Below are 115343 nucleotides of genomic sequence, written 5' to 3' on the forward strand. Positions count from 1 at the left end.
GCTGCGTATCCTGCAGGGTGCCGCGGTGGGCGGCGAAGTCCCGAGCGCCTGGGTGTTCGTCGCCGAGCACGCGCCCAGGGGGCGTCGTGGTTATGCGTTGGGGGTGTTGCAGGCTGGGCTGACCTTTGGCTATTTGATCGGCGCGTTGACCGCGACCTGGCTGGCCAGGGTGTTCAGCCATGCCGAGATGCTCGACTTCGCCTGGCGCATTCCGTTTCTGCTCGGCGGTGTATTCGGGGTGATCGGTGTCTGGCTGCGTCGCTGGCTGAGTGAGACGCCAGTGTTCATGGCCCTCGGTGCGCAGCGTGAGGGCAGAACCGAACTGCCCTTGCGGGCCGTCGTGCGTGAGCATCGTCAATCATTGCTGCCTGCCGCCTTGCTCACCTGTGTGTTGACCTCTGCGGTGGTGACGCTGGTGGTGGTCACGCCGACCGTCATGCAGCAGCGGTTCGGCATGAGCCCCAGCGACACCTTCGCGCTGAGCAGCGTCGGCATCGTCTTCCTGAACCTGGGCTGCGTGCTGGCCGGCATGCTGGTCGACCGTATCGGTGCCTGGCGCAGTGTCGTTCTGTACAGCCTGCTGCTGCCTCTGGGCGTCAGTCTGTTGTACGCCAGTCTGGTCATTCAATGGCTGCCGGTGGGACTGGCCTACGCAGTCGCAGGGTTGGCGTGCGGCATCGTGGGCGTGGTGCCCTCGGTGATGGTCGGACTGTTCCCGGCAAACATCCGGGTATCGGGCATCTCGCTGACCTACAACATCAGTTATGCGCTGTGGGCCAGCACGACGCCGCTGGCGCTGATCGCCTTGATGCCCTGGAGTCCGTGGGTGTGCGTGGGTTATTGCCTGATCATGGGCGCGGTGGGTCTGTTAACGGCCCTATTCTTCGGCATGCACAAGGGCATGCAAGTGGACGATGCGCTCCCTGCGCGCTGCGCAAACTGACGGGCGCCGTTAAACGGCGCCTCATGACCGACTGTTCCCCCAGAGACACATTAAACACGGCGCTGTTCGGTCAGGCGCCTTTCTGGTCCCTGAATCATTGACTGCTTCATCAACGTCGCAGGCCTGTAGCCCACAAGTGCAGGCCACGCTCGGGCATATCAGCCTCTTTTCAATCCGCCCGAATACACGTATCCGTTCATTTGTAACTGATCATTGTATTTATAAAGTGCTGCGTTTATTGTCCCGTCCCCTACAACAGAAGTGTCTGATACCTGCGTGAAAATGTTGGGTGCGTTTGGAACGTTTATGCCTGCCCGCTATGTTTGTAAGACCTGCCCAAGGAGTTTTCTATAAAGCTTGTAGGAATAATTACTTTTAGAAGTGCTGCTATTAACCTCGGTAACAGAGGCCCTGTCCTGGTGTGGAGATTTTAAAATTATGCTCAATAAAACCCCATGGATGCCGATGGGTAGTTTAATGCCAGGGATGGCCATGAGAAGAGGTCACTACACGTCTATGCAGGAAAGAGAGCATAAGCGCGAAAGAGCAAACATAACCACGCCGCGTGAAAGTGAAGTACTGAAGCTGGTGCTGCTAGGGTATACCAACAAGGACATTGCCCAGCAGCTCGGTATCAGCGATTACACGGCCCGCGACCACGTTTCGGCGCTGTTGAAGAAGAGCGAAGTAAAGAATCGCGCGCAACTTATGGCATTGCACGTGGCATTGCCATGCAAGCGAAGAACGCGATTGACCCCTACATCTGACGGATTGTATTGCTGATTCGCTTGAGCATAATGGCAGTGCATTGAACGTTCTTTTTGTTTGGCATCGGCATCTTTTCTCCGGGGCTTACCCACAGGTACGAAAATTCAGCGCAAACAACAAGAATTGGCACTGTATTAACAAGGACAAGTTATGGATGGTCCATCACGCGATTGTCTGGCGGCATTGTACGAATTGCGCTCAGGGATGATTGAGCCAATCTGCTGCACCAGAGCGCAGATCAAGCATTCAACAACAAGAAGGAACTACTTAATGACTGGATGCAACCCGAGCGACCTCGATCCTGTATCAAAAGGGTCTGTAATGCTTATCGACCACGGCGAACAGCCGCACATGATCCACTTCCATGAACTGGTTCATGAGCAGGCCGCTTATAGCAAAGAACACTTGTACAACCTGCATAAGCAATGGTTCGGCCCACGCGGCATCTTCGCGAGGGTGGGCGAAGAAATCGCGCAACTGGGCCGTCAGGCGTCGGTACTCGACAGCGTCAGGGAGCTGGAGTCGTCCCAACGCTCGCAAGAAGCGGAGTTGGTTGTGGACTTCGCTCTGGCACAGAGCAATCGTCGAGACGCTGTCCTCAATCCGTTCACGGGGCGTCGGCGCGAAGCGCTGTGTTGCGTGGTATTCGACGAGACAGCGGGTTACACACTGGTGGAGCGGTACGCTGCGTATGAGGCCATACGCCAGAGCGATGCGAGCTTCTTCATCAAGTTGATCGCGACGACTCGCGGTGTCGTGGAAAGACGCATTGTCTTCCGCGGCTTGCTGGAGCACTACGACCGTTTGTTGCCGATTGAAAAGAGCATCTATCCCGACGGTTATCGTGCCGCGCAGCAAGCCCATCTGGACCGCGAGGAACAACTCTATGGACCTTTGGCACTCAATGAGGATGTGGTGACGCTGCTTGAGACGATCTCACCGGTGGATTTGCTCGAGCGGGTTCAGCGCCCGACAGACCCGGTGTTGTGAGGGTGACGTTCGCGCGCAGGTGATGCCGTTCAGTGTGATCTTCATCAGAGAAGCGTAGTGACACCAGACCGCAGCGCATCTGTCCCGGTCTCTTTTTGCCGAATCTGTGTATAGACGTTGCGGTGCCGGATGGATGAAATGTATTCAGGCTCACGCCACAGCCATCAGGTGGGCCATTCCGTCCGTCATCGCAAGGAACGCCAATGCCCGAGTTCTCGAATCTCATCGCCTTTGCCCTCATCTCGCTGGGTATGGTTCTGACCCCCGGCCCGAACATGGTCTACGTGATTTCGCGATCCATCTCACAGGGGCGTAAGGCTGGGCTGATCTCTCTGGCGGGTGTGGGCGTCGGGTTTCTGTTCTACATGCTCTGCGCCGCATTCGGCATTACCGGGTTGGTCATGGCCGTGCCTTACGCATACGATACCCTGCGCCTGGCGGGCGCCCTGTACCTGTTGTACCTGGCGTGGCAAGCCGTCAAACCGGGTGGCCGTTCGCCGTTTCAGGTCAAGGAGCTGCCCCGTGACAGCAATAAACAACTGTTCCTGATGGGCCTGCTGACCAATCTGTTCAATCCCAAGGTTGCGGTGCTCTACCTCTCGCTGCTGCCGCAGTTCATGACCGTGGACAAGGGTGCCAGTGTGCTGAGTCAGTCGTTGATACTGGGCAGCGCACAGATCGGTGTCAGCCTCACCGTCAACACGATGGTAATCATGGCGGCTGGCTCGATTGCCGTTTTCATGACCACTAAGCCCACTTGGGCCAACGTGCAGCGTTGGTTCATGGGCATCGTATTGTTCGGCTTTGCGGTGCGCATGGCAGTTGAAAGCAGGAAGTAGCGAACAGGCTGCCACTGCTCACGTTAAACAAAATGTTTTACCGATCCCTTGCCATACGCGGCGCCATTGGCGAGATTAGCGCCCGAATTCGCGTCATTTCAAAGGATCGGCTGATGCCTCCAAAGCGTTTGTTCTCTCATGTTGCCTTTCTTGCTGCGCTCATGGCGCCTTTCATCGGGCACGCTGCCGAGCCGGTGCATTTGCTGACTGGCACCCTCGGCAAGTCTCCAGTTGTGGTGGAGCTGAACCTGACCAGCCCCGACAGCATCAGCGGGCGTTATTTCTATGAGAAGTACCACAAGGATCTCCCGCTTTCCGGCAGGCTCACCGGGCAGGATCTGACGCTCACCGAAGGCTTGAGCTACGACGATAATCCCCAACTGCCCACTTTACATCTGCACAAGTCAGCCGACTCAACGTGGTCGGGGGAGTGGACCAGCGCCAAGGGCATGTCCTACAAGGTGCAACTGGTGGAAAAACAGATCGCGGCGCCCGATCAGTCGGCAGAGCCCGGCTGGCAGGACATCTACCGGCAATCCGCCTACGACTACCTGCGCCTTAGCCAACTAAAGCTTAAGGCCGATAAAAAACAAACGTTCATGGGGCATGACCTGCAATGGTGGACCGAGCCGGAATCGGGAATCAGCCTGTTCGAAATCACGTCCGGCTATTCACGTGAGCAGGCCGCGCGGATCAATCAGCAATTGCGTTCGCGCTTGTGGCACGAGGTCGTCAGCTATCACGAGTGCCTGCTTGGCGGCAGCCGCATGGGCGGCGATTTCAACCAGTCTGTCAGCCCTGAGCTGCTGACCCCGGGTGTCGTCAGTCTCAACATCTATACGTCCTACAATTGCGGCGGCGCACACCCTGACTTCGGCGATTCGCCACTCAACCTCGACGTGGCCACCGGCAAGGAGCTGACCCTGGAAGATGTGCTCTGGGTCGGTAAAGGCAAGCCATTTCACTACGAGCGCGATGAAAAGAACGGCGTGAGCTTCGAGACCTACTCAAGCTATCGTGGTAAAACCTTCGCCCCCTGGCTGGTCAGCGAACTGCAAGCGGCCCACCCCGATGAGATGAAGAAGCCTGACGCCGAGGACGATTGTGATTACACCGATGCATCCGTGTGGGAATTTTCCTCGTGGCACTTCACCGAAAAAGGCCTCTATCTAGGACCCTATTTCGCTCGCGTCATGCGCGCCTGTGAAGGACCGGATTGGTCTGTGGTGCCGTACAGCGTGATCAAGGCGCACCCCGGCGGGGTGAAGCTGCAATTGCCGGATTGATAGCGCCCAGTGACGATTACCGCTGGCTTTAACGCAGCAGTCGCTGGCAAAAAAGCAGCACCTGTCACTTGCTCCCGGTCACACCCTTGACCACGGCAGCGTGCGCCTTGGCGTCCTTGGCCAGGGAGATCACGTTGATCATTGCGGTGCGTGTGCCGGAGGCGGCGGTGATGGTGGTGCTCAGTACCTTGCCGCCGTCGACGCTGCCTGACGCATCCAACTGACGCAATCCGAGGCCTTTTCGGACGATCTTCTTCTCGCCGAGCTTCTTGAAGTCCTTATAGCTGGACTGCTGCTGAACGAGGGTCTCGGCGATGATGGTGTCCAGCGTCTCGGTGTCATTGGACGGGACTTTCTTGCCGTCCGGCAGCGGGGTTTCGGTGATGATCACCATGCGCTTGGCAGGTTTGTTCATGTACAGCGAGCCGGTGACGCCCGCGGCCTGTGCCTTATCGTCGATCTCTTCCATCGGCCCTTTGACGTAGTCCTTGGGCAGGGTGAAAACGAATTTGCCGCCGAGCATGGTGACTTTCTGCGTGGCAATTTTGGCAGACGCAGGTTTGTGCCGGGCGGATTTGGACGCATGAGCGGTTTTGGAAGCGTTGGCAGAATGCTTGGTTTCAGTCGCGGCATCCGCGACGCCCGCGCCCAGACACACGGACAGTGCAGTGCAGATCACAACTGTTTTCAAATCGAACAAGCGCATTCCTACCTCTTCAGATGCTGATTCATACACAGGGTCTGCATTTTGCCTGAGCGACGTGGTGCGTAGATAGGCTCATGCGGGATGCTCAGACGCAACGTGCCTGTGCGGCCTGGCGGCGCTGGCATACGTTCCTGTTGATCGCCGCATAGTCTTACTGTGATCTGATAGCTGCGTTTGCTTTGGGCTTAAAGAAGAACCGTTTATTAATGCTCTGAACTTTCTTGCGCGCAAAAAAAAGCCGCTGGGGAAGCGGCTGAAGTTTGGAGCTTGGGGCCCCACGTCGGGAGCAACGACGCGGAGAGTTGCAACAACAGAAACACATCAAAGAAACGACAGAGTTACAGCGACCAGCAGATCAGGTGTGCTTGGCGTTCTCCACTTGAGGGTTATAGGTCGAGGCTTGCTGGGCCTTTTCCTGCTCCCTGGTTTTGGCGGCAAAGGCCTGCTCATGCTGTTCGAGGTTCGCTTGCATGGCCTGGTTGCGAGCCACGAACGCTGGCGATTCCTCAGCCATTGCAGGCGAGGTCGCCAAGAAGGACGCGAGGACAAGCGTTACGGCAATACTCAGGGGTTTTAACATTTGAATCAGGCCTCTTGCATAGGCAAGTTCGATCAGGTGGGGCCACTGTAAGAATCCAGAGGCCTTGTATCAAATGAAACCCGAGTAAATATTCTTTAGTGAAAATGTTATGTGCAAGGAGGAATTAATTAGCAGTCGTCAATTGTCGACGACTGCCGTAGTCATGGGTGGCCAGGGCGGCAGGTCAGTCAGGTAAGAATGTCGACTGAGCTACCCTGCGCATGTTCTCACCAACGATACGTCGCCGACGCGATGGCGGTGCGCGGATTGCCGAAGATGCAGCGACTGGCGTCGTAGCAGCCCGAGATGTACTCGTGATCGGTCAGGTTGGTGACATTGAGCGCCAGCTTCCAGGGCCCGGTGGTGTAGTGGGCCGACGCGTCGAGCAGGGTGTAGGACGGCACGTCCAGCGAGTTGTCGGCTGAACCGGGGCTGTGCCCGACATACCGCATACCGACGCCAAAACCGAGGTTTTTCAGCCAGCCATCGCGCAGGGTGTAGTCACCCCATACCGACGCCAGATTACGCGGCACCGGGATGCTGGTTGGCGTGTTGCCCTTGCTTACATCGTTGGCCTTGGTGATTTCCACATCCTGATAGGTGTAGCTGGCGATCAGGTCCAGTTCGCGGCTCAGACTCGCGGTGCCCTCCAGTTCGAACCCGCGCGAACGCACCTCGCCGCTCTGCACGTAGCTGTTGATGTGGGTCGCGTCCAGGTCCGGTGTCAGCACGTTGGTCTGGGTAATGTCGAAAACGGCGGCGGTCACCGATGCGTTACCGCCCTTGGGCTGGTATTTTACCCCGGCTTCATACTGTCTAGCCTTGGTTGGATCAAAGGGCGTGAGGTTGTAGTCCACGCCTGAGTTCGGGGTAAAACCTTCGCTGTAGCTGATGTACGGAGCCAGGCCGTTGTCGGCCAGATACACCAGACCCGCGCGCCCGGTGAATGCCTCGTCCTTTTGGCTGGCGTGTGAGCGGGTGCTCGTCGTCCAGCTGTCGGTGCTGGAGTCCGCCCAGTCATAACGGCCGCTCAGGGTCAGCGCCCAGTGCTCATCGAACTTCAACTGGTCCTGCAGATACAGGCCGGTCTGCCGCTGAATCTGCTTGTTGTAGCTCCAGGTGTCCGCAGTGAATTGCGAGGTGTCGACCGGGGCATCGGCTCCGCCGCCGAACAGGTCCAGATTGCTGGTCAGGATGTACGCTTGCGGGTCTTCGGTGTGCTGGCGTTGCCAGTCCAGGCCGATCAACAGCGTGTGTTGCACAGTGCCGGTGGCGAAATCGGCCTGTGCCTGGTTGTCGATTGTCCAGCGCGAATAGGTCGGGTTTTCAATCCCGGCATAACGTACCAGCGTGCGTTCATTGACCGGTCCTGGATACACCCCGGCGCCATACAGGTTGGCGGCATAGGCGGTGGTCCCGATGCCGTAGACCATGTTGTCGTTCAGGTCCAGGTGCGAGTAACGCAGGTTCTGGCGCACCTGCCAGGTGTCGTTCAGGCGCTTCTCAAATTCATAGCCAAACGACAGCTGAGTTTTCTCGTACTTCTGGAAACTCCGATCCCCGGTGTAGACGTCCCGATGAATATGCCCATACGGGTTGTGAGCCACCGTCCCGGCGGCGGGGTAAAAATTGTCGTCGGGGCTGTTGTCGTCGTACAGGTAGCTGGCGAGCAATGTCAGGCGCGTGTCGTCGTCCGGCTGAAACGTCAGCGATGGCGCCAGCGCCTGGCGCTTGTCCTGACCCGGCATGTCGGCAATGTTCTTGTCGCGCAACACACCCACCATGCGATACGTCCACACACCTTGATCGTCCAGCGGGCCGGTGGAGTCGAAAGCAATCTGCCGCCGCGCGTCGGTGCCGTACTGCACTTGAATTTCATTGGCGGCGATTTTGCTCGGGCGCTTGGAGACCTGATTCACCACGCCGCCGGGATCACCTTGCCCGTACAACACGCCCGCCGGACCGCGCAGCACTTCCACGCGTTCAAGCATGTACGGATCGACCATCCAGCTGGCAAGGTTAATGGTGGTTGGCAGTTGCAGGCTGTCCAGATAGATCGTCGGCGAGAAGCCGCGAATCACGCTGTACCAGTCCGAGCGGTTGTTGACCCCGTAACTGGAAAAGCCCGGCGTATAGCGCAACGCTTCGTTCACCGACTGCGCGCCCTGCGCTTCAAGGCGCTCGCGGGTGATCACCGAAATGGATTGTGGCGTCTCATGAACCGGCGTTCCGGTCTTGGTCGCGCTGATGCTGCGCTGTGCCACGTAACCATCGACGTCGTCCAGTGGCGACTCACTGCCCAGGGTCGAGTTGATCGACGTGCTGTCCAGCGTGACTTCTCTCGGCGTGGAGGGAATGGGTTGAAGGCGATACGTGCCACCAACGTACACCGCTTGCAGACCGGTCCCACTCAGCAAACGGCTGAAGGCCACGTCCAGACTGTAATTGCCGTTCAAACCCAAGGTGCGTTTGCCCTGAGTCATGGCCGGGTCGAATGCCTGGGCCATGCCGGTTTGCTCGGCCAGGCTGTTCAGGGCAGTGCCGAGATCACCGGCAGGAATGGAAAGCGTCTGAACCCGGCTCTGCGCAGCGTCGGGCTGCCCGGCGGCGAGGGCGGTCATGGCGCTGCTGGCAAGCGAAGCGGCGAGCAGGGCGGTTGCAAGCGGATGGCGCCGAAGGGCGAAGCGAGTCATGGGTGATCCTGCGTAGGCGTATGTCTTCAGGTCATGACGGACAGGACGAAAAAAGGGACAGTGGCCTGAACATTTTTTTCTGCCTTCTTTCAGTGATCTCGTTTCAGCCTGTCGGCCTGATCCACAGCACCCAGTCGGTAAAGCGCTGCAGCTTGATCGGCAGATTCGCCTGCAAGGCCTGCAACGCCTTGTCGCTGTCATCCAGCGGGAACACCCCGGACACCCGCAGCCCCTGCAACGCCTGCCGGTCGAAGTGCATCACGCCCTTGCGATAACGCGACAACTCGTCGAGCACCTCGACCAAGGGCCGGTCCTCGACCTTGAGCAGGCCGCGGGTCCAGGCCGCCGGGTCGCCTTTGCCCTGTGCGTTCGGCCCTTCGACATGATCGGTAAACAGCGTTGCCTGTTGCCCTGCCGCAACGCGCGCATTGAGATCGACAACCTCGCTGGGACGCGCGGAAATCGCTGACTCCAGAACTGTCACTTGCGTATGACCGTCCTCGCGCTTGACCAGGAAGCGGGTGCCCAGCGCAGTGACCGTGCCATGCTCGGTGCGCACGATGAAGGGGCGCTGCGGATCCTTCGCCACCTCCACCCACAACTCGCCGCGCTTGAGATCGATCAGCCGCTGCCGTGCATTGAAATGCACATCCACTGCCGAATCACTGTTGAGCTGCAACCGGCTGTGATCGTCGAGCTCGATATCCAGACGCTGGGCAAACCCGGTGCGTTGGTCGGCAAACCAGAGGGGGCCACGGGCGACTCCCTGCCAGGCCAGCAACGCCAAAACCAGTGCGCCAAGGGCAGGGCGCAGGGGGTTGCGTCTTACAGGTGCAAGGGCTTTTTCCAGTGCATTAATAGCGGGTTTGGGAGGCAGCGCATCGAAACGCCCCCACAACATTTCCAGACGTGACCATGCCAGACCGTGACTGGGGTCTGCCGCTTGCCAAGCCTGGAGTGCCAAGCGTTGCGCCGCGTCCATCTCCCCGGAATGCAGCTGCGCCATCCACTCGGTCGCCGCCATCACCGTTTCCCGGGCCGGTTCGGCAACGCTGTTCATGGCTGTTCTTCGTCGACAAACAGCGTCTGATAAAAATGCAGCAGGACCTGCGCGATGTATTGCTTGATCATGCTTGTGGAAACGCCTAATTGCTCGGCAATTTCCGCGTGGGTCAGGCCATCGAGCCGATTGAGCAAAAACGCGCGACGCGGTTTTTCCGCCAACCCTTCAAGCAAGGCGAACACCGATTCGAGCAGCACCAGCGCCTCATGCATCACCTGCGGCCCGGTCGACGCCAGGTCCTCATGGGCCAGCGCCAACTCTGCCAGATACAGTTGCTCCAGCTTGCGCCGCCGCTCGCCATCGATCAGCAGGCGCAATGCCGTTGTCGTCAGAAACGCCCGGGGCTCCTGCAGCGATTCCAGCGCCTGCACGCCCAGCAGGCGCACGAAGGCGTCCTGAGAAAGATCCGCCGCCCGCGCCGAGCAGCCGACCTTGCGCCGCAACCAACCTTGCAGCCACGGCTGATGATCGCTGTAGATCAGACTCAACAAACGATTGCGCGCAGACAAGGCGAAAGAGGGGGCCGACACGGACGCATCTCGAGGTGGGCGGAAAATGAATGCGAATATATTTCATTTGCGAGAGGGTGTCATCCACATCGGCAGACGCTTTGTCGGTATCCGGCCGCGGTGTCGCTGCGCTTACTTCACCGTAATGCGCGCGAATATCGGTCGAACACCCTTACATTTCGGAAAATCCACGTAACCCCAGAAAATACCGCCCGCATTCTTTCCGGTGCGTGCCCGTTTGGTCGCCATCGCCCCAGACAACTCGCGCACCACCGCCACGCCCACCTGCAGCGAACGCCACTGCTTGCACTGCACCAAGGCGTTTGCTGGCAAGGTAAATGAAGCCTTCGAGGGCAGAGGCATTTTGGCCATGGCGAATTTGACTGATGATGCCGTTAAAGAGGGGATTGTACGGCGACTTATCACGTGTTTAATGAGATTTGCTTTTTGCACCCCATGTGCCCGGCTACTGAAGCAGTAAAGTTGCTATAAAGGGGGTTCCATTAAAATGGATACCTCCCCTATGTTGGTTAGTACAGATTCGGAGTGAGGGTACATACAGTTTTACTGAAATGGTTTTTACGAGGAGTTAGCTATGTGCTTCTATGTGGCTGTGTGGTATATGATTTTCTACAACTGCGCGCTCGTTCAAAAAAACAGCGGCGGCTGAGGTTGTAAATAAATAAAAAGTGGTCCTATAGTACCGAATCTGGATTTAATAGCTTTTTTATTTTGATTTCTGTAGTTGTTTAGTCTTTTAAACATTCGAGACGTGTTTTTGGTTGGTCGAGAAGGTTGTGTTTAAGGATCTACCTGTCATGGAGAGAGCTTATGGGAGGCGTGACTTTGAAAGTGGATGACCTGGAAGTTTCGCTTGTTTTCGGCGGTATGTCGCCAGAGCATGCGGCGTCGAGAGCTTCCTTCAGTTTCGTCTATCAAGAGCTTACGGCTCAAAATAGTGGAGTTGCACTCCGTAATATTTATTATGTCGACCTGAACAACCGAATCACCTGTCGACCGTTTAAACAAAATGCCCTCGCGGAAGATTACATGCGGCCCAGCGAGCCGGTTGATTATGCCGCCGCGGCAGACATGATGAGCCGTGACACCGGCTACCTGTTCAATCTCCTTCACGGAAATTACGGGGAAGACGGGCATGTCCAGGGATTGGCGAACCTGCTGAAGCTGCGTGGCAGTTTCGGCCCCGTTTTACCGGCTAGCCTTGCCATGAGTAAGGTGCATATGCAGCGCTATGTCAGCGGTTATCAAAAGATCGTCAAGGTGCCTGATACCGGGGTGGTGACCGATTCTTCAAAGTCGCCAGACACCGCGACTCTCTTGGGGAAATTCGGGGGCACAAAGGTGGTGGTGAAGCCCAATTCCCTAGGCGCATCGCTCTTTACGGAGTGCTATACCGTCACGGAGGCAGAGGTGCCTCGAATCATCGAGAATCTTGCACTTATCTCCAAATACGATGAGCGGGCACTGGTTCAGGCATTCGTGAGCGGAACGGAATATTCGATAGGTTGCGTCCGGCTGGACAACCGCGTGGTGGCACTTGCGGCCGTGCGTATTGACACTGCGCGCGGGTTTTTCGGGCATAAGGAGAAACACAGACAGGGAAACGTGGAAGAGATCCTCGTAGAAGAGGACAGGCCCGTCATATCGCAACTTAAAGCGATGTCGTGTGAGCTGTTCGATGATCTGGGGTTCGCTCATATGTGCCGGTTCGATTATATCGTGACGGGGTGCGACGACATTTATTTCCTGGAGGCGAATCCTATCCCTGGGTTGATGCGCAACAGTATCTTTCCAAAGATGCTGAAAAAAAGCGGAATGTCGATAGCGCAGTTGATCAGGCATTTTAGTTGCCAGGATGCGGTCAAGTTACACAAGCGTTCGGTCTATGATTATTCAATTGATTAAGGAAGGTGCGGGCATGGAGCAGATAGGTTTGATAGGTGGAGTAAGTTGGGTGTCAACGATGGAGTACTACCGTCGACTCAATCTCATTGCTCAGGCAGCGGGTCGCCACAGTTCAGCGAAAATTATCATGCACAGCCTGAACTTCTGCGAGATATTGAAGTTTCAACAGGAAGGTGATGAAGAAGGCGAGTTTCAGATTCTCATACAGGCAGCGACTGAGCTGGAGCGGTCGGGGGCCACGAAACTCTTGATATGTTCCAACACTACGAGCAATACGTGCGACCGCCTGGAGAGTCAACTGTCTATTCCGGTAATAAATATCATTGATGCGACGGTGTCGGCCATCCAGCCGTTCAGGGTTCAAGCGTATTGGTTTGTTAGGAACGAAGTATGTGATGGAACGCGGTTTCTATATTGAGCGCTGCCGCAAGGAAGGCCTGACTATTAAGGTGCCTGGGGCGGTACATCGTGGTGCGGTCCACGATGCCATTTACGACGATTTGTGCCAGTGCAATTTTTCTGAAAGGGCTACACGGGCGGTGAAGGAGGCTATCGATGATCTGCTCAATCAAAACGTCGAGGCTGTGATCCTGGGGTGCACCGAATTGCCGCTGATCGTCGAGCAAATTTCGCCACCGCCGCACGTTGTATTGATCGACTCGATCGACGCCCATATTGCCGCAGCCCTTCGCCCGCGCGGAGCCCAACGTGCGCTAGAGGTGTAGTTATTGTCTGTTATCCAGAGCACTGCATTCTTGACCATTGTGCTATTGGTCACGGCAAGGACCTTGCTCATGCGCAACCTGGCAGCCCAGGTTTCTCCTCAGGCAACCGCTTGGGCGATTGGCGCGGGAACGAGCTGTGTCTGCCTGGTGCTTCTACCGGTGGCGTGGGCCTGCGATGTAGCCAATCTGCCTTCGCTGCTGAATGCAACCGGGATCGCTGCCGGGCTGGCGAAAGGCGTTTTACTGACGCTGCTCATTACCGTCCAGCAGCAGATAATCGGGCGCAGCGTTTCTGCAACGGCCTACGTTTTTCCGGTCGCGGTGGGTGGCATCGCGCTGCTGGATTACACGATTTTCGGCACACAATTGTCCCAAGGTGGCCTGGTCTCCATCATTGTTCTGTTTGCGGCTGGATTGTTGTTCTCGGTGTTCGGGCACTTGAGCTCAATGCCACGCACCGACACCTTGAGGTTCTTCGTCATGGTTGCGGCCGTCATTGGTTTTGCGCTGTGCGACAAAGTGGGAATAGCCAGTGCCGGCTGGTTCAGCTACCTGCTCTATACTGGCATCGGCAACATGCTCTCTGCGAGGATCGTGCTAAAGACATCCTCCCGCCTCAGCCTGTGCCACTGGGTCCTGCTCGCACTGGGTTGGACCGTGCCGGAGCTTTTTTTTAACTTCGCCCTAGCAGGCGTCCTGCCCCTGAGCTACGGCTATTTTGCAATCTCCCTCAGGGTGCCGCTGCTGATGACCATTGCCTTTCTGGTTTACCGAGAGGGCCACGGCAAGAATCAGTTATTTTTTGGCCTGCTGTCGATCCTTGGTACTGCTCCACTGTTTTTCAAATGAGGCCCTACGTGATCAACGCCGTTCCGTATTACAGCCAATGGGAGTCGCGCCAGCGGGTGATTGATTTTATCTCCAACACCCAAAGCGCTCTGGATGACCCGCTTTGGGCCGGTTCTGGCGCCGCCTGCGTCGAAGACTATGCGACATGGGCGCGGCATATCTGCGGCATGGCCTGCTTGAAAATGCTGCTTGCCTGTAGAACCGGGAGGGTTCATCCCACTTTCCAGCTTCTAGAGCTAGCCAAGCAATATGGCGCTTATGTGCTTGAAGGCGATGACATCAAGGGCATGATCTACGCGGCCGCTACTGAAATGCTGAAACATGAGTTTGGAGTGGAGTCCCAAGTCGTCACTGACCTCCAAGCCCACGACATCCCTTCAGTCATCAGCCCTGGCCAGTTCTTCATCGCCTCCGTGCACCCCACGATCCGCTGGCCTGACCGTGAGCCACCCAAAAAAGGCGGGCATCTCGTGCTCGTGACCGCAGCGACCGCCGATAGGGTGATGTTCCACAACTCCTCGGGTGATACGCCAGCGTCGCAAGAGAATGTGGTGATGGGACTGAGGGATTTCGGACGGTATTTCGCGGGCAGGGGGATCTGGGTTCGGTAGTCTGGGAAGGCAAGCTATGCGCGCGTGATTTGCTCGCGATCTGACGCGCAGCGGCAGTACACCCAGGCGACCCGTAATCGCCGATGTACCCGATCCCGATCACCCCAATCGCAAAACCCGAGCCGCCAGTCGCCACCACGAACCTCGCCTTGTGCTCATTGCCGCATGGCCCAGAGCGCGGCCCACGAAGGCGTTCCAAAGCAACCAACCTTGCCGCCACGGCTAATATTCGCTGTTGATGAAACTCCACAAACGGTTGCGCGCAGACAAGGCGAAAGCGGGGGCTGACATGGACGCATCTCGGGGGTGGAGAAAAATTGAATGCGAATATGTCATTTGCGTGAGGGTGTTATCTACGTTGGCAGACGCTTTGTCGGTATCCGGCCGCTGTGTCGCTGCGCTTACTTCACTATCATCGGCGCGAATATCGGTCGAATGCCCTTACATTTCGGAAAATCCACGCAACCCCAGAAAGTACCGCCTGCATTCTTCCCGGTGCGCGCCCGTTTGGTCGCCATCGTCTTTCGACAAAATGGGCATAAGGGCGCCTTGGGTTCAGCGTTGTTCGCAGGGGCTGCCTCGGGGCTTGCCGGTTTGACCGCGGGCGTCGTGATAACGGGCTCGGGCACCCGGTTCGCGTCCTGCGCGAGGACTGTCTCGACTGTGGGGGCTGGACCCTGAGCCTTGGTTTCGACGATCCACTGCCTCAGCACGGCACCGTCGATCAACTGCACATTGCGGCCGGAAGCAAAGGCCCGCGCCGGATTAGTGAATTTCCCACTCGTCACGACGAAACCGCCGACCGCCCCTTCGGCTGCCATCGCCCCATACAACTCGCGCACCACCGGCACACCCACTTGCACCGACCGCCACTGCTTGCACTGCACCAAATAGGTCTCGCCCTGCTTGCGCGCAATCAGGTCTACACCGCCGTCCGGGCCGTTTGCACCGGTTTCCTGCACCGCATACCCGCGATGCCGCAGTGCTTCGCCGACCAACAGCTCGAAGTCGTGCCAACTGATGCTGAGCAGCGTATTGCCGCCGGGAGTTGCGACGGACGTCAGCAGATTGCGCCGTTTACGGCGGCCGACAATCGAATAGATGGCGCCGCCGACGAAAATGATCGGCACAAAAAACTGGGCAAATGTGGCGATGCCGCGCAAGACCGACGCCGTCAGCGCTTTGTCGAAGTGCTGAGGATCGAAGGTCGTTGGCATGGGCGCCACGGCGATTGAGTGCAGCCAGAATGCCGACAGAGCGGCGAGCAGGACGCTGATCCACCAGGGCAACTTGCTGGCGAGGTGAATGAGCGCTTGGAGATTGGAGGTTTTTCGGGCCATGTCCGTGGTCTTTTTCGTCAATCCGTAAAGAGAAGAGATGCAATGCAGCGCCAGCGGCGGGACTGCTGATAAGCGACTGAGCGGCGATGATAGGCTAATGCCACCATGCTGGAAACACTGACGCGCCCCAAGCGCGTGCAGACTACGTCAACGGGCACCGCATCGAAAGCTACCGAGCAGTCACGCAGAGAAGGCTGCGCTTCATGCTTTCAGATACAGTGGGCGTGCGCATGAACCCGCTCGCATTGAGGTCCAATTCGTGGCATTACCCGAGGCATCGCCGATCCTGTCGCCTGCAGACGGTCGCTGGCAAGGCGACCTCTGGCTGGCAGCCGATCATTGCCTGATCACGGGGGTTCTCGGCCAGACGCGCCGCCACGCTCATTACGCCCATCAATTGCTGATCGCCCGCGCCGGCGTCGTCGAGGTCTGGGTGCAAGGTGAGATCATGCGCGGGCCTGCGCTGCTTATCGAATCGGGTCAGGAGCACGCGATCCTCAAAGCCGATCAGGCAGCGATCAGCCTGTTCGCCGAACCCCTGGCCTTCAAAGTGCCAGCTTTGCAGGAGATTTGTCGCTTCGCCATTGCGAGCCCAGACGCTCTGGTCGAGCTGCTGCGCGAACTGCCTCGACGTCAGTTGCATCCGCGACTGTGCAAAGCCGTGGTGCGTATTCGTTCGATCGACGCGGCGACCCTGTCGGCGTCCATGCTGGCCAGCGAGGCGGCATTGTCTATCAGTCAGCTGGAGCGCCTGTTTACCGGACAGTTGGGCCTGTCGGTGCGTCGCCTTGTGTTGTGGCAGCGGCTGCGCCTGGCGCTGCAGTTGGCGCTCGAAGGGTGCAACCTGACCCAGGCGGCGGCCACCGCCGGCTTTGCCGACTCCGCTCATTTATCCCGGTGTGTACGCCAGCAGTTCGGAGTTCGAGCAGATCAGATGTTACGCAACCTGCGCCTGCGGGTGCTTGTCTAACGCCTCACGCAATGGCTCGGGCAGCGCAGGTGGGGGGACGATCTTCTGCTGGCGGACAAAGGGCTGGCGTAGTTGTGTAAACCACCCCACGGGGTAGTCGGGGCAGTCGCCGATGCCAACATCATTGTCAGCCAGTCGATAGCGCGGCAGGTGCAACGCGGTGCCAAGCAGGCGATCCCACGCGGGGAAAAACAGCGCGAAGTTCACGTCCCCGTGCGTGCCGTACTTCAAATGATGCAAACGATGAACAGGTGCCCAGGCGAATACGTAGCGAAGCACGCCGATGCGCATGTCGACATTGCTGTGCTGTAAAAGCAACTCAATGGAAATACTGAACGCCAGCAGCGCTGCCACCGGCTGCGGCAGCCCGCACATCAGCAACGGCAACGTACCGCCCAGCGTTTCGAGCAATTGGTGCACGGGATGCTTCATCAGACCGTTGAATCCATACAGCCGGGTCACGCTGTGATGGACGGCATGCAATCGCCATAACAGCGGCCAACGGTGGCTGGCGTAATGCACCAGGGTGATGCCCATGTCTGCCACCGTCACGGCCAGCAGCAATTGCAGCGCCAATGGCCAGGCGGCAGGCCACAGCCCGGCATCGGGAAATATCATAGCGATCAGCGGAATCGCGGCCACGGCGGTCACGTTCAGTGTTTCATTTACGCCGGCATGCACAACGTCGCGAGCATCATCGCCGTGGCTTCTGTTCCACTGCTCACGATAAGGCCAGCGACGCTCGCACAGGGTCGACACGCCAATTGCCATCAGCAGTAACGGTAACAGCCAAGCGGGGCTCCACCCCTCAGCGACCGCCAGCAGTGCCACGCCAATAAAGCCAAAGAAAAAAACCGGTCCGTACACACTGCGCATCTCAAGGCTCCATTTTGGTTGAGCCACAAGTGTCGGACAGGGGCGGTCACCAGCGCTTGAATAAACCGCGCATCCTGGCGGTCGCGGTTGGCACAGCAGTTGCGGCAGCCCGGACCCGGTGCTGGCCCGTTTTATCACCGAAAACTCAAGTGTCTGCCGCTCTGGCCTTCATCGCCGCACGCTGGCGAAACGCGCTGACCTTGGCAATCGTGCCGCACGCGCGGCCTTGTGGTCCGCCCTTGGTCATGCCGCACCAGCGCTTGTTGCCGCTGCGGGTGTGGTCATAAAAGGCCCACTGGCAGTCGCCGCAGGTCTTGAGCCGCGAGAAGTGCCCAGCCGCGATGGCGTTGGCGACGATAGCCAGGATATGCCCGGCGTAGGTTCCCTGCGTCGACTCCAGCTGCAAGCGCATCACTCCATCGTTGGGCTGCACCCTGGCTTGCAGAGGGACCCCGCCGAATACTGCATTGAGCGCTTCAGGGTGCTGGGCGTGATCAGCACAGGCTTGGCGCAATGCCAGGCGCAGGGTTGAAAGCATGTCCAGGTTGTCAGCGGGCTGGCGTGGGTAGAGGGATAACTCGCGGGCCCACGCGTGCGCGTCTTTCACCAGCATCGGCAGAACGTCTGTCTCGACCCGCGTCTGGTTGGGGATCGACCAGGTGTTGATAAACCGCCGAACCTCTTCCAGATCGCCCGGCGCGACCTGATTGTGCTGTTGCATCGCAACCCCCGTTGCAAAAGAGCGAAATTTAAGTAACCATCAAACTAACATTGCTGGTTACGGTGCTGCAACATGACCATGGAAACCGCTGTTGTTCGACGCGAATGGCCCGGCGCCGTCCAGCGCTTGCTGTGGATGCAAGGGCTGATGAATGCTTCGCACTTTATGACGGTTCCGCTGCTGGCTTTTTACATGTCCTCGCACCTGCATTTCGGTGCGCCAGCGCTTGCCTCGGTGATGTCGGCCAACCTGTTGTGCGCACAAATGTTGCCGGTCGCTGCCGGGGCGATTGCAGACCGAATGGGCTCCAGACGACTGATCACCCTTGGATTGCTCTTGCGCGGTGCAGGCTTTTTAGGGTTTTGCGCGTTCGACAGCGTAGTGGCCTGGACGGTGTCAGCGATGTTCGCCGGTACGGGCGTGGCCTGTTATGAGGGCGGTGTCTATGCGCAGTTGGGCAGGCAACCCAGAGCCCGTTTGAGCCGAGTGTTCGCGGCCAATAATCAAATGCTGAACCTCGGTGCCGCGGTGGGCCCGATCCTCGGGGGATTGGCCGCCATGCTCGACGTGCGCATGGCCTTCGCGGCAAGTGCGGTGGTGTTCACAACGCTGGGTGTTATCACCCTTTGGTCGCGCATCGACACCAATCCCTCACACGCACGACAGCCTTTGTTGCAAGGTCTGAAGACTGCCGTCACGCATCGTGGCTTGCTGCGCTTGATTTTGGTGGCGCTGCCATGGTTTTTCCTGTTTCCCCAACTCTACGTCGCGTTCCCGGTTTACGCAGCCAAGCTGGCAGGGCCGTATGGCGCCTCGGCGGTGTACGTGGTCAACGGAGTGGTGGGGCTGCTCTTCCTCTCGCTGATGAAGCGCTGGTTGGTCAGCACACAGGCTCAAGCACTGGTAAAAGGGGCCTATCTGGCGGCGAGCATGGCCTTTGCCAGCGTCTGCATCGTCACAGGGGTCGCCGGGTTCCTGTTGTTTATCGTGGTGTACACAGTGATCGAAACCATTCTGTTACCCACGTTCGAAACCCTGACGGCCACGCTGGCGCCGCAGGGGTGTCAGGGCGCGTTTTTGGGTGCCTTCAGCGCAGCGGGCGCGCTGGGCGGCGGGGCGGGCTATTACGTGGGAAGCTGGCTGATCCTCAACCGCAGCAGCGCCGAGACCTGGCTGACGTTTGGCGCCGTAGGTCTGCTCGGCGTGTTGCTGTCGCTGGTATTGCTGCGTGGGCTGGCTGTTCCGCCAGCGCCTCGGTGAGCCAGCCGGCAGGCCTTTTGCTTATAATCCGCGCTTTTGCCCTCAGGAGTTCCCCATGCGCAGCGTAGTGCTGGCCTTATCCCTGCTCGGCGCGGCAAGCGCTTTTGCTGCCGCCGATGACGATGACCCTTGCCAGCAAGGCAGCGCCATGGCCATTTCGATGTGCAACGCGCCGAAGTGGGAAGCGGCCGAAAAGCAGTTGCAGGGTAGCTACGACAAGGTGATCGCCCAGCTTAAAAGCGACTCGCCGCAACGGGTCAAGGACATGATCGCCTCGCAACGCACTTGGGTTCATTTTCGTGAACAGTACTGCAGCGTCTATGGCCGTTCGAGGGTAGAGGGCAACAGCTGGACGTCTGTGTGGACCAGCGAGTGCCTGGCGGCCGAGGCCCTGAGTCGGGCGAAGTCGCTGCAGGACATGCTTGACCCTGGCTAAGCCGATGCAGCAGGCGCGTTGCGTGCTTGCTGCTTTGACACCGGCTTTGCTGGCTGAACTTGAGCGCGCTCACGCCGGCGCATTTGAACCATCAAACCCCGAAAGGGAAGGACTAACGACTGGCCATCCCCTGCGTAGGCTGCCCTGTGCAAGCCGCAGATGTGCACAGGGCGGTGATCGCTAAGACAGCAGCGTCAGTTAACGGCCGTACATGAGCGCCTGCACCTTGGCCTGTGCCTGTTGCGAAGCCTGGCCTTGTGCGTTCAGGTCTTGCAGCAACGCGTTCAGCTCCGCCTGCACTTTTGGGTCCTTGACCGTGATCACTGCGCCGTTGATATCGATCTGCGACGTGTGCGCTGTCGCGTAATCGGCGGCTTTCAGTGCGCTGTCCAGCGTCTTGTTGACTTGCGGCAGCACTTCCAGAAGGGTGTTGGTAGTGGTCGTGATAGTCCTGTCATAGGCCTTGTCATACACCACTTTCAAGTCTTCCGGTTGCTTGAGCTGAGCGTGCGCGCTATCGGCCTTGGCCTGACGCTGCTTCAACTGCACGCCCATCTCGGTGATGCTGCTTTGCACTGCTTTGATGTCGTCGCGGCGTGTAATCACATCGTTCAACGAATGAATGCTCGCCTTCTGAATCATGCCACCCATGGGTTTGACGACTGCATCCATATCGCTGTTGAAGTCAGCGATCACCGCGTAGTGAGTGGTGTACTCACCAAACGCCTTCGACTCATCAGGCGTCAGCTTGGGCACGTGGACGCCCGGTTTGTCGATGATGCGGGTCTGCAGGAACTGCGAGAAGGCAGCGCGTTGTTCAGGTTCTTTATCACCGCAGGCGATGAGGGCAAGGGGCAGGGCCAGGGCAAGCAGCCAGTGAGCGCGAAACGAGACTTGCATGTCTGTGGATCTCCTAAAGCAAAGAGGACGCCCCTGTCAGAAAAGGCCTCAACGGGGGAGCGCAAGCTTAACGGTTCTCATCTGCAGAGCCAAACGGCTTCGACTGACCATCGTGGCCTGTCTCCGGCTATTAAAGTGCGTGAATATATATGAGTTAAAAAGCAGGCTAATACGACGTGGTGCATGGGGACGGGCAGGTGTTCGCCAGTTTAACGAGCAACACATCAACCAACGATGTTGATGTCAGTGCTGCCCGGTTGCCTGATGATGCACTTGTCACTCACTTTTATTCCCATCGGCAACGACGGCGAAGGAATGTAAGAAAGTGACAGATAAGTGCATGCAGACGACACAGATTTACAGTGTCCGGTTTTTGTAGATGCCTGCTTGTCCAGATATAAATTGTTGATTTCAAATAGAAAGATAGGAGAAGTGTGGAATGCTACCATTGAGATATCGCTGTAGGGGTTGCAGTTTAATTAAATAAAATGTTTTATGTGCTCCTGTCGGCTCGCTTCAAAAAGGGGGCGTGATTAATGCCTAAACACCAACTATGTTTAAAGCGTTTAAATACAAAAGCCATTAACTTTGCATTCAGTTTGGCGTCTTGAATGACGAGTAATTGAAAGGTGCATGCGGAGCAGTCCATGACGTTGAACGATCGTTAGGGATCGGGTGAAGGGTCGCCAGCGGACCCCGCGTCAAGCATTCGGACCTTCAGGACGGCGCCCCAACACAAAAACTTTCCGCTCACGACAACTCGATAAACTAAGGACGCAACCATATGGACAGGATCGGTCTGATTGGCGGTGTCGGTTGGATGTCGACGATGGAGTATTACCGCCGACTCAATCTCATCGCACAAGCGGCAGGTCACCACGGTTCAGCGAAGCTCGTCATGTACAGCATGAACTTCGGCGACATACTGAAGGTTCAGCAGAACAATGACCAAGAGGGCGAGTTTCAGATACTGCTCCGTGCCGCGCTGGAGCTGGAGCGCTCAGGGGCGACGAAAATCCTCATCTGCTCGAACACCGCCACGGATACCTGTGACCGACTTGCAACCCATATCGCCATTCCCACCATCAACATCATTGATGCCACGGTGGCCGCTGCGAAGCGCTCCGGGTTCAAAAGGTTCGGCCTGTTAGGCACACAGGAGGTGATGGAGCGGGGCTTTTACGTCGAGCGCTTCGACAGGGAAGGGCTGCAAATCATCCTGCCGCGGCCGGCGTACCGTGAAGCCGTTCAGGATGCGTTTTACGATGATGCATGCCTGTACAACTTTCCCGAAAAGGCCACCAAGGCAGTCCGAGCCGCGATAGACGACCTGATTGTGCAGGACATCGATGCCGTCATTTTAGGAGGCACCGAATTGCCGCTGACGGCTGATCGAATGTCCCCGTCGCCTGGCATCGAATTGATCGACTCGATTGACGTTCACATCGCTGCGGCGCTGCAAACGGACGCCTCAATCCACGCACTCGGGGCGTAAGCGTTATCACTCATTCCGCTGTTTTATTGAAGGAGGCATCCCATTGACCGCCCCGTTCCTTATTACAGCCAGTGGGAATCCCGGCACTTGGTGGCAGATTTATCCCGGGGCGCAAAGCTCGTGGGACGACCCGCGCTGAGCCGATTCCGCTGCGTCCTCCCTTGAGGGATATGCACGCTGGGCCCGCCATAGCTGCGGCATGGCAGGTTCACCCCAATCGCAAAGCCTGCACTGCCAGCTTCCACCAGGGCCTACGCGCATTAACGCTGCTGTCATCCCCGCGAAACTCATCCAGCGCCACCACTCGCGGCATGTCCCGCAAGCGAATCCACGCCTCACTGCGCCAATGCAACATGCTCACCGACAACCCCGGCCACTGCAGAAAACTCAAACACGGACTGCCCGCACCCGGCGCCACACACTCATCCCGCAGGCACGGCACCACCTCATTGGTAAGCCACTGCCGCAGCTCGCGGTTCTCGGCGTGATAGTGATGCACCAGCATCGCGTACACCCCCGACTCGCTAACCATCAGCTCGGTCTCGCCACCGACTCCAGTTGCCAGCGTCAGCGTACGGCGTTGGTCCAGGTCAAGTTTGCGAGTGGTGCGTTCGTTCAAAGGCCAGCCCATGAGGCGACCCATTTCGCGGGCGCAGAACCAGACTTGGGATTCGAGGAGAAGGGCGCGCAGGGGGCGGTTGTTGCGGTGGAAGGTGGCGGTTGTGACGGCTTCTGGCATTGTTACTGACCTCTACATCATTTAGCTCTTCAGAGCTAAGGCGTCGGGAGTTAAGAAACCTCCAATGCAGAAAAGGCCGGACTTATTCCCCTTGCGGGTCTTGTATTCGTCCACTCCCGACATAGCAGAGTTTTTACGACGCGCAGCCAAGGGCCGCAGGCGTGAAAAGCCACATTCTATCGGGAGCGGGCAGGCCGCTGCACTGAGTCTCACTTGAGCGTTTCTTAGGCGCGGAGGCAGGGTAGGGGGCAAGCAAAGACGCGTCTGTAGGCCATTTCCGAAAATGCACTTTCAACTGAGGTTTAGTCCTCTCGGACCAGTCGCTCGACACGCTCATAGAAGCAAGCCGTGAATGCCTGCTTGTCATTGGAGTGGTGACAGCGGCGATGACAATTCGGGCAAAGAGCTACGGCGTTGCTTGGACGATCAGAACCGCCATCGGCCAGATGCTTAACGTGATGAACCTCAAGGAAAGGCCGGTCGTTCATTTCGAAGGGAGCAGGTTGACCGCAACCCTCACAGACACCGTTAGCTTGTTTGCGAACCCAAGCTCTGACTTCTGGATCACGCAGGAAGGCCTTACCAGCGGCTGACGATAGTTGGGGCTTCAAAATGCCTTTGGGGGGCTGCGCCAGTACTTGTTTTTCGAGCTTGCCTGCTCGCTTTTCCAAAGTGATTTCGTCGGCGGTAGGTTCGAAGTCTTCCGACGTCGGCATGGCAATGAGGTTTAGCGCGTCTCGAATTTTCCGCGCCACGTTGGCCCCAACGTTCTTGGCAGGTTTGTATCCGTTAATCCAGGGCCGATTCATCTCCAAGAGAACCGTTGAGATGTTTTGCATACGAAACTCGACAGACCCTTCTGTGCGGGCAGCTAGAACGCCCGCACGCAACTGACGATTTTCATGAGCCTTGTTCATCCGTTGTCCGCCTTGCTCGCGGTTCAGCATGTCGAGGTAGGTATCGACTGCCGCTTGAATCTCAACGTCGCTCCAATCGCTGCTGCGTTTATCCGTATCCATGCCATCGCCGAAGGTTAAAAACCTTCAAACGATACTGATTGCCATCCCCACTGTCTAGGAATAATCCTACAAATGGAGGTGATCGTTCCCACGCTCCGCGTGGGAAAGCAGCCTCTGACGCTCCGCGTCAGCTAATACCAGCGCTGAATCTCAAGCAGTCCCGGCTGCCCTTGATAATCACGAGCACTCGAATATCTCCAATGCTCACCAAGATCGACATAGCCTCGTTTTACTGGGTTGTGATGAATATAATTAAGCTTTTGTCGCAGCACGCTCTCGCTATAGACCAGTTCTGCGTGTACGCCTTCCTGCCAGACTTGGTAAATCCGGTCGAGCTTATGAGCGCGTTTTGCGAAGCGCAGTCGCTCAAGCGTGCTTTCTGCTCGCGTTTGTTCAAGGTGGTTGATGATTTTTCGTGCCGTAAAAGACTTGAAGCTTGCGACGGATTTCGCGAGGTTGGGGGATTGGGCTAGATAATGCAGATGGTTTTCTAAAACTACATAGCCGAAAAGCTTCAAGCCCTGATTGGCTTGTTGAAAACGCCAGGTATTCAAAACGATGTCGACAAGAGCCGGGCGGGTGAACAGAGGGAGCCATTCAACGATGGTGCAGGTTAGGAAGTGAGGTTTCTCGGGTTCAGTGATGGTGTAGCGACTTCGGGCCATGGATCTTTCCTGAGTCTTAAGCGGGCACGGAGTTTTAAAGCCTAGGCAAAGTCATTGGATGATGTGAAGGTTCTGGTGTTTCTAAGTCTTTCGGATCGGTACACATGGTACTCGAGCTAGCTGACGACGCAGAGCGTCAAACCTGATTACGAGTGGTGGCTGCTTGATCACCTGTACATTAAGCCGAACGCACAGGGGGCGGGGATTGGTTCGGTTGTCCTTCGTCACATCTTTATGGAGGCGGATGTTGCGGCCATGACATTACGGGTGGGTGCCCTCAGGGAAGCGCTTCAAATCGTTTTTATACGCGGCATGGTTTTCAGTTCGTCGAAAGTAGCGAATTCGACAATTACTATGTTCGCAGCCCTCAGGACATTCTCACGCAACTGAAGAGAAAAATTACTTCCTGATCCCGACGTCAAGGTTAATGGCTCACGCCCATTTAGGGGAATTCTGAAAAAGACTTCCTGATTTGGCAAAATCCCCGAACACCAATCGCCGAGCTTTTCGATGATGAAGCAAATGACCTTCGCCGATGCCGAGTACGCCGGTAAGCGCAAGCAGACCCGCAAGGAACTGCTCTTGATCGAGATGGATCGAGTCGTCCCCTGGAAGGGTTTGATTGCCCTGATCGGACCTCATTAACCTAAGGGCGAAGGGGGTCGTCCAGCCTATCTGTTGATGGCGATGCTGCGGGGTCATCTGATGCAGAGCTGGTTCGACTACAGCGATCCGGCGATGGAAGAGTCTCTCTACGAAACTACGATTTTACGCCAGTTTGCCGGTCTGAGCCTGGAGCGAATCCCGGATGAAACCACCATCCTCAACTTCCGGCGCTTGCTGGAAAAACATGAGTTGGCCGCCGGAATTTTAGGCGTGATAAATGGCTGCCTGGGCGACCGTGGTTCGTCACTGCGACAAGGCACCGCTGGTGACGCAGAGCGTCAGTGGTTTCATTCCCACGCGGAGCGTGGGAACAATCATCAAATGCCTTGTATCTTTTTTATAGCGTCTGAAATCGTCTTCGAAGGATAAAGGTGACCTTCAACTCCGTTAGAACTCGATTTGTTTCTTACTCGGATACCCTGCTCGATACACAGCTTGGTGCACATAGCCCAAAGATGCTGATGTTCAATCTCGATACAATTGATTTGGCAGTACTCAGAGATGCTTTTAAAATCTTCGTGTTCAATTTGTGGCGAAATTTCTTCAATTTTCTTATTTATTTCATGCAGTTGACGGTCTGTGCTTTCAAATTTCAATTTTGTCTCATGCGCTAATTTCTCGCGCTCTTCAATCTCGCGGATGAGGAGATTAGTATTCTGAGCAAGCGCATGAGCTAGAGACATGATGTCCGAGCTATTTTGTTTTTGGGGCGGTGGATAGGTACCATGTTTATGGATAGATGGGAGCACCTCATGAAACAGCCAGCGCTGGAACCTTTTACTGGCTGGCGTGCTGTCCCTTGAAATAAGTCTGAATAAACCTGGCTGGGTAATGAAAACTTCTTGCCGGGGGGAATTGGATTTGTCATCAGGTACCGAGAAATGCTCGTACTCATCAACATCTAAAACTTGTTGCTGAGCCTTGAGCAGGGCGCCTAGTCCGGTTTTTATTCTATTATTTATAGTGGTATTAGATTTGGCCAACATCAGTACTACATCTTCCAAAGAGACGTACAGCGTCTCTTCTCTATAGAATGTCCTGATTTTTGAAGTTTCTTCGCCGGCCTGGTACTCAAGTAATATTGGTGTGTTCACGAAATACTCCTTAAAAAAACCCCGCTTGCGCAGGGTTTTGGTTTATATCCTTTTTGTCGTGACCGAGTTATAGCATGGCGTTAAGCCATGTTCAATCCCAGCTCAAAGCCCCACCCGTCTGATACTCAATAACCCTGGTCTCAAAGAAGTTCTTCTCCTTCTTCAAGTCCATGATCTCGCTCATCCATGGGAACGGGTTGGTGGTGCCTGGGTACTCTTCTTTCAGACCAATCTGGCTCAAACGACGGTTAGCGATGAACTTGAGGTAGTCCTCCATCATCGCTGCGTTCATGCCCAGTACGCCGCGAGGCATGGTGTCGCGGGCGTATTCGATTTCCAGCTGGGTGCCTTGCAGGATCATTTGCGAGGCTTCTTCCTTCAGTTCGGCGTCCCACAGGTGTGGGTTTTCGATTTTGATCTGGTTGATCACGTCGATGCCGAAGTTCAGGTGCATGGATTCGTCGCGCAGGATGTATTGGAACTGTTCTGCGACGCCGGTCATTTTGTTGCGGCGACCCATGGAGAGGATCTGGGTGAAGCCGCAATAGAAGAAGATGCCTTCCAGAACGCAGTAGTAGGCGATCAGGTTGCGCAGCAGTTCTTTGTCGGTCTCGACGGTGCCGGTGTTGAATTCCGGGTCGGAGATGGCGCGGGTGTATTTGAGGCCCCAGGCTGCCTTTTTCGCGACCGATGGAATCTCGTGGTACATGTTGAAGATTTCGCCTTCATCCATGCCCAGTGATTCGATGCAGTATTGGTAGGCGTGGGTGTGGATCGCTTCCTCGAAGGCCTGGCGCAGGATGTACTGGCGGCATTCCGGGTTGGTGATCAGGCGATACACGGCCAGCGCGAGGTTGTTGGCGACCAGGGAGTCGGCGGTGGAGAAGAAGCCCAGGTTGCGCATGACGATGCGGCGTTCGTCGTCGGTCAGGCCTTCCGGGTTACGCCAGACGGCGATGTCGGCGGTCATGTTGACTTCTTGCGGCATCCAGTGGTTTGCGCAGCCGTCGAGGTACTTCTGCCAGGCCCAGTCGTACTTGAATGGCACAAGTTGGTTGAGGTCGGCGCGGCAGTTGATCATGCGCTTTTCGTCGACGGCCACGCGGGCAGCGGAGCCTTCGAGCTCAGCCAGACCTTCGGCGATGTCGAGCTTGTTCAGTGCAGCCTTGGCACGGGCCACAGCAGCGGAGTCGTTGGCATTGGCAGCGCGTGCTTCCAGTGCGGCGGCACCACCGGCGCTGTCGAGTTTGTCCATGGCCGCTTCGGAAGCGTGGCCGGCGTTGGCACCTTTGGCGGGTTCAGCGGCGTCTTCTTTGTCGAATTCGTCCCAGCTCAGCATGGTGATGAGGCTCCTGCGTGAGGACCGCCTGTTGGCGATCGGTTGGATTTAAAAAGTCAGTGCTGATGTGTGTTAACACTCAGGCAATACGGCGGTAGAGAGCAGGCTCTCTGAAGTCTTTATTCGGGAGTTACGTGAGGGTCGCGTTTACGGTCGCGAATCGCTGCACGTGAGGGAAACACTTCGCTGACACCGCGGATGCGTGGGGGCCGATGGTCTTGATTCGGCTTTGGCTGCGCAGGTGGTCATGTCGTGGTCCTTGATTAGGGGGGCGCAAGTATACGGAAATTTGCCCCGTGCGTGTGCCCTGCGACCGATCTATCGATCATTTTCGGCACCGTTCAACAGGTTTGAATGGCGGGCCGAATTTGTTTTGACGCGGCAGCGATAAATTGAATGTGAATCGCCTATGTAGTGTTCGGTGGCGTCAGGAAGCACACGATATAGGTGTCAGGGGCGAGGATGCAACCGGGTATTTCTACATCTGCTGCAGGTCGTGACGTAGCTCAACGTTCTACGAATACGCAAGACGCTGAGCACGCCGGCGAAGAAGCCCGGCTGCCGTGGCGCAGAGTAAGTGGAGGCAATCGGGCACTGTTCGATTTGGCTGATTGCTAGCCTGACAGACGGCGTTTTCTCGGGCCATGTCGGGAGAGGGGCAGGGGCGATTGGCGATCTCTTAACCTGTTGCTATTTGAGCTGGGTCGTTATGATCACTGGCAAAGGGATGTAGTATCTCTCCTATAGGTGGCTAAGAACTTGCGCTCAGCTCAGTGCCAAGTGGGCGCTAGGATGGGGCTGATGAGAGCACTAATTTAGGCGACCTGTACGTGTATTCTTCCGGACCGCCCCGTCAGTTCGTTGCCTTAGCTTTTAAGGCCATGCGAAAGGATTATAGGTATTTGCAGGCTGTTGGCGTTCTTAAATTGCCAACGATTAGAAGAGAGGGAATTGCCCGTTGCATATTATGGAGCACGCCCTGGTCTATTGATGTAGCATTTCCAGATAGGAATGGGCGGACAGTGAGGGAATACGAATGACTAACTTTTTAACGCCTCCTACCTCGGCTAGCCTGCAATGCAATCGTAGGCAGTCTGGATTGCTGGGGGGGGGGCCAGCAGGGGGTCGCAGGCGGGTCTGCCATGGATTTTTACATGCAGCCTGGCCGCTTCGCCGGCCAATACCCTACCGACGACTACACAGCTGCTGTTTATCTGGTTCATCAGCTGTCATCTAGCGATGAGCAAATGACTCCTGATGAGTTCAGAAGCGCTGCTCTGCTGCTGCGCGAACTCCTTCAGAAAATGAAATCCGCCACAAATGTATCAGTGGAAGCGCTGCAAACCCTCCAACAGGCCGCCCAAAATATTCCGGGAATTGGCCCGCTGATGTTCTCGCAGAGCAACTTGCCTGGGACCGTTGCGACCGCCGCAGGCGGTGTTATGGCAGCGGCCAAGGCCAAGAAGGTCACAGACCTCCTGGATTTGACTACCGAGCAAAAAGCGAAGCTTCACGCGTGGGCCAATAGTCGGGGTACCCCTGGCGCGCAGTCGGCTGGTAAAACATTTAAAGGCAGCATAAAAATTATTGCCAAGGAAGGTCAGTTATTTTTTGAAGTGCCTGTGACCGCCGTTGCGAAGCATTACAAGATCTTAGGTGCGGTCGGGCCAACTGCTGCTCATATTCCTGTGGGCAATACCAAAGCGGCGTTGAATCAGTTCGCCCATCTGCATGCGAATGGCGCTACCGGTGCGCTGAAATTTATGGGAGGGAATACTGTCGGTGCTGCTCTGGCTATAGGTCCGCAAGCCTATCTGGATTATTCAAGCTCGACGACGGGTACAGAATTTTATAACAAGTCTGTTTACACCCAGCCCACTAACATCGTATCGGCTGCTGCGGGCGTCGGCTCTGGTTATGCCTTGGCGGGAGCTACCGCTATGCTTGCAATTCCTGCAGCGCCCTTGGTTGTCGTCGTGGCCGTTGGATTCCTCGCAGGTCTGGCAATGCAGTGGGCAATGGTTGAGTTCGGGGTTGATAAGAAGATTGGGAACGCATTAAGGATTGAGAGCCAGCAATGATTGATTCAGATAATCTCAAAAAATTTACTTGGTTTTTATTTGTATTTCTTGTTTTCTTGTTAGCCTTTGGTCCTTCGGGCTTTAAATATTTCTGGCCCGCATTTGTTGTCGTGTTGTTATCTGCGCTAATGTGGACCTTCTATCTTGTCTATGCATGTGAAAGGTTTGCCGTATATATAACTTCAATAACAATTATGGTTGTAGGTGTCTTTTCTTTAATGGCCTGTACCGCAGCTTATTTGGTTGCTTCTAGGTTCTGGGGGAAGACAAGTATTGCTGCCCTCATGATATGGCCTGTTCCAATGGGTATCGCATCTTTGACGTATTGGGTCTTGGCCAATGGCAAACCCTCATTTCATCCATTCGAATATGATGGAATCAAGGTCCAGCCACGTCCGCAAAAAAAGCAAAAAATATCGACAGCGTATAGCCCTCTTTTGGTGGCAGGAGCGACCACCTTGGCGGCAAGTATGTTTACCAAAACAGTCGGCTCGCTCACTACCGGAATGGTCGCCATGTTTGGACTGACGACTTTCTCCATGACGGTTTTATTCTACGCACGCCACATAATCAGAGGCCTTCGTACCCTTCGCATCCAAGAAAAGACCATGCCCACCCCCTACACCTTCATGCAAATCGACGAAATTCGTGAAGCTCGCAGTCGTTGGTGGTTCAGTAAGTTGTTTAAGTGGGTTGCGTCTTGGCGCAAGTCTCCGGGTGCTTGATTTTTGACGATCACTACTAGCAGGCTGCTCAAGCCTGATGACGTATTACTGGTTAAGGAGTAGTAGAAGCGATGGATCTTTCCTCACTATTTACGGCGCAGAACAGGCGCCTGTTCAAGCTCACCATGGCCCTAAAAGGCGGCCAGGAGCTGTTGCTTGAATCCTTTGCCCATTGAGTGGTCGCGTTTTTACGCCAGCGACCTGACTGTCAACAGCGTACTGGGCCAAGGCTGGGTGCTACCCTGGGAGCAAAGTCTGCGCCGGAGCGGTAGCTTCGTCTACCTCCGCGACAATCAGGGGCGTAGCGTACCGTTTGTCGATGTCGAGCCGGGGGAGCGTATTTACAACCCCTACGAACAGCTCTATCTGATTCGTACCCAGGGTGGCCACTACCTGCTACAGACCCTGGACAACATCTTCTTCTACTTCGGCGAAGTCCCGGAGGGCAACTCTGCAGTACCTCTGCAGCGTATTGAAAACGCACTTGGCCACTACCTGCATTTCACGCGCACCCCCGAAGGCACGCTTACTGACATCAGCGCCCCGGGTGGCGTACGTGTGCACCTGCACTACGACCACCCGCTGGGCCGCCTGACCGACGTCAAACGCGTTGTTGATAATCTGGCCGTCGAAACCCTCGTGCAGTACCGCTACGACGCTAATGGTCAACTTAGCGAAGTGATCAACCGCAATGGCGATTCGATGCGGCGTTTTAGCTACGCCGATGGAGTGATGGCCACCCACAGCAACGCACTCGGTCTGAGCTGCAGCTACCGCTGGGAGACCGTCGACGGCCAGCCTCGCGTAGTCGAGCACTGGACCAGCGACGGCGAACATTTCCATTTCCGTTATGACTTCAAAAAACGCACCTCATGGGCCACCGATGTATTGGGGCGCGAACTGGAAGTGCACTACAACGAAGACCGCCGCGTCATCGCCAGCCGTGACTACGGCGGGGAACACTACAGCATCGACCTTGACGAAGCGGGCAACATGACCGGCATCGTCCTGCCCGATGGCAACCGCCTTGCTTTCAAATACGACGACTTCTCCCGACTGATTGCAGAAACCGATCCGCTGGGTCGGAACGTCACCTACAAGCACCACCTCGGCACCACCCTGATCACCGAGACAAGCTTTCCCGACGGCAGCGTCTGGAAAGCCCGCTACGACGATAAGGGCAACCTCATCGCCGAAACCGATGCCCTTGGCCACAAAACCGAATACCTCAACAGCGATGACGGCCTGCCGCACACCATCATCGACGCGACGCACAAATCCAAATACCTGTGGTGGAACAGTCTGGCCCAGGTGGAGCGCTTTCAGGATTGCTCCGGCAAAAGCACCTACTACAGCTACGACGACCGCCAGCATCTCGTTGCTGTCACCGACGCCCTCAACCAGACCACGAAACTTGAGCGCAAACCCGATGGCGAAGTGCTGCGCATTGATCATCCGGATGGCACTGCTGAGTCCTTTACCTACAACGCCCTTGGCCAAGTTCTGACCCACACCGATGGCAAAGGCCAGACCACGCGTCTGCTGCGCACCGCACGCGGCCTTCCGAGCAGCCGCCAGGATGCCAAAGGCCAGCACATTCGTTACGAATACGACAATGCGATCCGCCTGACCGCACTGGTCAACGAAAACAACGCCGCCTACCAGTTTGTCTACGACGCCTCTGATCGCGTGATCGAAGAAAAGCGCATCGACAACCTGACCCGCCGTTTCAGCTACAACCTCGGCGGCCATCTGACCCGCGTCGACGAAACCGGCTACGGAGACCGCGCCGAACGACCACAGCGCAGCACCGAATTTGAGCGCGACACGATTGGCCGTCTACTGGCCAAACTCAACGACGATGCACGTCAGGAGTACACCTATGACGAAGGCGACCGGCTGCTGAGCATTCACCGTCTGCCGACGAACACCGGTAAAAACCTCGGCGTCAGCGAAGAAACTCTCAAGTTTGAATACGACCTCCTGGGCCGTCTGGTCAAAGAGACCACACCCCAAGGCGCCTTGGACTACGAATACGATCCGCTGAGCAACCTCACCACGCTGACCCTGCCCACAGGTCAACACCTCAACCACCTCTACTACGGCAGCGGCCACCTGCACCAACTCAACCTCGACGGACTGCTCATCAGCGACATGGAACACGATGACCTGCACCGCGAGATCTTCCGCACTCAGGGCAAACTCACCAGTTGCTTCGGCTACGACGCCATGGGCCGCAAGAGCTGGCAGTTCGCCTCCGAATTACCGGGCGAAAAGCTCTCGCAGATCCATAACCCCGGCGACAACAGCCTGCTGGTGGATCACGCCTACAACCCGATCCACCGACGCTATGAATACGATCCAGCTGGCGAACTGACCCGCACCCTCGACAAGCTGCGCGGCGAAATCAAGTACGAATACGAAGCCAACGGCCAACTGCACAGCCGCGACACCGGAAAACTGGTCGACAGTGAAGAGTTCAGGTACGACGCGGCAGCCAACCGGCTGAACTTCAACACAAGCCAGTTTGATCATGTCAAAGACAACCGCCTTAAGCGCTGGCGCGATCAGGAGTATGCCTACGATGCATGGGGCAACCTCATCGAGAAGCGCGTTGGCCTGAGCAAACTGCAGACGTTTAGCTACGACTGTGAAAACAGGCTGGTCAGAGCCGAAACACTGGTCAATGGCAAGCGACACAGCATCGGCACCTATCGCTACGACAGTCTGGGCAGGCGCATTGCCAAAACATCAGAAATAAATGGCCAGGCCGAACACAAAAACTTCCTCTGGCAAGGCTTGCGGCTGCTACGCGAGGAAAGCCCACAACAAAGTAGCCTCTACATTTACGAACCCGGCAGCTACGCGCCGCTAGCCCGAGTCGACCAACAGGAAGACGAGGCAGAGCACAAGCTCTACTACTTCCACACCGACCAGATCGGCACACCGCTGGAAATGACAGACACTGAGGGCAGCATCGTCTGGCAGGCCACGTACAAGGCGTGGGGCGAGGTTGAAACGCTCACAGTCAGCGACGTCGAACAGAATCTGCGGTTCCAGGGGCAGTATTTCGACGACGAGACGGGGCTTCACTACAACACGTTTCGGTACTACGATCCTGGGGTGGGACGGTTTATTACGCAGGATCCAATTGGGTTGCTGGGTGGCAACAACTTGTATTCTTACGTCCCAAATCCAAATACTTGGGTCGACCCATTAGGGTGGGAGTGCGAGTTATACCGAGGCGTAAGCGCCAACCATCCTGAAATTGCTAATGCAAGAAATGGAATTGCCAAACCTGGTAATGTTGAGAGTAACATTTCACCAGAGACACACAACCTTGGCGGCGTCTCTCATGATAGCCCTTTTACATCTTGGACCCGAGATCCTAAGGTCGCCAAATGGTGGGCAGAAAAAGACGGGCCGGGAGGCGTCGTCCTAGGGACTCCAACTGGCGCCCCCAAACCTGGTAACACCTGGGCGTGGAAGTTTTCTCCAGATGCTTATGGTGAATCAGAAGTACTATTGCAAGGGAATCGCTCTGGACTTAAGGTGTTTGATCCAAATGAACTCTAAAGATTTACTGGAAAAAGTTGATTTTGAAGAATTTATAAAGACTGGCAATATCGACTGTCAAACGGCCATAGTACTGAAAAAGGTAAAACTTCCCAAGGGTCGATTTCCTCTTCCTCCGGGGGTTAATAGCTATAGTGATCAGGAAAAAGACTCAATGCAGTCAATTATAAAGTTTCGCGCCGAGAACTTGACGGCGCAGGGACGTATTCTTAATGGCTCAGATATATGTTTGCAATCGCTAAGTGACACGGTTAGCATTGATCGTCGATCTTGGGTGACATTAAAAGTTGAAGATTACTTATTGATATTTATAATCAACTCAAAGACTTTTGATATTGATGGGTGCATGTCTTTAAAAATTACCAGCGATGCTTAGGGGTATTGTTATAGTTTCAAAGATCTTCGATTATGATACACGCTGAATATACCTTTGCAGGTCATCCAATGCATAGAATAGTATCCAGCTTGGGCGCGAAGTAGCAACAACTAGGGAACGCGAAAGGAGCGTAGCAAAGCCTAAAGAAAACACGTCCATTTCCTGAGTGTCTTGCGTCGGTGTAATTACAATAGAGAGCTAGTGTGGTGTAGCCTGCTGCTCGGGCCCATGTTGACACTGCCCAGTGCGATCAGCACAGCTCGGCGCCGCAGATTCGTGCCCAAGGCAGCGATACGGTTCATATCAACAGTATGCCTGCTGCGCGAGTATGTCTACGATGCGTTGGGCAACCTGATTGAAAAGCGCAGTGGCCTGCGCAAGCTGCGGACGTTTAGCCATGATTGCGAAAGCCGTTTGGTCGAGGCTGAAACGGTGATCAGCGGCAAGCGAGAAAGCATCGGCACCTATCGGTACTACAGCCTTGGTCTACGAATCGGGAAAACTTTCGAGATCGAAGACCAGACCGAGCATAAAAGCTTTCTCTGGCAAGGCTGGGGGCAGAGCAAAAAACTCTACTACTTCCACACCGACCAGAGTGGCACGCCGCTGGGGATGACGGACGTTGACGGAAGTATACATGGCAGGCCACCTACAAGGCGTGGGGCGAGCTTGAAACGCTCACAGTTAGTGACGTCGAGCAGAATCTGCGGTTTTAGGGGCAGTACTTCGACGACGAGACGGGGCTGCACTACAACACGTTCCGGTATTACGATGCGCAGGTGGGACGGTTTATTACTCAGGATCCAATTGGGTTGTCTGGTGGTAATAACCTTTATGCTTATGCACTGAATTCAACAAGGTGGGTGGATCCACTAGGGCTAAGCTGCGATGATACTAGCCAACTGTATCGAGGGGTAAGTGCGAAGCACCCTGATCTCGATAGCGCGAAAAACGGCGTAGTGAAGCCTGCAAATCCGCATGCGGATTTGACTCCTGAGCAACACGCACAGGGAGGAAGGACAGGAGAAAGCCAGTTTGTATCGTGGACTCCTAATAAAGAAATGGCATTGGAGCACGCTAACAAAGACGGGCCAGGCGGTGTGCTTTTAAGCGTACCTATCGGTGCGCCTGCCCAAGGCGCAACTTGGTCTTGGGGGGGGAGCCAAATCAATCAGTGGGGAGAGGCCGAGATGTTGCAATTAGGCACACGGACTGGCGTAAAAGTTAATAGGTTGTGAGGCTCGTAGTCATGGAGTATGCGAAGTATTTAAAGAGTATCATTCCACGAAATGAAGAATGGTCCACGCTTCTGAATGAAGTGCTAAGTTCTGACAGTCTAAAGCTTGGTAATCCTTACGAGGAGAATGTCAGCTTGCTATTAGCAAGATATGGGCGGAGAGCTAACTTTGACTATGGTTCGGAAAGTGGAGCTTTCGGATTAAGCGACCTAGTTGTTCGTTTGTCCTCATTTTCGTTGAGTGAGAAGTTACAGGTGTACCCTATGACTAACGACCTTTTTGATGGTGACTGTTTTGTGTGTAATGATGAAATCATTGGCTGTGCGTTCATCAAACAAGGTCGTGCGGTTTCGAGGGAGGGTCTATGGATCAATGGAATGAAAATAGAGTAAAGGCGCATCAAGTGCCAACGATATTACCGGCGACGCTGATCAGGTATTAATGCTCAACATTGGCGTGAGTCTTGGGCTGTAGGTGTGAAGAGTATGCATTCTATGTGTAGAGGTTTATATGAGTAAAGACAATCTATTGGCTTTACTTTTGGATTTAGTAAATAGTTGAATAAGGCCGAGAGGTTGCACGGTGAATATTCTTTGCCCTCGATTGTCAGCGATTATCAAAAAAGGTATTGAAATTTTGATTGCCAATGGTTTGCCCGGTAACCTTATAAAAAAGTCGCTGAGGGAGTATTTGGAGCTTGAGAGAATGGATCTTGCACAGCAGGAAGTTAGGAATTCTATTGATGGGGGTTCTTAATTCTATCTAATAAATAATTCCTAAGGCATTGTTATTAGTACTCTGGCTGTACTCCTTTTGCGAATTTGAGATCCGCGCCTCGCGAGCGCCAATGTGCCGGGCTGCTAGCTGAAAGTGCTTTGCATAAAAGTCCGCCGCATCGTTGTCACCCGCGGTGAAGATGAAGACTGCCTGCTCAGCGTTCACCTTCTGCAGCGAACACAGGTGAAAACCTCGCCGCCAGCGAACAAGCACTCAGGTTGAGTGCGACTTCCACAGTCATCTGGTCAAAAAGAAGTCATATTTAAAGCGCGCTAGCCGTCCAGATGCAGTGAGAGCAAGCGCGCTCCTTCAGGAGCGCGTTTACCGGTCGAGCGTCGATTACACGACGCTCTGGTTCCATAGTGCAGAGCCGCTTACTGACACGCCTCGCAATCCGGCTCATCAATCGCGCAGGCCTTTGGCACTGGCGCTGGGCCGGGTGCTGCTTCGGCTGGACGGGGGGCGGTGATCGCTGAGTCGTCCGGGCCGTGGCCGCCGCTGGAAACGGCGTTGAGCTTGCCGGTGTTGATGGTCGACTTCTCGGTGCTGGTCGCGGCCAGGGCACGGAGGTAGTAAGTGGTTTTCAGGCCACGGTACCAGGCCATGCGGTAGGTCACGTCGAGCTTCTTGCCCGATGCGCCGGCGATGTACAGGTTCAGCGATTGCGCCTGGTCGATCCACTTCTGACGACGGCTGGCGGCGTCAACGATCCACTTGGTGTCCACTTCGAACGCCGTGGCGTACAGGTCTTTGAGTTCCTGCGGGATGCGCTCGATCTGCTGCACCGAACCGTCGTAGTACTTGAGGTCGTTGATCATGACCGAGTCCCACAGATCGCGTGCTTTGAGGTCGCGAACCAGGTACGGGTTGATCACGGTGAATTCGCCCGAGAGGTTCGATTTCACGTACAGGTTCTGGTAGGTCGGTTCGATCGACTGCGATACGCCGGTGATGTTGGCGATGGTGGCGGTCGGTGCGATGGCCATGATGTTCGAGTTACGAATGCCTTTCTGAACGCGAGCACGCACAGGCGCCCAGTCCAGGGTTTCGTTCAGGTCGACATCGATGTACTTCTGGCCACGGGCTTCGATCAGGATCTGTTGCGAATCCAGCGGCAGAATGCCCTTGGACCACAGCGAGCCCTGGAACGTCTCGTAGGCACCGCGCTCATCGGCCAGGTCGCAGGAGGCCTGGATCGCGTAGTAGCTGACGGCTTCCATCGAGCGGTCGGCGAATTCGACGGCAGCATCGGAACCGTAAGGAATGTGCTGCAGGTACAGTGCGTCCTGGAAGCCCATGATGCCCAGACCGACCGGACGGTGGCGGAAGTTGGAGTTCTTCGCTTGCGGCACCGAGTAGTAGTTGATGTCGATCACGTTGTCGAGCATGCGCAGGGCAACGTCGATGGTGCGCTTGAGTTTGTCGGTGTCCAGCTTGCCGGCCACGATGTGGTTCGGCAGGTTGATCGAGCCCAGGTTGCAGACCGCGATCTCGTCTTTGTTGGTGTTCAGGGTGATCTCGGTGCACAGGTTCGAGCTGTGGACTACGCCCACGTGCTGCTGCGGGCTGCGCAGGTTGCACGGGTCTTTGAAGGTCAGCCACGGGTGGCCGGTTTCGAAGAGCATGGACAGCATTTTACGCCACAGGTCTTTGGCTTGGATGGTCTTGAACAGCTTGACCTTGCCTGGGTACTCGGTCAGCGCTTCGTAGTACTCGTAGCGCTCCTGGAAGGCTTTACCGGTCAGGTCGTGCAGGTCCGGCACTTCGGACGGCGAGAACAGGGTCCATTTGCCGTCGTCGAAGACACGCTTCATGAACAGGTCAGGGATCCAGTTGGCGGTGTTCATGTCGTGGGTACGACGACGATCATCACCGGTGTTCTTGCGCAGTTCGATGAACTCTTCGATGTCCATGTGCCAGGTTTCCAGGTAGGCACAGACAGCGCCCTTGCGCTTGCCGCCCTGGTTGACTGCCACAGCGGTGTCGTTGACCACTTTCAGGAAGGGCACCACGCCCTGGGATTTGCCGTTGGTGCCCTTGATGTACGAGCCCAGCGCGCGCACCGGTGTCCAGTCATTGCCCAGACCGCCTGCGAATTTGGACAGCATGGCGTTGTCGTGGATGGCGTGGTAAATGCCCGACAGGTCATCCGGAACGGTGGTCAGGTAGCAGCTCGACAGCTGTGGACGCAGGGTACCGGCGTTGAACAGGGTCGGCGTCGAAGCCATGTAGTCGAAGGACGACAACAGGTTGTAGAACTCGATGGCGCGGTCTTCACGGGCTTTCTCTTCGATTGCCAGGCCCATGGCCACACGCATGAAGAAGATCTGCGGCAGTTCGAAACGGATGCCGTCCTTGTGGATGAAGTAACGGTCATACAGGGTCTGCAGGCCCAGATAGGTGAATTGCTGGTCGCGTTCGTGGTTGATCGCCTTGCCCAGTTTTTCCAGGTCGAACTCGGCCAGCACAGGGTTGAGCAGTTCGAACTCGATACCTTTGGCGACGTAAGCCGGCAGCGCCTTGGCGTACAGGTCGACCATTTCGTGGTGAGTGGCGCTTTCGGCGACATCCAGGAACCCTAGCCCTTCGGCACGCAGGGTGTCCATCAGCAGGCGCGCGGTCACGAACGAATAGTTCGGTTCACGCTCGACCAGGGTGCGCGCGGTCATGACCAGCGCGGTGTTGACGTCGGTCAGGGCAACGCCGTCGTACAGGTTTTTCAGGGTTTCGTTCTGGATCAGGTTGGCATCGACTTCGGCCAGACCTTCGCACGCTTCGGTGATGATGGTGTGCAGACGACCCATGTCCAGCGGCGCCAGACTGCCGTCCTTGCTGGTGATACGGATCGACGGATGCGCCTGTACCGGCGCTTCTCCGATACGACCGGCACGTTCTTTGGAGCGGTCGTTACGGTAGATCACGTAGTCGCGAGCCACTTTTTGCTCGCCAGCGCGCATCAGCGCCAGTTCTACCTGATCCTGGATTTCTTCGATGTGGATGGTGCCGCCCGAAGGCATGCGACGCTTGAAGGTGGCGGTGACTTGTTCGGTCAGGCGGGCAACGGTGTCGTGGATACGCGACGACGCGGCGGCGGTACCGCCTTCAACTGCGAGAAAAGCCTTGGTGATGGCGACGGTGATCTTGTCATCGGTGTAAGGAACGACAGTGCCGTTGCGCTTGATCACGCGCAGCTGGCCCGGAGCGGTCGCGGACAGGTCCTGCTGGTGGGTACCTGTCTGCGGCGCGGGGGCCTGCGGATTCTCGCGAGTTGTGTCTGTTTGCATGGGTGTCTCCACGTTCTCTAAGTTTGTTTGGGCGTAAAACGCACCCACCGTTCCGTCTTGAGACAGTTGACCGACAAACGTCAGTCCAATGACTTCCAACGGCGGGAAGGGCTGGATGAGCACGTCCCTGGCTTGAAGTCCAAAAGGGCGCGGGTCTTGAGCCCGTCGCCCGTAAATAGTTGATCCTGAATGCGTACTGCCATTTTGCCGCGTAAACGTTGCAACACGTGTACCGATACGCGCAGATCGTGACGCTTGGGCAGTTGCCCTTCGCATGTGAGCGGTCATGCAGTAAAACCGGGGATAAATCAACCCGTTTAGCGCGAGAAAAACTGCTTGAAATCTCTCGTCGACTTGTGTTTGGTTTTTAGACTAAAACCCCACATGTAGGGGGTCAGCCCGCAACGGGCTACAAGATAATGCGTTTCGGACACCAATTGCAACGTGTCAGCTGTGGGTAAACCTGTGCGTAACTTGTGTGCGAAACGGGGAAATCGCGTGTAGGCCGCATGGCTACTGGGATGGGCCATTGGTCACTGTTTTTTCCGGGATTAAAAACAGATGCGCGGTTTTTCAAGGGCGCGAACCCTATCACGGAATTACGGTTTGGCAAGGACGTAGATGGGTGATTTTGCATGTTGCGTTTCATGTTTAACGCACTGGCCGCAGCAGGGTTAGAATCGCTCGCCCGGCACGCGTCGGGTTCTCTGACTTCATCGCGAGCACGCTCGTGCCCGCAGTCAATTGGCTTGAGATCTGGAGACCAGACGGTGCCGCAGCAACCTTGGCAGATGCTGACGTGCGATGACGTTGCACGCTATGACCTGAAGATTGTGCAGGGTCACAGCGCGCGGTCTGTGATTGCCCTGCCGCATCTGCTGCGAGGCGAGACGCTGGATCGGCTGCTGTTGCAGGTCTATGGGCCGACATTGATGCCCGAGAATTTGCCGGTGCTGGTCTCGCAGTGGTTCAAGTTCTATGCGATGCAACTGATACCGCCGGTGATCGTGGCCAGCCTTGCGCGTGATATGACCTGGCCATTGCAGCTGGATCAACTGGGGTTCGCCCTGCACGAACGAGGTGTTCTCGATGGTGTGAGGTTTGAAGGGGCAGCGTGTGCCGCATCGTCGTCCGATGATCCCTTCGAGCGCTTTGCAGCGTTGCTGGAAAACCTTCAGTCAGTGATCGAGCATCTGAGCTTATATGGCGAGGTCGCGCCGACCGTACTGTGGGGCAGCGCCGGAGATTATCTGGAAACCTGTTTGCGACAATTGACTGAGGTCGATCACCAGAGGCTGGAAATTGGCTACGGTCTCTTACGCCAGCGACTACAACCTGACGGGCGACGTAACCCGCTGTACCGGGCCATTACCTATATAGAAGGGCCGGATGGGCTACTGATCAGACGGCGGCGCACGTGTTGTCTGAGCTATCAGGTCGAGTGGGTAGGGCGCTGCGAGCATTGCCCGTTGCAGGGCAGCCCTTTGAACATCACTGATCTGTAGGCGCTTGAGGTGTTCCTGGTCAGGCGGGAATGGCCACCAGGCTCAACAGCTGCCCGTCGGCCACGCTGAATTGCGCCTCCAGCTCCTTGCCGCTGTGCCATTGCGCTGACAGATCGATCTTCAACCGTAGCCGTGCGCTGCCGTCTTCCGACCACGCAAGCAATTCGGCGTCTTCGAAATAAAAACGCTTGAGCACGATAGGGTAGAGGGCCTTGAACAGCGCCTCCTTGAGCGAAAACGTCAATGTCACCGCCAGCCCCGGCTGCTGCTTGGGGTTGGCGTTCAGGCGCTGCATTTCGTCGGAGGTCAGGATTTCCCCGGCCAGTCTTGATGCCCGGTCGTTGCTCATGAGCTGTTCGAGGTCCATGCCCAGCCCTCGCCAATGCTGCTTGTGGGCAACGATAGCGGCTGCCGAACCGCTGCTGTGGGTGATCGAGCCGCACAGGTCCTGTGGCCAGACCGGCGCGCGGTCTTCACCAATCGGCGGCACCTGTTCACGCCCGTCCAGTTGCCGCATCGCTTCGCGCGCACACAGGCGCCCGGCGAAAAACTCCGCCTGACGCTTGGCGACGGAACGCTGGATGCTCGCAGGAGGTTCGATCAGGCAGCGCTGAAAGTCACCCTCGACAAGCTTTTGGGGGGCGAAGCGGGCGCTGACCAAGACCGTATTGGCCAGTGCCTGAGGCAGGGGCCAGTGGGTGGTGAGGACAGGGCAGCAGGACGGGAGAAATGGAGATTGGCTCATGGGCGGCATTTTGCCGCGAGATCGGCGCAATGTCATTCAAGCTGGACGCCGCGCCTGAGGCCAGCGCTGGATCTGTGAAGGTGAGCCTCACGACGGCGGCGTTTCAACCGCTGAAATCAGCGAATGTACGGGCGCTATCGTGAGCAAGCTCACCCCCACAGGGATCAGGTCAGCTCCAGATTTCGGGGTGCCTGACACACGAGCATTCCACAGCAAACTGGCGCCTGCAGTGCTCCGCGTAGGCCGCCGATTTGTTGTTGCACTCAATTACAGCGTCGAGTTCCTCGCGAACTGCTCTTTGAGGAAGGCCTTCATGTCCGCCCACGAACTCATGTCTGCCTTTTCGTTGTAGCCGATGTCCGGCCCGCCATGATCGCCGTGGCTCAGCTTATCGGCGTCGGGGTTGGTGAAGCCGTGCTTGGCGCCGTCGATGCCGACGAATTTGTAGTCAGCCTTGGCCGCTTCCATTTCCTTTTTGAAATCCGCGACGTTTTGCGGCGTGACCATGCTGTCGGCGTTGCCGTGTTCGATCAGCATGGGCGTTTTGGTCACGCCTTCTTTTGCCGGCGTCTTGGTGGTCAGCGCACCATGGAAGCTGACCACTGCGGCCAATGGTTCACCCCGACGTGCCGCGTCCAGCACCACGGCCCCGCCCAAGCAATAACCGATGGCAGCAATTTTTTGCGGATTGGTTTCAGGCTGCTTCTTCAACTGCTCGAGCCCGGCGTCGAAGCGCTTGGCCGAGGCGTCGGCATCTGCGGTCGCGGCTTTCATGAAGGCCATGGCGTCTTTCGGGTGTTCGGTGTTCTTGCCTTCGCCGTACATGTCGATGGCCATGGCGCTGTAGCCCAGCACAGCCAGATCGCGGGCGCGACGCTTGGCGTAATCGTTCAGGCCCCACCATTCGTGCACCACCACGATGCCAGGACGCGGTCCTTTGATTGCATCGTCGTAGGCGTAGTAGCCGACCAGTTTGGTGCCGTCGGCGCTTTGGTAATCGATGGTGCGGGTTTTGACTTCTGCCTGAGCGAGGCCTGCCAGGCACATGAGGGTGAGGGCAATCAGAAAACGCATGTTTTTCTCCTTCGTTAGTCGTCGGGGTTCAACATCACTCGCAAAGTGGACTGATGAACCGCCGGATTTATCCATTGGCAGCGGTTCAGCCCAAGTTCAGTGAGTGTTCAGTGGGAGTTCAGCGATGAACGATTACCTTGGGCCCCGTACTCACAACAAGCGCGTGACGCTATAAGGAAATATTCATGCTCAAGTTCAATCAGTTCGTACTCGCTCTGGCTTTCATCAGTGGCAGTGCAGTCGCTCAAGCCTCTGAGGGTAGCAGTACATTCGGCGGTGTCACCTATGGCAACACCAGCGACAAGATTTCCAAATCCAACAACCTCAACCGCAACCTGAACAACCCCAATGCGGACGGGATCATCGGCAAAGACGGCACATGGGGCGTGCGGCTGGGTCAGCAAACTCAGGCCGGGCGTTACTACGCCACTTACGACAACGTTTCCGGCAATCACAATGGCCTGAAGCTGCGTCAGGAAAACCTGCTCGGCAGCTACGACGCGTTCATGCCGATTACTCCCTCTACCAAACTCTTCGGCGGCGGTACGCTGGGGTTCACCAAGCTGACCCAGGAGTCGCGTGGCAGCAGTCGCGACACCGGAATGGGTTACTCTGCGGGCCTGCAGGCCGGCGTTCTCCAACAGGTTTCGCAAAACGCTTCGGTCGAGTTGGGTTATCGTTACCTGCGCAGCAACGCCAGTACCGAAGTCTCACCACACGGCGTGTCCAAGGTGGGGTCGCTGAAACTCGACAGCAGCGCTCAGACTTACCTGGCTGCGAACTATAATTTCTGATCGTCAGATGGCTGGAAACTGCCGGGCGCATGCTTGACGTGCGCCCGGCAGGCTTATATCAGGGCTGTCCACCGCGACAGCAGGTTGAGGAAAATTGCATGAAACTGCTGGTTGTCGAAGATGAAGCCCTGTTGCGCCATCATTTGCAGACCCGCCTGACCGAAAGCGGCCACGTGGTGGAAGCGGTGGGCAATGCCGAGGAGGCGCTGTATCAGGCCGGGCAGTTCAACCATGATCTGGCGGTCATCGACCTGGGCCTGCCGGGCATCGGCGGCCTGGACCTGATTCGTCAGCTGCGCGCGCAGAACAAGGCCTTCCCGATCCTGATCCTCACGGCTCGCGGCAACTGGCAGGACAAGGTCGAGGGCCTGGCCGCCGGTGCCGACGATTACGTGGTCAAGCCGTTTCAGTTCGAAGAACTCGAAGCGCGGATGAACGCGCTGCTGCGCCGCTCCAGCGGTTTTACCCAGTCGATGATCGTTGCCGGGCCGCTGACGCTGGACATCAACCGCAAGCAGGCCTCGCTGGACGAACAGCCGCTGGCGCTGACGGCTTACGAATACCGGATTCTGGAATACCTCATGCGCCACCATCAGCAAGTGGTGCCCAAAGAGCGCCTGATGGAGCAGTTGTACCCGGATGACGACGAGCGCGATCCGAACGTGATCGAAGTTCTGGTGGGCCGACTGCGGCGCAAGCTCGAAGGCCCTTTGGAGTTCAAACCGATCGATACCGTGCGCGGTCTGGGTTATCTGTTCACTGAGCGCTGCCGATGATTCGATCGCTGCGCGTTCGATTGATGCTGGCCGCCGCGACGCTGGCGGTCATCTTCATGCTGTTGATGTTGCCCGCCTTGCAGAGCGCTTTCAGTCTGGCGCTGGAAAACGCCATCGAAAAACGCCTGGCGTCCGACGTGACGACGCTGATCTCTGCCGCGCGGGTCGAGGATGACCGGCTACTCATGCCGACGCTGCTCCCCGGAGAGCAGTTCAGCCTGCCGGATAGTCGTCTGCTCGGCTACATCTATAACCGCGCCGGCAAGCTGGTGTGGCGTTCCCGCGCCAGCGAAGACGAAGCCATCGACTATCAGCCGCGCTACGACGGGCTGGGCACCGAATTCGCCAAGATCCGCCAGCCCAATGGCGAGGAGTTCTTCGTTTACGACGTCGAGATCAAGCTGCTGGGCGGGCGAAACGCCGCGTACAGCATCGTCGCCGTGCAACCGGTGCGTGAGTATCAGCAAACCATTTCCGGGCTGCGCAAGAAGCTCTATCTGGGCTTCGGTGGCGCATTGCTGGTGCTGCTCATCCTGCTCTGGGTTGGTCTGACCTGGAGCCTGCGCTCGCTCAGAGGCATGAGCCAGGAACTGGACCAGGTAGAGGCCGGCTCCCGGGAAAGTCTCAGCGAAGAACACCCCAGCGAACTACTGCGCCTGACCAACTCCCTCAACCGACTGTTGCGCAGTGAGCGCGAGCAGCGCATTCGATACCGCGACTCGCTGGGCGATCTGGCCCATAGCCTGAAGACGCCGCTGGCGGTATTGCAGGGCGTCAGCGAAACCATCGCCAAGCGTCCCGAGGATCTGGAGCAGGCGCGCATTCTGCAATCGCAGATCGAGCGCATGAGTCAGCAGATCGGCTATCAGTTGCAACGCGCCAGCCTGCGCAAAAGCGGGCTGGTGCGGTATCACGTGGCGTTGAAGCCGGTGGTCGAGAGTCTGTGCAATACCCTGGACAAGGTGTACCGCGACAAGCGCGTGGGGGTCACGCAGGACTTGCCGGACGATTGTCAGGTGCAGATGGAAGAGGGCGCGTTGCTCGAAATGCTCGGCAACTTGCTGGAGAACGCCTACCGGCTGTGTCTGGGCGAGGTGCGCGTCAGTTGGCGGCCTTCGATGATGGGCGATGAATTGCTCATCGAAGACGACGGCCCGGGTGTGCCACACAGCCAGCGGGCACGAATTCTCGAGCGAGGCGAAAGGCTGGACCGACAGAATCCCGGCCAGGGCATTGGTCTGGCGGTGGTCAAGGACATCATCGAAAGCTACGGCGCGCAGCTGACCCTGGGCGATTCGGACCTGGGTGGCGCGGCATTCAGGATTCAGTTTGCGATCTAGGTTTGGTGATCGGGCCATACCTGCAGCCGCATTCGCCAGCAACCGTGTCCCTGCGACAATGCTGAAGGTTGTTTCTCTACATATAGCTCATTTGCCCGCACGCAGGTCCAGCCACCCCGCAGACCCTGTAGGAGAAGTCGGAGGTTACGACGGCAGCGAACGCGGTCGTTGGCCACAGATGAGCTACCTGACACCCCGAATTCGTCCAGCTCCGCCCCGCGGTTACTAACCCAGCCGAATATATAGAAAGGCGGATACCCGCCAGTGAAGGCGGTATTTTGTCGCTAATGGGCGGAAATCCGCCATTACGGCCCTGCTGTTTCGTCTATCGTTAACCAGGCAGTTCATACTGGCCGCGGCTTGCAGCAAGCCGGTAAAAGATGGCGCGGTGCTTGCATTAATGGGCGCAGAGGTCTGCCGCGCGCAACTCGACAACAACAAATCCCTCCGAGCAGGTGGGTTCGCACTTTAGGCATCGGTGTATCAGCAATGATTCAGGCCGAGGCTCTTGAGGAAACTGCAATGACGACTCGTCAGCCAATCTACAAATCCCTGTACGCCCAGGTGATCGTTGCAATCATCATCGGTATTGCCCTCGGTCACTGGTATCCCGAAACCGCCGTTCAGCTCAAACCCTTTGGTGACGCGTTCATCAAGCTGATCAAAATGGTCATCGCCCCCATCATCTTCTGCACCGTCGTCAGCGGTATCGCTGGCATGCAGAGCATGAAGTCCGTGGGCAAGACCGGTGGTTACGCACTGCTCTACTTCGAAATCGTGTCGACCATTTCCCTGTTTATCGGTCTGATCGTGGTCAACGTCGTGCAGCCTGGCGCTGGCATGCACATCGACCCGGCGACTCTGGATGCCTCGAAAATCGCTTCCTACGTGACCGCGAGCAAGGACCAGACAGTCGTCAACTTCCTGCTCAACGTGATCCCGGGCACCATCGTCGGCGCGTTTGCCAACGGCGACATCCTGCAAGTGCTGATGTTCTCGGTAATCTTCGGTTTTGCCCTGCATCGCCTGGGTGCCTACGGCAAGCCGCTTCTGGATTTCATCGATCGCTTCGCCCACGTCATGTTCAACATCATCAACATGATCATGAAGCTGGCGCCATTGGGTGCATTGGGCGCAATGGCCTTTACCATTGGCGCTTACGGTGTGAGCTCGCTGGTGCAACTGGGCCAGTTGATGCTGTGCTTCTACATCACCTGCCTGTTGTTCGTGCTTGTGGTGTTGGGCTCCATCGCTCGGGCGCACGGCTTCAACATCCTGAAGCTGATCAAGTACATCCGCGAAGAACTGCTGATCGTGCTGGGGACTTCCTCGTCTGAATCGGCTCTGCCACGCATGCTGGTGAAGATGGAGCGTCTGGGCGCGAAGAAATCCGTTGTGGGTCTGGTGATCCCGACCGGTTACTCGTTCAACCTGGACGGTACGTCGATCTACCTGACCATGGCGGCCGTGTTCATCGCGCAGGCGACTGACACCCACATGGATATCACCCAACAGATCACCCTGCTGGCTGTTCTGTTGCTGTCCTCCAAAGGCGCTGCTGGCGTCACCGGTTCGGGCTTCATCGTGCTGGCCGCTACGCTCTCGGCGGTCGGTCATCTGCCGGTAGCCGGTCTGGCGCTGATTCTGGGTATCGACCGCTTCATGTCCGAAGCACGCGCCCTCACCAATCTGGTGGGTAACGCTGTGGCGACGCTGGTCGTGGCCAAGTGGGTTAAGGAACTGGACGTGCCGCAGATGCAGGCAGAGTTGGCCTCGGGCGGACGCGCCATCGATCAAACCGTACCGCAGGACGATCTGGGCGTGGCTGAAGGCCCTGCTTCGGTAGGCCGTCCCTGATCGGTTAGCCTCGTTCTGAAATAAAAAGCCCGCCCACGGCTAACCGGGACGGGCTTTTTGTTGGCTGAAAAAGGCCCATGACCTGTAGGCGTGAGGCTCTCTTGAGCGACAGCCAGAGGGTTATTCCACTCGCGTCTGGCCGCTGAACACCAGAATCTCCCGACACCGGCGACACAGATACCGGCGTCCCTTGCGCACCAGCTGGTGCCGCTGCAAAGAGAACGGAAAATCGCTGTCCGGGCAGGGGCAGCGGTAGATATAGCGGGTCACGCTGCGGCGCTGGATTTCGTAGGTGTGGCAGCGGTTGGGCGGCAGTTCGTACACGCCCCGCATGATCAGCTGCCATTCCTCGCCGTGGGGCGCGATGGTGTCGCCAAACAGCTGATGGGCAACCAGATGCGCGACTTCATGGGCCACCGTCTGACGCAGGAAGTCGTCACTGTTTTCCCGGTACAACTGCGGATTGAAGCGCAGCATGTTTTCATGCAGATGCGCCACGCCGGCCTTCTGGCCGCGCAACTTGAGGCTGACGACAGGGCGTTTGAAAGGGCGTTTGAAGAAATCTTCGGCTTGTTGGTAACAGGATTCGACGCGGGTATTGAGTGGTTCGAGCATGCTTCATCGGTCTCCAGAGGACGCGAGTATGCCGCAAAGTGGGCGTTGGCCGAAAACCCGAGGCGCCGAATGGTCGGTCCATCCGATCCAGTCCGGCTCGTCGGACGGCGGTTTGATTGCATGAAATGCTGAAACGGCGCGACGCTTTCAGGGCCAACAGGCATTACCCACTTAAAGGTTTATGCGTAAAATACCGCCCCCTTCCTTAAGTCACAGCGAGCGGACGACAGCGCCATGGGCACCCTTTCAGTCAACCAGAACAAACTGCAGAAACGTCTGCGTCGGCTTGCGGGCGAAGCGGTGGCCGATTTCAGCATGATTGAAGAGGGCGACAAGGTCATGGTCTGCCTGTCCGGCGGCAAGGACAGTTACACGATGCTCGACGTGCTGCTGCATCTGCAGAAGGTCGCGCCGATCAAATTCGAAATCGTTGCCGTGAACATGGACCAGAAACAACCTGGCTTCCCGGAGCACGTGCTGCCTGCCTACTTGAAAGAACAGGGCGTCGAATACCACATCGTCGAAAAAGACACTTACTCGGTGGTCAAGGAACTGATTCCGGAAGGCAAAACGACGTGCTCGCTGTGTTCACGCCTGCGTCGCGGCACGCTGTACACCTTTGCCGACGAAATCGGCGCGACCAAGATGGCGCTGGGGCATCACCGTGACGACATCGTCGAGACCTTCTTCCTGAACATGTTTTTCAACGGCAACCTCAAGGCAATGCCGCCTAAATTGCGTGCCGACGATGGCCGCAATGTGGTCATCCGCCCGCTGGCGTACTGCGCCGAGAAGGACATCCAGGCCTATTCGGACATGAAACAATTCCCGATCATCCCGTGCAATCTGTGCGGTTCGCAGGAGAACCTGCAGCGTCAGGTGGTCAAGGACATGCTTCAGGAATGGGATCGCAAGACGCCAGGCCGTTCGGAAATGATCTTCCGCAGCCTGCAAAACGTCGTGCCATCGCAGTTGGCGGATCGCAACCTGTTCGATTTCACCAACCTGCGTATCGACGAAACCGCAGCTTCGCGGTTCGTGAATGTGGTGACTATCTGACGCCTTGCCGCAAGCGCGTAGAGTGAGGCTTGCTCAGCTGGACACCGATGATGCCTCGATCGCTCGGTGTCTCGCTTTATAACGCGCTCAGCGGATGTCGGCCGTGGACGTGCGCAGGCAGATCAATGGTTCACGGTGTACGACAGCATCGCTGACAGCTGGCTCATTGGCCGACCACTTTCGGCATGCCACTGATTGAACGCGGCCTGGACTGCCGCCTGATCGCGTTGACTGCTGGGCACCTTGTCGACAATCTTCTGGGCGTTGAGCGCGGCCACCACATCATGGCTCGGGATGAATGTGTCCTTGCCCACCATGCGCAGGAAACGCGGCGCGGACAGCCCGCCCATCTGATTGCCATGCTTGAACAGGTAACGCCACAGCCCAACGATATCGGTCACCGGCCAGTCGGCGATGAAGTTGCCGAAGCTGCCGTGTTCCTGCGCGATGTCGAGAATCAACTGGGCATTGCGCGGCACACTTTTGAGCTTGCCGAGATGGCGAATGATTCGCGCATCCTGCATCAGCCGCTCCAGATGGTCCGCTCCCATCAGCACGACTTTTTCCGGATCGAAACCAAAGAACACCTGCTCGAACGCAGGCCATTTGGCGTCCACCAGGCTGTGTTTCAGGCCAGCGCGGAACACTCTCAGGGCCATGGTGGACAGGTAACGATCGTCACTGAGGGCCTTGAGTTTTCTGGATGTGACCGGAGTCGGCAGGTGCGATTCGAGCGCGGCGGCGGAACCAAAGCGGTTGAGGCAGTATTCATTGAGCCATTTGTAGTCGTGCATGCCCTCTCCAAAAAAATACAGTTGCGCAAGGCGTGACCTGCGGGGGCTAGAGTGCTGGCGAAGTAGGCCGTACATTCCCACATTTTTTGGGCCTGACACCGCGCTTTCGCCAGCAGGCTCGTTCCCACGCAAGCTCGGGACGAACCGGAAATTGCGATGTCAGCCGGTGCCTTGGATGCCCGTGAGCGCTGCCGTTGAGCGTTTCGTTAGGAGTTCAGACAACGGCGCCGGTTCAATCGCACATCGTTCCGGGCGCCGGGTTTTCAGCTGCGCGCGGGTTCCAGCAGCAGTGCCGTTTTCGCCAAACGCTGGCCCAGTGCACGACACAGCGTGGTTTCGTGTTGATCCAGCGCACGCTTACCATCGGCCCCCGCGTGGTGGCTGGCGCCGTACGGCGTTCCGCCGCCACGGGTCTCGATCAGCGCCGCTTCGCTGTAGGGCAGGCCGCTGACCAGCATGCCGTGATGCAGCAGAGGCAGCAGCATCGATAGCAGCGTCGTTTCCTGGCCGCCGTGCAGGCTGGCGGTTGAGGTGAACACGCTGGCAGGCTTGCCCACCAATGCGCCGGTCAGCCACAGGTTGCTGGTGCCATCGAGAAAATACTTGAGCGGCGCCGCCATGTTGCCGAAGCGCGTCGGGCTGCCCATGGCCAGGCCGGCGCAGTTTTTAAGATCTTCCAGGGTCGCGTAGAGCGCGCCGTCTTCCGGGATGCTCGGTGCCACTGCTTCGCACTCGGTGGAGATTGCCGGAACCGTGCGCAGCCGCGCTTCCATGCCGCCCATCTCGATACCGCGGCCAATCTGCCGGGCCATCTCGGCGGTTGCGCCATTGCGGCTGTAGAACAGGACCAGAATGTAAGGCGCGCTCAAGGCAGAATCTCCAGGATTTTCTCCGGTGGACGACCAATCACCGCCTTGTCGCCGACGATCAGAATGGGCCGTTCGATCAGCTTGGGATGGGCGGCCATGGCGGCAATCAGTTGCTCGTCGCTGAGGCTGACGTCGGCCAGGTTCAGGGTCTTGTATTCATCTTCCCCGGTGCGCAGCAGGTTGCGCGCGCTGATGCCAAGGTTGCCGAGCAGGTCCCGCAACTGGGCGGCGTCGGGCGGGGTTTCCAGATAGCGCACCAGGGTCGGGGTCAGCCCTCGTTCCTCAAGCAATTCCAGCGCGCCACGGGATTTGGAGCAGCGCGGATTGTGATAAAGCGTCAGTTCGGTCATTTGCGGGTCGCATCTTTCGTAAAGTGGCGGGTATTCTACCGTGGTGACGGTAAAGGCCAAGACAAGGCCAGCGCCGGTTTTTGATCAAAGGAACGAGTAATCATGGCAAGGCGTTTGGCAGCAGCGGTGGCGCTGATCGGAAGTGTGTTGCTCAGCGGGTGCGGAGCGGATCTGGGGACGGACCAGAATGGTCAGAAGATCGCCAGCGACCGCATCGACAAGCATTGGCTGGTGGTCAACTATTGGGCCGAATGGTGTGGCCCGTGCCGTACCGAAATTCCGGAACTGAATAAACTGGCCGAGCAGGTCGGCGGGCAGAACGTCAGTGTGTTCGGGGTCAACTTCGACAATCTTCAGGGTGAAGACCTGAAAACCGCCAGCAACGCGCTGGGCATCACGTTTACCGTGCTGGCCCAGGATCCGGCCGATCAATACGAGCTGCCCAAGAGCGAAGCCTTGCCAATCACCTACATCATTGACGACAAGGGCAAGGTGCGCGAACAGTTGATGGGCGAGCAGACCGCAGCCGGTGTGATGCAGAAACTGACGGAGTTGAAGGGCAAGGGCTAACGCTCCTTATCCCGCCATCACGTCCGATGGCAGGAGCCAGTCAGCTGGCTCCTGCAGTGTGTGCGTCGAAGATCAACCTTCGTCGGGCCAGAACCGCAGCGGCAGGCCAGCGCCGGGCCACAACTGCAACTGCTCGACCTGCGACACATCCCAGCGCTGGATCGTGCCCAACGCTTCGAGGAACCGATGTTCCTGTTCCACCAGCGCCGGTGCGCACAGTTTGCGGGTGCTGCCCACCGGCCCGAAACTCAACGCTTCACCGTCCAGTCGATACGCTGCGAACCAATGGTTGCAGCCTGCATTGCCAAAGGCCCGACCGTCGTTGCCCAAGGTCATGGTCAGGTGGCTGTTGTCGAGCAGCGGACGTTCACCGATCCACTCCAGCCCATAGCCATGATCACGCCTGAGGGCTTCGGTGTTGGTCGCACAGCCGGTCAGCAGCGTCGCGGCGAACAGGGTCAATACCAGCGATTTCATGCAGCGCTCTTGGCGCAGGCCGGGCACAGATGGGTCTCGCCCACGGTCTTCCAACCCAGCTCGGCGATGCGTGCGGCCGCGGCCGGTTTCAGGGCTTTCTTGCCGTCCTTGCCATCGACCATGAACTCGATGTCCTTCTCTTTGCCACACGCGTTGCAATTGACTTTCCACTGGTGAATCGCAAGCTCGGTGAATGCTGGACCATTGGCCACCGCGACCCATTGGCCGGGCGGATTGATCAGGTGCCGGACCTTTTCCACATTCAGGCGCATGTACAGGTCTTTGCTGCCTTTGACAGTGACGAGCAAGACGTCGTCGTGCTTGATCGAGCCGCCGTTGCCGGTCACTTGATAGCGCCCGACAGCCAGGCTGCGGCATTCGATCAGGGTGTGCTGCGGGGTGAGCATGCTGTAGCGAAAATCGTGTTCGGCCATGAGGGTCTCCAAATTTGCGCGCATGCTAACACTTTAGAGGCCGATTCCCGCTGCCGGTGGGCGGCAGAGCTCGGTCGCGAAGCAGCACTTATGAGAGAGAGCGAATCCATTGACGGTACGGCGGCACGGCCGCCGCGCTTCTTTCGTTTGCACCTTTTATTGTGAATGAATGCGCTCGCGCAGAGTATTTTAGGCATCCGGGGGCGCTGGATCTACACCAGATTCTGCGGGCTCCCCGCCGCCCAGCGCGCAATGTTTTCCAGCGTCGTCTGTGCAATGGCGCCCAGCGCCTCGCGGGTCAGAAACGCCTGATGCGCGGTGATCACCACGTTCGGGAACGTCAGCAACCGCGCAAGCACGTCATCCTGCAGCGGCAGATCCGAGCGGTCCTCGAAGAAGAGTTGCGCTTCCTCCTCATACACATCCAGCCCCAGATAACCCAGTTGGCCGCTTTTCAGCGCCTCGATCAGCGCCGGGGTGTCGACCAGCGCGCCGCGTCCGGTGTTGATCAACATCGCGCCACGCTGCATGCCTGCCAGCGAGTGTTGATTGATCAGATGCCGGGTGTGCTCATTGAGCGGGCAATGCAGACTGATGATCTGCGCTTCGGCCAGCAGTTGATCCAGCGGCAGATAGCGGGCGCCCAGAGCCTCTATCAGAGGATTGGGGTACGGATCATAAGCCAGCAGCTTGCAACCGAAACCGGCCATGATTCGCGCGAACGTGGCGCCGATCTGTCCGGTGCCAACCACGCCGACGGTCTTGCCCACCAGGTCGAAACCGGTCAGGCCGTGCAGGGTGAAGTCGCCATCGCGGGTGCGGTTGTAGGCGCGGTGCAGGTGCCGGTTAAGGGCCAGGATCAACGCCACCGCATGCTCGGCCACGGCGTGGGGTGAATACGCCGGAACCCGAACCACGCTGATGCCCAGGCGACTGGCGGTGGGCAGGTCGACGTGGTTGAAACCGGCGGAGCGCAGGGCGATGAGCTTGGTGCCGCCGGCAGCCAGGTGTTCGAGGACGGGGGCGCTGAGGTCATCATTGATGAAGGCGCAGATCACCGGATAGCCGTCAGCCAGCGCCGCGGTGTCGAGGCTCAACCGCGCGGGCTGGAAATGCAGCTCGATCCCGGGTGTGAGCTGCGCAGCGCCGGCAAAACTGTCACGGTCGTAGTTCTGGCTGCCGTAAAGGAGGGTGCGCATGAGGGTTCCTTCTGAGACTTCGCATTCGCTGATGCGCCGTGGGAGCAAGCTTGCTCGAAAAGGCAATATCACAGACATATTGATGTCTGTGACCGAAGCGGCCTCTTCGCAAGCAAGCGTGTTCCCACAGATTTAGGGTTGGCTTTCATTAAGCAGGGCAGGGCCATTCGAACCATTGACCCATATCAAGCCGTCACCCGGGCTTCGATTTCCAGTCGGGTGATTGCCTGCTCCAGATCGTCCAGGGCCTTTTCGCTTTCCGGCGAGTCCTGTTTGAGCAGGGTTTCGCTGCGTTGGCAGGCGGCGCGCAGTTGTGGCACGCCACAATAGCGGGTGGCGCCGTGCAGGCGGTGGACGCGTTCGATCAATGCCACATGGTCGTGGGTTTCGCGCGCCGCGTGGATGGCTTCACGGTCAGTGTCCAGCGAGGCCAGCAGCATCGCCAGCATGTCGGCAGCCAGATCGGCCTTGCCTGCCGCCAGACGCAAGCCTTCCTCATGATCGAGCACTTGCAGGTTCACGCCGGCGTGGCTGATCTCGTGATGGCGCTCCGGCGCCTGATTACGCAGCGCCAGGCCGGTCCATTTGAGTACCACCTGGGCCAGCTGCCGTTCGCTGATCGGCTTGGTCAGGTAGTCGTCCATACCGCTTTGCAGCAGCGCGCGTTTTTCATTGGCCATTGCATGGGCGGTGAGGGCGACAATCGGCAGCGAGGTGGCGTGACGCTCGGTTTCCCAGCTGCGAATGGCCTCGGTGGCCTGACGTCCGTCCATGCCGGGCATCTGCACGTCCATCAGCACCAGGTCGAATGTCTCGTCCTGCACCGCCTGAACCGCAGCATAGCCACTGTCCACTGCCAGCACCTTGGCGCCCATGTCTTCGAGCAACGTCTGCACCAGCAGCAGGTTGGCGGGATTGTCGTCCACGCACAGGATGCGTGGTGGACGGCTGGAAACCGGCTCGGGCGCTTCGTTGCGCAGCTGCTTGGGGGTGATCAGCTCTGACAAAGCGCGGCGCAGCTTGCGCGTGCACGCAGGTTTGGCCTGCAACTGGCTATAAGGATCAGGCACCGACGCCTGATACAGCGCCTGTTCGGTGGTCGGGCACAACACCAGCACCTTGCAGTCGAGGTTTTCCAGATCCCAGATTTGCTGGCGCAAGCGCTCGGGCGGCAATTGGTGCGCAGTCACCCCGAGCACGGCCATTTCGATGGAGTGGGGCGTTTGGTGAACCACCGTAACGCCGTTGATGAGGTTTTCCAGGTTGTTGAACACCATCGGTTGCAGGCCGCAGTCTTCCAACTGGTGTTCCAGCGCCTGACGCGCCAGATCGTGGTGCTCCAGCACCGCCACGCGACGGCCCATCAACGGCGGGGAGGGCAGGTCTTCGAGGTCGTCGCGGGTCTTGGGCAGCGCCAGGCTGATCCAGAATTGCGAACCTTCACCGGGGGTACTTTCCACGCCGATCTCGCCACCCATCTGCTCGATCAGCCGCTTGGAAATCACCAGCCCCAGGCCGGTGCCGCCGGAGTGCCGTGATAACGAGTTATCGGCCTGACTGAAGGCCTGAAACAAGGCGCGCACGTCCTGGCTCGACAGGCCGATGCCGGTGTCCTGCACACTGATGCGCAATTGAACCTTGTCATCCTGCTCATCTTCCAGCATGGCCCGGGCGACAATGGTGCCCTCACGGGTGAACTTGATCGCGTTGCTCACCAGATTGGTCAGGATCTGCTTGAGGCGCAACGGGTCGCCCACCAGCGACAATGGCGTGTCGCGGTACACCAGGCTCACCAGTTCCAACTGTTTGGCGTGAGCAGCGGGGGCGAGAATGGTCAGGGTGTCCTGCAACAGATCGCGCAGATTGAACGGAATGGCGTCGAGCACCAGCTTGCCGGCCTCGATCTTCGAGAAATCGAGGATTTCGTTGATGATGCTCAACAGGTTGTCGGCAGATTTTTCGATGGTCCCCAGATAGTCGTACTGGCGCGGCGTCAGTTCGCTTTTTTGCAGCAAATGGGTAAAGCCGAGAATGCCGTTGAGTGGCGTGCGAATCTCATGGCTCATATTGGCCAGAAACTCGGACTTGATACGGCTGGCTTCCAGCGCTTCCTTGCGTGCCATATCCAGCTCGATGTTCTGGATCTCGATGGTCTCCAGGTTCTGTCGCACATCCTCGGTGGCCTGCTCGATATTGTGCTGCAGTTCTTCCTGAGCGTTCTGCAAGGTTGCGGCCATGCGGTTGATGCCCGAGCCGAGTTCGTCCAGCTCGTTGCTGCCCATCAGCGGCAGGCGCGCTTCGAGATTGCCGTCCTTCAATTGCGCGACCACATGCTTGATCTGAGCGATCGGCCCGTTGATGGTGCGGCTCATGCGCAACGCCAGGACCGCGGTCATGCCCAGCCCGGCGGCGATCAGCAGCAGGCTTGCAAACAGGCTGCGATAGCCGCGCAGCAAGGTGCCGCTGTGAGACAGTTCCAGCTCGACCCAGCCCAGCAGGCGGTCGGCTTCCTCCGGGATGATTTCGCCGGTCAGGTGCCGGTTACGCCCGAACACCGGCATCAGATAACGCGTTGCGTCGTTATCGGACCGCTGCAGCATGTGCGTGCTGTTACCGATCGGCGCCTGATTGATCATCGATGGCCCTGCATGGGCCAGCACCATGCGGTCAGCGTCGAGAAACGACACCGCGCGCACATCGGCCTGTTCCAGAACCTGTCCGGCGATGCGTTCGAGCATGGCCTCGTCGCGATGGGCCAGCGCGGCAGCGGATAAGGGTGCCAGTTCGTTGGCGATCATTTCGCCGCGCTTAAGCAGTTGAGTCTGTAGCTCCGAGAGCTGCATCCAGGTGAAATAGCCGCCCAGCAGCCCCGCCATCAGGCAGGTCGGCAACAGGGTCAACAACAATACGCGGCCTTTGATGCCCAGCTTGGTCAGCACATTCTTTCTCCGGCAATCACGGTCAGGTGCGCGCTTGTTCCGCAAGATCGCAGCAAGGCCTGCACCCTGGTCGCCTCTGGACGTCGTTTGGTTTGCGCAGTGTAGCCACTTGCGCGAGGGGAATCCCGGCTAAATGGCAGCCTGCCTTGGGCTCCGGTCGAGCTCTTGGGGCAGAGCCCGAACAATCGTGCTTATTCCTTTTTGCCATATGTACCTCACTTTGCGTGATATGGGCTTGAAGCGATTGCCGGTATGATAGGCGACCCCCGCACGTCCGGATCGCGAACACGCCATGACCCTGCAGTATCAAACCATCGCCGATTGCGTCGGCAATACCCCGCTGGTGCGTCTGCAACGCATGGCGGGGAATACCAGCAATACGTTGCTGCTCAAGCTTGAGGGCAATAATCCGGCCGGTTCAGTGAAAGACCGACCGGCGCTGTCGATGATTACCCGTGCCGAGCTGCGCGGCCAGATCCATCAGGGCGACACCCTGATCGAAGCGACATCCGGCAACACCGGCATTGCCTTGGCCATGGCTGCGGCAATCAAGGGTTATCGAATGATCCTGATCATGCCTGACAACTCCAGTGCCGAACGCAAGGCTGCCATGACGGCCTATGGCGCCGAGCTGATCCTGGTCAGTAAAGAGGAAGGCATGGAAGGTGCGCGTGACCTGGCCGAACGCATGCAGGCCGAAGGTCGCGGCAAGGTGCTGGATCAGTTCGCCAACGGCGACAACCCCGAAGCGCATTACGTCGGCACCGGCCCGGAAATCTGGCAGCAGACCGGCGGCACCATTACCCATTTCGTCAGTTCCATGGGCACCACGGGCACCATCATGGGCACCTCGCGCTATCTCAAGGAGCAGAATCCGGACATTCGCATCGTCGGCCTGCAGCCCATGGACGGCTCGGCAATCCCGGGTATCCGGCGCTGGCCCCATGAATATCTGCCGAAAATCTATAACGCGGACCGCGTTGACCAGATCATGGACATGGCCCAGAGCGAAGCCGAGGAGGTCATGCGTCGGCTGGCGCGTGAGGAAGGCATTTTCTGTGGCGTGTCCTCGGGCGGTGCCGTTGCGGGCATGTTGCGGCTGTCTCAAGAAGTGGAAAATGCGGTCATGGTCGCGATCATTTGTGACCGTGGCGACCGTTATCTGTCCACCGGTGTCTACGATGCGCCCAACTGATGGCCAAGCGTGATTCAGGCCTGCGTTTCCAGCCCACTGGCGGCACCCGGACAGCGCAGGTCCCTACCGGTAAAAAACAACGTTTGAGCATCGAGCGGATGGCCAACGATGGCCGCGGAATCGGCTTTGTAGACGGTCGCACCTGGTTCGTCGCTGGCAGTCTGGCCGGTGAAGAGGTTGAAGCCCGTGTGCTCGGCGCTCACGGCAAGGTGGTCGAAGCGCGCACCGAGCGTGTGTTCCAGGCCAGCCCTCTGCGCCGTCCCGCGCCGTGCAAGCACTTTGGTCGTTGCGGCGGTTGCAGCGTGCAGCAGATGCCGCGCGAGGAGCAGCTTGCCCTGAAACAGCGCATGCTCGCCGAGCAGCTCAGTCGCATTGCCGGCGTCGAACCCGAGGAGTGGGCCGCGCCGCTGACCGGTGACGAATATGCGTATCGTCGACGGGCGCGCATCGCCGTACGTTGGGGCGCCAAGGGCAAGCGCCTGGAAGTCGGCTTTCGCGCAGCGTCCAGTCAGGACATCATCGCCATTGAAGAATGCCCGGTGCTGGTACAGGCGTTGCAGCCGATCATGACCGCTTTGCCGGCCATGCTTTCAAGCCTGAGCAAGCCGCAGGCGCTGGGGCATGTGGAATTGTTCAGCGGTTCGGCCAATGCCGTTTTGCTGCGCCATACCGCGCCGCTGGCCGCAGAGGATCTGGCGATCCTTGGGGCTTTCTGCGTGATCCATGACGCTCAGCTCTGGTTGCACGGTGAAGGTGAACCGCAGCCTGTAGACGCTTCAGCGCAACTGGGTTATCACCTGGGCCCCTGGAATCTTGAACTGGCGTATCGTCCCGGTGACTTCGTGCAGGTCAACGCCCAGGTCAACTCGGCAATGATTGCACAGGCCCTGTCGTGGCTTGCGCCTCGTGCCGATGAACGAGTACTGGACTTGTTCTGCGGGCTTGGTAACTTCGCATTACCGCTGGCGCAGATCGCCCGCGAGGTGGTGGCGGTGGAGGGCGTCGAGACCATGGTCCGGCGCGCTACCGCCAACGCAACGGGCAATGGTTTGCACAATGTGCAGTTTCATCGGGCGGATCTGTCTCAGCCACTGGACAAGGCGTCCTGGGTGGCGGAAGGTTTTCCCGCAGTGCTGCTCGATCCCCCGCGCGACGGGGCGTTCGAAGTGGTCGGCAAACTCAGGAATCTGGGCGCCGAACGATTGGTGTATGTGTCGTGCAACCCGGCAACCCTGGCGCGCGACACGGTCGAATTGATCAGGCAGGGCTACCGATTAAAACGTGCCGGAATTCTCGATATGTTTCCGCAGACAGCGCATGTCGAGGCGATGGCGTTATTTGAAGCGAGTAAGTGAGGCAGCAGGTTCAAGGAGTTGAATCGGTGCCTTACACGGAGTCTCGTTTAATCCGACTGGCCCGCGCATGCGCGACCTTGCAAGGCCCGCAAGGAACATGCGCTGAAGAAGGCTGGCGACTGATGGCGCATTTCATCGCGCCGTAGGGAAGGTAAGCAACATGGTACAGGTGAGAGCACACCAGCCGATAAACACAGACGGCAGTATCAACCTCGACGCGTGGCTTGATCATGTGGTTAGCGTCGACCTGGCAGTGGATCGACAGGCATTGAAAGAGGCCTGTGAATTCGCCCGACAAGCCGAGCAACAAGACAACGCCGCCAAGAACCTCTGGGCGGAAGGCACGTCGAGTTTTCAGACGGGCCTGGAAATCGCTGAAATCCTGGCCGACCTCAAACTCGATCAGGATTCACTCATCGCCGCCGTGCTTTACCGCGCGGTGCGTGAAGGCAAGATTCCCTTGCCCGACGTCGGTCAGCGTTTCGGGGCGACCGTGGCCAAGCTGATCGACGGCGTGCTGCGCATGGCGGCCATCAGCGCCAGTCTCAGCCCCCGTCAATCACTGGTGCTTGGCACTCAGGCCCAAGTGGAAAACCTGCGCAAGATGCTGGTGGCCATGGTCGACGATGTGCGCGTGGCGCTGATCAAGCTCGCCGAGCGTACCTGCGCCATCCGCGCGGTGAAAAACACTGATGACGAAAAGCGCAACCGGGTCGCCCGGGAAGTCTTCGACATCTACGCGCCGCTGGCACACCGTTTGGGCATCGGTCACATCAAGTGGGAGCTGGAGGACCTGTCCTTCCGCTATCTGGAGCCTGAGCAATACAAACAGATCGCCAAGCTGCTGCATGAGCGTCGCCTGGATCGCGAACGCTTCATCACCGATGTCATGTCGCAGCTGGAAAACGAACTGCTGGCCACGGGAGTCAAGGCCGACATCAGCGGTCGGGCCAAACACATCTATTCAATCTGGCGCAAAATGCAGCGCAAGGGTCTTGAGTTCAGCCAGATCTACGACGTTCGTGCCGTTCGCGTGCTGGTGCCGGAAATGCGCGATTGCTACACCGCACTCGGGATCGTCCATACCCTGTGGCGGCACATTCCCAAAGAGTTTGACGATTACATCGCCAACCCCAAGGAAAACGGCTATCGCTCGCTGCACACTGCAGTGATCGGCCCGGAAGGCAAGGTGCTGGAAGTGCAGATCCGTACGCACGCCATGCACGAAGAGGCCGAGCTGGGCGTCTGCGCCCACTGGCGTTACAAGGGCACCGACGTCAAACCCAGCTCCAACCATTACGAAGAGAAAATCTCCTGGCTGCGTCAGGTGCTGGAGTGGCACGAAGAACTGGGCGACATCGGCGGTCTGGCCGAGCAGCTGCGGGTCGATATCGAACCGGATCGGGTCTATGTCTTTACCCCGGACGGTCACGCTATCGACCTGCCCAAAGGCGCGACGCCGCTGGACTTCGCCTACCGCGTGCACACCGAGATCGGTCACAACTGCCGTGGCGCCAAGATCAACGGGCGCATCGTGCCGCTCAACTACAGCCTGCAGACCGGTGAGCAGGTCGAGATCATCACCAGCAAGCACGGCACGCCGAGCCGCGACTGGTTGAACTCGAACCTGGGGTACATCACCACCTCGCGGGCGCGGGCGAAGATCGTTCACTGGTTCAAGCTGCAGGCCCGCGATCAGAACGTCGCAGCCGGCAAGGTGCAGCTTGAGCGCGAACTGGCGCGTCTGGCGTTGCCACAGGTGGATTTCGACAAGTTGGCGGAAAAGGCCAACATGAAGATGGCCGAAGACATGTTCGCCGCCCTTGGTGCGGGCGATCTACGCCTGGCGCAACTGGTCAATCTGGCGCAGCAACTGGTCGAGCCGGAGCGCGGCAATGAACAGCTTGAGCTGATTCCGCGCAAGGCGACAGGGTACAAACCGGGCAAGCGTGGCGACATTCAGATCCAGGGCGTCGGTAACCTGATGACGCAAATGGCGGGTTGCTGCCAGCCGTTGCCGGGCGATGCCATCGTCGGCTACATCACTCAGGGCCGTGGGGTGAGCATCCACCGTCAGGACTGTGCCTCGGTGTTGCAGCTGGGTGGGCGCGAGCCTGAGCGGATCATTCAGGTCAGCTGGGGCCCGGTGCCGGTGCTGACCTATCCGGTGGACATCATCATCCGCGCTTACGACCGTTCCGGGCTGCTGCGTGACGTGTCGCAGGTGCTGCTCAACGAACGCATCAATGTGCTGGCGGTCAACACCCGCTCCAACAAGGAAGACAACACGGCATTGATGTCGCTGACCATCGAGATTCCCGGGCTGGATGCACTGGGCCGTCTGCTGGGGCGGATTTCGCAGTTGCCGAACATCATCGAGACCCGGCGTAACCGAACACCTTAAAACAGCCACAAGCTTTAAACGGCAAGCTGCAAGTTGTCCACGTGCTGCTTGCAACTTGGGGCTTGCGGCTTATGGCTGTGACCGAAGAGATTCTCGAATGTACAAGCTAGAAGACCTGCTTAACCTCACGGCCCGCCTGCGCGATCCGCAGTACGGCTGCCCATGGGACGTGAAGCAGAACTACGCGACCATCGTGCCGCATACGCTCGAAGAGGCTTATGAAGTCGCCGATGCCATAGAGCGCGGTGACTTCGACGACCTGCGTGGCGAGCTGGGCGACCTGCTGTTTCAGGTGGTCTATTACTGCCAACTGGCGCGCGAAGAAGGACGATTCGAACTCGACGGTGTGGTCGACGGGATCACGCGCAAACTGATCCGTCGTCATCCCCATGTGTTTCCTGCGGGCGATCTGTATGCACCGCTGGAAACGCCGCGCCTGAGTGAAGATCAGGTCAAGCAACGTTGGGAACAGATCAAGGCCCAGGAGCGCGCCGAGAAAGCGCAGATTCCCGAGCAGCTGTCTCTGCTCGATGACGTGCCAAATGTACTGCCAGCCTTGTCCCGCGCTGCCAAGTTGCAGAAGCGAGCAGCCCAAGTCGGTTTCGACTGGCCCGAAGCGCTGCCGGTGATCGACAAGGTGCGCGAAGAGCTGGGCGAAGTCCTTGAGGCCATGGCCGACAACGACAGCGCGGGTATTCATGAAGAAGTCGGTGACTTGTTGTTTGTGGTGGTCAATCTGGCCCGGCATCTTAAGGTTGATCCGGAAAATGCCCTGCGCGCCGCCAACGGCAAATTCGAGCGGCGCTTTCGTTTTATCGAACAGTCCTTGCGTGACACCGGTCGCCCCATCGAAGATTGCAGTCTCGAAGAGATGGATGCGCTCTGGGGCCAAGCCAAGCGTCTGGAAAAGAACACGCCCAACCGCGGTTGAGTTGACTATTTAGAGAGAGAAGACAAATGGCGGGTATTTCCCTTCGTGAGCAGTTGCTCAAAGCAGGCCTGGTCAATGAGAAGCAGGCCAAACAGGTTGCCAAGAGCAAGCAGAAAGAACAGCGGTTGGTGCACAAGGGTCAGGTGACTGCCGACGACGCCAGCCAGCGGGCCGCTCAGGAAGCCATGGCCGATAAGGCCAGACGCGATCAGGAACTGAACCGTCAGCAGCAGGAAAAGGCCGAGCAGAAAGCCCGTACCGCGCAGGTCAAACAGCTGATCGAGGCGACCCGTTTGCCAAAGCTGACGACCGAGGATTACTACAACTTCGTCGATGACAAGAAGGTCAAGCGCCTGTCAGTCAACTCGCTGATGCGCAGCAAACTGAGCAACGGTTCGTTGGCGATCGTGCACCATGGTGGTACCTACGAGGTGATACCGCGAGAGGCAGCGCTGAAGGTTCAGGAGCGTGATCCGCGTCGGATCGTGATGCTCAGTGAGCCGACTGAAGAGCCGGATGGCGACGATCCGTATGCGGCCTACAAGATTCCTGATGATTTGATGTGGTAAACCCCGCATAAAACAAAACCCGCCTCGGCGGGTTTTGGTTTATCGCGATTCCGTTATTACGAGTTGCTCGCAGCCTTCCTGGCTTCCAGTTCCGCGAGCTCTGCTGCGTAACGCTGTGCGTCCGATTCATGATGAAACATCCCGACCAGTTGATCTTGCTGGCGGACATCCCAGATTTGAATGCCATCGGCGATGGCTTCGTGAGAGATGTGGGCGTCGTCGCGTTCAGTAACAGTAACCGTCATAGTGCAAACTCCTGACTCTTTGAGATCTGCGGCAGGACGTCGCAGTGGCTTCTTTATAAAATTGCTTAGCAGGCTAAGTAAATGATTGATTTTTGAAAGAGTAATTTACGAATCCAGTAATAGTGGGTAACTGACTGTTTTTGCAGCGTATGCGGCGTTTTGTCGCACTCATTTGAGGGGTATGAAGAAAGTTTCATGTTGAAGCTTGAGCCGGATGCGGGGGCGAGTTGAGCACGGCGTTCAACTATGGGAGCGAATTCATTGGGAGCGAATTCATTTGCGAGAGGCCGGTAAAGCTGAGTCGATGTATCTTTCACAAATGAATTCGCTCCTACAGGGGCTTGCCCCTGACACCCATATTCGCTGCCGTCGTAACCCGACGTCTTAGACAGGGTTTTCCGATATCAGCGCCGCCACTGCTAATGGGCATACATAAACTAAAGGCCCGGTAGATACCCGATCCTGCCACCCACAAAAAACCCCGCCAATCGACGGGGTTCCTTACGAAGCTCGGTAAAGGCTTAATCAGCTGCCTTTGACCGACTTACCATTCACCGTGCCATCCTGCAGCATGATGTTGTATTCCTTGCCGTCAGTCTCGACCTGCTGCAAACGCACCAGCAGATAGTCGTAGTCCTTGGCGAACCACATCACAGTAGTACGCTTGTTCTGCGTCGGATCACGCACGCGCTCGACTTTGATGGCATCAACCGAGCCTACCTTGGTCTCGACTTTTTCAGTGTCCAGCACGCGGAAGTCATAGGTATCGACCTCGTCGCCGTCCACCACCTGATAGGTCATGCTTTTCTTGCCCGCGGCGACATCGTGCTGCAGGGCCAACTGGTAAGTGGATTTGTCCAGAACGCCGGTGTTCAGCGGGATCTTCACTGCATCATTACGGTCCGTCCCGGTGACGAATTTGGTCGGCCAGTCGAACACCAGATCAACCGTCTTGCTCTTGCCCAGGCCGCCACGCTCGAAGTGGTAGGTCTGGGGCAGCAGCTGGTCCTTGTCGACCTTGAGCGTGCTGATTTCGGTCAGGCTGGCGATCATCATCGAGGCCTTGAAGCTCAGGGTCCAAACGCCGTTGGCGTTCTTTTCCAGGCTGCGTGTAGCGCTGCCGCCGCCCACGGGCAGCTGTTTGAAATCAGCGGTGTAGCTGGCAGAGAAAGGTTGAAGGTCTGCCGCATTGACCGCAGGAAGTGCGAACAGAGCGAAAGCGAACAGCAAAGCGCGACGCATAATATCTCCCGTTTTAATTAAATAGCCGGAATCAAGTGGCCGCTGGGTCCCAGTGGCTGTCCGTCCAATATAGCGCCATGTTCACCCAAGGCCAGACGGCCTTCGGCGAACCAGCGGATTGCCAGCGGGTAGATCAGGTGCTCCCGGGCATGAACCCTCTGCGCCAATGTCGCAGGCGTATCGTGTAACTCTACCGAAACCACTGCCTGTACGACCAGCGGCCCCCCATCGAGTTCCTCGGTGACGAAGTGCACGCTGCAGCCGTGTTCGGCGTCGCCGGACTCCAGTACGCGTTGATGCGTGTGCAAGCCTTTATACAGGGGAAGCAGGGAAGGGTGAATGTTCAACAGCCGCCCGTGGTAATGACGCACGAAGCCAGGCGTGAGGATGCGCATGAAACCGGCAAGTACCACCAGCTTCGGCGTGAACGTGTCGATGAGTTCGATCAATGCCGTATCGAAGGCCTCGCGACCTTCGTAGACTTTGTGATCAAGAACACGGGTTTCGATGCCTGCGCTCTTTGCGCGCTCAAGTCCGTAGGCATCGGCGCGGTTGGAAATCACCGCGCGAATACGTCCCGGACCTGAACCGTCCTGCAGGCTGTCGATCATCGCTTGCAGGTTACCGCCGGCGCCTGACAGCAGCACCACGACATCACAAGGTCGGCGCAGGTCAGGCTTCACGACCTCATGCATCAGTGTGCCTTGACGTTCTTCAGCTCGACTTGTGCGGCGCCTTCGGCAGCGGTGCCGATCTGGCCGATGACCCATGGCTGCTCGCCTGCATCACGCAGGGCATTGAGCGAGGCTTCAACGTGTTCCTGGGCGACGCAGATGACCATGCCAACGCCGCAGTTCATAACGCGGTGCATTTCGTGCTCGTCGACATTGCCTTGCGCCTGCAGCCAGTCGAACACCGCTGGGCGGGTCCAGCTCGCTACGTCGACCACCGCCTGTGCGCCTTCAGGCAGCACGCGAGGGATGTTGTCCAGCAGGCCGCCGCCGGTGATGTGGGCCATGGCCTTGACCGCGCCGGTGTCCTTGATCAGCTTGAGTAACTGCTTGACGTAGATACGGGTCGGCGCCATCAGCAGGTCGGTCAGCGGTTTGCCTTCCAGCTGGATGGTTTCGATGTCGGCACCGGAGACTTCGATGATCTTGCGGATCAGCGAGTAGCCGTTGGAGTGTGGACCGGACGATGGCAGGGCGATCAGGGCGTCGCCTGCGGCCACTTTCGAGCCGTCGATGATCTCGGCTTTTTCCACCACGCCGACGCAGAAGCCGGCCAGGTCATAGTCTTCGCCTTCGTACATGCCCGGCATTTCAGCGGTTTCGCCGCCCACCAGCGAGCAGCCGGCCAGTTCGCAGCCCGCGCCGATTCCAGTCACCACCTGAGCGGCGGTGTCGACGTTCAGTTTGCCGGTGGCGTAATAGTCCAGGAAGAACAAGGGCTCGGCACCGCAGACCACCAGGTCGTTGACGCACATGGCGACCAGATCGATCCCGATGCTGTCGTGTTTGTTCAGGTTCAGCGCCAAACGCAGTTTTGTGCCGACCCCGTCGGTACCCGAAACCAGGACGGGCTGCTTGTAGCCAGCCGGAATTTCGCACAGCGCGCCGAAGCCACCCAGGCCGCCCATCACTTCCGGGCGCTTGGTGCGCTTGGCAACGCTCTTGATGCGTTCGACCAATGCTTCACCGGCGTCGATGTCTACACCGGCGTCTTTGTAGCTCAGGGAGGGTTGCTTGCTCATGATCCAGGCCTTTAGGGGGGATTCGGGATAACGACCGATTAGGGACGGCGCGTGGCCGTGGCATCGCCGGTCTGCGAAGGCGCGCGATTTTATCAGGGTTGGGCCAAACCGGCCATCCTTGGGCCGACGGTCAGGTCATGATGAACAAAAAAATAAGCTCGCTGATCACGCTTGCCCGTTCGTCGGCGCGCCTAAAAGGTGTAACTTCGTGTCCGGGGTGAGCGATTTTGGCTGACGTGCGGTCTGAGTCGAGCCAGTCATTTTTAGGCAGCTATTAATAGCTGCGGTTTTTGTTTCCTGGGAATTTTTATGCGCCTGAAAAACTGCCTGTTCATAGGCTGTCTGTCCCTCATGAGCCTCCCGGCACTGGCCGAGACGGTGAACAATCTCTTCCAGGTGCGCGAGCCGGTCAGCGGACAGACCCCGGACGAGAAGACGCGTGCCACCCAAGCCGCGCTGGAGACCCTGGTTACCCGTCTCACCGGTGACGCCAAGGCTGCGCAGGGAGCAACGCTCGCCGAAGTGCGCAAGGATCCACAGCAGATCATCAGTCAATACGGCTACGACGCCGGTCCGCCGGAGTCGCTGCAGGTGGATTTCGATCCGGCCAGCACTGAACGTGCGCTGCGTCAGGCCGGTTTAGCGTTGTGGGGCTCGAACCGGCCGGTGATCATGGCCTGGTGGCTGAATGATGCAACCGATGGCGCCAATCTGGTGGGTGACGGTCAGTCGAGCGCTGAGCCTCTGCGCCGTGCGGCCCAGCATCGCGGCTTGCCCCTGCGTCTGCCGCTGGCGGATCTGGGCGAGCAGAGCATCGGCAATGCCAAGACCCTGGACGGTACCGACGTCGCGCCGCTGAAACAGGCCTCCGAGCGCTATGGTCCGGACGCCATTCTTGCCGTTCACGCTCAGGAAAATGGCAGCCAATGGCAGGGCAAATGGCACCTGTGGCTGGGCGACAAGATGGAGCAGGGCAGCGCCAGCGGCGCGAGTGCCGCCGAACTGGCCGATGCCGTGCTGTTGTCGGTCAGCCAGCGTCTGGCTCCGCGGTTCGTGGTCAAGCCAGGCGCGTCGTCGAGCATGGCGCTGGAAGTCCAGGGCATGACTCTGGAGCGTTACGCCCAACTGGTGCGTTTGCTGGAACCCTTCGGCGGTCGTCTGAGGTCAGTGAACGGTGATCGGGTGGTATTCGATGTAAGCGGCAGCGTCGATCAGCTGCGCTCGCAGTTGTCGCTGGCCAGATTGCAGGAGGTGCCAGCGGGTGAAGTCGGTGCGGCGCCGGTCGATGCCGGGCAAACGCCTGCGGTCGAGGCCAAGCCGGGCTCTACCAACGTATCTTTGCCTGCGGGTACTGCTGATCAAACACTGCACTTGCGCTGGTAAGCGAGTTCATAACGGCGTTGCATGAAGCATTCTCTATGGGATTCAAGGGGCAGTAATGACTGATACGCGTCGCTGGTTCTGGTTCGGCGGGATTGTCCTGCTGTGCTTGTTCGTCTGGCTGTTGCACGCCATCCTCACGCCGTTTCTGGTGGCGTTGCTGTTGGCTTATATGGGCGATCCGCTGGCGGATCGGCTGGAAAAACTGAAAATGTCGCGCACCTTGAGTGTCGTGACCGTGTTCGTGCTCTTTACCCTGATTTTCATGGGGCTGATGCTGGTGCTGGTACCGATGCTGGTCAAGCAGCTGTATCGCTTGTACGAACTGGCGCCGCAAGTGCTTGACTGGCTGCAGCACACCGCGCTGCCGTGGACCCAGGCCAAGCTCGGGCTGGCGGACGGGTTCTGGCGGTTCGACAAGGTCAAGGCCGCGATCTCCGAGCACATGGGACAGACGGGTGACATCGTCGGCATCGTTCTGGCGCAGGCCACCACCTCAACGCTGGCGCTGATCGGTTGGCTGACCAATCTGGTGCTGATTCCGGTGGTCTGTTTCTACCTGCTGCGCGACTGGGACGTGATGATGGCCAAGATCCGCAGCCTGCTGCCGCGTCATCGCGAGAAAAAGATCGTGGCCTTGGCCGATGAGTGTCACGAGGTGCTGGGGGCGTTCATACGCGGCCAGTTGCTGGTGATGGTGGCGCTGGGGGTTATCTACGCCGCCGGTCTGATGCTGGTGGGTCTGGAACTCGGGTTATTGATCGGTGTGATCGCAGGTCTGGCGGCCATCGTGCCGTATATGGGCTTCGTGATCGGCATTGGCTCGGCGATTCTGGCGGGCTTCTTCCAGTTCGGCGGCGACCTGTATCCAATGCTCGGCATCGTCGCGGTATTCATGGTCGGGCAGGCTCTGGAGGGCATGGTGCTGACGCCATTGTTGGTGGGCGATCGAATCGGCTTGCATCCAGTGGCGGTTATCTTCGCGATTCTGGCGGGCGGCGAACTGTTCGGCTTCACCGGCATCCTGCTGGCGCTGCCAGTGGCGGCGGTGGTCATGGTGCTGGTGCGGCATGTTCGTGATCTTTACAAAGAGTCGGATATCTACGGCGGGATGGAAGATCCGGAGCTATAGAGTAAAAGCCCGAAAACGCTGAAGGTCCTGTGTGCGAGTTCGTTCGCGAAGCGGTTACAGACGATGCGACGGTGTCGGCTGAAAGCTCCAGCGCGAATGAATTCGCTCCTACAGTGCTATGGACTGACCTGTCAGAGCGGTTGGCTGCGCAGTTTTTAAGCCCGATGAGCGGCCATAATTCGCGGCCTGCCCTGCGATAGACGCAACCCTTTGATTTTTCAGGCGGTCGGGCGCATTGTGCGGTCTGGCCCGCAGGTATAAACTTTGCGCACTTTACACAGAGGCCCTTGGCGGTTCGTCATTGAACCGTTCAGCCAGCATGAAACCAGTTCAGCTGCCCCTGAGTGTGCGTCTGCGTGATGACGCCACCTTCATCAATTACTATCCAGGCGCCAATGCCGCTGCACTCGGCTACGTCGAACGCTTGTGCGAAGCCGACGCCGGGTGGACCGAAAGCCTTATTTATCTGTGGGGCAAAAACGGAGTAGGGCGCACGCATCTGCTGCAGGCGGCCTGCCTGCGTTTTGAGCAGATGGGCGAGCCTGCCGTGTACCTGCCGATGGCCGAGCTCATCGACGAAGGTGTCGAACTCTTTGATCACCTGGAGCAGTACGAGTTGGTGTGTCTTGACGACCTGCAGGCGGTCGTCGGCAAGCCTGAATGGGAAGAGGCGCTGTTCCATCTGTTCAATCGCTTGCGTGACAGCGGCCGACGTTTGCTGATCGCGGCGTCCTGTTCCCCGCGGGAGTTGCCGGTCAAACTGGCAGATCTGAAGTCGCGACTGACCATGGCGCTGGTGTTTCAGATGCGCCTTCTGTCTGACGAAGAAAAACTCCGTGCCTTGCAATTACGTGCATCGCGACGCGGTCTGCACCTGACAGACGAGGTCGGCCATTTCATCCTGACCCGTGGCAAGCGCAGCATGAGTGCGTTGTTCAATCTGCTCGAAGAACTCGATCAGGCTTCGCTGCAGGCGCAGCGCAAGCTGACCATTCCCTTTCTCAAAGAGACGCTGGGTTGGTAGGCGGGAATGTGGTTGATGCGGCATTGGTGCTGCAGACTGCTTGCGCCCTGCGCCATGCTCGACGCATTCTTGTCATCACGGGTGCCGGGCTGTCGGCTGACTCGGGTCTTCCCACCTACCGCGGCGTAGGAGGTCTTTACAACGGTCACACAGACGAAGGGTTGCCGATTGAAGTGGCGCTGTCGGGACCGATGTTGCGGCGAGACCCTGCGCTTTGCTGGAAATATATTGCCCAATTAGGCAGCGCATGCCTTGGCGGGCAGCCCAATGCAGGGCACTATGCCATCGCCGAACTTCAGCGACGCAAGCCCCAATGCTGGGTGTTGACGCAGAATGTCGACGGGTATCACCGGGCTGCAGGTAGTCCGCCTGAGCGTTTGATCGAGATTCATGGTCAGTTGGCGCCGCTGTTCTGCCAGTCCTGTGGCGCTGAGGCTCCCCAGTTGGGCGAGCATTTGCAACGTCCCTTGCCGCCGCTGTGCGCAACGTGTCACGGGGTATTAAGACCGCCGGTCGTTTTGTTTCAGGAGCTGCTGCCAGAGCTGGCATTGAACGTGCTGTACGAGGAAATGGCAAAAGGCTTCGACGCTGTTCTCAGCGTTGGCACCACTGCCAGCTTCCCTTATATCCACGAGCCCATGCTGCGCACGCGGGTTGCGGGAGGCTTTACCGCCGAGATAAATCCCGAGCCGACCGATCACTCCATTCACATGGATGCGTTTCTGAGGTGTAGAGCCTTAGATGTCATGGGCGACCTGGTAAGTCACATTTAATTCGATTGAATTTGCAAATGGCGGCGATAGTAGGCATAGTCTCGGCTCCTTTACACCTCAGCCACGGTTGTGCCCATGCTAAATCGCTTTGCACCCCTCGTGCCTCTCGCACTCGTGACGCTGCTGTTCGGCTGCGCGGCCCAGATGCCAGCGCCGCAACAGCAGTCGCAGACTCCGCATTTAAAGGACTCTGCCACCGCCCAAACTGCCAAACGTGTCGACTATGCGTCCGCTTCCGTTCTGGAAGACGAGATCGCCACCGAAGATGAACTGGCTCAATTTGCCGACGCCAAACCTTACCGTTTACCGGTTCTGGCTGACAGCATTCTGGAGCGTGGTAAATCGTTGATCGGTACCCGTTACCGTTTCGGCGGTACCTCGACAGCGTCCGGTTTCGATTGCAGCGGTTTCATCGGCTATCTGTTTCGTGAAGAGGCTGGCATGAGCCTGCCGCGTTCTTCCCGCGAGATGATCAACATCGATGCTCCGCTGGTCAAGCGCAATGACCTCAAGCCGGGCGACTTGCTGTTCTTCAGCACAGCGGGCCGTGGTCGTGTGAGTCATGCCGGCATCTACCTGGGCGACGATCAGTTCATCCACTCCAGCAGCCGTCGCAGTGGTGGTGTTCGCGTTGACAGCCTTGACGATGCCTACTGGGCCAGAACCTTCATCGAAGCCAAGCGCGCGTTGGCCATGGCGCCTTCCCAGGTCCCTGAAACGACGACTGCGATGACTTCGACTACAATCAAGCGCCAACACCGGTAGTAGGGGCTCTTGCCAGGACGGCAACACCTCCTGCCTTGGTCGTGCAGTCGGGCAAACCCTGATTGCACGAGCCCCCGGCTCCCGGCAGAGTAAGCCGCATCCTCAAGGGTTGTTGTGTTTATGTCGTTTACGGTTCGCCTGACTGTCGCTTCACTGGCTGTATTGCTGGCTGCCTGTTCCAGCAACCCACCGCCTCCTGCCCCCAGGGTCATTTACCGACCTGTGGTTTCTGCACCTTCTCAATTTTCTTCGCCGCTTGCTGATGACGTGTTGCTGCGTGCTATCGGGCTGGTGGGTACCCCTTATCGCTGGGGCGGGAACACGCCGGATTCGGGCTTCGATTGCAGTGGCCTGATCGGTTACGTGTATCAGGGCGCCGCCGGTATCGTTCTACCGCGCTCAACCCGCGACATGATTCGCCTGCGTGGCCCTGAAATCGGGCGCAACCAGTTGCAGACCGGTGACCTGGTGTTCTTCGCGACAAGTGGTAGCTCGAACGTCAGTCATGCCGGGATTTACGTCGGCGAAGGTCGTTTCGTGCATGCGCCGGCTACGGGCGGTACTGTCAAGCTGGACAGCCTCGACAAGCCCTACTGGCAGAAGGCATGGCTGAGCGCCAAGCGCGTGATTCAGCCTTCGAACCTGGCGAAACAGTAGAGCTGTTCTCGTGTGGTGTCAGTGCAATCGCGGTGTGGCGGTTGAAGGCTGCACTGTCCGCGCCGCAGTTACTCGCCAGATCTTGTTGCCGACATCATCGGCGACCAGCACGCCACCCCTGTTATCGTTGACCACGCCCACCGGGCGGCCTTGAGCTTTTTCATCGGCACGCCGGCACCCGCGCAGCCCATGACTTTCTTCATGACCCAGCCCTTGATGCCTTTACTGTCATCGGGCTTGGGTGGCGCGTTGGTTTCGGCTACCCGCACATCGCCATCGAGCAGCACGTACAGCCAGCACGGGTGATCGAGATTTTCTGCGAACGCGGCGACCTGCGTGCCACCTGCTGCCGTGGGTTTGCCGCCAGCAGGCCAGTCCACAGCCGGAGCGATGTGGTGGGGATCAGTGTCTTGTTCGGTTCCGGCAGGCTGGGCGAGGGACCAATGCCGTCGGACACCTGCAATGTGGAGGATTCTCCGCATCCCGCGAGCCCGCTGGCCACCAGCAGCCACATCACACACTGAGGTTTGAGCTTGAACATGATCGATCTCCCTTCCTGGCAGTCATGAAATCGCATGTCCATGAGTAGAGGTCGCTCGCAAGTGTCGGTTCCACTGCAGATCAATGGCCGCGCCGATTGACGCTGTGGGGTCAACCCACTAACCTGCGCCGATTGTTTCAGGTGCCCGCGGCCAAGGCCGATCAACAGGGTGAAACAGGGAAGCCGGTGCGAACGCGTTTGCAATCAATCCCGGCGCTGCCCCCGCAACGGTAAATGAGTCAAAGCCACGCACGATGCCACTGTGTTCGTCGAACATGGGAAGGCGCGTGGCTTGTGCATCAGCTCATGAGTCCGGAGACCGGCCTGATCCATTCAACAGCATCACGGAGGGCGATGCTCTGCGCAGGCTCGGGCCATCCCGCTCCCGCGCCTGCTGCCAGTCTTTGCCTGCACCCTCCGTTTGCCACACCTGCCCGCAAGCGGAGAGCTGAGATGAGCGAATCCCCCGAACGTGACGAACGCCACCTGGCGCGCATGCTGCGCAAGAAGGCGGTAATGGACGAGCGCATTGCCAGCGCGCCAAATGAATGCGGCCTGCTGCTGGTCCTGACCGGCAATGGCAAGGGCAAGAGCAGCTCGGCCTTCGGCATGCTCGCGCGGGCCATGGGGCACGGTATGCAGTGCGGTGTGGTGCAGTTCATCAAAGGCCGCAATGCCACGGGCGAGGAGCTGTTCTTCCGCCGCTTCCCCGAGCAGGTGCGTTATCACGTCATGGGCGAGGGATTCACCTGGGAAACCCAGGACCGTCAGCGTGACATCGCCGCTGCCGAGGCCGCGTGGACCGTGACCCAGGAGTTGCTGCGCAATCCCGAGATCGGTCTGGTGGTCCTTGACGAGCTGAACATTGCGCTCAAGCACGGCTATCTGGATCTGGAGCAGGTGCTCAGCGATCTGCAGGCGCGGCCACCGATGCAGCACGTGGTAGTGACGGGGCGGGGCGCCAAACAGGAACTGATCGACCTGTCCGATACCGTGTCCGACATCGGCGTGGTCAAGCACGCGTTTCAGGCGGGTATCAAGGCGCAGAAGGGCATCGAACTGTGAGTGAGCGTTCATGAGTCAACCCCGGCATTGCCCTGCGGTATTGATCGCCGCGCCTGCTTCCGGGCAGGGCAAGACCACGGTCACGGCGGCGTTGGCGCGACTGCATCGCAATCAGGGGCGCAAGGTTCGGGTTTTCAAATGCGGGCCTGACTTTCTTGACCCGATGATTCTGGAGCGCGCCAGCGGCCACCCCGTGTATCAGTTGGACATGTGGATGGTGGGCGAAGACGAGAGCCGCCGCTTGCTGTGGGAAGCCGCCGCCGATGCCGATCTGATCCTGATCGAGGGCGTCATGGGCCTGTTCGACGGGACGCCTTCGAGTGCTGATCTGGCGCGACGTTTCGGCGTACCGGTGCTGGCCGTGATCGACGGCACCGCCATGGCACAGACCTTCGGGGCGCTGGCCCTGGGGCTGGCGCGCTATCAGCCTGATCTGCCATTCGCCGGGGTGCTGGCTAACCGCGTCGGGACTGTACGGCATGCACAGTTGCTTGAAGGCAGCCTGACCGAAGGCTTGCGCTGGTATGGCGCGCTGTCACGGGAAACGGCAATCGAGCTGCCGAGCCGCCATCTGGGGCTGGTCCAGGCCAATGAACTCAACGACCTGGACATCCGGCTGGACGCAGCCGCTGCGGCTCTGGCTGGCACCTGCGACGCCACCCTGCCGCCTGCCGTCGTATTCGACGCGCCAGAAATCGTGCCTGCCGAGCCTTTGCTCGAAGGCGTGCGGATTGCTGTCGCCCATGATGAAGCTTTCGCCTTTACCTACAACGCCAGTCTTGATTTGTTGCGGGCGATGGGCGCCGAACTGCTGTTCTTCTCGCCGATCCGCGATCAGCAATTGCCCGATGCCGACAGCCTGTACCTGCCTGGCGGTTATCCCGAACTGCATCACCTGGCGCTGGGGCAAAACCATTCGATGCTCCGGGCCATCCGCACGCATCATCAGGCAGGAAAACCGTTACTGGCCGAGTGCGGCGGGATGCTGTACCTGCTCAACGCGCTGACTGACGTAGAGGGCTTGCGTGTCGAGTTGGTGGGCTTGCTGGATGGCGAGGCAGTGATGCAAAAGCGTCTGGCGGCACTGGCCTTGCAATCGGTGAAACTGCCGGAGGGAACCTTGCGCGGCCACACCTATCACCATTCGCTGACCAGCACCGAACTGACCCCGATTGCCCGTGGCGTGAGTCCCAATGGCGGTCGAGGTGCCGAGGCGGTGTATCGCGACGGGCGAACGACCGCGTCGTACGTGCATTTTTATTTCCCGTCCAACCCCCAGGCGCTGGCGGCGCTGTTTTTGCCATGAACAATGCTCCCTCACGTTCTTTTGCCTGTTTCATCGGGTTTGTATGCAGGGGTGCAGGACCTCGCGGCAGCGAATTCATTCGCGAAGCGGTGTCACAGGCCATGAACCTGTACCGAATGCCCAGGCCTCTCGTGAATGAATTCGCGCCTACAGGTTCTGTGCACGCATCGGATGTGCGCGGTCAGCAGGCAGGCTGGGGTCATCGCCATGACTGACCACACCTTCAGCGACGACGAGCGCGCTGCAGTCTACCGGGCCATCGCCGAGCGCCGGGACATGCGTCATTTCTGTGGTGGTTCGGTGGCACCCGAACTGTTGGCGCGTTTGCTGGAGGCCGCGCATCAGGCCCCCAGTGTCGGGCTGATGCAGCCGTGGCGCTTCATCCGGATCAGCGATCGCCAGTTGCGCGGACAGATTCAGGCACAGGTGGAGGCGGAACGGATACGCACTGCAAAAGCCCTCGGTGAGCGCTCCGACGACTTCATGACGCTTAAGGTCGAAGGCATCAACGATTGCGCCGAAGTGCTGGTTGCGGCGCTCATGGACGATCGCGAGAAACATATTTTCGGACGTCGTACCTTGCCGGAAATGGACATGGCCTCGTTGTCTTGCGCCATCCAGAACCTGTGGCTGGCGGCTCGCGCCGAGGGGCTGGGCATGGGCTGGGTGTCACTGTTCGAACCCCAGGCGCTGGCCGACCTTCTGCAGATGCCGGCCGGCTCGAAACCCTTGGCGATTCTGTGTCTGGGGCCGGTCAGGGAATTCTATCCGGCGCCGATGCTGGTACTGGAAGGCTGGGCGCAGGCGCGCCCGTTGCACGAACTGCTCTACGAGAACCAATGGGGAGTGACTTCATGAGTGTGGCGTTGTTGAGCGTTGCCGGGGTCGCGCTGGACGCGTTGCTCGGTGAGCCAAAACGAAACCACCCGCTGGTGGCGTTCGGTCGATATGCCGAGCGCATCGAGCACCGTTTCAACACGCAAGGGCGCGGGTGGCGCAGTCACGGGGTCACGGCCTGGTTCATCGCGGTGGTCCCGCTGACGCTGCTGGTGACGTTCTTCAGTGGGTTGCCTTATGTGGGCTGGCTGGTGGAAGCAGCTGCGCTGTATTGTGCCTTGGGCCTGCGCAGCCTGGGAGAACACGTCGAGCCTGTGGCTCAAGCCTTGCGCAGCGATGATCTTGAAGGGGCGCGTCGCCGGGTGGGCTATCTGGTCAGCCGCCAGACTTCGGACCTGGACGCGACCGAAGTCGCCCGTGCCGCCACAGAGTCGGTTCTGGAGAACGGCAGCGACGCGGTATTCGCGGCCATCTTCTGGTTCGTGGTATTAGGCGCGCCGGGCGTGGTGCTCTATCGCCTGAGCAACACGCTGGACGCCATGTGGGGCTATCGCAATGAGCGCTTTGAGCGTTTCGGCTGGGCAGCGGCGAAAATCGACGACCTGCTTAACTATATTCCTGCGCGTCTCGTGGCTTTGACCTACGCGCTGCTGGGCAAAACCCGGCTTGCATTGCGCTGCTGGCACACACAGGCGCCGAAATGGGACAGCCCGAATGCGGGGCCGGTCATGGCCGCGGGCGCAGGTGCGCTGGGCGTGGAACTGGGTGGCGCGGCAATTTATCACGGCGAGCTGCATCAACGTCCGCAACTGGGCGAGGGTGTGCCTGCCGATGCGGACTCAATAGACCGAGGCTGGCAGCTGGTACAGCGCGGTGTGTGGCTGTGGCTGCTGATTCTATGCCTGGGGACTGAATTCTATGCTTGAGCACGGTGGCCGGTTGCGCGGGGTGGTGGCCCGATACGGTATCGGCGAGGCGGACTGGCTTGATCTGTCCAGCGGCATCTCGCCCTGGGCGTGGCCGATTCCGCCGATCCCTGCGTCGGCGTGGGCGCGTTTGCCAGAAACCGACGATGGTCTGGAGAACGCCGCTCGGCGTTATTACGGTGCTCCGGATTTACTACCGGTGGCCGGTTCCCAGGCAGCGATTCAGGCGTTGCCGCGCTTGCGTCAGCCGGGCAAGGTCGGCGTCTTGTCGCCTTGTTATGCCGAGCATGCGCAAGCGTGGCGCAGTAACGGTTTTCTGGTGCGCGAAGTGCTGGAGCATGAAGTCGAGCGTTTCATCGACGTTCTTGACGTGCTGGTTGTGGTCAATCCCAACAATCCCACAGGGCTGAGCCTGACGCCCGAGCGCTTGCTTGAGTGGCACGCAAAACTGGCGCAGCGTGGCGGCTGGCTGGTGGTGGACGAGGCGTTCATGGACAACACGCCGCAGTTGAGCCTTGCCGCTGAAACCCAGCGCCCGGGTCTGGTCGTTTTGCGCTCGTTTGGCAAGTTTTTTGGGCTGGCCGGGGTGCGGCTTGGTTTCGTTCTTGGCGAATCGCATTTTCTCAAGGTGCTGGCCGGGCAGATCGGTCCCTGGTCGGTCAGCGGTCCCACACGCATTCTCGGTCAGGCCTGTCTTGACGATGCCCATGGCCATCAACGGCAGCGCGCGCGTACGCAAGCGGCCAGTCAACGTCTGTTCGAGCTGCTGACCCGATACGACCTTGCCCCCCAAGGCGGCTGTGCGCTGTTTCAATGGCTGATCACGCCGCGGGCCGCCGAACTGCACGAGTTCTGCGCCCGGCGCGGGATTCTGCTGCGTATTTTTCTCGATGATGCGCCGCACAATGGCAGCCTGCGTTTCGGCCTGCCTCGCGACGAAGCTGACTGGCTGCGTCTGGAGCAGGCGCTGAGGGCATTTTCCCGGGAGCGTGCATGAACACTTCATCCGCCAGTAAAACCCTGATGGTGCAGGGTACAACCTCAGACGCGGGCAAGAGCACGCTGGTGACCGCACTGTGCCGGTGGTTGACACGCCAGGGTGTGCGCACCGTGCCGTTCAAGCCACAGAACATGGCGCTCAACAGCGCGGTGACTGCCGACGGGGGCGAGATCGGTCGCGCCCAGGCTGTGCAGGCCCAGGCGTGCGGCCTTGAGCCGCACACCGACATGAACCCGGTGCTGCTCAAACCCAACAGCGATACCGGGGCGCAGGTGATCATTCACGGCCGCGCAGTGACTACCATGAACGCTGTGGCCTACCACGACTACAAGGCGATCGCCATGCAGGCGGTGCTTGCCTCTCATCAACGGCTCAGCGCCGGCTGGCCGGTGGTGATGGTCGAAGGGGCGGGGTCCCCGGCGGAAATCAATCTGCGAGCGGGCGACATCGCCAACATGGGCTTCGCCGAAGCAGTGGATTGCCCGGTATTGCTGGTGGCCGACATCAATCGCGGCGGCGTCTTCGCGCATCTGGTCGGCACTCTGGAGCTGCTTTCTGCCAGTGAACAGGCACGCGTGAAGGGCTTCATCATCAACCGTTTTCGCGGCGACATCGCCTTGCTCCAACCGGGCCTGGACTGGCTGGAGCAGCGCACCGGCAAACCGGTGGTCGGCGTGTTGCCCTATGTCACGGATCTGCATCTGGAGGCCGAGGACGGTCTCGATCAGCGCCAGACCGACAAGGCCGAGCACGTCCTTAACGTGGTGGTGCCAGTGTTGCCGCGCATCAGCAACCACACCGACTTCGACCCCTTGCGCCTGCATCCGCAGGTCAATCTGCAATTTGTCGGGCCGGGCCAGCCGATCCCCTCCGCCGATCTGATCATCCTGCCGGGTTCCAAAAGCGTGCGCAGCGATCTGGCCTACCTGCGCAGCAACGGCTGGGCCACCGCGATCGGTCGCCACTTACGCTACGGCGGCAAAGTGCTGGGGATCTGCGGCGGGCTGCAGATGCTCGGAGAGCATTTGCATGACCCACTGGGCCTTGAGGGCGCAGCCGGTTCAAGTCCCGGGCTGGGGCTGCTGGCTCTGAGCACGGTACTGGCTGAGGAAAAACAACTGCGCAACGTGCGAGGCCGACTGACTCTGCAAGACGCGCAAGTCACCGGTTACGAGATCCACGCGGGCGTAACCACAGGGCCAGCGCTGGAAAACCCCTTGGTGCAGCTTAGCGATGGCCGTTGCGACGGCGCGCAGAGTGCCGATGGGCAAGTGCTTGGCACCTACCTGCACGGGCTGTTCGAAAACCCGGCCTCCAGCAGCGCCTTGTTGGGTTGGGCTGGGTTGCAGAACGTGCAGCGGGTTGATTATCACGCCTTGCGTGAACGCGATATCGAACGGCTTGCCGATCTGGTCGAGGAACATCTGGACGGCAGACTGCTGCGTGAACTCTGTGGTCTGGAGCCAGCCCGATGCAGCAATTGATCCTCGGCGGGGCGCGCTCCGGCAAGAGTCGGTTGGCTGAAAGGCTGGCCGGTGAAAGCGGGCTCGACGTCACCTATATCGCTACCAGTCAGTCACTCGATGGCGAGATGAACCAACGGGTCGCGCTGCATCGTCAGCGTCGCCCGGACAGTTGGGGGCTGGTCGAGGAACCGCTCGAACTGGCTCGCGTATTAAAGGAAAACGCCGCACCGGATCGTTGCCTGTTGGTCGACTGCCTGACCCTGTGGCTGACCAATCTGCTGATGCTGGACGATCCGCAGCGACTGGCGCAGGAGCGCGATGCATTACTCGACTGCCTGGGGCGATTGCCCGGGCAAATCATTTTCGTCAGCAATGAAACCGGGCTGGGTGTCGTTCCCCTCGGCGAACTGACCCGTCGCTATGTTGATGAAGCCGGCTGGCTGCATCAGGCGCTGGCCGAGCAATGTCAGCGGGTGGTGTTCACCGTCGCTGGACTGCCCATGACCCTTAAAGGATCCGCACTATGACTAATGCCTGGTGGCTCAACCCTGCGCGTGAAATCGATCAAGACAGCCGCGAGCAGGCGCTCGCCCGGCAGCAGCAGTTGACCAAACCCACGGGGTCATTGGGCCAACTGGAAGCGGTCGCAGTTGAACTGGCCGGTCTGCAAGGCCAGCTCAACCCCAGGGTCGATAAGCTCTGGATCGCGATTTTCGCTGGCGACCACGGCGTGGTTGCCGAAGGGGTCTCGGCTTATCCGCAGGAAGTCACCGGGCAGATGCTGCACAACTTTGTCATGGGGGGCGCGGCCATCAGTGTGCTTGCCAAACAGTTGTCCGCCCAGCTGGATGTGGTCGACCTGGGCACCGTTTCGCCGCTGAACCTGCCGGGTGTGCGCCATCTGAATCTGGGCGCAGGCACCGCCAACTTCGCCAAGGCCCCGGCGATGACTGAGGAGCAACTTGAACGTGCTCTGGCAGGGGGGCGAGAAAGCGTACAACGGGCCAAAGCGGCAGGCACCGAGCTGTTTATCGGTGGCGAAATGGGGATCGGCAACACCACGGCGGCCAGCGCGCTAGCCTGTTCGCTGCTCAATTGCCCGGCACCGCTTCTGGTCGGTCCCGGCACGGGGCTGGATGCTCAAGGGGTCCAGCGCAAGGTGCAGGTCATCGAGCAGGCATTGCAGCTGCATGCAGCCCAATCCGGCGATGCGCTGGGCAGCTTGCGCACCTTTGGCGGGTTTGAAATAGCGGCGTTAACAGGCGCCTACCTGGCCTGTGCGCAGGAAGGGATCGTGGCGCTGGTGGACGGCTTCATCTGTACGGTGGCGGCGCTGGTGGCGGTGCGGCTGAATCCTTCTTGTCGTCAATGGCTGTTCTTTGGCCACCGGGGAGCCGAGCCGGGTCATCGTCATGTGCTGGAAGCCTTGAAGGCCGAGCCGCTTCTGGAGCTGGGCTTGCGGCTGGGCGAGGGCAGTGGTGCGGCGTTGGCGGTGCCGCTGTTGCGCCTGGCGTGCGAGTTGCACAACGGTATGGCGACCTTCGCCGAAGCGGCAGTGGCGGACCGACCGGCATGACCCTGCGTCTGGACCTGTTGCGCCATGGCGAAACCGAACGCGGCGGGGGGCTGCGTGGCAGTCTGGATGACGCCCTGACCCCACTAGGCTGGCAGCAGATGCACCAAGCGGTGTCCAAGCCCGCTGCGTGGGATCTGATCCTCAGTTCGCCGCTGCAACGTTGTGCGCGATTTGCCGAAGCATTAGCGGCACAATTGTCGTTACCTGTGGCGTTTGAACCTGATCTGCAGGAGCTGCATTTCGGCGATTGGGAGGGCGTAAGCACTTCGCAATTGATGGAAAGCGATGCCGAAGGGCTGGGACGCTTCTGGGAGAATCCCTACACCTTCACTCCGCCCAATGGCGAGCCAGTGTCGGCGTTTTCCGAGCGAGTGCGCGGTGCTGTCCGGCGTCTGCACCAGATCCACGACGGCCAGCGCATCCTGCTGATCAGCCATGGCGGGGTCATGCGCCTGTTGCTGGCTCAGGCCCGCAGGCTGCCTTGTGAACAATTGCTGCAAGTGGTCGTCGGTCATGGCGATCTGTTCGGGCTTGATGTCGATGCCGATGGCCTATTGACGGAGGTATAAATGCTGCCGTTCTGGATCGCCCTGCAATTTCTCAGCAGCTTGCCGGTTCGTCTACCCGGCATGCCGGAGCCGCAGGCACTGGGACGTTCGCTGTTGTTTTACCCGCTGGTGGGAGTGCTGTTCGGTTCGATCCTGATGGCGTTTAACCTTTTTCTCGACGGCACGCCCCTATTACTTCATGCCGCACTGCTGCTGACAGTCTGGGTACTGCTCAGCGGCGGCCTGCACCTGGACGGGCTTGCCGATAGCGCCGACGCTTGGCTTGGCGGGTTCGGTGACCGGGAGCGCACCCTGACGATCATGAAGGACCCGCGCAGCGGGCCGATTGCCGTGGTGACACTGGTGATCGTCCTGTTACTGAAATTCAGCGCAGTTCTGGCCCTGATCGAAGGGCATCACAGTGTCGGTCTATGGCTGGCACCGGTCATAGGCCGCGCCGCGATGCTGGGGTTATTCCTCTGCACGCCCTATGTTCGTGCTGGTGGCTTGGGGCAGGCGCTGGCCGATCACCTCCCGCGCAGAATGGGCTTTCAAGCGCTAGCTGCGACAGCTGTTGGCTGTGTGATCGCATCCGGCTGGGCTGGTGTGTGGGTGTTGCTGTTCGTCGTGGCAGGATTCTTCTGGCTGCGACGCCTGATGATGCAGCGTCTGGGTGGCAGCACCGGAGATACGGCGGGGGCGATGCTGGAGTTGCTGGAGCTGCTGGTGGTACTCACGCTGGCGCTGATGTAACAGAGCCCGCTCGCTAGGCACCTTTGGTGGCAAGGGTTAGCCTGTATTCCTGACACCGACTCCTTGTCCCGAATGGATGCCGACATGAATATTCGCTGGATCTGCCTTGCTGTCCTGTTGTTTCATCTGGGCGGCGCAGCCATGGCTGCCGATTGCCCTCCTTTATTACAGGGTGAGTTACCCAAGCTGCGGGCTAAACAGAATATCGAGCTGTGCGAGCAGTTCGCGGGCAAGCCGATGGTCATCGTCAATACCGCGAGCTTCTGTGGCTTTGCGCCGCAGTTCAAAGGGCTGGAAGCGCTCAACCAACGGTTCAAGGGGCAGGGGCTGGAAGTGCTGGGCGTGCCGTCGGACGACTTCAAACAGGAGTCCGCAGACGTCGCTGAAACGGCGAAGGTCTGCTATGTCAATTACGGTGTGACATTCACCATGACCGAGCCGCAACCGGTGCGAGGTGCCGATGCGATCAATCTGTTCAAGGTTCTGGCCGAACAAAGCAATGCGCCGCGCTGGAATTTCTATAAATACGTGGTGGACCGCAAAGGTAATGTGATTGCCAGTTTTTCCAGCCTGACCCAGCCGGACGATCCCGAGTTGATTTCTGCGATCGAGAAAGCCATTGCCTCCACACCTTGATCCCGGCAAGCACGGTCCTCGAGGTTGAACGAAAAACCCCGCAACCATCACTGGATGCGGGGTTTTTCTGTATGGCACACGGGTGATTAACCTGTGACGCCCAAGCCATCAGAAGCGGTAGGTCAGGCCCAAGCCGAAACCGTTGGCGCTGTTTTCATACTTCGCGTTGTAGGACTGGCCCAAGGCGTTCAAGCGATTGACCTTGATGTCTTCTTCCTGAAGGTACGAGTAAGCGACATCGATGGTGATGTCGTCGGTCGGGCTGTAGCCTGCGCCCACACTGAAGATCGTACGGTCGCCGGTAGGGATGCGTGGCGAACGGTCAGTGTTGTTGGTTGGCGACTGGTCGAACGTCAGGCCGGTACGCAGTACCCACTGCTTGTTCAGTTGGAAGGAAGTCCCCAGCGCATAGGCCCAGGTGTCATGCCAGTTCTGTTCTTCGCTGATGGTGCCCACCAGGCCAGGCGCTGCATTACCGCCAGCACGGGTCACGCCCGAGTTGCGAACGGTGATGTCCTGCAGGCGGCTCCAGCGAGTCCAGGTCGCACCGGCGTAGAGTTTCCAGTCGTCGGTCATTTTCTGGGTAACCGAGAAGTCTACGGACTCTGGAGTATCCAGGCTCAGCTTGCCGTCATATCGCCCAGCACCCAGCACGTTGGCCGGAACGCCTGCACCTGGTGTGACTTCAGTATGACCTTCGAGCTTGTAAGTTACCTTCGAGTGGTAGGTCAGGCCCAGGCTTGTGGTATCGGTGGCCTGCACCAACACACCGGCGTTGAAGCCATAGCCGACGTCATCGCCTTTGACTTGAACGCGGCCGTCGCCGGTGCGGGCTCCCAGGAGCGGGCTGACGTTGAGTGCCGATTCCAGCACGCCGGAAATATGGTTGATCGTCGGGCCGAAACCGATCGACACCTTGTCATTGAAGGCATAGCTGACGGTCGGCTGGAATGTCACGACCTTGACCAGGCTCTTGCTGCCGAAGTTACGGCCCTGGAAGCTGCTCTCGTAGTCGGTCACCAGACCAAACGGCGCATAAACGCCCAGGCCGAAGGCCCACTGATCGTCGATAGGTTTGACGTAGAAACCCATTGGCACGGCAGTGAAAGGCACCATGTCGCCCTTGTTGGTCCCCACAACAGAGCCGCTGGTGTCCTTGATATCTGTCGAAGCGTCGATGGCCGCAACACCAACGGTGACTTGTTGGCGCTTGAGGCGCGACATCCCGGCAGGGTTGCCATAGACGATGCTCGCATCATCGACGGAAGAGGAACGGCCTGCAAAACCAGTGCCCATGCCGCTGATGCTCTGCTCGTTAAGAGCAAAACCTGATGCGAAAATCTGGGTGGAGGCAAGAGTGATGGCGAGGCTGAGGCTGGATTTGATCATTGTTTTTTTCATTGTTAGAACTCCTTGTTGATCACCGCGCGGAAATTACCAATATTTTTGATGTCGCGCCATAGGCTGCTTCACCCGATTCTGAGCTGTTTTTGTAGGACAATCCGGGCAAACGTGCTGCTATCTCCCGTAAAACTGTCGGGTCATAAAATGGTTGATTCGGCTTGAAACAAAGGGTGAACCCAGGTTTGCCAGGCTGTCGTGAAATCCTCCAGCCGGCCACTCGGCTGAAATATCCTGCGCCAAATTCGCGCCATCCCCAGCAGATTATCTTCGGCGGGTAGCGTCATGCCACTCGCTTCCACCATCATCCAAGCAATTGCGGTGGAATAACGCAGGTTGACCGTCAGTTCAAGATCCGGTCCGGTCAGGAAGGCGTGCTGACTGGCCAGGCCTCTGATCAGGCTGGCAAGGTCGGGGTTTTTGGCCAGATAGCCATCCCATACGCGGTAGTGCAGGGCATCGGAAATGCCATACAAGCCATGCCCGGCTTGACTGTCGAGCTCGGCCCCCAGCGCTGACTGGGTAGCGGCCACAGCAAGCAGAAAAGATTCTGCTCCTGGAGGGTGGCGGCCGAGATAGGTCAGCGTCGGGCTGATCACATGACGGCGCAGTTCACTGGCGGCGATTCCCATAATGCCCTCGGCGAGGTCAATGAGCCGGAAGCCCCTGACGCTTGGTAGCGGGAATGAACCTGGGACCTCCAGAAGCGGGGATAGCCGCCTGAGTTGAAGCGTAGTCTCATATTTGCCGTGTAAGGGGCTGTTTCTAAGATATTTCCTGATCGTTAAAGCCTGTTTCTCTTCGCTGATGGTGAGCGGTGCGACAGCTTTTCATATAAAAAACAGGCACAAAAAAGCCCCACCTTTTAAGGGTGAGGCTCGGCGGCGTGTTTTTTACCCGACGAACGGTATCAGGCGGTTAATGCCTGACGTGTCCGGTCAATTATGGCCTGCAGCGGTTCGGCGCTGGAGTACTGATCGGGGTAGAGGCGTTCACTGTGACGGGCGATGCCGTGTTCGTTGACGATCGTGAAGCTGAAACAGCCTTTGCGAGCCGCCATGATCAGGCAGTTCATAGGCGCGAAAGCGTTGGTTAGGGTGCGAATAGCATTTTGAGTCTGGACATGGGTAGTCATGGTTATGGTGTTTCCTGAATCGACACGCAATCAGAGGCGTGCAAAATAAAAACGTTCCAGTAAACGCGGGCCGATGCTCGAATGCGAGTCAGGGCAGGGCGCAGAACCTGTCTGGAACAAAAGCAGCCAGTTGAAGCGCGGTTATCGTGTAGCGCTGGGCTGACTGGTAGGTACTTCGGAGGGCAGGCAACACGACAGGAGCAAAGGTTCGATGCTCCAGGTGAAGATCCTGATCAATTTGCAGGCTGGTTTGAGCAGACCATGATTGCTTCTCCACACCTCCGTTTTCGGCAGGTCGTGCGAGTTCATGTCTGGAAACCATCGAGGTGATCGATCCCGTTTTTTAGTCCGTCTGCTTGAAGGCACAGATGGATCCAAGGATTTGTTCGATCAGAATTGACTTTCAGCTTGGTACTAACGGCGGCGATTTTATTCGATTTGAAAACGCAGCGCAAGAGGTGTGGTGCACGAATGTTGTTCTGCGGCTGGATGTGCGGGTATTCGGCATTTAGGTATCGCGCTGATACGTGCCGACATGTTTTTTCAGCGGGCTATAGACTCCTCTTGTCGGTGTAAAGCGATTTCGGCTTCTTTCTGAACATGTGCTTATAGCGAAGGGAAATTGACTTGTGCACATTAGAGCCATTAGCTGTTATCTCACTGTCACATTCCCTCCTAACAGCTTGATTTCAGTCAGCGATTTATTAAGTCAATGAAAAGCATCGTTTTTTTTTCTGGTGAAAAAATCGTCAGTTTGAACGCAAGCCCCATTCTATCGGCGTTTGCGAGGGTTCAAGGGAGGTTGTCCACTGACTTATCCACAGCTTCTGTGGATTGTCCCGGGCGCTCGCTCTAACCCGCGCCTTTGCTTCAATCAGACGAAGATTCGGCCTTTCTTTCGGGTATGGCCCGAACCTGAATCTGACGTCAGCACAGGTTCTGCGCATAATGCCGCCAGCATCGATTTGAGTTGGAGAATTTTATGGCTTTGGACCTCACCAGCCTGCTGCTGGGATTGGCGGTGGCGGCATTGCCTTTGCTGGCGCTGGCCTGGCAACTGCAACGCCGGATTGCCCGGCATGAGGCGCAGGCGACATTGCTGGACGAGCGCTTGAGCAATGCACAAATGGCCCAGGACGGTTTGAATGCACAGTTGGATGCCTGCCGTGACGAGATCAGCGATTTATCGCAGGCCAATGCAGTGAAGCAAGCGGAGCTTGCGGCCTTGCGCCGAGAGGTCGAACTCCTGCGTTTGCAGCAGGATACAGCTCGCCTTGCGCAGGAGGACTGGGGGCAGGAGCGTGCTCTTAAGGAGGCTGAATTGCGGCGCCTGGGCGCGCAGTGTGCTTCCCTTGACGCGGAGTTGCGTGAACAACAGGAAAGCCATCAGCAGCGTCTGAGCGATCTGCAGGGTTCGCGGGATGAGTTGCGGGCCCAGTTTGCCGAGCTTGCCGGGAAGATCTTCGATGAGCGCGAACAACGTTTCGCCGAAACCAGTCAGCAGCAGTTGGGCCAGTTGCTCAACCCGCTGAAAGAGCGGATTCAGTCGTTCGAAAAACGTGTTGAAGAAAGCTATCAGCAGGAGGCGCGGGAGCGTTTCTCGCTGGGCAAGGAGCTGGAACGTCTGCAGGTGCTCAACCAACGCTTGAGCGACGAAGCCACCAACCTGACCCGGGCGCTCAAGGGCCAGAAAACTCAAGGCAACTGGGGTGAGCTGATCCTGGAACGGGTGTTGGAGCACGCCGGGCTGGAGAAGGGCCGCGAATACCAGACGCAGGTTAGCCTCAAGGGGCCGGATGGCGAGCGATTCCAGCCGGATGTCCTGATCATGCTGCCGGGCGACAAGCAGGTCGTGGTCGATGCCAAGGTCAGTCTTACGGCGTACCAGCAATATGTGTCGGCCGATGACGACGTGATCGCACAGGTTGCCTTGAAACAGCACGTCTTATCACTGCGCAACCACGTCAAGGGTTTGTCCGGCAAGGATTACAAACGTCTGGAAGGGTTGCACAGCCTGGATTTCGTGTTGCTGTTCGTACCTATCGAAGCAGCGTTTTCCGCAGCACTGCAGGCGGAACCGAACATGTTTCAGGAAGCCTTCGACCGCAATATCGTGATTGTCAGTCCGACCACGCTGCTGGCCACGCTGCGGGTCATCGACAGCCTCTGGAAGCAGGAGCGCCAGAGTCAGAACGCCCGGGAAATTGCCGAGCGCGCAGGCTGGCTGTACGACAAGTTCGTGCTGTTCATTCAGGATCTGGATGAGGTCGGCAGCCGTCTGCAGCAACTTGATAAAGCCTACGGCGCTGCGCGCAACAAGCTGGTTGAGGGGCGTGGCAACCTGGTCAGCCGCAGCGAGCAACTCAAGCTGCTTGGCGCGCGGGCGAGCAAAAACCTGCCCACCGATCTGCTGGAGCGGGCAATGACCGATGAGGATGGACTGGTGAAGCTGCCTGAGTAGGTCGCAACCGGAGGATGTTTTGCACCACCCGGCTGAGTGCTTCACAGCCAGTATTTTGAATACATGTATACAAGATTTTGCGTTTGGTCCTTTCAAACCGCATGCCTCAACCATGCACCGCCATCACGCATCGATGCACTCAGAGTGGGCGAGTCTGTTCATCAGTTCTGAAAAATTGATGCTGCTCATTCACATTGATCGCTTGTAAAACCCCGACCCGGCGCGTTCTCACCGCGTCGAAAATTCTACTGGCACGCATTCTGCCTAGTGATTCGTATACAACCCAGGCTATCTCCCGTACGCAGTGTGCAATGCCTACACGGGAAGCAGCTGGTTTTCTCAGGGAGAAATGCGATGACCGAATCAATACCCGAGGGCTACAGCCCGCGTTTATATAACCAGGATCTGGGGCCCTTGCCGCAGAAGTGGACCTGGTACAACATTTTTGCCTTCTGGATGAGCGACGTGCACAGCGTCGGGGGGTATGTGTTTGCCGCCAGCCTGTTCGCACTGGGTCTGGCGAGCTGGCAGGTGCTGATCGCGCTACTGGCGGGCATTTGCATCATTCAGGTAATTGCAAATCTGCTCGCCAAACCGAGTCAACAGGCGGCGGTACCATACCCGGTGATCTGCCGACTGGCATTTGGTGTCTTCGGCGCGAATATTCCAGCGGTGATTCGCGGGCTGATCGCCGTGGCCTGGTACGGCGTGCAGACCTATCTGGCCTCCAGCGCTTTGATCATTGTGGTTCTGCGATTTTTCCCACAAATGGCGGTGTATGCCGATCCGCATTTCGCAGGCTTATCCTACCTAGGCTGGTTCGGATTTCTGGCCCTCTGGTTGGTCCAGGCCGCAGTGTTCTGGACCGGTATGGATTCGATTCGCCGGTTTACCGATTGGGCAGGACCGGTGGTGTATGCGGTGATGTTCCTGCTGGCCGGATGGATTGTCTGGAAGGCAGGCTGGGCCAATATCAGCTTCACTTTGTCCGAGAAATCCCTGACCGGGTGGGAAGCTGCCTGGCAAGTGGTCGTGGCAACGGCGCTGGTGGTCTCGTATTTCTCTGGCCCTACGCTGAATTTTGGAGATTTCAGTCGCTACTGCCGGAGCATGTCGCAGGTGCGCCGAGGTAACTTCTGGGGCTTGCCGGTCAACTTTCTCGCGTTCTCACTGGTAACTGTCGTTATCGTGTCTGGCACTTTGCCGGTGTTTGGTGAAATGCTTCATGACCCGATCGCCACGGTCGCCCGTATTGATAACGAAGTAGCGGTATTGCTAGGTGCATTCGCTTTCGTTACCGCCACCATCGGCATCAACATCGTGGCCAATTTCGTATCCCCGGCATTCGATTTCGCCAACGTCGCGCCCAGCAAGATCAGCTGGCGCATGGGCGGCATGATCGCGGCAGTGGCCTCGATCTTCATCACGCCGTGGAACCTGTTCAATAACCCGGCGGTTATCCATTACACCCTGGATGTGCTGGCGGCATTCATCGGCCCGTTGTTCGGCATCCTGCTGGTGGATTACTACGTCATCAAGAAGCAGCAGATTGACGTCGATTCGCTCTTCAACGATGGCCCGCAGGGTCGCTACTGGTATACCGGCGGGGTCAACTATGCCGCAGTTAAGGCGTTGATTCTGGCCACTCTGGCAGGCATCGCGATCACTTTTATTCCCGCCCTGCAGCCCATGGCCAACTTTGCGTGGTTCACCGGCTGTTTTCTGGGTGGCGCGCTGTTCTTTATATTTGCCCGCCGCAGTCAGGCTCACGAAGGTGCGTCATTAGCACCTGTCGCATCGTGACAAAAAGGGCGCGGCCAGCGGCGGTGTCGCTGGTCGCGTGAGGCTTGGCAATTGCTACATGGAAATGTCCGAACGTAAAGAATGGGAAAATTTCCTGACGCGACACTCCGTAGCAGGCGTAAAGTGCACCTTGGCACTATGATTTGCGTTAAGCGGACCAGAAGTTGGCTGCCAGCATTTCCCTGAAGGGGCGTCTATATGAACAGTAAATTGCAAGAATGGCTGCACGACGTAGGTGTTGCATTAGGCTTGATCGAGCGACCTAAATTGCAACCGATTCCTGTCCGGTCCGACGATGATGAGCGGCGCCGTCCGCGTCGTTGAGCAATCGCTTGGTTTAAACCCGTAAACAGCGGTGTATCGCCAGATAGACCGCTCGCGCTGTACGCCGCTTTGGCTTGCAGTTAGAGGCGAGTAACCGGTTTTCCTTCTTTTCAACAACCCCTCGTGCCTGCGAAGGGGACCTATTTGCGTTCAGCGAGATTCCTCGCTTGTCATCTTCAGCAGAATCAGATCAATGAGACCCTGCAGCCTCAGTTGGCTGTAATCCGGATGTTCCGGTAAATGTGACAGGTCCGATTTGATCCGGATCGGTAACTGAATGTGAAACCTGCTCTGCAGATCGGCGAAGAATTCAGCGAAATCCTCTTCATCCAGTTCGAGGGCGCTCACCAGCACGTCCTCTTGTCCCTGGATGACTGATTTATCGATGAGGATCTTCCCGAGAGTGTCCAGGACGTGCTGCTGAATTTCGAGACGGTCCATGATGGGCCCCTGCTATTGATGCCGTTCCAAAGTTACCCTGACTTCACATACAGAGGGGCGTCAGGTGACAGCCTGATACTGCCCTGTTTGCTGAATCACCTCGTTCAGGTGCGTCGATAAGGTACTGTCCTGAACTAGGCTAGTCCATGTTCGGTGCGCGCGGCCGCTCCCTCCTCGATGAAATTTTGTAACCGGCTCATGAAAAAGGACGCCCTGAGGCGTCCTTTGATCTACTCGACGGCATCACCGCCGATCAGAATCCGCTCAGGCAGCGCTGGCTACCGAAGCTGGCCTTGGCGACACTGCGCTGACTATTACGAAGCTCAGCAAGCCGATCGCCAGGCTGTAGTAGATCGGCGTATTGGCGTCCAGGCCATCCTTGAGCATGAACACCAATGCCGTGACGAAGCCCAGACCCATGCTGGTGATGGCGCCAGCGGTGGTGGCACGCTTCCAGAAGATGGCGCCGATCAGCGGAATCAGCATGCCACCCACCAGCAGGTTGTAGGCCAGGGTCAAGGCGCTGATCACGTCGTTCACCACCAGTGCGATCGCCAGCACGACGATACCGGTCAGTGCGGTGAACAGGCGGTTGATGCCCAGGCTCGATTGCTTCCCACCTCGCAGTTTTGGCAGCAAGTCTTCGGTCAGGGTCGTGGATGCTGCAAGCAGTCCGGCGCTTGCGGTCGACATCATCGCGGCCAGGGCTGCTGCGATCACCAAACCGCGAATTCCGTCAGGCAGTGAAGCTTTGACGATGGCCGCGAAGGCGGTGTTGACGTTGGCCAGATCCGGCAGCAATACGTGTGCTGTCATGCCGATCAGCGCGCAGACCAGTCCGTAGATAATGCAGTAAATGCCAGCAATGGAGCCTGCATACTGCGCGACCTTCTCGTTGCGGGCGGTGAACACGCGCTGCCAGATGTCCTGACCGATGAGGATGCCGAAAAAGTAGATCAGGAAGTAGGTGATGATGGTGTCCCAGCCGATGGTGGTCCAGCTGAAGCTCGCTGCTGGTAGCTTGGCGACGAGTTGGTCCCAGCCCCCAACACGGTATAGACAGATCGGCAGCAGAATGAACATCAGGCCGACGGTCTTGATTACGAACTGCACGATGTCGGTGAGGGTCAGCGACCACATACCGCCAATGGTCGAATACACCACGACCACGCCGCCGCCCAGAAGCACTGACATCCAGAACGGCAGATCGAAGAGCACCTGCATCACGGTGCCAATGGCCAGAATCGAGGTCACGCCAATCATCAGCGCGTAGGCGAGCATGATCACCGCGCTGGCCTGACGAGCCATTGGGTTATAGCGTTTTTCAAGGACCTGGGTGACGGTGAAGATGCGCAGCTTGAGTAACGGCTTGGCGAGGAACAGGTTCAGCGCGATGATCCCGGCGCCCAGTGCGGCGCATAGCCAGAAACCGGAAATTCCGTAAACGTAACCCAGACGCACGGTGCCGACCGTGGAGGCGCCACCCAGTACCGTGGCTGCCATGGTGCCCATGTACAGACTCGGTCCAAGGTTGCGTCCGGCAACCAGGTAATCTTCGTGGGTCTTGGCCTTGCGCATGCCGTACCAGCCCAGCACCAGCATGCCGGCCGCGTAGATCAGCACGACGAAAATATCTAAAGCCATGGAGTGTCTCCAATCATTGTTTTTATAGTGAGTCGCGCTCATCCGGCTGACATGGCTGAGGCCGTTAGCGGTTGAGTTTTCCTGTTTATTTGAAGTGCCGATGTATGGCGTGCCCGGAACCTGTGGCAGCGAAGTGATCCGCGATGCGGTCGGGCAGGCAATGGACATGCATTGCCTGTACCGGCGTCTGGCGAATGAATGCGCTGCGCAGCATGGGGCTGCTCCCACACGTGGTAGCTTTCCCCGAGGGTATTGGACGGATCGCTAGCGTCTAGCGGTGCGCTACCCCCGGCAGCACGCAGAGCATTTCGTACAGCAGATTGGCGCCCAGCAACGAGGTGTTGCCAGTGGTGTCGTAGGGCGGTGAGACTTCCACCAGGTCGCAACCGATCAGGTCCAGGCCCTGGCAGCCGCGAATGATCTCGATGGCTTGAATGGTGGTCAGGCCGCCGATTTCCGGGGTGCCGGTCCCGGGTGCCCAGGCGGGGTCGATGCCGTCGATGTCGAAGCTCAGGTAAACCGGACCGCCGCCGACTTTCTCCCTGACTTCAGCCATCAGCGGCCCGAGCGACTTGTGCCAGCACTCTTCGGCCTGAACCACGCGGAAGCCCTGTTTGCGGCTCCAGTTGAAGTCTTCGGCGGTGTAGCCTTGAGCACGCAGACCGATCTGCACGACACGATCGCAGTCCAGCAGACCCTCTTCCACCGCGCGGCGGAACGTGGTGCCGTGGGCGATCTTCTCGCCGAACATGTGGTCATTGACGTCGGCATGAGCGTCGATGTGCACCAGGCCAACCTTGCCGTGTTTCTTATGTATGGCACGCAGGATGGGCAGGGTGATGGTGTGATCGCCACCCAGAGTCAGGGGGATGATGCCGTGCGCGAGGAAGCCATCGTAAGCCTCCTCAATGATGCGCACTGCATCCAGCAGGTTAAAGGTGTTGATTGCGACGTCACCGATGTCGGCAACCGACAGCGAGTCAAAAGGTGCAGCGCCCGTGGCCATGTTGTAGGGGCGAATCATCACCGATTCGGCGCGGATTTCACGAGGTCCGAAACGGGTGCCGGCGCGCAGCGAGGTGCCAATGTCCAGCGGCACGCCGACGAAGGCGGCATCCAGGCCGGCGGCCGATTGCAGGTGGGGCAGACGCATCATGGTTGCGATGCCGGCGAAGCGCGGCATTTCGTTGCCGCCCAGTGGTTGGTGGAAAATCTTGTCCACAGGATTGCCTCATCGGTGAGTTATTAATAGTTGTAGGGCTGGAGCGGATTCTGCGAACCACCGGTGCTGCGAACAATCGCTGAGGCAAAATACTTAGTTCAGAGATTTCTGAACTATCGGGAAAATCAGGTTAAGCTGCCGCGCATTGCGTCTATCCGATACGTGCACACGATTGTCCCGGTACTTCCATGGCCCACTCATTACCCGATCTGAAACTGCTGCGCATCTTCGTTTGCGTGGTGCGTCATCAAGGCTTCGCCAGCGCTCAGCAGGAGCTGAACCTGTCGACCTCGGCCATCAGCACTTACATGAGCCAGCTGGAGTCGGCGCTGGGCATCGTGCTATGCCATCGCGGCCGTGGCGGGTTCAGTCTGACCAGCAAAGGCGAGCTGTTTCACCAGGAAACCCTGCGCCTGCTCGGCGAGTTGGAAGGCTTTGAACTGTATGCCGCTGCGCTCAAGGGCGAGCTGCGTGGCACCTTGAACCTCGGCGTGCTGGACTCGACCGTCAGCGACCGCGCATTGCCGTTCGCCGAAGTGATTGGCGCCTACAGTGAAGAACATCCGGCGGTGCATTTGCACCTTTCGGTCATGAGCCCGTACGAATTGCAGCTCGGTGTGCTGGACAACCGGCTGGACCTGGCCATCGGCTCGTTTTCCACCCGCATGAACGGGTTGCTGTATCAGCCGCTTTATCGTGAGCAACATTGGCTGTATTGCAGTAACCGCCATCCATTGTTCGTCGAGCGGCGCATCCCGGAGCCGGTGATCACCCAGCAACGCATGGTCGGTCGCGGCTACTGGAGTCAGGCGGAGCTGGCCCGGCATGGTTTCAAACACAGCGCGGCGACCGTGGAGAGTATGGAGGCTCAACTGATTCTCGTGCTTTCCGGCGCCTACATCGGTTACCTGCCGGAGCACTACGCCCAATCGTGGGTCGATTCGGGGCATCTACGTGTATTGTTGCCAGCCACATTCGGCTATCAGGCGCCGTTTTCGATGATCCTGCGGCGCGGGCGCAGTCGCGAACCGCTGATCCAGACCTTCCGCGATCTGCTCAAAGCCCAGCTCAATCCGCTTTAGGAAGTTTCGAACATGCCACGTGCCTGTTGCCAGCGCTGCCATCGTCCGGAAGGACATTGCTTGTGCGCGCTGATCCCGCGCCTTGAAAGCCGCACCCGCGTGCTGATTCTGCAGCATCCCAGTGAGGTCAACCACGCGCTCAATACCGCTCGGCTGGCAGCACTTGGGCTGAGTAACGCGCAGTTGCTGGTTGGCGAGGTGTTCGAAAACCTCGCCCCATGGCTGAATGTGCCTGGTTACCAGCCAAGATTGTTGTTTCCGGGCGAGGGCGCCACCGCGCTCACCGAACAAAAGGTCGATTCGGAGCACACCTTGCTGGTAGTTCCGGACGGCACATGGCGCAAGGCGCGAAAGCTGCTGCACCTCAACCCGCTGCTGGCGGCACTGCCCAGAGTGACACTGGAAAGCGCGCCAGCGTCGCGGTATCGCATTCGCAAGGCGCCAGCTCCGGATGCGTTATCGACCCTGGAAGCTATTACCCATGCGCTAGAGACCCTTGAGCCGGAGCGCACATTTCAGGCGTTGCTACGGCCTTTCGAGGTCTTGATCGAGGGGCAGATTGCGGCGATGGGCGAGGAAACCTTTCGGCGCAACCATGGTTGAACTCAGCCGTTGAACGAGGGCGCGGGCTCAGGCGCTGATGCATTGCCCGTTTGCACGCGGCGAATGTAGGCGTCGCTTTCACGCTCGGCATCTTCTTTGGTAGAGAAGGGCCCTTCGAGAGTGTTCTCACGGGTGCTGAAGAAATACAGACCGTTGATGCGCGAGACGCGATCGCTGCGAAAGTGAACGGCGGTCTGAAGGTCTTGCTCACGCTTGCTCAACATAGTCTTCTCCGGTCTTAAGACTGTGGATGGGGATAGCTCAGAACGGCTAATCGTTAGGTCTTAGCCGCATGAGCCCGCACAGGTTGAGACGAAAAACTCGGCTGGACGTTCGATCATTTACGTTAAAGCTGAACTAATCCCCAACCGAATCAGCGCTTTCCCAATGCTTCAGCCTGATGGATCCACTGCTGACGTTGCTCTTCGGTCGAGGTACGGACCGGGGAAAACTCCGTCAGCCGCGTGGGCCTGATTCCGCAGAACTCCAGAATTGTCCTTTTCATCTGCCGGTGAGCCGGTGCCTTGAACACCCAGCGGAAGTAGCGAGACGGTGTGTCCAGCGTCACCAGCAGTTCGGCGGTCCGGCCTTTTAGCAGTTCGTTGGAAGGATGGTGGCGACCGTGGGTCTTGAACGCGAAACCGGGCATGAGCACCCGGTCGAAAAAACCGCTGAGCAGGCTCGGCAGCCCGCCCCACCAGACCGGATAGACGAACACCAGATGCTGGGCCCAGTGAATTTCCCGCTGAGCCTCCAGCAGATCGTGTTCCAGCATCTGACTCGATTCATAGCCGCCGCGCAGCACCGGGTCGAAGTCCAGCTCGTCCAGCTTCAGCACCCGCACGGCATGGCCCTGACTGCGCGCGCCCTGGGCATAGGCTTCGCCCAGCGCGTGGCAGAGGCTGATGGACTTCGGCGAGCCGATGACCATCAGAATGCGTTTGCCATACCCTTCCAGTGGGGTGGCGCCACTGATCGGCTCAGCCATTGCTGCCGGCCTCCAGCATCTTCTCGGGACGTACCCAGGCATCGAACTCGGCCTCGGTCAGCAAGCCCAGCTGCAAGGCCGCTTCGCGCAGGGTCAGGCCTTCGCTGTAAGCCTTTTTGGCGATCTGTGCCGACTTGTCATAGCCGATGTGCGGGTTGAGTGCCGTGACCAGCATCAGGCCGCGTTCCAGGTGCTCGGCCATTTTTGCGGCGTCCGCTTCCATGCCCGCGATGCAGTGCTCGTTGAAATTGCGGCATCCGTCGCCCAGCAGTCGAATCGACTGCAGCAGGTTATGGATGATCACCGGCTTGAACACGTTTAACTGCAGGTGACCCTGGCTCGCCGCGAACGCGATGGTGGTGTCGTTGCCCATGACCTGACAGGCCAGCATCGACAGTGCCTCGCACTGAGTCGGATTAACCTTGCCCGGCATGATCGAGCTGCCCGGCTCGTTGGCTGGCAGTTTGACTTCTGCAAAACCGGCGCGCGGGCCCGAGCCCAGCAGGCGCAGGTCGTTGGCGATTTTCATCAGCGTGACCGCCAGTGTTTTCAGCGCGCCTGACAGCGCCGTCAGCGGCTCATGCCCTGCCAATGCCGCGAATTTGTTCGGCGCGGTCACGAACGGCAAACCAGACAAGGCAGCCAGTTCGGCGGCCACGGCCTCGGCGAAACCATGGGGTGAGTTAAGCCCGGTGCCGACCGCCGTGCCGCCCTGAGCCAGTTCGCAAACGGCGGGGAGGGCTGCGCGAATGCTTTTTTCGGCGTAATCCAATTGCGCCACGTAGGCCGACAGCTCTTGCCCGAAAGTGATCGGCGTGGCGTCCATCATGTGCGTGCGACCGGTTTTCACCAGCTTCATGTGGCGCGACGACTGTTCGGCAATGCCTGCCGACAACTCAGCGATGGCGGGCAGCAGTTGCCCCTTGACCGCTTGAGCAGCGGCGATATGCATAGCGGTCGGGAAGCAGTCGTTGGAGCTTTGCGAGCGGTTGACGTGATCATTGGGATGAACGGGCGACTTGCCGCCGCGCCCCTTGCCCGCCAGTTCATTAGCGCGTCCGGCGATCACTTCGTTAACGTTCATGTTGCTCTGGGTGCCACTGCCGGTCTGCCAGACTACCAGCGGGAAATGGTCGTCGAGCTCCTTGCCGAGCACTTCGTTAGCGGACCGCTCGATGAGCCGCGCGATGTCGGCAGGCAAGTCACCGTTGCGTTCATTGACCCTTGCGGCGGCTTTCTTGATCAGGGCCAGCGCATGGATCACCGGCAGCGGCATACGCTCCTGACCAATGGCGAAGTTGATCAGGGAGCGTTGGGTTTGCGCACCCCAGTAAGCGTCATCGGGGACTTCGATCAGACCTATGCTGTCGGTTTCGGTACGGCTCACTGGAATCACTCCTTAAGGGTCGAATGGCGCAGTTTAGTACCCGGCACGCAGTTTCGGTTCCCGGTAATGGCTGTGCGGCACGAAGATGCGCGCTCAACGTGCGACGAAAGGCCGGGTCTGCCTGTGCAACCTTTATGGCGTGGGCTTGTCTCCGGACGGCGATTTGACCGTCGGTAGCGCCGGGGGTTGAGCGCAGGATGAAAAGGGGCGCAGAATGTGCGGCCTTGGGGTTCAGCCTCGCCTGCTAGATAAGGAAACTCGATGACCCGTCTTCGTGCCATCTGTGCTGCGGTCGCTCTGGTATGTGCCAGCGGCCAGGCTCTCGCCGCCACCGCCAGCCACGATGCCAGCGCCGTAGCCTTCCTCAAACTGGCTCACGCCGATCAGTTGGGCGCGCCGATTTACGCGCAAGCGCAGCAAATGTTCGCCCAGCGTTTCGCCGAAACCAAAGCGCCGGAGTCCAAGAAAGCCGTGCTGGAAAAATATCAGGCGCAGGCCAACGCCGCTCTGGACAAGGCCATTGGCTGGGAAAAGCTGCAGCCTGACATGGTCAAGCTGTACACCGATAACTTCAGCGAGCAAGAGCTCAAGGACCTGGTGGCCTTCTACCAGTCTCCGCTGGGCAAGAAAGTCCAGGCGAAGATGCCGCAGATCAGCCAGCAGTCGTTCCAGATGACTCAGGACAAACTGCAACCTGCAGTGCCAGTGGTCACCAAGCTGCTCGAGTCAATGACCAGCGAACTCGTTCCGGCTGGCGCCAAGGGTGCCCCGGCAGCCCCTGCCAAAAAGCCGTAAGCCATAAGTGAAGCCAGACATGAGCATGCAACAGCGAATCGAATCCGCGTTGACGGTCTTTCAGCCCGAGTACCTGCAAGTGCTCAACGAAAGCCACATGCACAGTCGCGGCACCGACACTCACTACAAGGCCGTGGTGGTCAGCGACCAGTTCGCTGGCCTCAACGCCGTCAAGCGTCACCAGAAGGTCTATGGCCTGCTCGGTGGCCTGATGGGTGAGTTTCATGCCCTGGCGTTGCACACCTACACCCCGCAGGAGTGGTCGAAGCTGGGCGCCGCACCTGCTTCGCCGACTTGTGCCGGGGGGCATGACTGATTAGGAGCGACGCACTTGTCGGTCGCGTTTCGTGAATGGATACGTTCCCCCTGTGGGAGCGCATTCATTCGCAAAGCTGCATCAGGCCGTAGCATCGGCTCGGCGCTTGCGGGCCAATCGCGAATGAATTCGCTCCCACAGGTTGATGCCTCGACAGTATGGATCTCTTGGCTGCCCGATTGACCTGCATCGATTTTCCGCCGATCACCCCCTCTGTCTGCCCGCCGCCGATATTTGCTAAAATCCGCGCCGCGTTGCCGGGCTGGCACGCTTTGACCTGAATCATTCATCCGGTAGGCCCTTTGCGAGGGTCACCACCTGGAGACGCAACATGACCCAAACCGCCCCCATCGTCGTCGCGGCGCTGTACAAATTCGTCACCCTTTCGGACTACGTAGAGATGCGCGAGCCGTTGCTAAGGGCAATGGTCGATAACGGCATCAAAGGCACCTTGCTGATCGCCGAAGAGGGCATCAATGGCACGGTTTCCGGCAGTCGCGAAGGCATTGATGGGCTGATGGCCTGGCTCAAGAACGACCCGCGCATGGACGACATAGACCACAAAGAGTCGTACTGCGACGCTCAGCCCTTCTACCGCACCAAGGTCAAGCTCAAGAAAGAGATCGTGACCCTGGGTGTGGAAGGTGTGGACCCGAACAAGGCCGTCGGTACCTACGTCGAGCCGCAGGACTGGAATGCGCTGATCACCGATCCTGAGGTGCTGTTGATCGATACCCGCAACGACTACGAAGTGTCCATCGGCACCTTCGAGGGCGCTATCGATCCCAAAACCACGACTTTCCGCGAGTTTCCCGAGTACATCAAGGCCCACTTCGATCCGGCGAAACACAAGAAGGTCGCCATGTTCTGCACCGGGGGCATTCGTTGCGAAAAAGCCTCGAGCTACATGCTCGGCGAAGGCTTTGAAGAGGTCTATCACCTCAAGGGCGGAATTCTCAAGTATCTGAAAGAAGTGCCTCAGGCAGAAAGCCAGTGGCGCGGGGACTGCTTCGTCTTCGATAATCGCGTGACCGTTCGCCATGACCTGAGCAAAGGCGACTACGATCAATGCCATGCCTGCCGCACCCCGATCAGCGCCGAAGATCGCGCCAGCGAACACTACTCGCCTGGCGTCAGTTGCCCGCACTGCTGGGATTCGTTGAGCGAGAAGACCCGCCGCAGCGCGATCGACCGCCAGAAGCAGATCGACCTTGCCAAGGCACGCAATCAGCCCCATCCGATCGGTCGCAACTATCGGTTGCTCGATGGCCAACCCGACGTGAACCTGGCTGAAGAAGCCCAGACCCACGAGGCCTGAACCATGAACGCCCGCCTGCTTTATGTGATGGACCCGATGTGTTCATGGTGCTGGGGCTTTGCGCCCGTGGCCGATGCACTGGTCGAGCAGGCGAAGGCGGCGGGTCTGCCGTTGCATCTGGTGGTGGGCGGCTTGCGTACCGGCAGTGGTGCGGCACTGGAGCCAACCGCCAGGCGCTATATTCTCGAGCACTGGCATGCGGTGCAGAACACCACAGGCCAGTCGTTCAAATTCGAAGGTGCCTTGCCTGACGGCTTTGTCTATGACACCGAACCTGCGTGCCGCGCCATCGTCGCTGCGCGCAGTCTCGCGCCGGACATCGCCTGGAAGCTGGTCGGGGAAATCCAGCAGGCGTTCTACCTGCAAGGCCGGGACACGACCCATGCATCAGTGCTGGCGCAGCTTGCCGAGAGCGCCGGGCTGCCCCGCATCGAGTTTGCCGAAGCATTCGACAGCCCCGAACAGCATGCGGCCACTACATCGGATTTTTCCTGGGTGCGGGATCTTGGCATCGCCGGCTTTCCAACGCTGCTTGCTGAACGTGAGGGTCAGCTGGCCTTGCTGACCAACGGCTATCAACCCCTCGATACACTGGCGCCGCTCCTGGGCCGTTGGCTGGAGCGTGCAGCCAGTGCGTGACCCCCTCGACGGCAAAGGTTCGCGAGCAATCCCCCGCGACAACCCGCTCGCACAAACTGACCGCCTCGACTGGGCGCAGATCCGCAAGCTTGCACTGCATCACAAACGATCGCTCTGGATCGCCAATGGCGTCGCCGTGCTGGCAGTGCTGTGTTCGGTGCCCATTCCATTGCTGCTGCCTCTGTTGGTCGACGAGGTGTTGTTAGGCAAGGGCAATGCGGCGCTGTTGTTCATGAATAAATTTTTGCCAGCCAGCCTGCATAAGCCGGTCGGTTATATCGGGCTGATCCTGGCCGCCACGTTGTGCCTGCGACTGGGCGCCTTGCTGTTCAACGTGATTCAGGCGCGCCTGTTTGCCGGGTTGGCGAAGGATATCGTCTATCGCATTCGTATCCGGCTGATCGAGCGGCTCAAACGGATTTCCCTGGGCGAATACGAAAGTCTGGGCAGCGGCACGGTGACTGCGCATCTGGTCACCGATCTGGACACGCTGGACAAATTCGTCGGCGAGACCTTGAGCAGGTTCCTGGTGGCGATGCTGACGCTGACCGGTACTGCCGCCATTCTGGTCTGGATGCACTGGCAGTTGGCGCTGTTGATCCTGCTGTTCAACCCGTTGGTGATTTACGCCACGGTCAAGTTGGGCAAACGCGTCAAGCACCTCAAGAAACTGGAAAACGACAGCACTTCGCGGTTCACTCAGGCCCTGACTGAAACACTGGATGCGATCCAGGAAATCCGCGCCGGCAATCGCCAGGGCTACTTCCTCGGGCTGCTCGGCGGACGGGCAAGAGAGGTGCGCGACTATGCCGTGTCCTCGCAGTGGAAGAGCGACGCCTCGGGCCGTGCCAGCGGGTTACTGTTTCAGTTCGGTATCGATATTTTCCGCGCGGCGGCGATGCTTACGGTGTTGTTCTCCGATCTTTCCATCGGCCACATGCTGGCCGTGTTCAGCTACCTGTGGTTCATGATCGGCCCGGTGGAGCAGCTGCTGAATCTGCAATATGCCTTTTATGCCGCAGGCGGAGCGCTGACCCGTATCAATGAGTTGCTGGCCCGCGCCGACGAGCCGCAATACGAAGGCGGTGTCAATCCGTTCAATGGCCGCGAAACCGTGGGCATCGAGGTGCGCGGTCTGTGCTTCGGTTACAACCAGGAACGAGTGCTCGATCACCTTGACCTGTCCATCACGCCGGGTGAAAAGGTGGCCATTGTGGGCGCCAGCGGCGGCGGGAAGAGTACGCTGGTTCAGCTGCTGCTTGGCCTCTACACCGCTGATGCCGGTAGCATTCGCTTCGGCGGCGCAACCCTGCAAGATATTGGCCTTGAGACCGTGCGCGAAAACGTTGCGGTGGTCTTGCAGCATCCTGCGCTGTTCAATGACACCGTCCGCGCCAATCTTGCCATGGGCCGAGAGCGGACCGACCAAGCCTGTTGGCAGGCGCTGCAGATAGCCCAACTGGACGCCACGATTCGCGCCTTGCCACAAGGGCTGGACAGTGTCGTCGGGCGCTCCGGAGTGCGCTTGTCCGGCGGCCAGCGACAGCGGCTGGCCATTGCGCGAATGGTGCTTGCCGACCCCAAAGTGGTGATTCTCGACGAGGCCACATCGGCGCTGGACGCTGCTACCGAATACAACTTGCACCAGGCCCTGAACCGCTTCCTCACCGGGCGAACGACGTTGATCATTGCCCACCGCCTGTCGGCGGTGAAGCAGGCCGACCGTGTGCTGGTCTTCGATGGAGGCAGGATCGCCGAGGACGGGGACCACCAGCAGCTGATCGCCGACGGCGGTCTCTATGCACGTCTTTATGGCCACCTGCAACAGGTGTAATACAGCTTGTCGGTTTTCATCTCCTCAGATATGAAATGGCGTATCGCCACTGGAACACGTCAATTCTTGCGCTACGCTTGAACACTGTGTTCGATCATGGTGAAAAGCGTCATCTTTAGGTCTCTATGTCGCGCGATCACGCGCGAAAGCAGCACGAAAATATGAGGAGCATTCCGTTGCATCGTGTAAGTTAGCCAAATCCCTTATTTCTCAGGAGCGTCGCCTGGAAGGGGAAGTGAGTATCTGGCAGTGCGGATGAAAGGGACACCATGAAGCAAAAGCGGATCCTCGAAAAGCCCCGCCTTTTGGGCATTGTCTGGCCATTTATTGCGGTAGTGCTGTTACAGGCGCTGCTTGGCTGCGTCAGCCTTGAAATGATGTCGGCGGTACGCAGTTACGTGGGAGGGGAAAGCCTCTGGTCCAAAGGGCAGAAAGACGCGATTTACTATCTGAATCTGTATGCCAACAGCCGGGATGAAATCAATTACCTGAAATATCAGCGGGCCATTGCCGTCCCTCAGGGGGGTCATGATCTGCGGGTGGCAATGGATCAGCCCGAGCCTGATCTGGCGCGTGCAAAGGCGGGCATTCTTCAAGGGGGAAACGATTCTGACGATGCTCAGGGCGTCATCTGGCTTTATCTGAATTTCCGCCATTTCAGCTATCTGGAAAAGGCGGTCGATCTTTGGAAAATCGGCGACGACTACCTCGTACAGCTGGACGAAGTCGCCCGGGAGATGCATCAGCGCATTGTCGATGGCAGCGCCACCCATGCCGACGTGCTGGCATGGAAGCAGCAAATCAACGCCATCAACGAAGGTGTAACGCCTGCAGCCATGGCCTTCAGCGATGCGCTGGGTGCAGTTTCGCGGATGATTTTGCGGATTTTGGTGGTGGTCAACCTGACCACGGGGATCGTTCTGATCCTGTTGGCGCTGCTGCGTACACACAAATTGCTGGAGCAGCGGCATGCTTTCGCTCTAGCCCTCCAGACCGAGAAAGAGCGGGCCCAGATCACCCTGGAGTCGATTGGTGACGGAGTGATTACCACCGATGTCGATGGTTCGATCACCTACATGAATCCTGCCGCCGAGCACATGACTCACTGGAAAAACGGGCAGGCGGTCGGTTTACCGTTGGCGGCGCTGTTCAATCTTATCGACGAGAACGATCAGAAGGACAACTCGACCCTGATCGAGCATATCCTCAGCGGCAAGCTGGGAGGTGGGAGCGAGAATGCCAAGCTCATTCAGCGTCTGGATGGCAGCACCGTATCGGTTGCGCTCGTAGGTTCGCCGATTCGTACCGAGGGCAAGGTCTGTGGTGCGGTTCTGGTACTGCATGACATGACCCAGGAGCGGCAGTACATCGCCAGCCTGTCGTGGCAGGCCACGCACGATGCCTTGACAGGGCTGGCCAACCGCCGGGAATTCGAATACCGACTGGAGCTGGCGTTGAGCGAGCTGGGTCACCAGCCGGGGCAGCATTCGCTCATGTTTCTGGACCTCGACCAGTTCAAGCTGGTTAACGATACCAGCGGCCACGCCGCCGGTGATGAACTGCTAAGGCACATTTGTACCTTGCTTCAACAGGGCATTCGCGAGGGCGATACCCTGGCGCGGCTAGGCGGTGACGAGTTCGGGATTCTACTGGAGCACTGCTCACCCGAGGTCGCCGAAGAAGTTGCCGAAGGCTTGCGTCAGACGGTGGAAAGTCTGCATTTCATTTGGAAAGGCCGCCCGTTCGTCACCACCGTCAGCATCGGCGTGGTGCATGTCTCCAATGCGCCAACGACGTTGGAAGCCTCGTTACGGTCGGCGGACATGGCTTGCTACATGGCCAAGGAAAAAGGCCGCAATCGGGTTCAGGTCTACAACGACGATGACTCGGAGCTGTCCACCCGTTTTGGCGAAATGGCCTGGATTCAGCGGCTGCACGTCGCGCTGGAGGAGGACCGTTTTTGCCTGTATTCGCAGGAAATTGCACCGCTTGCTCGAGAGACCGCCAATGGGCGAGGCCACGTGGAGATTCTGCTGCGCCTGCGTGACGAATCGGGTCGGCTGATTCTGCCCGACAGCTTCATTCCCGCCGCCGAACGGTACGGGATGATGTCGACACTGGATCGCTGGGTAGTGCAGAGTGTTTTCAGGGTCATCGCCGAATGCCTTAGCGACAATCATGGCAAAGGGCCCATGGCGGTGTGTGCAATCAACCTGTCCGGGACCAGCATTGGCGACGACGCTTTTCTTGAGTTTCTGCGGCAGCAGTTCCAGATCTACGCCATTCCACCGGAACTCATCTGTTTTGAAATCACCGAAACCAGTGCGATCGCTAACCTGGGCAGCGCCATTCGCTTCATCAATGAACTCAAGGGCCTGGGGTGCCGGTTTTCCCTGGACGACTTCTGTGCGGGCATGTCGTCATTTGCTTACCTGAAGCATCTCCCGGTGGACTTCTTGAAGATCGATGGCAGTTTTGTAAGGGACATGCTTGACGATCCGGTCAACCGGGCGATGGTCGAAGTGATCAACCAGATTGGACACGTAATGGGCAAACAGACGATTGCCGAGTTTGTTGAAAGCCCACAGATAGAACAGGTGTTACTGGAAATCGGTGTGGACTACGGTCAGGGGTATGTCATCGAGCGACCGCGGTTGTTTACCTGTGAATGTCTGCACGCGAGACCCGCGAGGCAGCCCCCAATGTTGCTCAGTGCCCCCGGGACCTATCGCTGAGCGATCAACGCAATACAACATAAGGAGCTACGCAGTGATCGATACGTTCGTTAGAACCGGTCCGCTGATGGATGCCAGCAGTTACCCTGTCTGGGCGCAGCAATTGATCGAGGATTGCAGCGAGGCCAAGGCACGTGTGGTGGGGCATGAGCTTTATCAACGTATGAGAGACGGCCAGCTCAGTGCTGGCACGATGCGTCAGTACCTGATTGGCGGTTGGCCCGTGGTGGAGCAGTTTGCGGTCTATATGGCGCACAACCTGACCAAAACCCGCTTCGCCCGTCACCCCGGCGAGGACATGGCTCGCCGCTGGCTGATGCGCAATATCCGGGTTGAACTCAACCATGCCGACTACTGGATAAACTGGAGCGCGGCCCATGGTGTCACGTTGGAGGATCTGCAAGCGCAGCAAGTCCCTTCAGAGTTGCACGCACTCAGTCACTGGTGCTGGCATAGCTGCTCGTCGGACCCTCTGGCCGTGGCGATGGCTGCCACCAACTATGCGATCGAGGGGGCGACCGGCGAATGGTCCGCCGTGGTCTGTTCAAAGGAAACCTACGCAGATCTGTTCCCGCCGCAGACCCGCAAGCGCGCCATGAAGTGGCTGAAGATGCATGCGCAATATGACGACTCCCACCCTTGGGAAGCCTTGGAAATCATTTGCACCCTGGCGGGCAATAATCCCTCTGAACAGTTGCAGGCAGACCTGAGAAGGGCGATCTGCAAAAGCTACGAATACATGTACCTGTTCCTGGAACGGTGCATGGCGCTTGAATCGTCAGGTGAGGCGAAGACGCCAGCACGGCGGTACGACACTGCTCAAGCATGAGCCACTCAGCCGGCCATTTCGAGACGGTTACGGCCTTGTCGTTTGGCCGCATAGAGTGCGGAGTCAGCGCGACGCACCAGACTGTCGGGGGATTCTCCCGGCAGCAGTGTCGCGCAGCCCAGGCTGATGGTCAGCTGCGCCGCGCTGTGGTTAGCCGGACATTTGAGTTGCAGGATAGCCTGGCGCAGACGTTCGCCCACCAGAGCGGCTGACTCACGAGGGGTATTGGTCAGCACGATCAGAAACTCCTCCCCACCGAATCTGAAGACTTGATCGATGTTACGCAGGCGATCCTTGATCATGTCCGCCACGGCCTTGAGCACTTCATCGCCCGTGACGTGGCCGTGGGTGTCGTTGATGCCTTTGAAATGATCGATGTCCAGCATCAGCGCTGACAGCGGTTGCTGATGGCGGCGGGCAATTTCGGCCTCGCGGGAGAGTGACTGCTCCATGGCAATACGATTGCCAGCACCGGTCAACGGGTCGCGCAATGCGCTCAGGCTCGCATGTCGGTAAAGCAGCGCGTTGCGCAGCGGGTAAATCAGGTTGCTCAACAAGGATTCGAGTTGGGCGAGCTCATCCTCGCCAAAGGCCTGATCGCGCTGAAACGTCAGTTGCCCCATTTGCTCGCCTTCATACGTGATGCAGTAGCTGGCGTCGTGACGCGCGCGCGCGCCGAGTTCCAGACGCAGGTCTGTGCCCTCGTGCCTGTAAATAAGCGCACCCAGCGGAATCAGTTGCTGAACACTCTGGAAGAACATCGCCAGGACCTTGTCCGCTTCCAGGCTTGTCTGTAGCTGCAGGCCAAGCCGGCGTTGCAGCTGGTCATAGTCCAGCAGTGGCTGGGCTAGAAATTGAGCAGGCGAAAAGCCGAAGCGTTGCAGCCTCGCACTGTTGAAATCAATGGCATTGGTTCGTGTGGGAAAACTCATGTCTTCGCTCCTGCGCCGCTCATCGGCATGGCAGAGATAGAGCGAAACTCGTGCCAATTCGAATGTACGATTGGCCCTCCATAGAAATCAGAGGCTTAGCTTGCATAGGCGCTGGCAAGGACAGTGGACGCGCCTTGGGATTGGCTCCCCTGAGGGCCTGCGGGCCGAAGAACGGCCCAGAGCCGGCGGAAAACTGCCGAGGGAGCAAGCAGGTCGCGACCGGATCGCTCCTTTTTTCGAAGGCTTGCCGTCGCTATCGATGCAGGCAGAGTCAGGTGACGTTCGGATTACTTCTGCTGAGCGTCGAACGCCTGGCCATTGACACCCCGGCTATCGGGGCCCATCAGGTACAGGTAGACCGGCATTATTTCCTCGGGAGCAGGGTTGTTCAGCGGGTTTTCCGCAGGATATGCCTGAGCGCGCATTTCGGTTCGGGTTCCGCCGGGATTGATGCTGTTGGCGCGTACCGATGCGAGGTTTTCCAGTTCGTCGGCCAGGGTTTGCATCAACCCTTCGGTGGCGAACTTGGACACTCCGTAGGCGCCCCAGTAGGCGCGACCCTTACGCCCGACGCTGCTTGAAGTGAAGACCATCGAAGCGTCGCGAGACAACTTGAGCAGCGGCAGCAGGGCCGACGTGAGCATGAATGTCGCATTGACGTTGACGTGCATCACGCGCATGAAATGCTCACCCGACAATTGCTCGATTGGCGTACGCGGGCCAATGATCGACGCATTGTGCAGCAAGCCGTCCAGATGTCCGAATTCAGCCTCGATCATCGCTGCCAACTCGTCGTACTGATGGGGCAGGGCGGTTTCGAGATTGAAGGGAATGACCACTGGCTGTGGATGACCTGCGGCTTCGATTTCGTCGTAGACAGCGGCCAGGTTCGCCTCGGTTTTACCCAGCAGCAGTACGGTCGCGCCGTGAGCCGCGTAGGTTGTGGCAGCGGCGGCGCCAATGCCACGACCGGCACCGGTCACCAGAATGACACGGTCTTTGAGCAGGTCGGGGCGGGCGGAGTAGTTGAACATGGGTGGCCTCATTGGTCCTTGTCGTTGGCGCGCTGGTCAGGCGATGCCAAGCGTTTTGGCGCTTGCGCGGCCGGGGACTTTTATCCGCGCCCGGAGCGTCAGCAGCTGCACAGCGCGTTATCCAGCACTCGCAGCAGTTCCAGGGGATGATCCACGACCACGTCTGCACCCCAGTGATCGGGATTGTCGTTGGGGTGAATATAGCCGTAGCGCACGGCAGCGGTTTTAGTGCCAGCGTCGCGGCCCGACTCGATATCACGCAAGTCATCGCCCACGAACAGCACGCTGGCCGGGTCCAGGCCGAGCATTTTGCAGGCCAGCAGCAATGGCTCCGGATCCGGCTTGCTTTTGCTGACATGATCGGGACAAATCAGTACCGCCGAGCGCTCGGACAGGCCCAGTTGCTCCATGATCGGCTGAGCGAAGCGCACGGGTTTGTTCGTAACCACGCCCCAGAGCAGCTTTGCTGTTTCGATGTCGGTCAACAGTTGCTCCATGCCGCCGAACAGCGTGCTGTGAACGGCGCAGTCCTTCTGATAGCGCTCCAGAAACTCCAGGCGCAAGGCCTCGAACTCCGGCGCGCTCGGCGACATCGCAAACGCGGCTGAAACCATGGCCTTGGCCCCGCCGGAAATTTCATCGCGGATCAGCTTGTCGTCGACAGCAGGAAAGCCGCGTTCGGCCAGCATGGCCTGGCAGATAGCGATGAAATCCGGCGCGGTGTCGAGCAAAGTGCCGTCCATGTCGAATAGAACCGCTCTGAGGCGCATGACTCAGGCTCCCTTGAGTGTCTGGATCATGTAATTGACGTCGACATCGGAGGCCAGCTTGTAATGCTTGGTCAACGGGTTGTAGGTCAGGCCGATGATGTCCTTGACCTCAAGTCCGGCGCTGCGGCTCCAGGCACCCAGTTCGGAAGGGCGGATGAATTTCTTGAAGTCATGGGTCCCGCGCGGCAGCAGGTTCATGATGTATTCCGCGCCGATGATCGCGAACAGGTAAGCCTTCGGGTTGCGATTGATGGTGGAGAAAAACACCTGACCACCCGGCTTGACCATCTTGTAGCAGGCGCGAATCACCGATGACGGATCGGGTACGTGCTCGAGCATTTCCAGGCAGGTCACCACGTCGAACTGCGCGGGCATTTCTTCGGCCAGGGCTTCGGCGGTGATCTGGCGATACTCGACGGTCACGCCTGATTCCAGCTGATGCAATTGTGCCACTGCAAGCGGGGCTTCACCCATGTCGATCCCGGTCACGCTGGCACCACGCAGCGCCATGGCCTCGCTGAGAATCCCGCCGCCGCAACCGACATCGAGCACACTCTTGCCTGCCAGTCCGACTCGCTCGTCGATCCAGTTCACTCGCAAAGGGTTGATATCGTGCAGGGGCTTGAACTCGCTGTTGCGGTCCCACCAACGATGGGCCAGGGCCTCAAATTTGGCGATTTCAGCGTTGTCGACGTTGTTCATGTGTGATCCCTCTAAAACTTGAAATTCGGTAGCCGATCAAGGCAGTTGGCCGTGATCGCACTGAAGCCTGTCGCTGAACGCTAGTCCTTGGCAGCAATGCGATTGCCCCAGGCTTTGGCGGTTCTGATCAACGCCTGTTCATCCATGCGCGTCAGGCGCTTGTCCTGAAGCAGTTGTTTGCCTGCGACCCAGACGTGCTGCACGCAATCACGGCCGCTGGCGTAGATAAGCTGTGAAACCGGATCATAAATCGGTTGCTGCGCCAGTCCCGACAGGTCGAACGCGACCATGTCCGCTGCTTTGCCGAGTTCCAGAGACCCTGCGTGGTGCTCGATGCCCAGGGCGCGCGCGCCGTTGAGTGTGGCCATACGCAGTGCCCGGTGGGCGTCCAGCGCGGTGGCCGAGCCTGCGACCGCCTTGGCCAGCAAGGCAGCGGTGCGGGTTTCGCCCAGCAGATCCAGATCGTTATTGCTGGCGGCTCCGTCAGTGCCTATAGCCACATTGACTCCCGCCTGCCACAGCCGTTCGACCGGACAGAAACCGCTGGCCAGCTTCAGATTCGATTCCGGGCAGTGAATCACGCTCGAATTGGTTTCTACCAGCATCCCCAGATCGTCGTCGCTGATCTGGGTCATGTGCACGGCCTGAAAACGCGGGCCCAGCAGACCCAGCCGATGCAGCCGGGCGAGCGGGCGCTCCTGGCGCTGCTGCAACGCTTCGTTCACTTCAAAGGCGGTCTCGTGCACATGCATTTGAATCGCTGCGTCCAGCTCGTCGGCAATGACCCGGATCTTTTCCAGGTTCTCATCGCTCACGGTATAAGGCGCGTGTGGCCCTATGGCGATTTTGATCCGCTCGTGATGGGCCAGGTCGTGGAACAGCTCGATACCCATGTGCAGCGACTCGTCAGCGTTGCGTGCGCCGGGTATCGGGAAGTCCAGCACCGGAACGGTGATTTGTGCACGAATACCGCTGTCATGGACGCGTTCGCAGGCGACCTTCGGAAAGAAATACATGTCGCAGAAGCAGGTGACGCCGCCCTTGAGCTGCTCGGCGATGGCGATGTCGGTGCCGTCGCGGACAAAATCCTCATCGACCCACCGATGCTCGGCAGGCCAGATATGGTCTTGTAGCCAGGTCATCAGCGGCAAGTCATCGGCCAAGCCTCTGAACAGCGTCATCGCTGCATGGCCATGGGCGTTGATCAGGCCCGGGCTCAGGAGGGCGCCGGGCAATTCGCGGACCTCTGTAGCCTGTTGCTGCAACGCCTCTGCCTTGGGGCCGATGTAGGCAATCAGCCCGTCACGAATCCCGATACCGTGTTGCTGCAGCACCACGCCAGCAGGTTCGACCGGTACCAGCCACTCGGGCAGCAGCAGAAGGTCGAGCGGGGCGGCGGATTGGGGCATGGGGCGGGCATCCATTGGCATATAACGGGGACGGCGAAGTATACCCGAGCGCCCTGGCAGGCGGCTCGCTATAATCGGCGGCTTTTTCGGCTACTGGTCATTTGATTCCTGGTCTCTGAGACAAATAGTGGGGGCGAGCTTGCTCGCCAGGGCGGAGGTTCGATCCCTGCAAAGGGTCCGGATCCACTGAGCGCCCCGATCTTCGAATTTTAATCATGTGGGGTGTGCAATGCGCGATCGATTAATGGCTGCAGAGAAAGTGAAGGCCATCGATTGGCGGGACGGCACGCTATACCTTCTGGATCAGCGGATACTGCCGTTCGAGCAAACCTGGCGGGCCTGTGACAGTGCGGACGAAGTGGCCGAGGCCATTCGAACGATGGTTGTGCGCGGGGCGCCGGCCATCGGCATCGCTGCAGCCTACGGGCTGGTGCTCGCGGTCTTCGACCGGTATGCCCAAGGTGGCGATTGGCAAATGGCCCTCGAAGAGGACTTCGATCAACTGGTCAACGCCCGGCCTACGGCTGTCAATCTGTTCTGGGCGTTGAACCGCATGCGCGAGCGCCTGTACCGGCTCAAGAATGGCGAGGACCCACGCGCCGCCATGGAGGCCGAAGCGGCAGCAATCCACCTCAGCGACCGCGAAGCCAACCTGACCATGGCGCAACTGGGCGTAGACCTGATTCGCAAGCATCAGGGCAATCTGCAAACCGTGCTTACCCACTGTAATGCCGGCGCCCTCGCCACGGGCGGCTTCGGTACGGCGCTGGGAGTGATTCGTGCAGCTTATATAGAAGGCATGATCGAGCGCGTGTATGCCGATGAAACCCGACCCTGGCTGCAAGGCTCGCGGCTGACCGCCTGGGAGCTGGCAAGCGAGAGCATTCCGGTGACGGTCACTGCGGACTCGGCGGCAGCTCATTTGATGAAAACCAAAGGCATCACCTGGGTCATCGTCGGCGCCGACCGCATCACCGCCAATGGCGATGTGGCGAACAAGATCGGCACTTACCAACTGGCCGTCGCGGCCATGCATCACGGCGTGCGCTTCATGGTGGTGGCGCCGAGTTCGACCATTGACCTGAACCTGGCCAGCGGCGACGACATCCCTATTGAAGAGCGCGATGCAAGCGAACTGCTGGAAGTATGTGGACGCGGCCTGGGCAATGATATCGGTGCCTTCAATCCGGTGTTCGACGTGACGCCTGCCGACCTGATCGACGTTATCGTGACTGAAAAGGGTGTTGTTGAACGTCCAGACACGGCCAGGCTTGCACAACTGATGTGCCGTAAACGCTTGCATTGATCACTTTGTGACAGGCGCTACCATCCGGCGGGTTGCACACCATACGGGCCTGTAGGCGCTTCTCAGGCCGCTAATGGCGAAATCGCTCATTTTCAGTGCTTGCGAATGCTTCGTGCCTGACCGTCATTGTGGTAACATCCGGCGGTTTCCAGGTGGGCGTAACAGCGCCCTCTTCACTGCGCAAATTCATGGCTTAAATTGCTGATTTGTCGTAAGTCGCTGCCAGGCAATTGCCGGCGGCGGCGAGCTTCGTTCATCCCGGATGGATGCACGAGGTTTCACCCGAAAAAGGAATCAGGCTTCTCATGGGCGAACTGGCCAAAGAAATCCTCCCGGTCAATATCGAAGACGAGCTGAAGCAGTCCTACCTCGACTACGCGATGAGCGTCATTGTCGGACGAGCTCTGCCCGACGCGCGCGATGGCTTGAAGCCCGTGCACCGGCGTGTACTGTTTGCAATGAGCGAACTGGGTAACGACTGGAACAAGCCTTACAAGAAATCCGCCCGTGTGGTCGGTGACGTCATCGGTAAATACCACCCGCATGGCGATACAGCCGTCTACGACACCATCGTGCGTATGGCTCAACCCTTTTCCCTGCGCTACCTGCTGGTAGACGGCCAAGGCAACTTCGGCTCCGTGGACGGCGACAACGCCGCGGCCATGCGATACACCGAAGTGCGCATGACCAAGCTGGCGCACGAGTTGCTGGCCGACCTGCACAAGGAAACCGTCGACTGGGTGCCCAACTACGACGGCACCGAGCAGATTCCGGCCGTCATGCCGACCCGTATCCCCAACCTGCTGGTCAACGGCTCCAGCGGTATCGCCGTGGGCATGGCGACCAACATTCCGCCGCACAACCTCGGTGAAATCATCGACGGTTGCCTGGCGCTGATCGACAACGGCGACCTGACCGTCGACGAACTGATGCAGTACATTCCCGGCCCTGATTTCCCGACAGCGGGCATCATCAACGGCCGTGCCGGTATCGTCGAAGCCTACAAGACCGGTCGCGGGCGCATTTACATGCGTGCCCGCTCCATGGTCGAAGACATCGACAAGGTCGGCGGTCGCCAGCAGATCGTGATTACCGAGCTGCCGTACCAGTTGAACAAAGCCCGTCTGATCGAGAAGATCGCCGAGCTGGTAAAAGAGAAGAAGCTCGAAGGCATCACCGAGCTGCGCGACGAGTCCGACAAGGACGGTATGCGCGTGGTCATCGAGCTGCGTCGTGGCGAGGTGCCTGAGGTCATCCTCAACAATCTCTACGCTCAGACCCAGTTGCAGAGCGTTTTCGGCATCAACATCGTTGCGCTGATCGACGGCCGCCCACGAATCCTCAATCTCAAGGATCTGCTGGAAGCCTTCATTCGTCACCGTCGCGAAGTCGTCACTCGTCGTACCGTGTTCGAACTGCGTAAGGCGCGCGAGCGTGGGCACATCCTCGAAGGTCAGGCCGTTGCCTTGTCGAACATCGACCCGGTGATCGAACTGATCAAGGCGTCGCCAACCCCGGCGGAAGCCAAGGAAGGTCTGATCAGCACGCCGTGGGAATCAAGCGCCGTGGTGGAGATGGTCGAGCGCGCAGGCGCCGAATCGTCCCGCCCGGAGAACCTCGATCCGCAATACGGTCTGCGTGACGGCAAGTATTTCCTGTCGCCGGAGCAGGCCCAGGCGATTCTGGAACTGCGTCTGCATCGCCTGACCGGTCTGGAACACGAGAAGCTGCTGACCGAGTATCAGGAAATCCTGACTCAGATCGGCGAGCTGATCCGTATCCTCAACAGCTCCACGCGCCTGATGGAAGTGATCCGCGAAGAGCTGGAACTGATTCGTGCCGAATACGGTGACGTACGCCGTACCGAAATCCTCGACGCCCGTCTGGATCTGACCCTGGGCGACATGATCCCGGAAGAAGAGCGTGTCGTGACCATCTCTCACGGTGGTTATGCCAAGACGCAACCGCTGGCCGTGTATCAGGCTCAGCGTCGCGGCGGTAAAGGTAAATCGGCCACTGGTGTCAAGGATGAGGACTACATCGCGCATCTGCTGGTCGCCAACAGCCACACCACGCTGCTGATGTTCTCCAGCAAGGGCAAGGTGTACTGGCTCAAGACCTACGAAATCCCGGAAGCGTCTCGCGCCGCCCGTGGGCGTCCGCTGGTCAACCTGCTGCCGCTGAGCGAAGGCGAATACATCACCACCATGCTGCCGGTCGATCTGGAAGCCATGCGCAAGCGGGCTGACGAAGAAGAAGCCGAAGGCGTGGAATCCGATGCCGAAGACATCGAGAACAGCAGCGAAACCGAAGAGGAGCGCAAGGCGCGGATCAAGGCTGCAGACAAGAAGAAGGCTCCGTTCATCTTCATGTCCACTGCCAATGGCACCGTCAAGAAGACCCCGCTTGTAGCCTTCAGCCGTCAGCGCAGCGTAGGCCTGATCGCTCTGGAACTGGACGAGGGTGACATCCTGATTTCCGCAGCCGTTACCGATGGCGAGCAGGAAATCATGCTGTTCTCCGACGGCGGCAAAGTGACCCGCTTCAAGGAATCCGACGTCCGTGCCATGGGTCGTACTGCTCGCGGTGTGCGTGGCATGCGTCTGGCTGACGGGCAGAAGCTGATCTCCATGCTGATTCCGGAGCAAGGCAGCCAGATCCTCACCGCGTCCGAGCGTGGTTACGGCAAACG

106 protein-coding genes, 5 pseudogenes and 1 riboswitch (2 of these 112 cut by a window edge) are annotated in these 115343 nt (G+C 58.5%); of the genes and pseudogenes, 65 read left to right on the top strand and 46 right to left on the bottom strand.

Going from position 1 to position 115343, the window contains the following annotated elements; translation table 11 throughout:
- The 5 genes from EC915_RS07665 to EC915_RS07685 all read left to right on the top strand — a co-directional run.
- Positions 1-943, top strand: partial view of an MFS transporter gene (locus EC915_RS07665; RefSeq protein ID WP_133749930.1) — the 3' portion only. The gene continues 377 nt to the left of window position 1, outside the view; only the last 943 of its 1320 coding nucleotides appear in the window; its start codon lies off the left edge, out of view; it ends in the stop codon at positions 941-943.
- A gap of 516 nt (positions 944-1459) precedes the next feature.
- Positions 1460-1726, top strand: a complete 267-nt coding sequence (locus tag EC915_RS07670) for a LuxR C-terminal-related transcriptional regulator (RefSeq protein ID WP_133750163.1) — start codon at positions 1460-1462, stop codon at positions 1724-1726.
- A gap of 306 nt (positions 1727-2032) precedes the next feature.
- On the top strand, positions 2033-2701 hold the full coding sequence (locus EC915_RS07675; RefSeq protein WP_133749931.1) for a hypothetical protein: 669 nt from the start codon (positions 2033-2035) through the stop codon (positions 2699-2701).
- A 203-nt stretch (positions 2702-2904) separates the two neighbouring features.
- Positions 2905-3540 (top strand): LysE family translocator, encoded by a 636-nt coding sequence (locus EC915_RS07680; protein WP_133749932.1) that lies wholly within the window; start codon positions 2905-2907, stop codon positions 3538-3540.
- Between the two features lie 113 nt (positions 3541-3653).
- A complete protein-coding gene (locus tag EC915_RS07685) occupies positions 3654-4826 on the top strand; it encodes a hypothetical protein (protein WP_133749933.1) in 1173 nt (390 codons plus the stop codon).
- 64 nt (positions 4827-4890) lie between these two features.
- On the opposite strand, the gene EC915_RS07690 is transcribed toward EC915_RS07685, so the two are convergent.
- The 6 genes from EC915_RS07690 to EC915_RS07715 form a co-directional block, all read right to left on the bottom strand.
- Positions 4891-5532, bottom strand: coding sequence for a polyribonucleotide nucleotidyltransferase (locus EC915_RS07690; protein WP_133749934.1), 642 nt, complete (start codon positions 5530-5532; stop codon positions 4891-4893).
- 355 nt (positions 5533-5887) lie between these two features.
- The gene (locus tag EC915_RS07695; RefSeq protein WP_133749935.1) at positions 5888-6112 is read right to left on the bottom strand and encodes a hypothetical protein; all 225 of its coding nucleotides are present in this window, start codon (positions 6110-6112) and stop codon (positions 5888-5890) included.
- A 227-nt stretch (positions 6113-6339) separates the two neighbouring features.
- Complete coding sequence (locus EC915_RS07700) at positions 6340-8805, bottom strand: TonB-dependent siderophore receptor (protein WP_133749936.1); 2466 nt, start codon at positions 8803-8805, stop codon at positions 6340-6342.
- Between the two features lie 103 nt (positions 8806-8908).
- On the bottom strand, positions 8909-9865 hold the full coding sequence (locus tag EC915_RS07705; RefSeq protein WP_133749937.1) for a FecR domain-containing protein: 957 nt from the start codon (positions 9863-9865) through the stop codon (positions 8909-8911).
- Positions 9862-10398, bottom strand: a complete 537-nt coding sequence (locus tag EC915_RS07710) for a sigma-70 family RNA polymerase sigma factor (RefSeq protein WP_133749938.1) — start codon at positions 10396-10398, stop codon at positions 9862-9864. The genes EC915_RS07705 and EC915_RS07710 overlap by 4 nt, the downstream gene beginning before the upstream one ends.
- A gap of 111 nt (positions 10399-10509) precedes the next feature.
- Positions 10510-10830, bottom strand: a complete 321-nt coding sequence (locus EC915_RS07715) for a restriction endonuclease (protein ID WP_305955380.1) — start codon at positions 10828-10830, stop codon at positions 10510-10512.
- Positions 10831-11208: 378 nt separating this feature from the next.
- On the opposite strand from EC915_RS07715, the gene EC915_RS07720 reads away from it, so the two are divergent.
- The 5 genes from EC915_RS07720 to EC915_RS07735 all read left to right on the top strand — a co-directional run bounded on the left by EC915_RS07720 (position 11209) and on the right by EC915_RS07735 (position 14488).
- Positions 11209-12303: an ATP-grasp domain-containing protein gene (locus EC915_RS07720; RefSeq protein WP_133749939.1), complete on the top strand. Its 1095-nt coding sequence runs from the start codon at positions 11209-11211 to the stop codon at positions 12301-12303.
- On the top strand, positions 12284-12721 hold the full coding sequence (locus tag EC915_RS25170; RefSeq protein WP_256658676.1) for an aspartate/glutamate racemase family protein: 438 nt from the start codon (positions 12284-12286) through the stop codon (positions 12719-12721). Before EC915_RS07720 ends, EC915_RS25170 begins: the two co-directional genes overlap by 20 nt.
- Entirely contained in the window at positions 12699-13028 is a 330-nt protein-coding gene (locus EC915_RS25175) for an aspartate/glutamate racemase family protein (RefSeq protein ID WP_256658677.1), read from the top strand. The genes EC915_RS25170 and EC915_RS25175 overlap by 23 nt, the downstream gene beginning before the upstream one ends.
- Before the next feature lie 69 nt (positions 13029-13097).
- Positions 13098-13877: a hypothetical protein gene (locus tag EC915_RS07730; RefSeq protein ID WP_133749940.1), complete on the top strand. Its 780-nt coding sequence runs from the start codon at positions 13098-13100 to the stop codon at positions 13875-13877.
- An 8-nt stretch (positions 13878-13885) separates the two neighbouring features.
- Positions 13886-14488 (top strand): C39 family peptidase, encoded by a 603-nt coding sequence (locus tag EC915_RS07735; protein WP_218568071.1) that lies wholly within the window; start codon positions 13886-13888, stop codon positions 14486-14488.
- Between the two features lie 401 nt (positions 14489-14889).
- Here EC915_RS07735 and EC915_RS07740 read toward each other — a convergent pair whose 3' ends face one another.
- Complete coding sequence (locus EC915_RS07740) at positions 14890-15828, bottom strand: restriction endonuclease (protein WP_133749942.1); 939 nt, start codon at positions 15826-15828, stop codon at positions 14890-14892.
- 259 nt (positions 15829-16087) lie between these two features.
- Here EC915_RS07740 and EC915_RS07745 point away from each other — a divergent pair, with 259 nt between their 5' ends.
- A complete protein-coding gene (locus EC915_RS07745) occupies positions 16088-16798 on the top strand; it encodes an AraC family transcriptional regulator (RefSeq protein WP_256658678.1) in 711 nt (236 codons plus the stop codon).
- Here EC915_RS07745 and EC915_RS07750 read toward each other — a convergent pair.
- Both EC915_RS07750 and EC915_RS07755 read right to left on the bottom strand, forming a co-directional pair.
- A complete protein-coding gene (locus EC915_RS07750) occupies positions 16766-17674 on the bottom strand; it encodes a sterol desaturase family protein (protein ID WP_133749943.1) in 909 nt (302 codons plus the stop codon). The two genes, EC915_RS07745 and EC915_RS07750, sit on opposite strands and share 33 nt — an antisense overlap.
- 145 nt (positions 17675-17819) lie before the next feature.
- Positions 17820-18395 carry a CGNR zinc finger domain-containing protein gene (locus EC915_RS07755; RefSeq protein WP_133749944.1) on the bottom strand — a complete coding sequence of 192 codons (576 nt, stop codon included), beginning with the start codon at positions 18393-18395 and terminating at the stop codon, positions 17820-17822.
- Between the two features lie 72 nt (positions 18396-18467).
- Between EC915_RS07755 and EC915_RS07760 the strand changes: the two genes are divergently transcribed.
- Both EC915_RS07760 and EC915_RS07765 read left to right on the top strand, forming a co-directional pair.
- Positions 18468-19655, top strand: coding sequence for an MFS transporter (locus EC915_RS07760; RefSeq protein WP_133749945.1), 1188 nt, complete (start codon positions 18468-18470; stop codon positions 19653-19655).
- A 55-nt stretch (positions 19656-19710) separates the two neighbouring features.
- On the top strand, positions 19711-20091 hold the full coding sequence (locus EC915_RS07765) for a lysozyme inhibitor LprI family protein (protein ID WP_133749946.1): 381 nt from the start codon (positions 19711-19713) through the stop codon (positions 20089-20091).
- A gap of 198 nt (positions 20092-20289) precedes the next feature.
- On the opposite strand, the gene EC915_RS07770 is transcribed toward EC915_RS07765, so the two are convergent.
- On the bottom strand, positions 20290-20991 hold the full coding sequence (locus EC915_RS07770; protein ID WP_133749947.1) for a DUF3053 domain-containing protein: 702 nt from the start codon (positions 20989-20991) through the stop codon (positions 20290-20292).
- Between the two features lie 784 nt (positions 20992-21775).
- Between EC915_RS07770 and EC915_RS07775 the strand changes: the two genes are divergently transcribed.
- Positions 21776-22486 carry an aspartate/glutamate racemase family protein gene (locus tag EC915_RS07775; RefSeq protein WP_133749948.1) on the top strand — a complete coding sequence of 237 codons (711 nt, stop codon included), beginning with the start codon at positions 21776-21778 and terminating at the stop codon, positions 22484-22486.
- 208 nt (positions 22487-22694) lie between these two features.
- On the opposite strand, the gene EC915_RS07780 is transcribed toward EC915_RS07775, so the two are convergent.
- The 3 genes from EC915_RS07780 to EC915_RS07790 form a co-directional block, all read right to left on the bottom strand.
- A complete protein-coding gene (locus EC915_RS07780; RefSeq protein WP_133749949.1) occupies positions 22695-23225 on the bottom strand; it encodes a Bro-N domain-containing protein in 531 nt (176 codons plus the stop codon).
- Positions 23226-23527: 302 nt separating this feature from the next.
- Complete coding sequence (locus EC915_RS07785; protein ID WP_133749950.1) at positions 23528-24244, bottom strand: HNH endonuclease; 717 nt, start codon at positions 24242-24244, stop codon at positions 23528-23530.
- 131 nt (positions 24245-24375) lie between these two features.
- Positions 24376-24909, bottom strand: a complete 534-nt coding sequence (locus EC915_RS07790) for a transposase (RefSeq protein WP_133749951.1) — start codon at positions 24907-24909, stop codon at positions 24376-24378.
- A 159-nt stretch (positions 24910-25068) separates the two neighbouring features.
- Here EC915_RS07790 and EC915_RS25180 point away from each other — a divergent pair.
- Together EC915_RS25180 and EC915_RS07805 are read left to right on the top strand one after the other, a co-directional pair.
- Positions 25069-25319 (top strand): annotated as a pseudogene (locus tag EC915_RS25180) (GNAT family N-acetyltransferase); the annotation flags it as partial.
- Positions 25320-25422: 103 nt separating this feature from the next.
- Positions 25423-25848 (top strand): annotated as a pseudogene (locus EC915_RS07805) (transposase); the annotation flags it as partial.
- A gap of 44 nt (positions 25849-25892) precedes the next feature.
- Here EC915_RS07805 and EC915_RS07810 read toward each other — a convergent pair.
- Together EC915_RS07810 and EC915_RS07815 are read right to left on the bottom strand one after the other, a co-directional pair.
- The gene (locus EC915_RS07810; protein ID WP_166650941.1) at positions 25893-26669 is read right to left on the bottom strand and encodes a BRO family protein; all 777 of its coding nucleotides are present in this window, start codon (positions 26667-26669) and stop codon (positions 25893-25895) included.
- A gap of 91 nt (positions 26670-26760) precedes the next feature.
- Positions 26761-28008 (bottom strand): ribonucleotide-diphosphate reductase subunit beta, encoded by a 1248-nt coding sequence (locus EC915_RS07815; RefSeq protein WP_062379979.1) that lies wholly within the window; start codon positions 28006-28008, stop codon positions 26761-26763.
- 1142 nt (positions 28009-29150) lie between these two features.
- On the opposite strand from EC915_RS07815, the gene EC915_RS07820 reads away from it, so the two are divergent.
- The 6 genes and pseudogenes from EC915_RS07820 (at position 29151) to EC915_RS25555 (ending at position 36004) form a co-directional block, all read left to right on the top strand.
- Complete coding sequence (locus tag EC915_RS07820; RefSeq protein WP_256658679.1) at positions 29151-30089, top strand: hypothetical protein; 939 nt, start codon at positions 29151-29153, stop codon at positions 30087-30089.
- Positions 30086-30814, top strand: a complete 729-nt coding sequence (locus tag EC915_RS07825) for a hypothetical protein (protein ID WP_133749954.1) — start codon at positions 30086-30088, stop codon at positions 30812-30814. Before EC915_RS07820 ends, EC915_RS07825 begins: the two co-directional genes overlap by 4 nt.
- A 165-nt stretch (positions 30815-30979) precedes the next feature.
- Positions 30980-34390: pseudogene (locus tag EC915_RS07830) on the top strand (RHS repeat-associated core domain-containing protein); the annotation flags it as partial.
- On the top strand, positions 34380-34766 hold the full coding sequence (locus tag EC915_RS07835) for a hypothetical protein (protein ID WP_133749955.1): 387 nt from the start codon (positions 34380-34382) through the stop codon (positions 34764-34766). The pseudogene EC915_RS07830 and the gene EC915_RS07835, both read left to right, overlap by 11 nt.
- Positions 34767-34978: 212 nt before the next feature.
- Positions 34979-35095 (top strand): annotated as a pseudogene (locus tag EC915_RS25185) (type IV secretion protein Rhs); the annotation flags it as partial.
- A 414-nt stretch (positions 35096-35509) separates the two neighbouring features.
- Positions 35510-36004, top strand: coding sequence for an RHS repeat-associated core domain-containing protein (locus EC915_RS25555; RefSeq protein ID WP_372237862.1), 495 nt, complete (start codon positions 35510-35512; stop codon positions 36002-36004).
- Positions 36005-37155: 1151 nt separating this feature from the next.
- Here the strand turns inward: EC915_RS25555 and EC915_RS07845 are convergent.
- Positions 37156-40065 (bottom strand): ribonucleoside-diphosphate reductase subunit alpha, encoded by a 2910-nt coding sequence (locus EC915_RS07845; protein WP_133749956.1) that lies wholly within the window; start codon positions 40063-40065, stop codon positions 37156-37158.
- Positions 40066-40835: 770 nt separating this feature from the next.
- Here EC915_RS07845 and fhuF point away from each other — a divergent pair.
- Positions 40836-41570, top strand: coding sequence for a siderophore-iron reductase FhuF (gene fhuF, locus EC915_RS07850; RefSeq protein WP_166650942.1), 735 nt, complete (start codon positions 40836-40838; stop codon positions 41568-41570).
- A gap of 19 nt (positions 41571-41589) precedes the next feature.
- Here fhuF and EC915_RS07855 read toward each other — a convergent pair whose 3' ends face one another.
- A complete protein-coding gene (locus tag EC915_RS07855; protein ID WP_218568072.1) occupies positions 41590-42315 on the bottom strand; it encodes a 4'-phosphopantetheinyl transferase in 726 nt (241 codons plus the stop codon).
- 267 nt (positions 42316-42582) lie between these two features.
- Positions 42583-43389, bottom strand: a complete 807-nt coding sequence (locus tag EC915_RS07860; RefSeq protein WP_133749958.1) for a dienelactone hydrolase family protein — start codon at positions 43387-43389, stop codon at positions 42583-42585.
- Between the two features lie 185 nt (positions 43390-43574).
- Here EC915_RS07860 and EC915_RS07865 point away from each other — a divergent pair, with 185 nt between their 5' ends.
- The 4 genes from EC915_RS07865 to EC915_RS07880 all read left to right on the top strand — a co-directional run bounded on the left by EC915_RS07865 (position 43575) and on the right by EC915_RS07880 (position 48156).
- On the top strand, positions 43575-44183 hold the full coding sequence (locus tag EC915_RS07865; protein WP_133749959.1) for a hypothetical protein: 609 nt from the start codon (positions 43575-43577) through the stop codon (positions 44181-44183).
- Positions 44184-44281: 98 nt separating this feature from the next.
- Positions 44282-44959: a response regulator gene (locus EC915_RS07870; protein WP_133749960.1), complete on the top strand. Its 678-nt coding sequence runs from the start codon at positions 44282-44284 to the stop codon at positions 44957-44959.
- On the top strand, positions 44956-46299 hold the full coding sequence (locus EC915_RS07875; protein ID WP_133749961.1) for an ATP-binding protein: 1344 nt from the start codon (positions 44956-44958) through the stop codon (positions 46297-46299). The genes EC915_RS07870 and EC915_RS07875 overlap by 4 nt, the downstream gene beginning before the upstream one ends.
- A 522-nt stretch (positions 46300-46821) precedes the next feature.
- On the top strand, positions 46822-48156 hold the full coding sequence (locus EC915_RS07880; protein ID WP_133749962.1) for a dicarboxylate/amino acid:cation symporter: 1335 nt from the start codon (positions 46822-46824) through the stop codon (positions 48154-48156).
- A gap of 120 nt (positions 48157-48276) precedes the next feature.
- Here EC915_RS07880 and EC915_RS07885 read toward each other — a convergent pair whose 3' ends face one another.
- Entirely contained in the window at positions 48277-48771 is a 495-nt protein-coding gene (locus EC915_RS07885; RefSeq protein ID WP_133749963.1) for a SprT family zinc-dependent metalloprotease, read from the bottom strand.
- Between the two features lie 234 nt (positions 48772-49005).
- Here EC915_RS07885 and ttcA point away from each other — a divergent pair, with 234 nt between their 5' ends.
- Positions 49006-49830 carry a tRNA 2-thiocytidine(32) synthetase TtcA gene (gene ttcA / locus EC915_RS07890; protein ID WP_133749964.1) on the top strand — a complete coding sequence of 275 codons (825 nt, stop codon included), beginning with the start codon at positions 49006-49008 and terminating at the stop codon, positions 49828-49830.
- 122 nt (positions 49831-49952) lie between these two features.
- On the opposite strand, the gene EC915_RS07895 is transcribed toward ttcA, so the two are convergent.
- From EC915_RS07895 to arsC, 3 genes are all read right to left on the bottom strand, one after another.
- Positions 49953-50624 (bottom strand): DNA-3-methyladenine glycosylase I, encoded by a 672-nt coding sequence (locus EC915_RS07895; RefSeq protein WP_133749965.1) that lies wholly within the window; start codon positions 50622-50624, stop codon positions 49953-49955.
- Positions 50625-50887: 263 nt separating this feature from the next.
- Complete coding sequence (gene wrbA, locus EC915_RS07900; RefSeq protein ID WP_133749966.1) at positions 50888-51493, bottom strand: NAD(P)H:quinone oxidoreductase; 606 nt, start codon at positions 51491-51493, stop codon at positions 50888-50890.
- The gene (gene arsC, locus EC915_RS07905) at positions 51490-51843 is read right to left on the bottom strand and encodes an arsenate reductase (glutaredoxin) (RefSeq protein WP_133749967.1); all 354 of its coding nucleotides are present in this window, start codon (positions 51841-51843) and stop codon (positions 51490-51492) included. Before arsC ends, wrbA begins: the two co-directional genes overlap by 4 nt.
- Positions 51844-51945: 102 nt before the next feature.
- On the opposite strand from arsC, the gene EC915_RS07910 reads away from it, so the two are divergent.
- On the top strand, positions 51946-52413 hold the full coding sequence (locus EC915_RS07910; RefSeq protein ID WP_133749968.1) for a TlpA disulfide reductase family protein: 468 nt from the start codon (positions 51946-51948) through the stop codon (positions 52411-52413).
- Between the two features lie 72 nt (positions 52414-52485).
- On the opposite strand, the gene EC915_RS07915 is transcribed toward EC915_RS07910, so the two are convergent.
- The 4 genes from EC915_RS07915 to EC915_RS07930 all read right to left on the bottom strand — a co-directional run bounded on the left by EC915_RS07915 (position 52486) and on the right by EC915_RS07930 (position 57462).
- A complete protein-coding gene (locus EC915_RS07915) occupies positions 52486-52890 on the bottom strand; it encodes an META domain-containing protein (RefSeq protein ID WP_133749969.1) in 405 nt (134 codons plus the stop codon).
- A complete protein-coding gene (locus EC915_RS07920) occupies positions 52887-53324 on the bottom strand; it encodes a hypothetical protein (protein ID WP_133749970.1) in 438 nt (145 codons plus the stop codon). The genes EC915_RS07915 and EC915_RS07920 overlap by 4 nt, the downstream gene beginning before the upstream one ends.
- A gap of 212 nt (positions 53325-53536) precedes the next feature.
- The gene (locus tag EC915_RS07925; RefSeq protein ID WP_133749971.1) at positions 53537-54523 is read right to left on the bottom strand and encodes a 2-hydroxyacid dehydrogenase; all 987 of its coding nucleotides are present in this window, start codon (positions 54521-54523) and stop codon (positions 53537-53539) included.
- 185 nt (positions 54524-54708) lie between these two features.
- The gene (locus EC915_RS07930) at positions 54709-57462 is read right to left on the bottom strand and encodes a response regulator (RefSeq protein ID WP_133749972.1); all 2754 of its coding nucleotides are present in this window, start codon (positions 57460-57462) and stop codon (positions 54709-54711) included.
- A 292-nt stretch (positions 57463-57754) separates the two neighbouring features.
- On the opposite strand from EC915_RS07930, the gene cysM reads away from it, so the two are divergent.
- The 5 genes from cysM to EC915_RS07955 all read left to right on the top strand — a co-directional run bounded on the left by cysM (position 57755) and on the right by EC915_RS07955 (position 63916).
- Positions 57755-58657, top strand: coding sequence for a cysteine synthase CysM (gene cysM / locus EC915_RS07935; RefSeq protein ID WP_133749973.1), 903 nt, complete (start codon positions 57755-57757; stop codon positions 58655-58657).
- Positions 58657-60012: a 23S rRNA (uracil(1939)-C(5))-methyltransferase RlmD gene (gene rlmD / locus EC915_RS07940; protein WP_133749974.1), complete on the top strand. Its 1356-nt coding sequence runs from the start codon at positions 58657-58659 to the stop codon at positions 60010-60012. Before cysM ends, rlmD begins: the two co-directional genes overlap by 1 nt.
- A gap of 160 nt (positions 60013-60172) precedes the next feature.
- Positions 60173-62416 carry a GTP diphosphokinase gene (gene relA, locus EC915_RS07945; RefSeq protein WP_133749975.1) on the top strand — a complete coding sequence of 748 codons (2244 nt, stop codon included), beginning with the start codon at positions 60173-60175 and terminating at the stop codon, positions 62414-62416.
- Between the two features lie 97 nt (positions 62417-62513).
- Positions 62514-63347: a nucleoside triphosphate pyrophosphohydrolase gene (mazG, locus tag EC915_RS07950; RefSeq protein ID WP_133749976.1), complete on the top strand. Its 834-nt coding sequence runs from the start codon at positions 62514-62516 to the stop codon at positions 63345-63347.
- A gap of 26 nt (positions 63348-63373) precedes the next feature.
- Positions 63374-63916, top strand: coding sequence for a DUF2058 domain-containing protein (locus EC915_RS07955; protein ID WP_133749977.1), 543 nt, complete (start codon positions 63374-63376; stop codon positions 63914-63916).
- 56 nt (positions 63917-63972) lie between these two features.
- Here the strand turns inward: EC915_RS07955 and EC915_RS07960 are convergent, their stop codons facing one another.
- The 4 genes from EC915_RS07960 to purM form a co-directional block, all read right to left on the bottom strand.
- Entirely contained in the window at positions 63973-64161 is a 189-nt protein-coding gene (locus EC915_RS07960) for a hypothetical protein (protein WP_133749978.1), read from the bottom strand.
- Positions 64162-64686: 525 nt separating this feature from the next.
- The gene (locus EC915_RS07965) at positions 64687-65403 is read right to left on the bottom strand and encodes a DUF3108 domain-containing protein (protein ID WP_133749979.1); all 717 of its coding nucleotides are present in this window, start codon (positions 65401-65403) and stop codon (positions 64687-64689) included.
- Between the two features lie 17 nt (positions 65404-65420).
- A complete protein-coding gene (gene purN / locus EC915_RS07970) occupies positions 65421-66098 on the bottom strand; it encodes a phosphoribosylglycinamide formyltransferase (RefSeq protein WP_372237858.1) in 678 nt (225 codons plus the stop codon).
- Entirely contained in the window at positions 66098-67156 is a 1059-nt protein-coding gene (gene purM, locus EC915_RS07975; RefSeq protein WP_133749980.1) for a phosphoribosylformylglycinamidine cyclo-ligase, read from the bottom strand. Before purM ends, purN begins: the two co-directional genes overlap by 1 nt.
- Before the next feature lie 309 nt (positions 67157-67465).
- Here purM and EC915_RS07980 point away from each other — a divergent pair, with 309 nt between their 5' ends.
- The 6 genes from EC915_RS07980 to EC915_RS08005 all read left to right on the top strand — a co-directional run bounded on the left by EC915_RS07980 (position 67466) and on the right by EC915_RS08005 (position 72887).
- A complete protein-coding gene (locus EC915_RS07980; protein ID WP_133749981.1) occupies positions 67466-68539 on the top strand; it encodes a DUF2066 domain-containing protein in 1074 nt (357 codons plus the stop codon).
- 55 nt (positions 68540-68594) lie between these two features.
- Positions 68595-69668, top strand: coding sequence for an AI-2E family transporter (locus tag EC915_RS07985; protein ID WP_133749982.1), 1074 nt, complete (start codon positions 68595-68597; stop codon positions 69666-69668).
- Positions 69669-69987: 319 nt separating this feature from the next.
- Positions 69988-70692, top strand: a complete 705-nt coding sequence (hda, locus tag EC915_RS07990) for a DnaA regulatory inactivator Hda (RefSeq protein ID WP_133749983.1) — start codon at positions 69988-69990, stop codon at positions 70690-70692.
- 8 nt (positions 70693-70700) lie between these two features.
- Positions 70701-71465 (top strand): NAD-dependent deacylase, encoded by a 765-nt coding sequence (locus EC915_RS07995; RefSeq protein WP_166650950.1) that lies wholly within the window; start codon positions 70701-70703, stop codon positions 71463-71465.
- 75 nt (positions 71466-71540) lie between these two features.
- Positions 71541-72230, top strand: a complete 690-nt coding sequence (locus EC915_RS08000) for a C40 family peptidase (protein ID WP_133749984.1) — start codon at positions 71541-71543, stop codon at positions 72228-72230.
- Positions 72231-72350: 120 nt separating this feature from the next.
- Positions 72351-72887 carry a C40 family peptidase gene (locus tag EC915_RS08005; protein WP_133749985.1) on the top strand — a complete coding sequence of 179 codons (537 nt, stop codon included), beginning with the start codon at positions 72351-72353 and terminating at the stop codon, positions 72885-72887.
- 164 nt (positions 72888-73051) lie between these two features.
- Here the strand turns inward: EC915_RS08005 and EC915_RS08010 are convergent.
- A pseudogene (locus tag EC915_RS08010) lies at positions 73052-73428 on the bottom strand (sorbosone dehydrogenase family protein); the annotation flags it as partial.
- 122 nt (positions 73429-73550) lie between these two features.
- Positions 73551-73771: riboswitch (cobalamin riboswitch) on the top strand.
- A 110-nt stretch (positions 73772-73881) separates the two neighbouring features.
- Between EC915_RS08010 and cobO the strand changes: the two are divergent.
- From cobO to EC915_RS08065, 11 genes are all read left to right on the top strand, one after another.
- A complete protein-coding gene (gene cobO, locus EC915_RS08015) occupies positions 73882-74493 on the top strand; it encodes a cob(I)yrinic acid a,c-diamide adenosyltransferase (protein ID WP_133749986.1) in 612 nt (203 codons plus the stop codon).
- 10 nt (positions 74494-74503) lie between these two features.
- Complete coding sequence (locus EC915_RS08020; protein ID WP_133749987.1) at positions 74504-75799, top strand: cobyrinate a,c-diamide synthase; 1296 nt, start codon at positions 74504-74506, stop codon at positions 75797-75799.
- Positions 75800-76006: 207 nt separating this feature from the next.
- On the top strand, positions 76007-76657 hold the full coding sequence (bluB, locus tag EC915_RS08025; protein ID WP_133749988.1) for a 5,6-dimethylbenzimidazole synthase: 651 nt from the start codon (positions 76007-76009) through the stop codon (positions 76655-76657).
- Positions 76654-77562 (top strand): adenosylcobinamide-phosphate synthase CbiB, encoded by a 909-nt coding sequence (gene cbiB / locus EC915_RS08030; RefSeq protein WP_133749989.1) that lies wholly within the window; start codon positions 76654-76656, stop codon positions 77560-77562. The genes bluB and cbiB overlap by 4 nt, the downstream gene beginning before the upstream one ends.
- A complete protein-coding gene (cobD, locus tag EC915_RS08035; RefSeq protein WP_133749990.1) occupies positions 77555-78559 on the top strand; it encodes a threonine-phosphate decarboxylase CobD in 1005 nt (334 codons plus the stop codon). Before cbiB ends, cobD begins: the two co-directional genes overlap by 8 nt.
- Complete coding sequence (locus EC915_RS08040) at positions 78556-80046, top strand: cobyric acid synthase (protein ID WP_133749991.1); 1491 nt, start codon at positions 78556-78558, stop codon at positions 80044-80046. Before cobD ends, EC915_RS08040 begins: the two co-directional genes overlap by 4 nt.
- Positions 80034-80555, top strand: coding sequence for a bifunctional adenosylcobinamide kinase/adenosylcobinamide-phosphate guanylyltransferase (cobU, locus tag EC915_RS08045; protein ID WP_133749992.1), 522 nt, complete (start codon positions 80034-80036; stop codon positions 80553-80555). Before EC915_RS08040 ends, cobU begins: the two co-directional genes overlap by 13 nt.
- On the top strand, positions 80552-81604 hold the full coding sequence (gene cobT, locus EC915_RS08050) for a nicotinate-nucleotide--dimethylbenzimidazole phosphoribosyltransferase (protein ID WP_133749993.1): 1053 nt from the start codon (positions 80552-80554) through the stop codon (positions 81602-81604). The genes cobU and cobT overlap by 4 nt, the downstream gene beginning before the upstream one ends.
- Positions 81601-82173, top strand: a complete 573-nt coding sequence (gene cobC, locus EC915_RS08055) for an alpha-ribazole phosphatase family protein (RefSeq protein ID WP_133749994.1) — start codon at positions 81601-81603, stop codon at positions 82171-82173. Before cobT ends, cobC begins: the two co-directional genes overlap by 4 nt.
- The gene (locus EC915_RS08060; RefSeq protein ID WP_133749995.1) at positions 82174-82905 is read left to right on the top strand and encodes an adenosylcobinamide-GDP ribazoletransferase; all 732 of its coding nucleotides are present in this window, start codon (positions 82174-82176) and stop codon (positions 82903-82905) included.
- A gap of 84 nt (positions 82906-82989) precedes the next feature.
- Entirely contained in the window at positions 82990-83541 is a 552-nt protein-coding gene (locus EC915_RS08065; protein WP_133749996.1) for a glutathione peroxidase, read from the top strand.
- 108 nt (positions 83542-83649) lie between these two features.
- On the opposite strand, the gene EC915_RS08070 is transcribed toward EC915_RS08065, so the two are convergent.
- The 3 genes from EC915_RS08070 to EC915_RS08080 form a co-directional block, all read right to left on the bottom strand.
- Positions 83650-84942, bottom strand: coding sequence for an OmpP1/FadL family transporter (locus EC915_RS08070; protein WP_133749997.1), 1293 nt, complete (start codon positions 84940-84942; stop codon positions 83650-83652).
- A gap of 140 nt (positions 84943-85082) precedes the next feature.
- Positions 85083-85574 carry a hypothetical protein gene (locus tag EC915_RS08075; protein ID WP_133749998.1) on the bottom strand — a complete coding sequence of 164 codons (492 nt, stop codon included), beginning with the start codon at positions 85572-85574 and terminating at the stop codon, positions 85083-85085.
- A 278-nt stretch (positions 85575-85852) separates the two neighbouring features.
- Positions 85853-86077 (bottom strand): hypothetical protein, encoded by a 225-nt coding sequence (locus tag EC915_RS08080; protein ID WP_133749999.1) that lies wholly within the window; start codon positions 86075-86077, stop codon positions 85853-85855.
- A gap of 1096 nt (positions 86078-87173) precedes the next feature.
- Between EC915_RS08080 and rmuC the strand changes: the two genes are divergently transcribed.
- The 3 genes from rmuC to EC915_RS25435 all read left to right on the top strand — a co-directional run bounded on the left by rmuC (position 87174) and on the right by EC915_RS25435 (position 90665).
- Positions 87174-88538 carry a DNA recombination protein RmuC gene (gene rmuC / locus EC915_RS08085; RefSeq protein WP_166650951.1) on the top strand — a complete coding sequence of 455 codons (1365 nt, stop codon included), beginning with the start codon at positions 87174-87176 and terminating at the stop codon, positions 88536-88538.
- 354 nt (positions 88539-88892) lie between these two features.
- On the top strand, positions 88893-90341 hold the full coding sequence (locus tag EC915_RS08090; RefSeq protein WP_133750001.1) for an NCS1 family nucleobase:cation symporter-1: 1449 nt from the start codon (positions 88893-88895) through the stop codon (positions 90339-90341).
- Between the two features lie 198 nt (positions 90342-90539).
- Positions 90540-90665, top strand: a complete 126-nt coding sequence (locus tag EC915_RS25435; RefSeq protein ID WP_305955382.1) for a PA1414 family protein — start codon at positions 90540-90542, stop codon at positions 90663-90665.
- Between the two features lie 150 nt (positions 90666-90815).
- Here the strand turns inward: EC915_RS25435 and EC915_RS08095 are convergent, their stop codons facing one another.
- From EC915_RS08095 to speB, 3 genes are all read right to left on the bottom strand, one after another.
- The gene (locus tag EC915_RS08095; RefSeq protein ID WP_133750002.1) at positions 90816-91106 is read right to left on the bottom strand and encodes a hypothetical protein; all 291 of its coding nucleotides are present in this window, start codon (positions 91104-91106) and stop codon (positions 90816-90818) included.
- Between the two features lie 264 nt (positions 91107-91370).
- Positions 91371-92750, bottom strand: a complete 1380-nt coding sequence (locus tag EC915_RS08100; RefSeq protein ID WP_133750003.1) for a sodium:solute symporter — start codon at positions 92748-92750, stop codon at positions 91371-91373.
- Positions 92751-93021: 271 nt separating this feature from the next.
- Positions 93022-93972, bottom strand: coding sequence for an agmatinase (speB, locus tag EC915_RS08105; RefSeq protein WP_133750004.1), 951 nt, complete (start codon positions 93970-93972; stop codon positions 93022-93024).
- Positions 93973-94160: 188 nt separating this feature from the next.
- Here speB and EC915_RS08110 point away from each other — a divergent pair, with 188 nt between their 5' ends.
- Positions 94161-95054 carry a LysR family transcriptional regulator gene (locus tag EC915_RS08110; protein WP_133750005.1) on the top strand — a complete coding sequence of 298 codons (894 nt, stop codon included), beginning with the start codon at positions 94161-94163 and terminating at the stop codon, positions 95052-95054.
- Positions 95055-95066: 12 nt separating this feature from the next.
- Positions 95067-95657, top strand: a complete 591-nt coding sequence (locus EC915_RS08115; protein WP_133750006.1) for a tRNA-uridine aminocarboxypropyltransferase — start codon at positions 95067-95069, stop codon at positions 95655-95657.
- A 2-nt stretch (positions 95658-95659) separates the two neighbouring features.
- On the opposite strand, the gene EC915_RS08120 is transcribed toward EC915_RS08115, so the two are convergent.
- From EC915_RS08120 to EC915_RS08130, 3 genes are all read right to left on the bottom strand, one after another.
- Positions 95660-95881: a DUF6316 family protein gene (locus EC915_RS08120; RefSeq protein ID WP_133750007.1), complete on the bottom strand. Its 222-nt coding sequence runs from the start codon at positions 95879-95881 to the stop codon at positions 95660-95662.
- A gap of 149 nt (positions 95882-96030) precedes the next feature.
- Positions 96031-96645 (bottom strand): NAD(P)H-dependent oxidoreductase, encoded by a 615-nt coding sequence (locus tag EC915_RS08125; protein ID WP_133750008.1) that lies wholly within the window; start codon positions 96643-96645, stop codon positions 96031-96033.
- Positions 96638-98032: a class II fumarate hydratase gene (locus EC915_RS08130; RefSeq protein ID WP_133750009.1), complete on the bottom strand. Its 1395-nt coding sequence runs from the start codon at positions 98030-98032 to the stop codon at positions 96638-96640. The genes EC915_RS08125 and EC915_RS08130 overlap by 8 nt, the downstream gene beginning before the upstream one ends.
- A 261-nt stretch (positions 98033-98293) precedes the next feature.
- Here EC915_RS08130 and EC915_RS08135 point away from each other — a divergent pair, with 261 nt between their 5' ends.
- Both EC915_RS08135 and EC915_RS08140 read left to right on the top strand, forming a co-directional pair.
- Complete coding sequence (locus tag EC915_RS08135; protein WP_133750010.1) at positions 98294-98827, top strand: DUF2059 domain-containing protein; 534 nt, start codon at positions 98294-98296, stop codon at positions 98825-98827.
- Positions 98828-98846: 19 nt separating this feature from the next.
- On the top strand, positions 98847-99143 hold the full coding sequence (locus EC915_RS08140) for a BolA family transcriptional regulator (protein WP_133750011.1): 297 nt from the start codon (positions 98847-98849) through the stop codon (positions 99141-99143).
- Between the two features lie 64 nt (positions 99144-99207).
- On the opposite strand, the gene EC915_RS08145 is transcribed toward EC915_RS08140, so the two are convergent.
- Positions 99208-99429, bottom strand: a complete 222-nt coding sequence (locus tag EC915_RS08145) for a hypothetical protein (protein ID WP_133750012.1) — start codon at positions 99427-99429, stop codon at positions 99208-99210.
- A gap of 45 nt (positions 99430-99474) precedes the next feature.
- On the opposite strand from EC915_RS08145, the gene EC915_RS08150 reads away from it, so the two are divergent.
- From EC915_RS08150 to EC915_RS08170, 5 genes are all read left to right on the top strand, one after another.
- Positions 99475-100461 (top strand): rhodanese-related sulfurtransferase, encoded by a 987-nt coding sequence (locus EC915_RS08150; RefSeq protein ID WP_133750013.1) that lies wholly within the window; start codon positions 99475-99477, stop codon positions 100459-100461.
- Positions 100462-100464: 3 nt separating this feature from the next.
- On the top strand, positions 100465-101100 hold the full coding sequence (locus EC915_RS08155; protein WP_133750014.1) for a DsbA family protein: 636 nt from the start codon (positions 100465-100467) through the stop codon (positions 101098-101100).
- Between the two features lie 28 nt (positions 101101-101128).
- Complete coding sequence (locus EC915_RS08160) at positions 101129-102934, top strand: ABC transporter ATP-binding protein (protein ID WP_133750169.1); 1806 nt, start codon at positions 101129-101131, stop codon at positions 102932-102934.
- A gap of 269 nt (positions 102935-103203) precedes the next feature.
- Entirely contained in the window at positions 103204-105669 is a 2466-nt protein-coding gene (locus EC915_RS08165) for an EAL domain-containing protein (RefSeq protein ID WP_133750015.1), read from the top strand.
- A gap of 34 nt (positions 105670-105703) precedes the next feature.
- Positions 105704-106498 (top strand): TenA family transcriptional regulator, encoded by a 795-nt coding sequence (locus EC915_RS08170; protein WP_133750016.1) that lies wholly within the window; start codon positions 105704-105706, stop codon positions 106496-106498.
- 5 nt (positions 106499-106503) lie between these two features.
- On the opposite strand, the gene EC915_RS08175 is transcribed toward EC915_RS08170, so the two are convergent.
- The 5 genes from EC915_RS08175 to EC915_RS08195 all read right to left on the bottom strand — a co-directional run bounded on the left by EC915_RS08175 (position 106504) and on the right by EC915_RS08195 (position 111345).
- The gene (locus EC915_RS08175; protein WP_133750017.1) at positions 106504-107430 is read right to left on the bottom strand and encodes a GGDEF domain-containing protein; all 927 of its coding nucleotides are present in this window, start codon (positions 107428-107430) and stop codon (positions 106504-106506) included.
- 287 nt (positions 107431-107717) lie between these two features.
- Complete coding sequence (locus EC915_RS08180; protein WP_133750018.1) at positions 107718-108464, bottom strand: YciK family oxidoreductase; 747 nt, start codon at positions 108462-108464, stop codon at positions 107718-107720.
- Positions 108465-108562: 98 nt separating this feature from the next.
- Positions 108563-109234, bottom strand: coding sequence for an N-acetylmuramic acid 6-phosphate phosphatase MupP (gene mupP, locus EC915_RS08185; RefSeq protein ID WP_133750019.1), 672 nt, complete (start codon positions 109232-109234; stop codon positions 108563-108565).
- 3 nt (positions 109235-109237) lie between these two features.
- Positions 109238-109936: a bifunctional 2-polyprenyl-6-hydroxyphenol methylase/3-demethylubiquinol 3-O-methyltransferase UbiG gene (gene ubiG, locus EC915_RS08190; protein ID WP_133750020.1), complete on the bottom strand. Its 699-nt coding sequence runs from the start codon at positions 109934-109936 to the stop codon at positions 109238-109240.
- An 80-nt stretch (positions 109937-110016) separates the two neighbouring features.
- Positions 110017-111345 carry a TRZ/ATZ family hydrolase gene (locus EC915_RS08195; RefSeq protein ID WP_133750021.1) on the bottom strand — a complete coding sequence of 443 codons (1329 nt, stop codon included), beginning with the start codon at positions 111343-111345 and terminating at the stop codon, positions 110017-110019.
- 229 nt (positions 111346-111574) lie between these two features.
- Here EC915_RS08195 and mtnA point away from each other — a divergent pair, with 229 nt between their 5' ends.
- On the top strand, positions 111575-112651 hold the full coding sequence (gene mtnA / locus EC915_RS08200; protein ID WP_133750022.1) for an S-methyl-5-thioribose-1-phosphate isomerase: 1077 nt from the start codon (positions 111575-111577) through the stop codon (positions 112649-112651).
- Positions 112652-112956: 305 nt separating this feature from the next.
- A protein-coding gene (gene gyrA / locus EC915_RS08205; protein WP_133750023.1) for a DNA gyrase subunit A crosses the window boundary here: on the top strand, positions 112957-115343 show its 5' portion. The gene runs 409 nt beyond the window's last position; only the first 2387 of its 2796 coding nucleotides appear in the window; it begins with the start codon at positions 112957-112959; its stop codon lies beyond the right edge, outside the window.

The organism is Pseudomonas sp. LP_7_YM, from assembly GCF_004364435.1.
Classification (GTDB): Bacteria; Pseudomonadota; Gammaproteobacteria; order Pseudomonadales; family Pseudomonadaceae; genus Aquipseudomonas.

Coding starts and splice junctions, on each gene's coding strand:
- EC915_RS07670 (WP_133750163.1), top strand. CDS start 1,460: ATGCAGGAAAGAGAGCATAAGCGCGAAAGAGCAAACATAACCACGCCG.
- EC915_RS07675 (WP_133749931.1), top strand. CDS start 2,033: ATGCTTATCGACCACGGCGAACAGCCGCACATGATCCACTTCCATGAA.
- EC915_RS07680 (WP_133749932.1), top strand. CDS start 2,905: ATGCCCGAGTTCTCGAATCTCATCGCCTTTGCCCTCATCTCGCTGGGT.
- EC915_RS07685 (WP_133749933.1), top strand. CDS start 3,654: ATGCCTCCAAAGCGTTTGTTCTCTCATGTTGCCTTTCTTGCTGCGCTC.
- EC915_RS07690 (WP_133749934.1), bottom strand. CDS start 5,532: ATGCGCTTGTTCGATTTGAAAACAGTTGTGATCTGCACTGCACTGTCC.
- EC915_RS07695 (WP_133749935.1), bottom strand. CDS start 6,112: ATGTTAAAACCCCTGAGTATTGCCGTAACGCTTGTCCTCGCGTCCTTC.
- EC915_RS07700 (WP_133749936.1), bottom strand. CDS start 8,805: ATGACTCGCTTCGCCCTTCGGCGCCATCCGCTTGCAACCGCCCTGCTC.
- EC915_RS07705 (WP_133749937.1), bottom strand. CDS start 9,865: ATGAACAGCGTTGCCGAACCGGCCCGGGAAACGGTGATGGCGGCGACC.
- EC915_RS07720 (WP_133749939.1), top strand. CDS start 11,209: ATGGGAGGCGTGACTTTGAAAGTGGATGACCTGGAAGTTTCGCTTGTT.
- EC915_RS25170 (WP_256658676.1), top strand. CDS start 12,284: ATGATTATTCAATTGATTAAGGAAGGTGCGGGCATGGAGCAGATAGGT.
- EC915_RS25175 (WP_256658677.1), top strand. CDS start 12,699: ATGGAACGCGGTTTCTATATTGAGCGCTGCCGCAAGGAAGGCCTGACT.
- EC915_RS07730 (WP_133749940.1), top strand. CDS start 13,098: ATGCGCAACCTGGCAGCCCAGGTTTCTCCTCAGGCAACCGCTTGGGCG.
- EC915_RS07740 (WP_133749942.1), bottom strand. CDS start 15,828: ATGGCCCGAAAAACCTCCAATCTCCAAGCGCTCATTCACCTCGCCAGC.
- EC915_RS07750 (WP_133749943.1), bottom strand. CDS start 17,674: ATGCGCAGTGTGTACGGACCGGTTTTTTTCTTTGGCTTTATTGGCGTG.
- EC915_RS07755 (WP_133749944.1), bottom strand. CDS start 18,395: ATGCAACAGCACAATCAGGTCGCGCCGGGCGATCTGGAAGAGGTTCGG.
- EC915_RS07760 (WP_133749945.1), top strand. CDS start 18,468: ATGACCATGGAAACCGCTGTTGTTCGACGCGAATGGCCCGGCGCCGTC.
- EC915_RS07765 (WP_133749946.1), top strand. CDS start 19,711: ATGCGCAGCGTAGTGCTGGCCTTATCCCTGCTCGGCGCGGCAAGCGCT.
- EC915_RS07770 (WP_133749947.1), bottom strand. CDS start 20,991: ATGCAAGTCTCGTTTCGCGCTCACTGGCTGCTTGCCCTGGCCCTGCCC.
- EC915_RS07775 (WP_133749948.1), top strand. CDS start 21,776: ATGGACAGGATCGGTCTGATTGGCGGTGTCGGTTGGATGTCGACGATG.
- EC915_RS07780 (WP_133749949.1), bottom strand. CDS start 23,225: ATGCCAGAAGCCGTCACAACCGCCACCTTCCACCGCAACAACCGCCCC.
- EC915_RS07785 (WP_133749950.1), bottom strand. CDS start 24,244: ATGGATACGGATAAACGCAGCAGCGATTGGAGCGACGTTGAGATTCAA.
- EC915_RS07790 (WP_133749951.1), bottom strand. CDS start 24,909: ATGGCCCGAAGTCGCTACACCATCACTGAACCCGAGAAACCTCACTTC.
- EC915_RS07815 (WP_062379979.1), bottom strand. CDS start 28,008: ATGCTGAGCTGGGACGAATTCGACAAAGAAGACGCCGCTGAACCCGCC.
- EC915_RS07820 (WP_256658679.1), top strand. CDS start 29,151: ATGGATTTTTACATGCAGCCTGGCCGCTTCGCCGGCCAATACCCTACC.
- EC915_RS07825 (WP_133749954.1), top strand. CDS start 30,086: ATGATTGATTCAGATAATCTCAAAAAATTTACTTGGTTTTTATTTGTA.
- EC915_RS07835 (WP_133749955.1), top strand. CDS start 34,380: ATGAACTCTAAAGATTTACTGGAAAAAGTTGATTTTGAAGAATTTATA.
- EC915_RS07845 (WP_133749956.1), bottom strand. CDS start 40,065: ATGCAAACAGACACAACTCGCGAGAATCCGCAGGCCCCCGCGCCGCAG.
- EC915_RS07855 (WP_218568072.1), bottom strand. CDS start 42,315: ATGAGCCAATCTCCATTTCTCCCGTCCTGCTGCCCTGTCCTCACCACC.
- EC915_RS07860 (WP_133749958.1), bottom strand. CDS start 43,389: ATGCGTTTTCTGATTGCCCTCACCCTCATGTGCCTGGCAGGCCTCGCT.
- EC915_RS07865 (WP_133749959.1), top strand. CDS start 43,575: ATGCTCAAGTTCAATCAGTTCGTACTCGCTCTGGCTTTCATCAGTGGC.
- EC915_RS07870 (WP_133749960.1), top strand. CDS start 44,282: ATGAAACTGCTGGTTGTCGAAGATGAAGCCCTGTTGCGCCATCATTTG.
- EC915_RS07875 (WP_133749961.1), top strand. CDS start 44,956: ATGATTCGATCGCTGCGCGTTCGATTGATGCTGGCCGCCGCGACGCTG.
- EC915_RS07880 (WP_133749962.1), top strand. CDS start 46,822: ATGACGACTCGTCAGCCAATCTACAAATCCCTGTACGCCCAGGTGATC.
- EC915_RS07885 (WP_133749963.1), bottom strand. CDS start 48,771: ATGCTCGAACCACTCAATACCCGCGTCGAATCCTGTTACCAACAAGCC.
- ttcA (WP_133749964.1), top strand. CDS start 49,006: ATGGGCACCCTTTCAGTCAACCAGAACAAACTGCAGAAACGTCTGCGT.
- EC915_RS07895 (WP_133749965.1), bottom strand. CDS start 50,624: ATGCACGACTACAAATGGCTCAATGAATACTGCCTCAACCGCTTTGGT.
- arsC (WP_133749967.1), bottom strand. CDS start 51,843: ATGACCGAACTGACGCTTTATCACAATCCGCGCTGCTCCAAATCCCGT.
- EC915_RS07910 (WP_133749968.1), top strand. CDS start 51,946: ATGGCAAGGCGTTTGGCAGCAGCGGTGGCGCTGATCGGAAGTGTGTTG.
- EC915_RS07915 (WP_133749969.1), bottom strand. CDS start 52,890: ATGAAATCGCTGGTATTGACCCTGTTCGCCGCGACGCTGCTGACCGGC.
- EC915_RS07920 (WP_133749970.1), bottom strand. CDS start 53,324: ATGGCCGAACACGATTTTCGCTACAGCATGCTCACCCCGCAGCACACC.
- EC915_RS07925 (WP_133749971.1), bottom strand. CDS start 54,523: ATGCGCACCCTCCTTTACGGCAGCCAGAACTACGACCGTGACAGTTTT.
- cysM (WP_133749973.1), top strand. CDS start 57,755: ATGACCCTGCAGTATCAAACCATCGCCGATTGCGTCGGCAATACCCCG.
- rlmD (WP_133749974.1), top strand. CDS start 58,657: ATGGCCAAGCGTGATTCAGGCCTGCGTTTCCAGCCCACTGGCGGCACC.
- relA (WP_133749975.1), top strand. CDS start 60,173: ATGGTACAGGTGAGAGCACACCAGCCGATAAACACAGACGGCAGTATC.
- mazG (WP_133749976.1), top strand. CDS start 62,514: ATGTACAAGCTAGAAGACCTGCTTAACCTCACGGCCCGCCTGCGCGAT.
- EC915_RS07955 (WP_133749977.1), top strand. CDS start 63,374: ATGGCGGGTATTTCCCTTCGTGAGCAGTTGCTCAAAGCAGGCCTGGTC.
- EC915_RS07960 (WP_133749978.1), bottom strand. CDS start 64,161: ATGACGGTTACTGTTACTGAACGCGACGACGCCCACATCTCTCACGAA.
- EC915_RS07965 (WP_133749979.1), bottom strand. CDS start 65,403: ATGCGTCGCGCTTTGCTGTTCGCTTTCGCTCTGTTCGCACTTCCTGCG.
- purN (WP_372237858.1), bottom strand. CDS start 66,098: ATGCATGAGGTCGTGAAGCCTGACCTGCGCCGACCTTGTGATGTCGTG.
- purM (WP_133749980.1), bottom strand. CDS start 67,156: ATGAGCAAGCAACCCTCCCTGAGCTACAAAGACGCCGGTGTAGACATC.
- EC915_RS07980 (WP_133749981.1), top strand. CDS start 67,466: ATGCGCCTGAAAAACTGCCTGTTCATAGGCTGTCTGTCCCTCATGAGC.
- EC915_RS07985 (WP_133749982.1), top strand. CDS start 68,595: ATGACTGATACGCGTCGCTGGTTCTGGTTCGGCGGGATTGTCCTGCTG.
- hda (WP_133749983.1), top strand. CDS start 69,988: ATGAAACCAGTTCAGCTGCCCCTGAGTGTGCGTCTGCGTGATGACGCC.
- EC915_RS08000 (WP_133749984.1), top strand. CDS start 71,541: ATGCTAAATCGCTTTGCACCCCTCGTGCCTCTCGCACTCGTGACGCTG.
- EC915_RS08005 (WP_133749985.1), top strand. CDS start 72,351: ATGTCGTTTACGGTTCGCCTGACTGTCGCTTCACTGGCTGTATTGCTG.
- cobO (WP_133749986.1), top strand. CDS start 73,882: ATGAGCGAATCCCCCGAACGTGACGAACGCCACCTGGCGCGCATGCTG.
- EC915_RS08020 (WP_133749987.1), top strand. CDS start 74,504: ATGAGTCAACCCCGGCATTGCCCTGCGGTATTGATCGCCGCGCCTGCT.
- bluB (WP_133749988.1), top strand. CDS start 76,007: ATGACTGACCACACCTTCAGCGACGACGAGCGCGCTGCAGTCTACCGG.
- cbiB (WP_133749989.1), top strand. CDS start 76,654: ATGAGTGTGGCGTTGTTGAGCGTTGCCGGGGTCGCGCTGGACGCGTTG.
- cobD (WP_133749990.1), top strand. CDS start 77,555: ATGCTTGAGCACGGTGGCCGGTTGCGCGGGGTGGTGGCCCGATACGGT.
- EC915_RS08040 (WP_133749991.1), top strand. CDS start 78,556: ATGAACACTTCATCCGCCAGTAAAACCCTGATGGTGCAGGGTACAACC.
- cobU (WP_133749992.1), top strand. CDS start 80,034: ATGCAGCAATTGATCCTCGGCGGGGCGCGCTCCGGCAAGAGTCGGTTG.
- cobT (WP_133749993.1), top strand. CDS start 80,552: ATGACTAATGCCTGGTGGCTCAACCCTGCGCGTGAAATCGATCAAGAC.
- cobC (WP_133749994.1), top strand. CDS start 81,601: ATGACCCTGCGTCTGGACCTGTTGCGCCATGGCGAAACCGAACGCGGC.
- EC915_RS08060 (WP_133749995.1), top strand. CDS start 82,174: ATGCTGCCGTTCTGGATCGCCCTGCAATTTCTCAGCAGCTTGCCGGTT.
- EC915_RS08065 (WP_133749996.1), top strand. CDS start 82,990: ATGAATATTCGCTGGATCTGCCTTGCTGTCCTGTTGTTTCATCTGGGC.
- EC915_RS08070 (WP_133749997.1), bottom strand. CDS start 84,942: ATGAAAAAAACAATGATCAAATCCAGCCTCAGCCTCGCCATCACTCTT.
- EC915_RS08075 (WP_133749998.1), bottom strand. CDS start 85,574: ATGGGAATCGCCGCCAGTGAACTGCGCCGTCATGTGATCAGCCCGACG.
- EC915_RS08080 (WP_133749999.1), bottom strand. CDS start 86,077: ATGACTACCCATGTCCAGACTCAAAATGCTATTCGCACCCTAACCAAC.
- EC915_RS08090 (WP_133750001.1), top strand. CDS start 88,893: ATGACCGAATCAATACCCGAGGGCTACAGCCCGCGTTTATATAACCAG.
- EC915_RS25435 (WP_305955382.1), top strand. CDS start 90,540: ATGAACAGTAAATTGCAAGAATGGCTGCACGACGTAGGTGTTGCATTA.
- EC915_RS08095 (WP_133750002.1), bottom strand. CDS start 91,106: ATGGACCGTCTCGAAATTCAGCAGCACGTCCTGGACACTCTCGGGAAG.
- EC915_RS08100 (WP_133750003.1), bottom strand. CDS start 92,750: ATGGCTTTAGATATTTTCGTCGTGCTGATCTACGCGGCCGGCATGCTG.
- EC915_RS08110 (WP_133750005.1), top strand. CDS start 94,161: ATGGCCCACTCATTACCCGATCTGAAACTGCTGCGCATCTTCGTTTGC.
- EC915_RS08115 (WP_133750006.1), top strand. CDS start 95,067: ATGCCACGTGCCTGTTGCCAGCGCTGCCATCGTCCGGAAGGACATTGC.
- EC915_RS08120 (WP_133750007.1), bottom strand. CDS start 95,881: ATGTTGAGCAAGCGTGAGCAAGACCTTCAGACCGCCGTTCACTTTCGC.
- EC915_RS08125 (WP_133750008.1), bottom strand. CDS start 96,645: ATGGCTGAGCCGATCAGTGGCGCCACCCCACTGGAAGGGTATGGCAAA.
- EC915_RS08135 (WP_133750010.1), top strand. CDS start 98,294: ATGACCCGTCTTCGTGCCATCTGTGCTGCGGTCGCTCTGGTATGTGCC.
- EC915_RS08140 (WP_133750011.1), top strand. CDS start 98,847: ATGAGCATGCAACAGCGAATCGAATCCGCGTTGACGGTCTTTCAGCCC.
- EC915_RS08145 (WP_133750012.1), bottom strand. CDS start 99,429: ATGATTCAGGTCAAAGCGTGCCAGCCCGGCAACGCGGCGCGGATTTTA.
- EC915_RS08150 (WP_133750013.1), top strand. CDS start 99,475: ATGACCCAAACCGCCCCCATCGTCGTCGCGGCGCTGTACAAATTCGTC.
- EC915_RS08155 (WP_133750014.1), top strand. CDS start 100,465: ATGAACGCCCGCCTGCTTTATGTGATGGACCCGATGTGTTCATGGTGC.
- EC915_RS08165 (WP_133750015.1), top strand. CDS start 103,204: ATGAAGCAAAAGCGGATCCTCGAAAAGCCCCGCCTTTTGGGCATTGTC.
- EC915_RS08175 (WP_133750017.1), bottom strand. CDS start 107,430: ATGAGTTTTCCCACACGAACCAATGCCATTGATTTCAACAGTGCGAGG.
- EC915_RS08180 (WP_133750018.1), bottom strand. CDS start 108,464: ATGTTCAACTACTCCGCCCGCCCCGACCTGCTCAAAGACCGTGTCATT.
- mupP (WP_133750019.1), bottom strand. CDS start 109,234: ATGCGCCTCAGAGCGGTTCTATTCGACATGGACGGCACTTTGCTCGAC.
- ubiG (WP_133750020.1), bottom strand. CDS start 109,936: ATGAACAACGTCGACAACGCTGAAATCGCCAAATTTGAGGCCCTGGCC.
- EC915_RS08195 (WP_133750021.1), bottom strand. CDS start 111,345: ATGCCCCAATCCGCCGCCCCGCTCGACCTTCTGCTGCTGCCCGAGTGG.
- mtnA (WP_133750022.1), top strand. CDS start 111,575: ATGCGCGATCGATTAATGGCTGCAGAGAAAGTGAAGGCCATCGATTGG.